The sequence below is a fragment of the Nocardioides ungokensis genome (genome assembly GCF_013466985.1).
Lineage (GTDB): Bacteria > Actinomycetota > Actinomycetes > Propionibacteriales > Nocardioidaceae > Nocardioides > Nocardioides ungokensis.
Genome location: NZ_CP059164.1, coordinates 1,885,177 through 1,992,876, shown reverse-complemented (window position 1 = coordinate 1,992,876; position 107,700 = coordinate 1,885,177). Strand labels below are relative to the sequence as shown.

At 71.9% G+C, this 107,700-nt stretch carries 121 protein-coding genes, 2 tRNA genes, 1 other RNA gene and 8 pseudogenes (2 of these 132 cut by a window edge); 61 read left to right on the top strand and 71 right to left on the bottom strand.

The genetic code is table 11. The annotated features are described in order from the left end of the window. The 9 genes from H0S67_RS09880 to H0S67_RS09845 form a co-directional block, all read right to left on the bottom strand. A protein-coding gene (locus H0S67_RS09880) for a bifunctional [glutamine synthetase] adenylyltransferase/[glutamine synthetase]-adenylyl-L-tyrosine phosphorylase (protein ID WP_246355266.1) crosses the window boundary here: on the bottom strand, positions 1 to 1,951 show its 5' portion. 1,040 nt of this gene lie to the left of the window's left edge; the window shows 1,951 of its 2,991 coding nt (coding positions 1-1,951); the start codon lies at positions 1,949 to 1,951; its stop codon lies off the left edge, out of view. Positions 1,952 to 1,964: 13 nt separating this feature from the next. Then, complete coding sequence (locus H0S67_RS09875) at positions 1,965 to 2,696, bottom strand: type 1 glutamine amidotransferase (protein WP_180936433.1); 732 nt, start codon at positions 2,694 to 2,696, stop codon at positions 1,965 to 1,967. A gap of 9 nt (positions 2,697 to 2,705) precedes the next feature. Next, positions 2,706 to 3,062 (bottom strand): hypothetical protein, encoded by a 357-nt coding sequence (locus tag H0S67_RS09870; protein WP_180936432.1) that lies wholly within the window; start codon positions 3,060 to 3,062, stop codon positions 2,706 to 2,708. An 8-nt stretch (positions 3,063 to 3,070) separates the two neighbouring features. Further along, positions 3,071 to 4,408, bottom strand: a complete 1,338-nt coding sequence (locus H0S67_RS09865; protein ID WP_180936431.1) for a glutamine synthetase family protein — start codon at positions 4,406 to 4,408, stop codon at positions 3,071 to 3,073. An 89-nt stretch (positions 4,409 to 4,497) separates the two neighbouring features. Further along, positions 4,498 to 5,148, bottom strand: a complete 651-nt coding sequence (locus H0S67_RS09860; RefSeq protein ID WP_180936430.1) for a hypothetical protein — start codon at positions 5,146 to 5,148, stop codon at positions 4,498 to 4,500. 112 nt (positions 5,149 to 5,260) lie between these two features. After that, positions 5,261 to 5,887 (bottom strand): hypothetical protein, encoded by a 627-nt coding sequence (locus H0S67_RS09855; RefSeq protein ID WP_180936429.1) that lies wholly within the window; start codon positions 5,885 to 5,887, stop codon positions 5,261 to 5,263. 96 nt (positions 5,888 to 5,983) lie between these two features. Beyond that, complete coding sequence (locus H0S67_RS09850; protein ID WP_180936428.1) at positions 5,984 to 8,038, bottom strand: NAD(+) synthase; 2,055 nt, start codon at positions 8,036 to 8,038, stop codon at positions 5,984 to 5,986. Between the two features lie 40 nt (positions 8,039 to 8,078). After that, positions 8,079 to 8,270, bottom strand: a complete 192-nt coding sequence (locus H0S67_RS24900; RefSeq protein ID WP_246355265.1) for a hypothetical protein — start codon at positions 8,268 to 8,270, stop codon at positions 8,079 to 8,081. A gap of 2 nt (positions 8,271 to 8,272) precedes the next feature. Continuing rightward, positions 8,273 to 8,836, bottom strand: a complete 564-nt coding sequence (locus tag H0S67_RS09845; protein WP_246355264.1) for a class I SAM-dependent methyltransferase — start codon at positions 8,834 to 8,836, stop codon at positions 8,273 to 8,275. 115 nt (positions 8,837 to 8,951) lie between these two features. On the opposite strand from H0S67_RS09845, the gene H0S67_RS09840 reads away from it, so the two are divergent. The 7 genes from H0S67_RS09840 to H0S67_RS09810 all read left to right on the top strand — a co-directional run bounded on the left by H0S67_RS09840 (position 8,952) and on the right by H0S67_RS09810 (position 14,409). Continuing rightward, a complete protein-coding gene (locus tag H0S67_RS09840; RefSeq protein WP_180936427.1) occupies positions 8,952 to 9,428 on the top strand; it encodes a VOC family protein in 477 nt (158 codons plus the stop codon). Positions 9,429 to 9,441: 13 nt separating this feature from the next. After that, positions 9,442 to 9,783 (top strand): antibiotic biosynthesis monooxygenase family protein, encoded by a 342-nt coding sequence (locus H0S67_RS09835; protein WP_180936426.1) that lies wholly within the window; start codon positions 9,442 to 9,444, stop codon positions 9,781 to 9,783. Between the two features lie 188 nt (positions 9,784 to 9,971). Then, positions 9,972 to 10,835, top strand: a complete 864-nt coding sequence (panB, locus tag H0S67_RS09830; protein WP_180936425.1) for a 3-methyl-2-oxobutanoate hydroxymethyltransferase — start codon at positions 9,972 to 9,974, stop codon at positions 10,833 to 10,835. Positions 10,836 to 10,925: 90 nt separating this feature from the next. After that, complete coding sequence (locus H0S67_RS09825) at positions 10,926 to 11,861, top strand: ABC transporter ATP-binding protein (protein ID WP_180936424.1); 936 nt, start codon at positions 10,926 to 10,928, stop codon at positions 11,859 to 11,861. Beyond that, the gene (locus tag H0S67_RS09820) at positions 11,858 to 12,652 is read left to right on the top strand and encodes an ABC transporter permease (protein WP_246355263.1); all 795 of its coding nucleotides are present in this window, start codon (positions 11,858 to 11,860) and stop codon (positions 12,650 to 12,652) included. The genes H0S67_RS09825 and H0S67_RS09820 overlap by 4 nt, the downstream gene beginning before the upstream one ends. Before the next feature lie 21 nt (positions 12,653 to 12,673). Further along, positions 12,674 to 13,795 carry a sensor histidine kinase gene (locus tag H0S67_RS09815; RefSeq protein ID WP_219635603.1) on the top strand — a complete coding sequence of 374 codons (1,122 nt, stop codon included), beginning with the start codon at positions 12,674 to 12,676 and terminating at the stop codon, positions 13,793 to 13,795. Next, positions 13,792 to 14,409, top strand: a complete 618-nt coding sequence (locus H0S67_RS09810) for a response regulator transcription factor (RefSeq protein ID WP_180936423.1) — start codon at positions 13,792 to 13,794, stop codon at positions 14,407 to 14,409. The genes H0S67_RS09815 and H0S67_RS09810 overlap by 4 nt, the downstream gene beginning before the upstream one ends. Before the next feature lie 12 nt (positions 14,410 to 14,421). Here H0S67_RS09810 and H0S67_RS09805 read toward each other — a convergent pair whose 3' ends face one another. Next, on the bottom strand, positions 14,422 to 14,775 hold the full coding sequence (locus H0S67_RS09805) for a VOC family protein (RefSeq protein WP_180936422.1): 354 nt from the start codon (positions 14,773 to 14,775) through the stop codon (positions 14,422 to 14,424). A gap of 58 nt (positions 14,776 to 14,833) precedes the next feature. Between H0S67_RS09805 and H0S67_RS09800 the strand changes: the two genes are divergently transcribed. Continuing rightward, positions 14,834 to 16,033, top strand: coding sequence for a GDSL-type esterase/lipase family protein (locus H0S67_RS09800; protein WP_180936421.1), 1,200 nt, complete (start codon positions 14,834 to 14,836; stop codon positions 16,031 to 16,033). A gap of 7 nt (positions 16,034 to 16,040) precedes the next feature. Here the strand turns inward: H0S67_RS09800 and H0S67_RS09795 are convergent, their stop codons facing one another. Continuing rightward, complete coding sequence (locus H0S67_RS09795; RefSeq protein WP_180936420.1) at positions 16,041 to 16,445, bottom strand: hypothetical protein; 405 nt, start codon at positions 16,443 to 16,445, stop codon at positions 16,041 to 16,043. A gap of 157 nt (positions 16,446 to 16,602) precedes the next feature. Between H0S67_RS09795 and H0S67_RS09790 the strand changes: the two genes are divergently transcribed. Continuing rightward, positions 16,603 to 16,869: a GlsB/YeaQ/YmgE family stress response membrane protein gene (locus H0S67_RS09790; protein WP_180936419.1), complete on the top strand. Its 267-nt coding sequence runs from the start codon at positions 16,603 to 16,605 to the stop codon at positions 16,867 to 16,869. A 52-nt stretch (positions 16,870 to 16,921) separates the two neighbouring features. Then, a complete protein-coding gene (locus tag H0S67_RS09785) occupies positions 16,922 to 18,088 on the top strand; it encodes a PQQ-dependent sugar dehydrogenase (RefSeq protein ID WP_180936418.1) in 1,167 nt (388 codons plus the stop codon). 71 nt (positions 18,089 to 18,159) lie between these two features. Here the strand turns inward: H0S67_RS09785 and H0S67_RS09780 are convergent, their stop codons facing one another. Together H0S67_RS09780 and H0S67_RS09775 are read right to left on the bottom strand one after the other, a co-directional pair. Further along, the gene (locus H0S67_RS09780; RefSeq protein ID WP_246355262.1) at positions 18,160 to 18,441 is read right to left on the bottom strand and encodes a hypothetical protein; all 282 of its coding nucleotides are present in this window, start codon (positions 18,439 to 18,441) and stop codon (positions 18,160 to 18,162) included. 3 nt (positions 18,442 to 18,444) lie between these two features. Continuing rightward, entirely contained in the window at positions 18,445 to 18,621 is a 177-nt protein-coding gene (locus H0S67_RS09775) for an SPOR domain-containing protein (RefSeq protein WP_180936417.1), read from the bottom strand. A gap of 25 nt (positions 18,622 to 18,646) precedes the next feature. Here H0S67_RS09775 and map point away from each other — a divergent pair, with 25 nt between their 5' ends. After that, positions 18,647 to 19,495, top strand: coding sequence for a type I methionyl aminopeptidase (gene map, locus H0S67_RS09770; protein WP_425489909.1), 849 nt, complete (start codon positions 18,647 to 18,649; stop codon positions 19,493 to 19,495). A gap of 33 nt (positions 19,496 to 19,528) precedes the next feature. Here the strand turns inward: map and H0S67_RS09765 are convergent, their stop codons facing one another. Further along, complete coding sequence (locus H0S67_RS09765) at positions 19,529 to 19,978, bottom strand: tetratricopeptide repeat protein (protein WP_180936415.1); 450 nt, start codon at positions 19,976 to 19,978, stop codon at positions 19,529 to 19,531. A gap of 16 nt (positions 19,979 to 19,994) precedes the next feature. Beyond that, positions 19,995 to 20,543: a GNAT family N-acetyltransferase gene (locus tag H0S67_RS09760; protein WP_219635602.1), complete on the bottom strand. Its 549-nt coding sequence runs from the start codon at positions 20,541 to 20,543 to the stop codon at positions 19,995 to 19,997. Positions 20,544 to 20,612: 69 nt separating this feature from the next. Between H0S67_RS09760 and rnpB the strand changes: the two genes are divergently transcribed. Continuing rightward, positions 20,613 to 21,016, top strand: an RNA gene (rnpB, locus tag H0S67_RS09755) — RNase P RNA component class A. A 599-nt stretch (positions 21,017 to 21,615) separates the two neighbouring features. On the opposite strand, the gene H0S67_RS09750 is transcribed toward rnpB, so the two are convergent. The 3 genes from H0S67_RS09750 to H0S67_RS09740 form a co-directional block, all read right to left on the bottom strand. Continuing rightward, positions 21,616 to 22,206 carry a 2'-5' RNA ligase family protein gene (locus H0S67_RS09750; RefSeq protein WP_180936413.1) on the bottom strand — a complete coding sequence of 197 codons (591 nt, stop codon included), beginning with the start codon at positions 22,204 to 22,206 and terminating at the stop codon, positions 21,616 to 21,618. Beyond that, the gene (locus tag H0S67_RS09745) at positions 22,184 to 22,834 is read right to left on the bottom strand and encodes a Cap15 family cyclic dinucleotide receptor domain-containing protein (RefSeq protein ID WP_180936412.1); all 651 of its coding nucleotides are present in this window, start codon (positions 22,832 to 22,834) and stop codon (positions 22,184 to 22,186) included. The genes H0S67_RS09750 and H0S67_RS09745 overlap by 23 nt, the downstream gene beginning before the upstream one ends. Positions 22,835 to 23,154: 320 nt before the next feature. Continuing rightward, entirely contained in the window at positions 23,155 to 23,454 is a 300-nt protein-coding gene (locus H0S67_RS09740) for a type II toxin-antitoxin system PemK/MazF family toxin (RefSeq protein WP_180936411.1), read from the bottom strand. 747 nt (positions 23,455 to 24,201) lie between these two features. Here H0S67_RS09740 and H0S67_RS09735 point away from each other — a divergent pair. From H0S67_RS09735 to H0S67_RS09710, 6 genes are all read left to right on the top strand, one after another. Further along, positions 24,202 to 24,525 (top strand): ArsR/SmtB family transcription factor, encoded by a 324-nt coding sequence (locus H0S67_RS09735; protein WP_180936410.1) that lies wholly within the window; start codon positions 24,202 to 24,204, stop codon positions 24,523 to 24,525. Then, positions 24,525 to 25,037, top strand: coding sequence for an SRPBCC family protein (locus H0S67_RS09730; RefSeq protein ID WP_219635601.1), 513 nt, complete (start codon positions 24,525 to 24,527; stop codon positions 25,035 to 25,037). Before H0S67_RS09735 ends, H0S67_RS09730 begins: the two co-directional genes overlap by 1 nt. Positions 25,038 to 25,176: 139 nt before the next feature. Next, positions 25,177 to 25,398: a hypothetical protein gene (locus H0S67_RS09725; RefSeq protein ID WP_180936409.1), complete on the top strand. Its 222-nt coding sequence runs from the start codon at positions 25,177 to 25,179 to the stop codon at positions 25,396 to 25,398. Positions 25,399 to 25,473: 75 nt separating this feature from the next. Further along, positions 25,474 to 27,591 carry a phage holin family protein gene (locus H0S67_RS09720; protein ID WP_180936408.1) on the top strand — a complete coding sequence of 706 codons (2,118 nt, stop codon included), beginning with the start codon at positions 25,474 to 25,476 and terminating at the stop codon, positions 27,589 to 27,591. Beyond that, positions 27,588 to 28,331 (top strand): class I SAM-dependent methyltransferase, encoded by a 744-nt coding sequence (locus H0S67_RS09715; RefSeq protein WP_180936407.1) that lies wholly within the window; start codon positions 27,588 to 27,590, stop codon positions 28,329 to 28,331. The genes H0S67_RS09720 and H0S67_RS09715 overlap by 4 nt, the downstream gene beginning before the upstream one ends. Next, a complete protein-coding gene (locus tag H0S67_RS09710) occupies positions 28,324 to 29,097 on the top strand; it encodes a hypothetical protein (protein ID WP_180936406.1) in 774 nt (257 codons plus the stop codon). The genes H0S67_RS09715 and H0S67_RS09710 overlap by 8 nt, the downstream gene beginning before the upstream one ends. Positions 29,098 to 29,220: 123 nt before the next feature. On the opposite strand, the gene H0S67_RS09705 is transcribed toward H0S67_RS09710, so the two are convergent. Continuing rightward, positions 29,221 to 29,472, bottom strand: a complete 252-nt coding sequence (locus tag H0S67_RS09705; protein WP_180936405.1) for a hypothetical protein — start codon at positions 29,470 to 29,472, stop codon at positions 29,221 to 29,223. 166 nt (positions 29,473 to 29,638) lie between these two features. On the opposite strand from H0S67_RS09705, the gene H0S67_RS09700 reads away from it, so the two are divergent. Together H0S67_RS09700 and H0S67_RS09695 are read left to right on the top strand one after the other, a co-directional pair. Then, positions 29,639 to 29,947, top strand: coding sequence for a hypothetical protein (locus H0S67_RS09700; protein WP_180936404.1), 309 nt, complete (start codon positions 29,639 to 29,641; stop codon positions 29,945 to 29,947). A gap of 46 nt (positions 29,948 to 29,993) precedes the next feature. Then, positions 29,994 to 31,349, top strand: a complete 1,356-nt coding sequence (locus H0S67_RS09695) for a pyridoxal phosphate-dependent decarboxylase family protein (RefSeq protein ID WP_180936851.1) — start codon at positions 29,994 to 29,996, stop codon at positions 31,347 to 31,349. Between the two features lie 19 nt (positions 31,350 to 31,368). Here H0S67_RS09695 and H0S67_RS09690 read toward each other — a convergent pair whose 3' ends face one another. Then, positions 31,369 to 32,814 (bottom strand): RNB domain-containing ribonuclease, encoded by a 1,446-nt coding sequence (locus H0S67_RS09690; RefSeq protein WP_180936403.1) that lies wholly within the window; start codon positions 32,812 to 32,814, stop codon positions 31,369 to 31,371. Positions 32,815 to 32,837: 23 nt separating this feature from the next. Here H0S67_RS09690 and yaaA point away from each other — a divergent pair. Next, a pseudogene (gene yaaA, locus H0S67_RS09685) lies at positions 32,838 to 33,616 on the top strand (peroxide stress protein YaaA). A gap of 13 nt (positions 33,617 to 33,629) precedes the next feature. On the opposite strand, the gene H0S67_RS23430 reads toward yaaA, so the two are convergent. From H0S67_RS23430 to H0S67_RS24880, 6 genes are all read right to left on the bottom strand, one after another. Next, positions 33,630 to 34,277 (bottom strand): histidine phosphatase family protein, encoded by a 648-nt coding sequence (locus tag H0S67_RS23430; protein WP_219635600.1) that lies wholly within the window; start codon positions 34,275 to 34,277, stop codon positions 33,630 to 33,632. Then, on the bottom strand, positions 34,202 to 34,807 hold the full coding sequence (locus tag H0S67_RS23425; protein ID WP_246355261.1) for a reverse transcriptase-like protein: 606 nt from the start codon (positions 34,805 to 34,807) through the stop codon (positions 34,202 to 34,204). The genes H0S67_RS23430 and H0S67_RS23425 overlap by 76 nt, the downstream gene beginning before the upstream one ends. Positions 34,808 to 34,875: 68 nt before the next feature. After that, on the bottom strand, positions 34,876 to 35,073 hold the full coding sequence (locus H0S67_RS24895; protein ID WP_246355260.1) for a C4-type zinc ribbon domain-containing protein: 198 nt from the start codon (positions 35,071 to 35,073) through the stop codon (positions 34,876 to 34,878). Next, positions 35,073 to 35,765: a zinc ribbon domain-containing protein gene (locus tag H0S67_RS24890; protein WP_246355259.1), complete on the bottom strand. Its 693-nt coding sequence runs from the start codon at positions 35,763 to 35,765 to the stop codon at positions 35,073 to 35,075. The genes H0S67_RS24895 and H0S67_RS24890 overlap by 1 nt, the downstream gene beginning before the upstream one ends. Then, positions 35,695 to 36,168 carry a Nif3-like dinuclear metal center hexameric protein gene (locus tag H0S67_RS24885; protein WP_246355258.1) on the bottom strand — a complete coding sequence of 158 codons (474 nt, stop codon included), beginning with the start codon at positions 36,166 to 36,168 and terminating at the stop codon, positions 35,695 to 35,697. The genes H0S67_RS24890 and H0S67_RS24885 overlap by 71 nt, the downstream gene beginning before the upstream one ends. Next, on the bottom strand, positions 36,123 to 36,773 hold the full coding sequence (locus H0S67_RS24880; protein ID WP_246355257.1) for a Nif3-like dinuclear metal center hexameric protein: 651 nt from the start codon (positions 36,771 to 36,773) through the stop codon (positions 36,123 to 36,125). The genes H0S67_RS24885 and H0S67_RS24880 overlap by 46 nt, the downstream gene beginning before the upstream one ends. 56 nt (positions 36,774 to 36,829) lie before the next feature. On the opposite strand from H0S67_RS24880, the gene H0S67_RS09655 reads away from it, so the two are divergent. Further along, complete coding sequence (locus H0S67_RS09655) at positions 36,830 to 37,138, top strand: antibiotic biosynthesis monooxygenase family protein (RefSeq protein ID WP_180936401.1); 309 nt, start codon at positions 36,830 to 36,832, stop codon at positions 37,136 to 37,138. Here H0S67_RS09655 and H0S67_RS09650 read toward each other — a convergent pair. Next, positions 37,135 to 38,715 carry an AMP-binding protein gene (locus H0S67_RS09650; protein WP_246355256.1) on the bottom strand — a complete coding sequence of 527 codons (1,581 nt, stop codon included), beginning with the start codon at positions 38,713 to 38,715 and terminating at the stop codon, positions 37,135 to 37,137. The genes H0S67_RS09655 and H0S67_RS09650 overlap by 4 nt on opposite strands. A gap of 243 nt (positions 38,716 to 38,958) precedes the next feature. Between H0S67_RS09650 and H0S67_RS09645 the strand changes: the two genes are divergently transcribed. Further along, positions 38,959 to 40,689 carry a sensor histidine kinase gene (locus H0S67_RS09645; RefSeq protein WP_246355255.1) on the top strand — a complete coding sequence of 577 codons (1,731 nt, stop codon included), beginning with the start codon at positions 38,959 to 38,961 and terminating at the stop codon, positions 40,687 to 40,689. After that, a complete protein-coding gene (locus tag H0S67_RS09640; protein ID WP_246355254.1) occupies positions 40,674 to 41,342 on the top strand; it encodes a response regulator transcription factor in 669 nt (222 codons plus the stop codon). Before H0S67_RS09645 ends, H0S67_RS09640 begins: the two co-directional genes overlap by 16 nt. Before the next feature lie 55 nt (positions 41,343 to 41,397). Here the strand turns inward: H0S67_RS09640 and H0S67_RS09635 are convergent, their stop codons facing one another. Both H0S67_RS09635 and H0S67_RS09630 read right to left on the bottom strand, forming a co-directional pair. Continuing rightward, complete coding sequence (locus H0S67_RS09635; protein WP_180936400.1) at positions 41,398 to 41,682, bottom strand: hypothetical protein; 285 nt, start codon at positions 41,680 to 41,682, stop codon at positions 41,398 to 41,400. Positions 41,683 to 41,799: 117 nt separating this feature from the next. Next, positions 41,800 to 42,450, bottom strand: coding sequence for a DNA alkylation repair protein (locus tag H0S67_RS09630; protein WP_219635693.1), 651 nt, complete (start codon positions 42,448 to 42,450; stop codon positions 41,800 to 41,802). A 542-nt stretch (positions 42,451 to 42,992) separates the two neighbouring features. On the opposite strand from H0S67_RS09630, the pseudogene H0S67_RS28055 reads away from it, so the two are divergent. Beyond that, positions 42,993 to 43,145 (top strand): annotated as a pseudogene (locus tag H0S67_RS28055) (ACT domain-containing protein); the annotation flags it as partial. 382 nt (positions 43,146 to 43,527) lie between these two features. Here the strand turns inward: H0S67_RS28055 and H0S67_RS09625 are convergent. Beyond that, positions 43,528 to 44,994 (bottom strand): nitric oxide synthase oxygenase, encoded by a 1,467-nt coding sequence (locus H0S67_RS09625; RefSeq protein WP_180936399.1) that lies wholly within the window; start codon positions 44,992 to 44,994, stop codon positions 43,528 to 43,530. Between the two features lie 179 nt (positions 44,995 to 45,173). Here H0S67_RS09625 and H0S67_RS09620 point away from each other — a divergent pair, with 179 nt between their 5' ends. Continuing rightward, entirely contained in the window at positions 45,174 to 45,527 is a 354-nt protein-coding gene (locus tag H0S67_RS09620; protein WP_180936398.1) for a hypothetical protein, read from the top strand. A gap of 26 nt (positions 45,528 to 45,553) precedes the next feature. On the opposite strand, the gene H0S67_RS09615 is transcribed toward H0S67_RS09620, so the two are convergent. Next, positions 45,554 to 46,156 (bottom strand): sigma-70 family RNA polymerase sigma factor, encoded by a 603-nt coding sequence (locus tag H0S67_RS09615; protein ID WP_180936397.1) that lies wholly within the window; start codon positions 46,154 to 46,156, stop codon positions 45,554 to 45,556. Positions 46,157 to 46,310: 154 nt separating this feature from the next. Between H0S67_RS09615 and H0S67_RS09610 the strand changes: the two genes are divergently transcribed. The 5 genes from H0S67_RS09610 (at position 46,311) to H0S67_RS23410 (ending at position 50,208) form a co-directional block, all read left to right on the top strand. Continuing rightward, complete coding sequence (locus tag H0S67_RS09610; RefSeq protein WP_180936396.1) at positions 46,311 to 46,775, top strand: ArsI/CadI family heavy metal resistance metalloenzyme; 465 nt, start codon at positions 46,311 to 46,313, stop codon at positions 46,773 to 46,775. Position 46,776: 1 nt separating this feature from the next. After that, on the top strand, positions 46,777 to 47,553 hold the full coding sequence (locus H0S67_RS09605; RefSeq protein WP_180936395.1) for an AfsR/SARP family transcriptional regulator: 777 nt from the start codon (positions 46,777 to 46,779) through the stop codon (positions 47,551 to 47,553). Further along, on the top strand, positions 47,550 to 48,953 hold the full coding sequence (hglS, locus tag H0S67_RS09600; RefSeq protein WP_180936394.1) for a 2-oxoadipate dioxygenase/decarboxylase: 1,404 nt from the start codon (positions 47,550 to 47,552) through the stop codon (positions 48,951 to 48,953). The genes H0S67_RS09605 and hglS overlap by 4 nt, the downstream gene beginning before the upstream one ends. A gap of 167 nt (positions 48,954 to 49,120) precedes the next feature. Then, a complete protein-coding gene (locus H0S67_RS23415; protein WP_219635598.1) occupies positions 49,121 to 49,810 on the top strand; it encodes an NAD(P)-binding domain-containing protein in 690 nt (229 codons plus the stop codon). After that, positions 49,771 to 50,208: an NAD(P)/FAD-dependent oxidoreductase gene (locus tag H0S67_RS23410; protein ID WP_219635597.1), complete on the top strand. Its 438-nt coding sequence runs from the start codon at positions 49,771 to 49,773 to the stop codon at positions 50,206 to 50,208. Before H0S67_RS23415 ends, H0S67_RS23410 begins: the two co-directional genes overlap by 40 nt. 46 nt (positions 50,209 to 50,254) lie before the next feature. Here H0S67_RS23410 and H0S67_RS09590 read toward each other — a convergent pair whose 3' ends face one another. Continuing rightward, on the bottom strand, positions 50,255 to 51,301 hold the full coding sequence (locus H0S67_RS09590; protein ID WP_180936393.1) for a GH12 family glycosyl hydrolase domain-containing protein: 1,047 nt from the start codon (positions 51,299 to 51,301) through the stop codon (positions 50,255 to 50,257). A 205-nt stretch (positions 51,302 to 51,506) separates the two neighbouring features. On the opposite strand from H0S67_RS09590, the gene H0S67_RS09585 reads away from it, so the two are divergent. Beyond that, positions 51,507 to 52,139, top strand: a complete 633-nt coding sequence (locus tag H0S67_RS09585) for a hypothetical protein (protein WP_180936392.1) — start codon at positions 51,507 to 51,509, stop codon at positions 52,137 to 52,139. Positions 52,140 to 52,454: 315 nt separating this feature from the next. Here the strand turns inward: H0S67_RS09585 and H0S67_RS09580 are convergent, their stop codons facing one another. The 4 genes from H0S67_RS09580 to H0S67_RS09565 form a co-directional block, all read right to left on the bottom strand. Beyond that, complete coding sequence (locus H0S67_RS09580) at positions 52,455 to 53,426, bottom strand: ATP-binding protein (protein ID WP_180936391.1); 972 nt, start codon at positions 53,424 to 53,426, stop codon at positions 52,455 to 52,457. 401 nt (positions 53,427 to 53,827) lie between these two features. After that, positions 53,828 to 53,901: transfer RNA gene (locus tag H0S67_RS09575), tRNA-Ile, on the bottom strand. A 71-nt stretch (positions 53,902 to 53,972) separates the two neighbouring features. Then, a complete protein-coding gene (locus H0S67_RS09570) occupies positions 53,973 to 54,461 on the bottom strand; it encodes a delta-60 repeat domain-containing protein (protein ID WP_180936390.1) in 489 nt (162 codons plus the stop codon). Then, a complete protein-coding gene (locus H0S67_RS09565; protein WP_180936389.1) occupies positions 54,419 to 54,607 on the bottom strand; it encodes an NHL repeat-containing protein in 189 nt (62 codons plus the stop codon). The genes H0S67_RS09570 and H0S67_RS09565 overlap by 43 nt, the downstream gene beginning before the upstream one ends. A 360-nt stretch (positions 54,608 to 54,967) precedes the next feature. Between H0S67_RS09565 and H0S67_RS09560 the strand changes: the two genes are divergently transcribed. From H0S67_RS09560 to H0S67_RS09535, 6 genes are all read left to right on the top strand, one after another. Beyond that, complete coding sequence (locus tag H0S67_RS09560) at positions 54,968 to 55,240, top strand: hypothetical protein (RefSeq protein ID WP_180936388.1); 273 nt, start codon at positions 54,968 to 54,970, stop codon at positions 55,238 to 55,240. After that, the gene (locus tag H0S67_RS24875) at positions 55,237 to 55,851 is read left to right on the top strand and encodes a ferric reductase-like transmembrane domain-containing protein (protein ID WP_246355252.1); all 615 of its coding nucleotides are present in this window, start codon (positions 55,237 to 55,239) and stop codon (positions 55,849 to 55,851) included. The genes H0S67_RS09560 and H0S67_RS24875 overlap by 4 nt, the downstream gene beginning before the upstream one ends. A gap of 55 nt (positions 55,852 to 55,906) precedes the next feature. Continuing rightward, positions 55,907 to 56,644, top strand: a complete 738-nt coding sequence (locus H0S67_RS24870; protein WP_246355251.1) for a ferric reductase-like transmembrane domain-containing protein — start codon at positions 55,907 to 55,909, stop codon at positions 56,642 to 56,644. Between the two features lie 4 nt (positions 56,645 to 56,648). Continuing rightward, a complete protein-coding gene (locus tag H0S67_RS28050; protein ID WP_425489907.1) occupies positions 56,649 to 58,133 on the top strand; it encodes an FAD:protein FMN transferase in 1,485 nt (494 codons plus the stop codon). After that, complete coding sequence (locus tag H0S67_RS09540) at positions 58,019 to 58,831, top strand: DUF72 domain-containing protein (RefSeq protein WP_180936387.1); 813 nt, start codon at positions 58,019 to 58,021, stop codon at positions 58,829 to 58,831. The genes H0S67_RS28050 and H0S67_RS09540 overlap by 115 nt, the downstream gene beginning before the upstream one ends. A 76-nt stretch (positions 58,832 to 58,907) precedes the next feature. Next, positions 58,908 to 59,567, top strand: a complete 660-nt coding sequence (locus tag H0S67_RS09535) for a hypothetical protein (protein ID WP_219635596.1) — start codon at positions 58,908 to 58,910, stop codon at positions 59,565 to 59,567. On the opposite strand, the gene H0S67_RS09530 is transcribed toward H0S67_RS09535, so the two are convergent. Then, positions 59,539 to 59,907: a hypothetical protein gene (locus H0S67_RS09530; RefSeq protein WP_180936386.1), complete on the bottom strand. Its 369-nt coding sequence runs from the start codon at positions 59,905 to 59,907 to the stop codon at positions 59,539 to 59,541. The genes H0S67_RS09535 and H0S67_RS09530 overlap by 29 nt on opposite strands. Before the next feature lie 10 nt (positions 59,908 to 59,917). After that, positions 59,918 to 60,943 carry an aminoglycoside phosphotransferase family protein gene (locus H0S67_RS09525; RefSeq protein ID WP_180936385.1) on the bottom strand — a complete coding sequence of 342 codons (1,026 nt, stop codon included), beginning with the start codon at positions 60,941 to 60,943 and terminating at the stop codon, positions 59,918 to 59,920. A 63-nt stretch (positions 60,944 to 61,006) separates the two neighbouring features. On the opposite strand from H0S67_RS09525, the gene H0S67_RS09520 reads away from it, so the two are divergent. Further along, positions 61,007 to 61,759, top strand: coding sequence for a PIG-L deacetylase family protein (locus H0S67_RS09520; RefSeq protein ID WP_425489905.1), 753 nt, complete (start codon positions 61,007 to 61,009; stop codon positions 61,757 to 61,759). 13 nt (positions 61,760 to 61,772) lie between these two features. Here H0S67_RS09520 and H0S67_RS09515 read toward each other — a convergent pair whose 3' ends face one another. After that, positions 61,773 to 62,660 carry an endonuclease/exonuclease/phosphatase family protein gene (locus tag H0S67_RS09515; RefSeq protein WP_180936384.1) on the bottom strand — a complete coding sequence of 296 codons (888 nt, stop codon included), beginning with the start codon at positions 62,658 to 62,660 and terminating at the stop codon, positions 61,773 to 61,775. 179 nt (positions 62,661 to 62,839) lie between these two features. On the opposite strand from H0S67_RS09515, the gene H0S67_RS23405 reads away from it, so the two are divergent. Together H0S67_RS23405 and H0S67_RS23400 are read left to right on the top strand one after the other, a co-directional pair. Continuing rightward, the gene (locus tag H0S67_RS23405; RefSeq protein ID WP_219635595.1) at positions 62,840 to 63,673 is read left to right on the top strand and encodes a tannase/feruloyl esterase family alpha/beta hydrolase; all 834 of its coding nucleotides are present in this window, start codon (positions 62,840 to 62,842) and stop codon (positions 63,671 to 63,673) included. 111 nt (positions 63,674 to 63,784) lie between these two features. Further along, positions 63,785 to 64,225, top strand: coding sequence for a D-(-)-3-hydroxybutyrate oligomer hydrolase (locus H0S67_RS23400; protein WP_219635594.1), 441 nt, complete (start codon positions 63,785 to 63,787; stop codon positions 64,223 to 64,225). Between the two features lie 56 nt (positions 64,226 to 64,281). Here the strand turns inward: H0S67_RS23400 and H0S67_RS09505 are convergent. The 13 genes and pseudogenes from H0S67_RS09505 to H0S67_RS09450 form a co-directional block, all read right to left on the bottom strand. Beyond that, positions 64,282 to 64,357, bottom strand: a tRNA-Asn gene (locus tag H0S67_RS09505). Between the two features lie 67 nt (positions 64,358 to 64,424). Next, complete coding sequence (locus tag H0S67_RS09500) at positions 64,425 to 64,937, bottom strand: hypothetical protein (RefSeq protein ID WP_180936383.1); 513 nt, start codon at positions 64,935 to 64,937, stop codon at positions 64,425 to 64,427. Then, a pseudogene (gene dnaG, locus H0S67_RS09495) lies at positions 64,934 to 66,822 on the bottom strand (DNA primase). Before dnaG ends, H0S67_RS09500 begins: the two are co-directional and overlap by 4 nt. 50 nt (positions 66,823 to 66,872) lie before the next feature. Beyond that, positions 66,873 to 67,787, bottom strand: a complete 915-nt coding sequence (locus tag H0S67_RS09490; protein WP_180936382.1) for a 2-hydroxyacid dehydrogenase — start codon at positions 67,785 to 67,787, stop codon at positions 66,873 to 66,875. A 10-nt stretch (positions 67,788 to 67,797) separates the two neighbouring features. Next, positions 67,798 to 68,064: a hypothetical protein gene (locus H0S67_RS27300; RefSeq protein WP_343050436.1), complete on the bottom strand. Its 267-nt coding sequence runs from the start codon at positions 68,062 to 68,064 to the stop codon at positions 67,798 to 67,800. A gap of 130 nt (positions 68,065 to 68,194) precedes the next feature. Then, on the bottom strand, positions 68,195 to 69,073 hold the full coding sequence (locus H0S67_RS09485) for a deoxyguanosinetriphosphate triphosphohydrolase (protein WP_343050435.1): 879 nt from the start codon (positions 69,071 to 69,073) through the stop codon (positions 68,195 to 68,197). A gap of 32 nt (positions 69,074 to 69,105) precedes the next feature. Next, the gene (locus H0S67_RS09480; protein ID WP_180936381.1) at positions 69,106 to 70,017 is read right to left on the bottom strand and encodes a VldE C-terminal domain-containing protein; all 912 of its coding nucleotides are present in this window, start codon (positions 70,015 to 70,017) and stop codon (positions 69,106 to 69,108) included. Between the two features lie 172 nt (positions 70,018 to 70,189). Continuing rightward, a complete protein-coding gene (locus H0S67_RS09475) occupies positions 70,190 to 71,161 on the bottom strand; it encodes a VldE C-terminal domain-containing protein (protein ID WP_180936380.1) in 972 nt (323 codons plus the stop codon). 148 nt (positions 71,162 to 71,309) lie between these two features. Next, positions 71,310 to 72,452, bottom strand: a complete 1,143-nt coding sequence (gene dusB / locus H0S67_RS09470; RefSeq protein WP_180936379.1) for a tRNA dihydrouridine synthase DusB — start codon at positions 72,450 to 72,452, stop codon at positions 71,310 to 71,312. Between the two features lie 84 nt (positions 72,453 to 72,536). Continuing rightward, the gene (locus H0S67_RS09465; RefSeq protein WP_180936378.1) at positions 72,537 to 73,271 is read right to left on the bottom strand and encodes a hypothetical protein; all 735 of its coding nucleotides are present in this window, start codon (positions 73,269 to 73,271) and stop codon (positions 72,537 to 72,539) included. Positions 73,272 to 73,298: 27 nt separating this feature from the next. Further along, positions 73,299 to 74,698 (bottom strand): annotated as a pseudogene (locus tag H0S67_RS09460) (glycine--tRNA ligase). Positions 74,699 to 74,757: 59 nt separating this feature from the next. After that, a complete protein-coding gene (locus H0S67_RS09455; protein ID WP_180936377.1) occupies positions 74,758 to 75,078 on the bottom strand; it encodes an antibiotic biosynthesis monooxygenase family protein in 321 nt (106 codons plus the stop codon). 19 nt (positions 75,079 to 75,097) lie between these two features. Beyond that, positions 75,098 to 75,613 carry a hypothetical protein gene (locus H0S67_RS09450; protein WP_180936376.1) on the bottom strand — a complete coding sequence of 172 codons (516 nt, stop codon included), beginning with the start codon at positions 75,611 to 75,613 and terminating at the stop codon, positions 75,098 to 75,100. 176 nt (positions 75,614 to 75,789) lie between these two features. On the opposite strand from H0S67_RS09450, the pseudogene H0S67_RS09445 reads away from it, so the two are divergent. The 5 genes and pseudogenes from H0S67_RS09445 (at position 75,790) to H0S67_RS09430 (ending at position 78,888) form a co-directional block, all read left to right on the top strand. After that, positions 75,790 to 76,658, top strand: a pseudogene (locus H0S67_RS09445) (metal ABC transporter substrate-binding protein). Then, positions 76,655 to 77,509, top strand: a complete 855-nt coding sequence (locus H0S67_RS09440; protein ID WP_180936375.1) for a metal ABC transporter ATP-binding protein — start codon at positions 76,655 to 76,657, stop codon at positions 77,507 to 77,509. The pseudogene H0S67_RS09445 and the gene H0S67_RS09440 overlap by 4 nt, the downstream one beginning before the upstream one ends. Beyond that, a complete protein-coding gene (locus H0S67_RS27295; protein WP_343050432.1) occupies positions 77,509 to 78,105 on the top strand; it encodes a metal ABC transporter permease in 597 nt (198 codons plus the stop codon). The genes H0S67_RS09440 and H0S67_RS27295 overlap by 1 nt, the downstream gene beginning before the upstream one ends. Further along, on the top strand, positions 77,997 to 78,503 hold the full coding sequence (locus tag H0S67_RS27290) for a metal ABC transporter permease (RefSeq protein ID WP_343050430.1): 507 nt from the start codon (positions 77,997 to 77,999) through the stop codon (positions 78,501 to 78,503). Before H0S67_RS27295 ends, H0S67_RS27290 begins: the two co-directional genes overlap by 109 nt. After that, on the top strand, positions 78,490 to 78,888 hold the full coding sequence (locus H0S67_RS09430) for a Fur family transcriptional regulator (protein WP_180936374.1): 399 nt from the start codon (positions 78,490 to 78,492) through the stop codon (positions 78,886 to 78,888). Before H0S67_RS27290 ends, H0S67_RS09430 begins: the two co-directional genes overlap by 14 nt. 28 nt (positions 78,889 to 78,916) lie before the next feature. On the opposite strand, the gene H0S67_RS09425 is transcribed toward H0S67_RS09430, so the two are convergent. From H0S67_RS09425 to H0S67_RS09415, 3 genes are all read right to left on the bottom strand, one after another. Further along, entirely contained in the window at positions 78,917 to 80,605 is a 1,689-nt protein-coding gene (locus tag H0S67_RS09425) for a sensor histidine kinase (protein ID WP_180936373.1), read from the bottom strand. 69 nt (positions 80,606 to 80,674) lie between these two features. Beyond that, a complete protein-coding gene (locus tag H0S67_RS09420; RefSeq protein WP_180936372.1) occupies positions 80,675 to 81,451 on the bottom strand; it encodes an isoprenyl transferase in 777 nt (258 codons plus the stop codon). A 10-nt stretch (positions 81,452 to 81,461) separates the two neighbouring features. After that, on the bottom strand, positions 81,462 to 82,388 hold the full coding sequence (locus H0S67_RS09415) for a universal stress protein (protein ID WP_180936371.1): 927 nt from the start codon (positions 82,386 to 82,388) through the stop codon (positions 81,462 to 81,464). Positions 82,389 to 82,646: 258 nt separating this feature from the next. Between H0S67_RS09415 and H0S67_RS09410 the strand changes: the two genes are divergently transcribed. Continuing rightward, positions 82,647 to 82,799, top strand: coding sequence for a hypothetical protein (locus H0S67_RS09410; protein WP_180936370.1), 153 nt, complete (start codon positions 82,647 to 82,649; stop codon positions 82,797 to 82,799). 9 nt (positions 82,800 to 82,808) lie between these two features. Here H0S67_RS09410 and recO read toward each other — a convergent pair whose 3' ends face one another. Then, positions 82,809 to 83,546, bottom strand: coding sequence for a DNA repair protein RecO (recO, locus tag H0S67_RS09405; protein ID WP_180936369.1), 738 nt, complete (start codon positions 83,544 to 83,546; stop codon positions 82,809 to 82,811). A gap of 97 nt (positions 83,547 to 83,643) precedes the next feature. After that, on the bottom strand, positions 83,644 to 84,501 hold the full coding sequence (locus tag H0S67_RS09400) for an alpha/beta fold hydrolase (RefSeq protein WP_180936368.1): 858 nt from the start codon (positions 84,499 to 84,501) through the stop codon (positions 83,644 to 83,646). A 50-nt stretch (positions 84,502 to 84,551) separates the two neighbouring features. Between H0S67_RS09400 and H0S67_RS09395 the strand changes: the two genes are divergently transcribed. Beyond that, on the top strand, positions 84,552 to 85,304 hold the full coding sequence (locus tag H0S67_RS09395) for a GNAT family N-acetyltransferase (RefSeq protein WP_180936367.1): 753 nt from the start codon (positions 84,552 to 84,554) through the stop codon (positions 85,302 to 85,304). 20 nt (positions 85,305 to 85,324) lie between these two features. Here H0S67_RS09395 and leuA read toward each other — a convergent pair whose 3' ends face one another. Next, complete coding sequence (leuA, locus tag H0S67_RS09390) at positions 85,325 to 87,064, bottom strand: 2-isopropylmalate synthase (protein ID WP_180936366.1); 1,740 nt, start codon at positions 87,062 to 87,064, stop codon at positions 85,325 to 85,327. Positions 87,065 to 87,228: 164 nt separating this feature from the next. Next, positions 87,229 to 87,519 carry a hypothetical protein gene (locus tag H0S67_RS09385; protein ID WP_180936365.1) on the bottom strand — a complete coding sequence of 97 codons (291 nt, stop codon included), beginning with the start codon at positions 87,517 to 87,519 and terminating at the stop codon, positions 87,229 to 87,231. 186 nt (positions 87,520 to 87,705) lie between these two features. On the opposite strand from H0S67_RS09385, the gene H0S67_RS09380 reads away from it, so the two are divergent. Continuing rightward, entirely contained in the window at positions 87,706 to 88,281 is a 576-nt protein-coding gene (locus H0S67_RS09380; protein WP_180936364.1) for a sugar O-acetyltransferase, read from the top strand. Between the two features lie 42 nt (positions 88,282 to 88,323). Here the strand turns inward: H0S67_RS09380 and H0S67_RS09375 are convergent, their stop codons facing one another. After that, the gene (locus H0S67_RS09375) at positions 88,324 to 88,722 is read right to left on the bottom strand and encodes a hypothetical protein (RefSeq protein WP_180936363.1); all 399 of its coding nucleotides are present in this window, start codon (positions 88,720 to 88,722) and stop codon (positions 88,324 to 88,326) included. Between the two features lie 39 nt (positions 88,723 to 88,761). Between H0S67_RS09375 and H0S67_RS09370 the strand changes: the two genes are divergently transcribed. Genes H0S67_RS09370 through H0S67_RS09355 form a run of 4 tightly spaced genes read left to right on the top strand, consistent with a single transcriptional unit; the run spans position 88,762 to position 91,932 of the window. Then, a complete protein-coding gene (locus H0S67_RS09370; protein ID WP_180936362.1) occupies positions 88,762 to 89,247 on the top strand; it encodes a flavodoxin family protein in 486 nt (161 codons plus the stop codon). Positions 89,248 to 89,299: 52 nt separating this feature from the next. Further along, the gene (locus tag H0S67_RS09365) at positions 89,300 to 90,130 is read left to right on the top strand and encodes a septum formation family protein (protein WP_246355249.1); all 831 of its coding nucleotides are present in this window, start codon (positions 89,300 to 89,302) and stop codon (positions 90,128 to 90,130) included. Continuing rightward, positions 90,127 to 90,969 (top strand): septum formation family protein, encoded by an 843-nt coding sequence (locus tag H0S67_RS09360; RefSeq protein WP_246355248.1) that lies wholly within the window; start codon positions 90,127 to 90,129, stop codon positions 90,967 to 90,969. Before H0S67_RS09365 ends, H0S67_RS09360 begins: the two co-directional genes overlap by 4 nt. A gap of 54 nt (positions 90,970 to 91,023) precedes the next feature. After that, entirely contained in the window at positions 91,024 to 91,932 is a 909-nt protein-coding gene (locus H0S67_RS09355) for an oxidoreductase (protein ID WP_180936361.1), read from the top strand. On the opposite strand, the pseudogene era reads toward H0S67_RS09355, so the two are convergent. From era to H0S67_RS28040, 3 pseudogenes are all read right to left on the bottom strand, one after another. Beyond that, a pseudogene (era, locus tag H0S67_RS09350) lies at positions 91,933 to 92,987 on the bottom strand (GTPase Era). Between the two features lie 703 nt (positions 92,988 to 93,690). Then, a pseudogene (locus tag H0S67_RS28045) lies at positions 93,691 to 94,550 on the bottom strand (class I SAM-dependent methyltransferase). Positions 94,551 to 94,978: 428 nt separating this feature from the next. Beyond that, positions 94,979 to 96,394, bottom strand: a pseudogene (locus H0S67_RS28040) (FAD-binding oxidoreductase). A 266-nt stretch (positions 96,395 to 96,660) separates the two neighbouring features. Here H0S67_RS28040 and H0S67_RS09330 point away from each other — a divergent pair. After that, positions 96,661 to 97,245 carry a DUF6529 family protein gene (locus H0S67_RS09330; protein ID WP_219635593.1) on the top strand — a complete coding sequence of 195 codons (585 nt, stop codon included), beginning with the start codon at positions 96,661 to 96,663 and terminating at the stop codon, positions 97,243 to 97,245. Positions 97,246 to 97,385: 140 nt separating this feature from the next. Here H0S67_RS09330 and H0S67_RS28035 read toward each other — a convergent pair whose 3' ends face one another. The 6 genes from H0S67_RS28035 to H0S67_RS09305 all read right to left on the bottom strand — a co-directional run bounded on the left by H0S67_RS28035 (position 97,386) and on the right by H0S67_RS09305 (position 101,369). Next, on the bottom strand, positions 97,386 to 97,511 hold the full coding sequence (locus H0S67_RS28035) for a hypothetical protein (RefSeq protein WP_425489904.1): 126 nt from the start codon (positions 97,509 to 97,511) through the stop codon (positions 97,386 to 97,388). Further along, on the bottom strand, positions 97,505 to 97,735 hold the full coding sequence (locus tag H0S67_RS09325) for a hypothetical protein (RefSeq protein ID WP_425489903.1): 231 nt from the start codon (positions 97,733 to 97,735) through the stop codon (positions 97,505 to 97,507). The genes H0S67_RS28035 and H0S67_RS09325 overlap by 7 nt, the downstream gene beginning before the upstream one ends. Further along, the gene (locus H0S67_RS09320; protein WP_180936360.1) at positions 97,719 to 99,038 is read right to left on the bottom strand and encodes a hemolysin family protein; all 1,320 of its coding nucleotides are present in this window, start codon (positions 99,036 to 99,038) and stop codon (positions 97,719 to 97,721) included. Before H0S67_RS09320 ends, H0S67_RS09325 begins: the two co-directional genes overlap by 17 nt. Further along, complete coding sequence (gene ybeY, locus H0S67_RS09315) at positions 99,025 to 99,495, bottom strand: rRNA maturation RNase YbeY (protein ID WP_180936359.1); 471 nt, start codon at positions 99,493 to 99,495, stop codon at positions 99,025 to 99,027. Before ybeY ends, H0S67_RS09320 begins: the two co-directional genes overlap by 14 nt. Then, positions 99,492 to 100,526, bottom strand: a complete 1,035-nt coding sequence (locus H0S67_RS09310) for a PhoH family protein (protein ID WP_180936358.1) — start codon at positions 100,524 to 100,526, stop codon at positions 99,492 to 99,494. Before H0S67_RS09310 ends, ybeY begins: the two co-directional genes overlap by 4 nt. Before the next feature lie 159 nt (positions 100,527 to 100,685). Then, on the bottom strand, positions 100,686 to 101,369 hold the full coding sequence (locus H0S67_RS09305) for a hypothetical protein (protein WP_180936357.1): 684 nt from the start codon (positions 101,367 to 101,369) through the stop codon (positions 100,686 to 100,688). A 172-nt stretch (positions 101,370 to 101,541) separates the two neighbouring features. Here H0S67_RS09305 and H0S67_RS09300 point away from each other — a divergent pair, with 172 nt between their 5' ends. Next, positions 101,542 to 101,814 carry a hypothetical protein gene (locus H0S67_RS09300; RefSeq protein ID WP_180936356.1) on the top strand — a complete coding sequence of 91 codons (273 nt, stop codon included), beginning with the start codon at positions 101,542 to 101,544 and terminating at the stop codon, positions 101,812 to 101,814. A 10-nt stretch (positions 101,815 to 101,824) separates the two neighbouring features. Here the strand turns inward: H0S67_RS09300 and H0S67_RS09295 are convergent, their stop codons facing one another. Both H0S67_RS09295 and H0S67_RS09290 read right to left on the bottom strand, forming a co-directional pair. After that, positions 101,825 to 103,039 (bottom strand): hypothetical protein, encoded by a 1,215-nt coding sequence (locus H0S67_RS09295; RefSeq protein WP_180936355.1) that lies wholly within the window; start codon positions 103,037 to 103,039, stop codon positions 101,825 to 101,827. After that, positions 103,036 to 103,383 (bottom strand): HIT domain-containing protein, encoded by a 348-nt coding sequence (locus tag H0S67_RS09290; protein ID WP_180936354.1) that lies wholly within the window; start codon positions 103,381 to 103,383, stop codon positions 103,036 to 103,038. The genes H0S67_RS09295 and H0S67_RS09290 overlap by 4 nt, the downstream gene beginning before the upstream one ends. 152 nt (positions 103,384 to 103,535) lie before the next feature. Between H0S67_RS09290 and H0S67_RS09285 the strand changes: the two genes are divergently transcribed. The 6 genes in view from H0S67_RS09285 to H0S67_RS09260 are tightly spaced (at most 60 nt apart) and all read left to right on the top strand, a layout consistent with a single transcriptional unit that may run on beyond the window. Beyond that, a complete protein-coding gene (locus H0S67_RS09285; protein WP_246355246.1) occupies positions 103,536 to 104,090 on the top strand; it encodes a SigE family RNA polymerase sigma factor in 555 nt (184 codons plus the stop codon). After that, positions 104,087 to 105,157, top strand: coding sequence for a Gmad2 immunoglobulin-like domain-containing protein (locus tag H0S67_RS09280; protein ID WP_180936352.1), 1,071 nt, complete (start codon positions 104,087 to 104,089; stop codon positions 105,155 to 105,157). Before H0S67_RS09285 ends, H0S67_RS09280 begins: the two co-directional genes overlap by 4 nt. A gap of 49 nt (positions 105,158 to 105,206) precedes the next feature. Beyond that, positions 105,207 to 105,740, top strand: a complete 534-nt coding sequence (locus H0S67_RS09275; RefSeq protein WP_180936351.1) for a GNAT family N-acetyltransferase — start codon at positions 105,207 to 105,209, stop codon at positions 105,738 to 105,740. A 60-nt stretch (positions 105,741 to 105,800) separates the two neighbouring features. Continuing rightward, a complete protein-coding gene (locus H0S67_RS09270; RefSeq protein ID WP_180936350.1) occupies positions 105,801 to 106,577 on the top strand; it encodes an ABC transporter ATP-binding protein in 777 nt (258 codons plus the stop codon). A 5-nt stretch (positions 106,578 to 106,582) separates the two neighbouring features. Continuing rightward, positions 106,583 to 107,386, top strand: coding sequence for an ABC transporter permease (locus H0S67_RS09265; RefSeq protein WP_180936349.1), 804 nt, complete (start codon positions 106,583 to 106,585; stop codon positions 107,384 to 107,386). A 19-nt stretch (positions 107,387 to 107,405) separates the two neighbouring features. Then, on the top strand, positions 107,406 to 107,700 hold the 5' portion of the coding sequence (locus H0S67_RS09260; protein WP_180936348.1) for a MerR family transcriptional regulator. It continues 548 nt past the right edge of the window; the window shows 295 of its 843 coding nt (coding positions 1-295); it begins with the start codon at positions 107,406 to 107,408; the stop codon falls past the right edge of the window.

Below are 107,700 nucleotides of genomic sequence, written 5' to 3'. Positions count from 1 at the left end.
GCACCGCCTTCTCGGGATCGACCTGCCGGCGCGACGAGGCGAGCATCTCCTCGGTCAGCGCCTCGGCCGAGAGCGGCACCAGGTCCTCCCCCAGCATCCGCACGCCCTGCGGCTCGCGCTCGAGCAGGCTGGTGGCGTAGCGCGACGTGGCGAGCAGCCGGGCCAGCCGCTCGGCGACCTGCCCCTCGTCCCGCAGGGTCTTGAGGTACCACGGGCTCTCGCCGAGCGACTCGCTGATCCGACGGAAGCCGAAGAGGCCGGCGTCGGGGTCGGGCGCGTCCGCGAACCACTCGAGCATCGCCGGCAGGAGCGTGCGCTGGATGTTCGCGGTCCGCGAGACACCGGTGGTCAGGGCCTCGAGGTGGCGCAGTGCCGCCTTGGGGTCGAGGTAGCCCAGGGCCGCCAGGCGCTCGCCGGCGGCCTCCAGGGACAGGCGGGCCTCGGTGCCGGGGAGCTTGGCGACCGCCGCGAGCAGCGGCCGGTAGAAGAGCTTCTCGTGGAGCCGGCGCACCTCGAGGCGGTGGTGCTGCCAGGCCTTGTCCAGCGACCCGACCGGGTCCTTGAACAGCCCCATACTGCGCCCGAGCCGGCGCAGCGACTCCTCGTCGGCGGGCACGACGTGCGTGCGCCGCAGCTGGAAGAGCTGGATCCGGTGCTCGAGCGTGCGCAGGAAGCAGTACGCGTCGTGCAGCGCCTCGCCGTCCTCGCGACCGACGTAGCCGCCGCGCGTGAGCTCGGCCAGGGCACTGAGCGTCGCCGGCGGACGGATCTGCCGATCGGCCCGACCGTGGACCAGCTGCAGCAGCTGGACGGCGAACTCGACGTCGCGCAGCCCGCCCGAGCCGAGCTTGAGCTGCCGCTCGGCCTCGCGCGGTGGGATCTGGTCGATGACGCGGCGGCGCATGGCCTGGGTGTCGGCGACGAAGCCCTCACGTTCGGCGGCCGTCCACACCATGGGCGAGACGGTGTCGAGGTACTCGTGCCCCAGGGCGAGGTCGCCGGCCACGGGCCGCGCCTTGAGCAGGGCCTGGAACTCCCAGGTCTTGGCCCAGCGCTCGTAGTAGCCGCGGTGGCTGGCCAGCGTCCGCACCAGCGGACCGGACTTCCCCTCGGGGCGCAGCGCGGCGTCGACCGGCCAGATGGTGCCCTCGGAGGTGTGGTCGGAGCACACCCGGATCAGGTGGCTGGCCAGCTGGGTGGCGACGCGGGTGGCCGCGCCCAGGTCGGGCTCGGCGTCGCCGCCACCGTCCGTGGGCTCGAACACGAAGATCACGTCGACGTCGGAGACGTAGTTCAGCTCGTGGCCCCCGCACTTGCCCATCGCCACGACCGCGAGCCGGGCCAGGCCCGAGTCGGGGCCGACACGTTGGCGGGCCACGGCGAGCGCGGCCTCGAGCGTGCCGGCGGCCAGGTCGGATAGCTCCGCAGCGGCGTCGTCGAGCCCGAGGTCGTGGGCGAGGTCGCGGGCCGCCAGCCGCAGCAGGGCGCGGCGGTACTCCACCCGGAGCGCGTCCACCGCCTCGTCGTCGGGGATCGTCGCGGTGGGCTCGTCCGCCTCCGGGTCGGCGCCCACCGCTCGCAGCAGGTCGGCCCGCAGGGCGTACGCCGCCGGCCGCGTCGAGCCCATCAACGGGTCGGTGAGCTCGCGCCAGTGCTCGGGGTGCCGGACCAGGTGGTCGGCGAGGGCCTGGCTGGCGCCGAGGACGCAGAGCAGCCGCATCGCGGTGCCCTCGTCGTCGACGATCTCCTCCAGCAGCTCGGCGGGGTCCTCGACCACCTCCAGCAGGCGCACCAGCGACGCGACGGCCAGGTCGGGGTCGGCACTGCGGGCGAGCAGGGCCAGCAACGGGTCGGCGGCGGTGTCGAGGCGGGACAGCGCGGCCAGGGACGCGTCCGGGTCGTGGAACCCGAGGCGCAGCAGGGTCCCCTTGGTGGTGGCCGGCCTGCTCACGAGCGGTCCGCGCTCATCCGCGGCGCCCGTGGCGTCGACGCACGAGGGCCGCGAAGCCGGCCGCGAGCGGCCGCCAGGCATCGTCGAGCTCGGCCCGGGCACCGGCGATGTCACCGAGCAGCGCGTCCTGGTCGATCCCCCGCGCCTCGTGCGACCCGCGGTCGGACTCCGCCCACGGGCGCAGCACCTCGACGTCGACCTCGGGGTGCAGCTGCACTCCCCACACGGTCGGCGCGAAGCGGGCCGCCTGCACCTCTCCGGCGCCGGTCGCGGCCAGCAGCGTCGCGCCGTCGGGCAGCCGGGTGACCACGTCGTCGTTCCACTGCACACCTCGGCGGGGACTGGCCAGCGGCCCGACCAGCTCGTCGTCGAGGGCGGCATCGGTCCACGCCACCTCGAGCAGGCCGAGCTGCTGTCCCCTCGGGTTGCGGCCCACGGTCCCGCCCAGGGCGACGGCGATCAGCTGGTGGCCCAGGCAGATGCCCAGGGTGGGCAGCCCGGTCGACACTGCGTCACGGACACGCTCCTTCACCGGGGTGAGCCAGGCGTGCTTCGCGTCGTCGTCGGCCCCCATCGGCCCGCCGAGCACCAGGAAGCCGTCGTACGCCGCGAGCGCGGGCACGTCGTCGCCGGCCCAGGGTCGGCACACCTCGAGGGCGCAGCCGGCCTCGGCCAGCCAGTCACCGACCAGGGCAGGGGGGCACTTGTCCTCGTGCTCGATGACGAGCACGGTCGCTTCGCTCACGCTGGCAACCTATCCGTCCCTCGCCGGCAGCAGGGCCACCAGCATCAGCAGCACGCCGAGCAGCCCGAGGAACCCCCCGGGACCGGTGCGGCTCAGCAGCAGCGCCACCAGCATGGTCGTGACTGCGGTGGCGACGATCCAGGACTTCGCGCCCGGCTCGCCCCGGCCGAGCAGCTGGAGCGACGTCCGGCCGAGCACGAGCATGAGCACGGCGGGCACGACCAGGACCAGGAGGACCAGCCCGGGCGCCGCCCCGGCGAGCAGGTACCCGGCAGCGACGACGGCCAGGACCGCCGCGGCCGCGATCACCACCCACAACAGGATCCGCAGCTGGCGCGCCCGCGCCGGCTCGTAGGGCGGAGTCACGGCACCTGTCACAGGACGGGGAGCATCCGGTCCCGCTCGAAGGCCGAGACCTGGCCGCGGTACTCCTCCCACTCCGCCCGCTTGTTGCGCAGGAAGAAGTCGAAGACGTGCTCGCCCAGGGTCTCGGCCAGCAGCTCGGACTCCTCCGCGATCCCGATGGCGTCGTGCAGGCTGCGCGGCAGCGGGTCGATGCCGAGGCTCTTGCGCTCCCGCTCCGAGAGCGACCAGACGTCGTCCTCGGCCTCGCGGGGCAGGTCGTAGCCCTCCTCGATCCCCTTCATGCCGGCGGCGAGCACCACGGCGTAGGCGAGGTAGGGGTTGGCCGCCGCGTCGATGGTGCGCAGCTCGACGCGCGTCGACTGGCCCTTGTTGGGCTTGTACATCGGCACCCGGATCATGGCGGAGCGGTTGTTGTGGCCCCAGCAGATGTACGACGGCGCCTCGCCGCCGAACATCATCCGCTTGTAGCTGTTGACCCACTGGTTGGTCACGCAGCTGATCTCGTTGGCGTGGCGCAGGATGCCGGCGATGAACTGGCGGCCGGTCTTGGACAGCTGGTACTCCGCGCCGGCCTCGAAGAAGGCGTTGCGGTCGCCCTCGAAGAGCGACACGTGGGTGTGCATGCCCGAGCCGGGGTGGGTCGTGAACGGCTTGGGCATGAAGGTCGCCCAGATGTCCTGGCTCAGCGCCACCTCCCGGATCACGGTGCGGAAGGTCATGATGTTGTCGGCGGTGCTCAGCGCGTCGGCGTACCGCAGGTCGATCTCCTGCTGGCCCGGGCCGCCCTCGTGGTGGCTGAACTCGACCGAGATGCCCATCGACTCGAGCATCGTGATCGCCTCGCGGCGGAAGTCCGCGCCCATCGACTGGGCGGTGTGGTCGAAGTAGCCGCTGCGGTCCACCGGCACCGGGTCGGCGCCCGCGACCGGGGTGTCCTTGAAGAGGTAGAACTCGATCTCGGGGTGGGTGTAGAAGGTGAAGCCCTGCTCGGCCGCCTTGCCGAGCGTCCGCTTGAGCACGTAACGCGGGTCGGCGTACGACGGGGAGCCGTCCGGCATCACGATGTCGCAGAACATGCGCGCGGTGGAGGGACCCTCGCCCCGCCACGGGAGGATCTGGAACGTCGAGGGGTCGGGCTTGGCGAGCATGTCGGCCTCGTAGACCCGGGCGAAGCCCTCGATCGCGGAACCGTCGAAGCCGATGCCCTCGGCGAACGCCCCCTCGAGCTCCGCCGGCGCCACCGCCACCGACTTCAGGAACCCGAGGACGTCGGTGAACCACAACCGGACGAACCGGACGTCACGCTCCTCGAGAGCGCGGAGAACGAAGTCTTCCTGCTTGCCCATGGGGCCAACTATGGCGCATCGGTGCCGCCGCACCGGTCAGGGTCTCCGGGTCGAGCACCCGGAGACCCTGCGCCGGCGCCACCTGCGCGTCAGGGACGCTCGCAGGGCAAGACGTCCTGGGCGCCCAGGATGCCCTTGTCGGCGCGGAACATCGGCTGCCACCAGTCGGCGGTGGTGCTGATCCAGGCACGGGCGGCGGTCGTCGGCGATCCGTCCGCGCCGGGGATCGTCACCTTCCGCACGACCAGCGGCAGGAGCGCCGCGGTGTCCGTCGTCCCGGCCCAGCAGCCGGCGGCGCGGTGCTTGGTCCGCGCCTCGCGGTTGGAGACCTCGGAGCCGACCGCCTCGTGGCCGTAGCGGAACGCGATCTGGGTGACGAAACCGGTGTTGCCCTCCCACGGTGCCCGGACCGACGCGCTCAGGCCATGGGTGTGCCTGGTGGCGATGTCGAAGCTGACCCGGCCGTCACGGACCCGGTGCACCTTGGACTCCCAGACGTGGTCGCGTCCCCGCACCGCCTGGTAGAGCCGGACGTGGCAGCGGTTGCAGCCGTCCACGAGGAAGGCGAGCGCGGTGCGCTGTCCCGCCGGCGCCGCGGCCGGGGTGGTCGCCTGCGGCACGGGCTGGGCGGGCTGGGCGGCCGCGCCGGTGGTCGCCGCGCCGGCGAGGGTGGCCAGCAGCCCCGCTGCCAGTCCGGTCATCGCCAGGGCTCCACGTCGAACCGGGCCGATGGACTTCATGTCGTTCTCCTCAGTTTCTCCGGTCCGCTGCCCCCGATGAGCAGCGGTCACCGTGTCGTGCGGGTGGGAGATGCACGCCGGCCGGGCTTTGTTGCCGGCCGGCGGACCTCGTTCACGGACGGGTGCAGTAGAAGGCGTCCTGGTTGCCGATGGTGCCCTTGTGGGCGCGGACGTACGGCTGCCAGCTCGGCAGCGTGCGGCTGCTGTAGGCCAGCGGCGTCTTCGTCCGGTGACCGTCGGGGGTGCGCGCGCTGACCCGGTCGATCTGGAACGTCAGCCGGGCGGTGTCGGCGCCGGTGCCCGCCCAGCAGCCCGCGGCCCGCTTGGCGTTCCGGGCGTCGGACCGGTCGATCACGGTCCCGACCTTGTGGCCGGCGTACCGGGTGACCATGTTGGGCACCGCGCCCGTGTTGCCGGCCCAGGGAGCCTCCACCACGAACGACAACCCGTGGGTCAGGGCGGTGCGCAGGTCGAAGGCGATCTGGTGGTCCGAGCCGACGCGCCGGACGTGCGAGGTCCACACGTGGTCCTCACCGTTGATCGCGTGCACGAGCTGGACGGTGCACCGGTCACAGTCACGGACCACCAGGGTCAGGCTCGTCCTGGGCGCTGCCTGGACCTGCTGGCTGGTCGGCGCTGCCGCCGACCCCGAGCCGGCGGTCGTGACGACTCCGCCGAGTCCGGCCACCAGGGTGGTCACCAGCAGGGCGGCGCGTCGTACCGGGCTGATCCGCGTCATCTCTTCGATCTCCTCGTGCGTGGTGGCCCGGTGCTCCCGATGAGCGCCAGTGCCCTTCCGCAGAGGTAGATGCAGCAGGCGGACGTTTTGTTGTGATCAGTTCTGCGGGACGTTCGCCTCGAGCTCGGCCAGCCAGGCGGCGGCGCTCGCGTCCGACGGCATCCGCCAGTCCCCGCGCGGCGACATGGTGCCCCCGGCGCTCACCTTCGGGCCGTTCGGCAGCGCCGACCGCTTGAACTGGCTGGCGAAGAAGCGGTTCACGAAGACGACCATCCACCGGCGGATCGTCGCCAGGTCGTAGGCGATGCGCCGGTGCTCGGGCAGGTGCGGCGGCCACTCCCCCGCGTCGGCGTCGTGCCACGCGTGCCACGCCAGGAAGGCGATCCGGCTGGGGCGGTAGCCGTGTCGCAGGACGTAGAAGAGCGTCAGGTCCTGCAGCGCGTAGGGCCCGACCGACTCCTCGGTCGCCTGCGGCTTGTCGCTCCCCTTCTGCGGGACGAGCTCGGGGGTGATCTCCTGCTCGACGATCTCCTCCAGCACGTCGTTGGTCTCGTCGCCGAACTGCCCGCTCTCCGCGACCCAGCGGATCAGGTGCTGGATCAGGGTCTTGGGCACGCCGGCGTTGACGTTGTAGTGGGACATCTGGTCGCCCACGCCGTAGGTGCACCACCCGAGCGCGAGCTCGGAGAGGTCACCCGTGCCCAGCACGATCCCGCCGCGATGGTTGGCGAGCCGGAAGAGGTAGTCGGTGCGCAGGCCCGCCTGCACGTTCTCGAACGTGACGTCGTAGAGCTCCTCGCCGTGGCTGTAGGGGTGGTCGAGGTCCTTGAGCATCTGCTCGGCCGCGCCGGTGATGTCGAGCTCCTCGAAGGTGATGCCGAGCGACTTGGCCAGCCGGTAGGCGTAGGACTTCGTGGTCTCGCCGGTGGCGAAGCCGGGCATGGTGAAGCCGAGGATGTCGGCGCGGGGCCGGTCCAGGCGGTCCATGGCCTTCGCCGCCACGATCAGCGCGTGGGTGGAGTCGAGGCCGCCGCTGATCCCGATGACCACCTTGGGCTGCCAGGTGTCGCCGCCGATGGCGGCGAGGCGGTGCTCGAGGCCGGAGACCTGGATGTTGTAGGCCTCGTAGCAGTCGAGGGCCAGCCGCTCGGCGTCGTCGGGGACGAACGGGAAGCGGTCGACCTTGCGGCGCAGCCCGATGTCTCCGGTGGGCGGACTCAGCTCGAAGGCGACGGTGCGGAAGTCCCCCACCCGCTCGTCGTGGGTCCGGCGGTTGTCGTCAAAGGTGCCCTGGCGCAGCCGCTCCTGCCGGACGCGGTCGAGGTCGACGTCGGCGACCGCGCGCCGCGGCCCGTCGGGGAAGCGCTCACACTCGGCGAGCAGCTCCCCGCACTCGTAGACGAGGGTCTGGCCGTCCCAGCTGAGGTCGGTGGTGGACTCGCCCTGGCCACCGGCCGCGAACAGGTACGCCGCGCTGCAGCGGGCGCTGGCGCTGCGCACCAGCAGCCTCCGGTCCTCCGCCCGGGCGACCGTGATCGGGCTGCCGGAGATGTTGGCCAGCACGGTGGCGCCGGCCAGGGTCGCCTCGGAGCTGGGCGGGATCGGCACCCACATGTCCTCGCAGACCTCGACGTGCAGGGTCAGCCCGGGCACGTCGGTCGCCGAGAACAGCAGGTCGGGTCCGAGCGGCACCTCGACCCCGCCGATCCGGATCGTCGAGCCACGGCGGTCGTCGCCGGGTGCGAACCAGCGGCGCTCGTAGAACTCCCGGTAGGTCGGCAGGTAGGACTTCGGCGACACCCCGAGGACGCGCCCCCGGTGGATGACGACAGCACAGTTCAGGACGCGGGTGCCGTGCACCAGCGGTGCCCCCACGACGAGGACGGGCCGCAGGCCGGTGGAGGCCTCCACGATCTCGTCGATCGCGGCCTCCACGGCGCTCAGCAGGACGTCCTGCAGGTGCAGGTCCTCGATCGAGTAGCCCGCGAGGGTCAGCTCGGGGAAGATCGCCACCGCCACGCCGTCGTCGTGACAGGCGCGAGCCTGCTCGAGCACCGTGCGCGCGTTCGCCGCCGGGTCCGCGATCGCTACCGGCATGGTGCAGGCAGCGACGCGCGCGAAGCCGTGGGCGTAGGCCGAGTAGAAGTCCACGAGATGCAGTTTCCCACGCGGCCGGTGTCAGACCTCGGCGTCAGGCCCGGCCAGTCACCGCCCAGGCCGTCGCGGAGATCTCGAACGGGCCGTCGGGCAGGTGCGCGGCGCAGGCGGCGCGCACCTGCTCGCGCTCCCCCGGGTCGAGGCCGGCCACCCAGTCACCGGCCGGTCCGACGCCCGTCGTGTACGGCGTCCACCAGTCGTCGAAGTCGCGGTAGGGCACCCGCACGGTCAACTCCTCCGGCTCGACGTCCCGCACGCCTGCATCCGCCGCGAGCTCGGCGAGGTGCCCCGCCTGCACGCCGGCGCCACCGGCCTCCCGTGGGCGTCGGGACGAAGCTCGTGGACGACGTTCCAGAACGGCGACAACGGGCCACGGCCGCTCCCGTGGTCCCAGACGCACGCGCCCACCACTCCCCCGGGCCGCGTCACGCGCGCCATCTCGCGCAGGCCTGCGACCGGGTCGCTCATGAACTGCACGACCAGCTGGGCCAGCGTGACGTCGAACGAGTCGTCGTCGTGGGGAAGCCGCTCGGCCGTTCCCTGCTGCACGTCGACGCCGGGCAGCCGCTCCCGCAACGCCGCCACGAAGGGCGGCGACGGGTCGATGGCTGCGACGCCCTCGACGCCGAGCCGCTCGACGAGCACGACGGTCAGCGCTCCGGGCCCGCACCCGACGTCCAGCGCGCGTTGACCGGACCGGACACCGGCCAGGTCGGCGAACTGCGGTGCGAGCGGGTCGGCGTACCGACCCATGAACCGGGCGTACGCCTCGGCGGAGACGTCGAAGGCCACGCATCGACTGTACGGCGGCGGCGCCCCGGCGGCACCGATGAAATCAGCGGGGAACGCCGGTCTCCATCCGTGGAGGCCGGGAGCGAGCGCCCGGCCCGGACCCAAGGAGCCAGCCATGACCTCGATCAGCCCGTGCCTGTGGTTCGACGACAACCTCGTCGAGGCGATGGAGTTCTACACCAAGATCTTCCCGAGGTCATCGATCACCAGCGTGGCCCGCTACGGCGAGGCCGGACCCGGCGAGCCCGGGACGGTGATGGCCGGCGAGTGGGTGCTCGACGGGCAGTCCTTCCGCGGCATCAACGGCGGCCCGATCTTCGCCGGCTTCACCGAGACGATCTCGTTCAGCGTCGCGTGCGCGGACCAGACGGAGGTCGACTACTACTGGGACAACCTGGTCGCCGGCGGGGTCGAGGACCAGTGCGGGTGGCTGAAGGACAAGTTCGGCCTGTCCTGGCAGATCATCCCCACCAGGCTCCACGAGCTCCTGAACGACCCGGATCCCGCTCGCGCCGAGGCCGCGATGCGAGCCATGCTGGGACAGCGCAGGATCGTGGTCGCCGAGCTGGAGGCCGCTGCCGACAACGCCTGAGGAGCACCGCCGGATGACGTTCGCCCAGACCGGGTTGGCCCGGACGCCCGAGCCGCCGTACGTCGCCGTCGTCTTCTCCTCGGTCCGCACCGAGGGCGACCACGGGTACGCCGTCATGTCGCGGCGGATGGAGGAGCTCGCGGCTCTCCAACCGGGCTACCTGGGGCTCGAGTCCGCCCGGGACGGCGGGCTCGGGATCACCGTCTCCTACTGGACCGACGAGGCCGCGGCCGTCGCCTGGAAGCAGGTCGCCGAGCATCTCGTGGCCCAGGAGCGGGGCCGCTCCACCTGGTACGCCGACTACCGGGTCCGCGTCGCCACGGTCACACGGGACTACGGCCCGGACCGAGCCTGATCGCCCCCATCGGTCACGAACGGCACGTCCTGGGCCGGGAGATCTGCGGTTGGTGACCGATCCGCAACCACATGACCCATCAGGGGTGACCATCGACACAGGCCGCCGACCAGCGTGCGGGACTAGCCTGACCAACGGTCCGTGGACTCCATCGGGGAGCCGCGAGATGACGCCGAGGGGAGCTCGCCATGAGCGACAGCAGCACCGAACAGCCCGCGCCGTACGGCTCCGGACCGGCAGCCGCGAGCGCGCCGCCGACCAGGAGGGTCCGCACCCACCACCTCCGCGAGATGAAGCAGCGGGGCGAGAAGTTCACGATGCTCACCGCCTACGAGCAGTACGCCGCCCAGACCTTCGACGAGGCCGGCATCGACGTCCTGCTGGTGGGCGACTCCGCCAGCAACAACGTCTACGGCAACGAGACGTCCCTTCCGGTGACCGTCGACGAGCTGATCCCGCTCACCCGCGCCGTGAGCCGCAGCGCCCGGCGCGCGCTGGTGGTGGCCGACCTGCCGTTCGGCAGCTACCAGGCCTCACCCGAGCAGGCCTACCTCACAGGCGTGCGCTTCATGAAGGAGGCGGGTGCCCACGCGGTCAAGCTCGAGGGCGGCCTGCCGATGGTGCCGCAGGTCCGGAAGCTGACCGAGGGCGGCATCCCGGTGATGGCGCACATCGGGTTCACCCCGCAGTCCGAGCACGCCCTCGGCGGCTACCGCGTCCAGGGTCGCGGCGCGGCGGCGGACCGGGTCGTCGAGGAGGCGCAGGCACTCGAGTCCGCGGGCGCGTTCGCCGTGGTGATGGAGATGGTCCCCGGCGACGTCGCCGGCGAGGTCACCAAGTCGGTCGGCATCCCCACGATCGGGATCGGCGCCGGGGTCGACTGCGACGGCCAGGTGCTGGTCTGGCAGGACGCCTTCGGGCTGCGCACCGGCCGGATGGCGAAGTTCGTCAAGCAGTACGCCGACGTCCACGGCGTCCTGCTCGAAGCGGCCCGGGAGTACGCCGCCGACGTGAAGGCACAGACCTTCCCGGGCCCCGAGCACACCTTCTGACGTACGCCGGCCACGACCCTGACATCTGTCATGCCGGGGTCGTGACCGGCGGATGAAGGACCACGCGAGCCGGGCGGCCATGCTGGTCGCATGACGATGACTGACCACACGCGATCGGCCGACGCCGTCCGGCTGCCCGCGGTCCGCCTCGACGGGGTGACCAAGGACTTCGGCTCCGTGCACGCCGTGCGCGGGATCGACCTCGAGCTCCGGCAGGGCGAGATCGTGGCCTTCCTGGGCCCGAACGGCGCCGGCAAGACGACCACGATCGACATGATCCTCGGGCTCTCCCAGCCCACCACCGGCACGGTCTCCGTGCTCGGCCACCAGCCCCGCCAGGCCATCGCGCGCGGGCTGGTGTCGGCCGTGATGCAGACCGGCGGGCTGCTCAAGGACCTGACCGTCCGCGAGACGGTGGCCTACACCGCGAGCCTCTTCGCCGACACCAAGCCCGTCGACGAGGTCCTCGACAGCGCCGGGATCACCGGCATCGCCGACCGCAAGGTGGCCAAGTGCTCGGGTGGTGAGCAGCAGCGGCTGCGGTTCGCGATGGCGCTGCTGCCCGACCCGGCGCTGCTGCTCCTCGACGAGCCGACCACCGGCATGGACGTCGAGGGGCGGCGTACCTTCTGGTCGGCGATCCGCCGCGACGCCGAGCGGGGCCGCACCGTCCTCTTCGCCACCCACTACCTCGAGGAGGCCGACCAGTACGCCGACCGGATCGTGCTGGTCCGCGAGGGACGCATCGTCGCCGACGGCAGCGGCTCGGAGATCAAGGCGCTGGCCGCCGGCCGCACCGTCCGCGCGACCCTGCCCGACGCCGACACCGACGCACTGGCCGCCCTCGGCGGCGTCGACTCGGTCGAGGTCCGCGGCGACAGCGTGCTGGTGCACGCGAAGGACAGCGACGCCGTCGCCCGCTACCTGCTGACCGAGACCACCGCGCGAGACCTCGAGATCACCTCCAAGGGTCTCGAGGACGCCTTCATCAGCCTGACCGGCGCCGACGACGAGGAGCAGAAGTGAGCACGTCGACCATCCCCACTCCCGTCGACCCCGACGCCCGCCGGGTGCCGCCGATGGGTGGCTTCAACCTGACCGTGCTGCGGATCGAGCTGCGCCGGATGCTGCGCAACCGACGCACGATGTTCTTCACGCTGCTCTTCCCGGCCGCGCTGTTCCTGTCGTTCGGCGGGCAGCCGAACTGGAACGACAACGCCGGCCACGGCAACGTCGCGGCCTACATCATGGTCTCGATGGCGCTGTACGGCGCTGCCCTCACCGCCGCCTCGGGCGGGGCGATGGTGGCGATGGAGCGCGCGTTGGGCTGGTCGCGCCAGCTGCGGCTGACCCCCCTCAACCCGGCCGTCTACATCCTGATGAAGGCGCTCCTGGCCCTGGTCCTCGGCGCCGTTGCGATCACCGCCGTCAACGTCACCGGCATCGCCCAGGGCAAGCCGCACATGCCGGTGCACGTGTGGATCGAGTGCGCGGTGCTCACGCTCTTCTGCACCATGGTCTTCGCGGCCCTGGGGGTCTTCGTGGGCTACCTCGTCCCGGGCGAGAACGCCATGCAGGTGCTCGGCCCCGGCCTCGCCCTCTTCTCGTTCCTGGGCAACGTGTTCATCCCGCTCGACGAAGGCACCTGGATCTACCGGATCGCCGAGTGGACCCCCATGTTCGGGGTCGCGGAGATCAGCCGCTGGCCGCTGACCGGCGACCTGCCCTGGACCGCGGTCGTCAACGCCGTGGCGTGGTTCGGCATCTTCGTGGCCGGCGCCGCGTGGCGGATGAGCAAGGACACGGCACGGGTCTGACCCGGCACTAGCGTGACCTCCATGAGCACCACGTCACCCGAACCGACCCTCGCGGGCAGCTCCGCCGCGATGGGTCGGCTCGGGCCGTGGTTCGCCGCCATCTGGCTCTTCTTCCTCCTCAGCCCGCTCCTCGACGGCTGGGCCCAGCGCGACCAGGTCTCCGGTGTCGTGGGCATCCTCGCCACCCTCGCGTTCGCCGCGGTCTACATGGTGGTCTGGGTCCGGACCCGCGCCGACCGGATGCGGCTCGTGGCCCAGCCGCCACTGCCGCAGGCCCTGGCGTACGTCGCGACCCTGGTCGCGCTGGGGGCCCTGATGGTGGCGTGCGTGGGCGAGTCCGGGCTGGCCAGCACCGTGTACGTCGGGGTCGCCTGCGTGATGGTGCTCGACCTCCGGGTCGCCGTACCAATGGTGGCGGCCCTCATCGGGATCGTGCTGGGCCTCGGCAGCGTCGAGGGCTGGGGCAGCCAGGTCGGCACGGCGTTCGGCGTGATGGCGGCCTCCGTGGCGGTCTTCGGGTTGCGGACGGTGCTCAGCCGCAACATCGAGCTGGTCCGGGCGCACCAGGAGAACGCCCGGCTCGCCGTCGACAACGAGCGCAGCCGCTTCGCCCGCGACCTGCACGACATCCTCGGGCACTCCCTGACGGTCATCACCGTGAAGGCCGAGCTCGCGCAACGCCTGCTCGACGTCGACGTCGAGCGCACCCGCGCCGAGCTGGCCGACCTCGAGCGGTTGAGCCGGGACGCCCTGACCGACGTACGCCGGGCCGTGCAGGGCTACCGCGAGCTCACCCTGCCCGGCGAGCTGACCCGTGCCCGCGCGGCCCTGGCGGCCGCCGAGATCGACGCCGAGCTGCCCAACTCCGCCGACGAGGTGCCCACCGAGCTGCGGGAGCTCTTCGCCTGGACCGTCCGCGAGGGAGTCACCAACGTCATCCGGCACTCCCGGGCCCGCACCTGCGAGGTCCGCCTGACCCCGACCAGTGCCGAAGTCGTCGATGACGGCACCGGCCCCGGCGGTGGCACGGCGACCGCAGGGTCCGGCCTGGCCGGGCTGCGTGAGCGCGCAGCGGCCGCGGGCGCCACCGTGGTCACCCGGGAGCTCTCCCCCGGTTACTCCCTGCGGGTGGTGCGCCCGTGACCGGCCCCGTCATCAGGCTGTTGCTCGCCGACGACCAGGCCCTCGTCCGGGGCGCACTCTCGGCGCTGCTGGGCCTCGAGCCGGACCTGGAGGTCGTCGCCGAGGTGGGCTCGGGGGACGAGGTCGTCGCCGCCGTCCTCGAGCACCGCCCCGACGTGGCGCTGCTCGACGTCGAGATGCCCGGCATGGACGGGATCACCGCCACTGCCGAGGTCCGCAGGGCCTCTCCGGACACCCGCGTCCTGATCGTCACGACCTTCGGTCGGCCCGGCTACCTGCGGCGTGCCCTCCAGGCAGGCGCCTCCGGCTTCGTCGTCAAGGACACGCCCGCACCCCAGCTCGCCGACGCCGTGCGCCGCGTGCACGCGGGCCTGCGCGTGGTCGACCCCGACCTCGCGACGGACAGTCTGGTGGCCGGCGAATCGCCCCTGACCGCCCGGGAGACCGAGGTGCTGCAGGCTGCCCGCGACGGTGCTCCGGTCGCGGCGATCGCACAGCGCCTCTTCCTCTCCGAGGGCACGGTGCGCAACCACCTCTCCTCGGCGATCGGCAAGACGGGCGCGGTCAACCGGGCCGAGGCGGTGCTGGTCGCCGACGGCAACGGCTGGCTCTGACCCGGCCGGCCGTCAGCTCAGGCAGAGGCAGAAGGGGTGCCCGGCCGGGTCGAGGAACACCCGGAAGGTCGTCCCGGGCTGGTGCTCGTGCTTGGTCGCACCGAGCTCGAGCACCGCCGCCTCGCCGGCATCGAGGTCGTCGACGACCACGTCGAGATGCATCTGCTGGGGCACGTCCTGGCCCGGCCAGACCGGTGCCCTGTAGTCCTGCACCTGCTGGAACGACAGGCACTGGTGCTCGGAGCGGACGTCGACCCAGTCCTCCTCCGGCTCGACCTTCCAGTCGAGCAGCGCGCCGTAGAACGCTGCGAGCGCGTGCGGATCGGGGCAGTCGAGGACGATGCTCGGGAAGCGTGCGATGGCCATGCCACGAACGGTAGACGCAACCGCGGACGTTCCGCGTCCGGATGAAAGGCTGGCCGCCATGACTCCCCCGCCCGACGACGCAGGCTCCTCACCGACGACGGACTGGATCACGACCCCGATCACCGCAGACCTCCTCCGCGGCGCCATCGAGCTCGAGCAGACCGAGCGGGGCCTGCTGCCGCACCGGCTGCCCGCCTGGGCCCGGGCCCAGTCCACCGACGGGCAGCTGGCCATGGCTGAGGCCAAGCCCTCCGGCGTACGCCTCGTGCTCCGCACCCGGGCCACCGTCCTGGAGCTGGACACCCTGCGGACCACGACGTCCTACCGTGGCGTCCCGCCGCTGCCCGACGGCATCTACGACCTGGTCGTCGACGGACGCCTCGCCGGCCGGGCCACCGGGACCGGCGGGAACGTGCTGACGGTGGACATGGCCACCGGCGCCGCCGAGGTCACGACCGGTCCGGTCGGCACCGTCCGCTTCACCGGCCTGCCCGACCGCGCCAAGGACCTCGAGGTCTGGCTCCCCTACAACGAGACGACCGAGCTGGTGGCGCTGCGCACCGACGCCCCCGTCGAGGCCGTCCCCACCTCCGGCAGCACGGTGTGGCTGCACCACGGCAGCTCGATCAGCCACGGCTCCAACGCCGCGAGCTCCAGCACCACCTGGCCTGCCCTGGCCGCGGCCGCGGGTGGCGTCGACCTGGTCAACCTCGGGCTCGCCGGCAGTGCACTGCTCGACCCGTTCACGGCCCGCACCCTGCGCGACACCCCCGCGGACGTGATCAGCGTCAAGATCGGCATCAACCTGGTCAACACCGACCTGATGCGGCTGCGCGCCTTCACCCCGGCCGTTCACGGCTTCCTCGACACCATCCGCGAGGGCCACCCCACCACGCCCCTGCTGGTCGTCTCCCCCATCCACTGCCCGATCCACGAGGAGGTGCCCGGGCCGAGCGCGCCGGACTTCAGCACCGGGACGATGCAGTTCCGGGCCGCCGGCGACCCCGCGGAGCGGGCGGCCGGCAAGCTCACGCTCGGCGTCATCCGCGACGAGCTCAGCCGGATCACCGCTGCCCGCGCTGTCGACGACCCGCACCTGCATCTCCTCGACGGCCGCGAGCTCTACGGCGAGTCCGACTTCGCCGAGCTGCCGCTCCCAGACCAGCTCCACCCGGACGCCGCCACCCACCGTCGCATGGGCGAGCGCTTCGCGAAGCTCGTCTTCGGGCCGGGTGGCCCGTTCAGCACGATGGGCTGAGCGCCCGTCACGTCCCGTTCTGGCCTGCCTGGCCGAGATGCTGGCTGCCGCAGGTGTTCGTGGCGATGAGCCAGCCTCGGCCGGAGGAGGCACGGACCACCCGGACGACGATCGGGTCGTGGCCCCGCGCCCCGGCGACGAAGACCGCCATGTCGACCACGTCCCGGTCCTGCTGGATGACCTGGACCACCCCTCCGGGACCCACGGCGTACCGGTGGGCCAGAACGGCGCGCACCTGGTCGAACGACGCACCGACGGTGTCGGGCGGGGTCGTCCAGCCGCAGTCGGACGAGATGGCGGCATTGACCGCCACCGCCCCCACGGGGACGCCGACCACGAGGACCGCCCCGACGGCCAGGGCCGTCGTGCGTCGCCTCGGGCCTCGTGGCGAGCGATGCCTGGCTCCGGTCACTCCCCGAGACTGACCGCTTCCGGCCGCAGTGACGGCGCCTCCCGGTCCCAGGTCGTCGATATCAGGTAGGCGGGTGGCGCGTGCGGCGGATACCGACTCTGTGGCATGTCATGGCTGAAACCGGCCGCTGCCACCGGCCGGGACCTAGCGTCGCAGCATGCTCATCCTCGGCATCATCCTGTTCGGGATGCTCGTGGGCGCCGCGGCCCAGCTCCTGCTCGGCACCCGTGGCCACGGCATCAACTGGACGACGGCGATCGTCGCCGGGCTCGTCGGCTCCTTCATCGGAGGCCTGGTCATCAGCCTGCTGTCCGGCGACGGGCTCGCGCTGCGCCCCAGCGGCATCATCGGGTCGATCCTGGGGGCGATCCTGGTGACCCTCGCGTGGGACTACTGGCAGGGTCGCCAGCACAAGGTCAGCTGAGCGCGGTCGCGGCCCTCGTGCCCGGGCAGCCGCACGTCGTACCGTGTCCGCCATGCGCTCGATCTCGGCTGCCCTGACCGCATCTCTCGTCCTGGCCGCGCTGGGTCCTGCGACGGCCGAGGCCGCGCTCCCGGCCGGCGGCCGCTCCCCGCAGGCCACGGCCCGCGCGGTGCCGACGCTGCACGTACGCCGGCAGGTCACCGGGCTCGACCACCCCTGGGACGTGCAGCCGATCGGGCACGGCCGGTTGCTGTTCACCCAGCGTGACCGCGCGACGCTCTCGGTGTGGGAGGACGGCCACACGCGGACCGTGGACTTCCCGAGCAAGCAGGTGTGGGTGTCCGGCGAGACCGGGCTGATGTCGCTGGCGATCGACCCGAAGTTCGCCCGCAACGGCCGCATCTACACCTGCCAGGGCGGCAACACCCCGGGCGGGGGGCACGAGGTGCACGTCATCGCCTGGCGGCTCAACGACGCCGCGACGAAGGCGCGGCGGATCAAGGAGCTCGTCGGCGGGTTCCCCACCAGCAGCGGGCGGCACGGCGGGTGCCGGCTGCTGATCACCAGGGACGGCTCGATGCTCGTCGGCACCGGAGACGCGGCGGTGGGCACCAACCCCGAGAACCTCGAGTCCCTGGGCGGCAAGACCCTCAGGCTCAACCGCACCACCGGCTCCCCCTGGCCGACCAACCCGTTCATCGACGCGAGGAACCGCAAGAAGCGCTACATCCAGACCTACGGCCACCGCAACGTCCAGGGCCTGGCGCAGCGCGCCGACGGCAGCCTGTGGTCGATCGAGCAGGGCACCTACCGTGACGACGAGGTCAACCGGCTCGTCGACGGCGGGGACTACGGCTACAACCCGGTGCCGGGCTACAACGAGGACGTGCCGATGACCGACCAGTCGCTGCCCGGCGACCAGGTCGAGGCGCGCTGGAGCTCGGGGGACCCGACCCTGGCGACCAGCGGCGGCACCTTCGTCCGCGGGGCGCAGTGGGGCTCCCTCCGGGGCGCCCTGGCGGTGGCTGCGCTCAAGGCGAGCCGCATCGTCTTCCTGTCGTTCGACTCCGCCGGGCACCTGACCAAGAGCCGGGCGCCCAAGGCGCTGCAGCGCTACGGCCGGCTGCGCTCCGTCACGGTCGCCCCCGACGACGACCTGCTGGTGACCACCGACAACGGCAACGGCGGCGACGCCATCCTGCGAGTCAGCCCGCGCTGACCGGCGTCCGGGACGTCATGCGAATCGTGGCCCCTGGGCCACGGAACGCATGACGTCCCGGCGTCCGACCCTCAGGCCGTCCAGCCCAGCCAGGCTCCCCCGGCGTTCATCGCCGCGAACCACACCAGCACCGCGAAGACGGCCACCCACGGCACCCACGCGGGGTGCGGGGTCCACCAGCGGGTCGCGACGACGAGCAGCACCAGCCAGACCAGCAGCAGCACGACCACGGCCCACCAGGGTGCGAGCAGCCCGCTGGCGGCGTACAGGAAGAACGCGCAGGCCATCCCGGCCATGCCGACGAACGGCCACGGCGAGACGGCGTGCGGGTTGTGGCGACGTGTCCTCGCCACCGCTCAGGACTCGTCGTTCCAGTTGGGGTCGTGGTCCCAGTCCTGGTTGCGCTGCTCGGCCTTCTCCAGGGCGTGCTCGGCCTCCTCGCGGGTGTCGAAGGGACCGAGCCGGTCGATGGGCGGGCAGCCGTCCGGATCCTCGACCCGGTGGTGCTTGACGCAGTACCAGAAGGAGCTCATGTCGCCTGAAACTACACTCGTCCGCGTGACTCCCCTGGCTGCCGCAACGATCTCGCCGCGACGACCCGTGCCCGCCGAGATCCCCCGACCCGAGTACGTCGACAAGCCGGCGCCCGAGCGCTTCACCGGCAGCGAGGTCAAGGACGCCGAGACCATCGAGCGGATGCGCGCCGCCTGCCGGCTCGCCGCCCAGGCCCGCGAGCTGGTCGGCTCCCACGTCGTGCCCGGCGTCACCACCGACGAGCTGGACCGCATCGGCCACGAGTTCCTGTGCGACCACGGTGCCTATCCCTCGACCCTGGGCTACCGCGGCTTCCCGAAGTCGCTGTGCTCGAGCGTCAACGAGGTCATCTGCCACGGCATCCCCGACAGCCGCCGGGTCGAGGACGGTGACATCGTCAACATCGACATCACCGCCTTTCTCGACGGCGTGCACGGCGACACCAACGCCACCTTCCTCGCCGGCGACGTCGACGAGGAGACGCGGCTGCTGGTCGAGCGCACCCGCGAGGCCCTCGACCGCGGCATCAAGGCCGTGAAGCCGGGTCGTCGGATCAGCGTGATCGGACGCGTCATCGAGTCCTACGCGCGCCGCTTCGGCTACGGCGTGGTCCGCGAGTTCACCGGCCACGGCATCGGCACGGCGTTCCACAGCGGGCTGATCGTCCCCCACTACGACACCCCGGAGTACGACGACCTCATCGAGGTCGGGATGACCTTCACCATCGAGCCGATGCTCAACCTCGGCACCCACGAGTGGGAGATGTGGGACGACGGGTGGACCGTGGTGACCCGCGACGGCCGGCGCAGCGCGCAGTTCGAGCACACGCTGCTCGTCACACCGACCGGCGCCGAGGTGCTGACCCTCCCCTGATGGCCGGGGCCCGACCCGGAGGGAGCGCGACCCTCAGGTGAGGTCGTCGTACGACGTCTGACCGGTCTCCGCGAGCCGTCGCTCGACCCGGAGCACCGCGAGCTCGTGCTCGGGGTCACCGCTCATCGCGGCGGCCAGCCGCAGGTGCGGCAGCGCCTCGGTGAGCCGTGCCTGGCGCTCGAGGCTGCGACCGAGCGCGTGGCGGGCCCAGTCGTCGTCCGGCTTCTCCTCGACCAGCGCGACCAGCTCGTGCTCGGCCTTCTGCAGCTGCGCGCGCAACAGGTAGGCCCACGCCCGCAGCGCCCGCAACCCGGAGTTGCCGGGCTCCTGCTCCAGCGCCGGCTCGAGCACGTCGAGGGCCTCGCGCGGCGCCCGGCGCGACAGCAGGTCGTGGGCTGTGCGGTAGGCCGTCTCGGGCCCTCGCCCCCCACTCGACCCGTTCCAGGGGGCCAGCGGTGGCGCCTGCAGCTCGTCGTCGGTCATGTCGCCTCACCCTCCTTCAGGGGACCGAGTTCCCGGCCGGCCGGTCGTGCAGGATGCGCTGGTAGAGATGGTGGTCCTGCCAGCGGCCGTTGATGTACAGGTAGTCCGGCGCCACGCCGTACTGCTCGAAGCCGGTGCGGGTCAGGACCCGCTGTGACGCGACGTTGTGGACCAGCGTGCCGGCCTCCAGCCGGTGCAGCCCGAGCACGTCCGCCCGCTCGACGGCGAAGCGGACGGCGGCACTCGCCAGGCCGCGGCCGGTGTGGGCGTGGTCGACCCAGTAGCCGAGCGAGGCGTTCTGGAAGACCCCGCGCACGATGTTGTTGAGGTTCACCCGACCCACGACGTCGGCCCCGTGCATCACCAGCCACGGGACGACCAGCCCCTGGCCGGCCATCGCCAGCTTGGCCTCGACGTCCTCCCGCTGGCCCCGCTCGGTGAAGAACGACTCCTCGCGCTTCGGGTCCCAGGGCGCCAGGTGCTCCCGGTTGCGCACGTACGCCGCGGCCAGCGCGGGCGCGTCGCCCTCACCCAGCGGCCTGATGTCGTATCCCTCCGGCAGCACCCGGTCAGGGTACGTCGCCGCGCCGACCGGACGCGGCACCCCGTCGTCCCCTATCGTGGGGGCTGCGGATGGGCTGGCCGGGCGACCGCGTCGTCTCCTCACGGAGGCGCCGAGGAAGGTCCGGGCTCCACAGGGCGAGGTGGTGGGTAACACCCACCCGAGGTGACTCGCGGGACAGTGCCACAGAAAACAGACCGCCTCCCGGCTCGCCGGGCGGTAAGGGTGAAACGGTGGTGCAAGAGACCACCAGCGACCCGGGCGACCGGGTCGGCTCGGCAAACCCCACCTGGAGCAAGGTCAAGAAGCCCGGAGTCCTCGGACACCGGGCGCGCGCGCGTCTGAGGGCTGCCCGCCCGAGTGCGCGGGTAGACCGCTGGAGGCTGTCGGCAACGGCAGCCGTAGATGGATGGTCGCCCCCGGGACGCCCGCAAGGGCCCCCGGGACAGAACCCGGCCTACAGGCCAGCCCGTCCGCATCATCGGTCCGACCTGCGGGAACCCGATCACGACAGAGGCCTCTTGCCTCTTCAACTACCGAGTGCGTCTGTCTTATCGACCCTTCGAGGCTTGGGCCTGCCGAAGTCCCGAACTCTCGCTGGTCGAGATAACCGAGCGAGAAACGAGCGAGGCGTATCGAGACCCCACTCCCGGTCGTCGAGCTCGTCCAGACCCCGCACCGAACCGCCAGCAGCAGCCATCGTCGCTCGCCGGCTCGACGCCAACAACATTGCGGCACCTGAGACATAGACGTGGGGGCCATCGTCGTCACCCTTTGAGCTCTGACTGGCGGACCCCGGAACGAATGGGCCATCGACCGTTCGCCAGATGTCACGTTGGTTGAAGGTTGCGCGGACGACAGCCGCGTCTTCAGCCTGCCTCATGAACTCCCCGCGCCAATCCGACTTACAACGCGGCTCAGGCTGGCCGAACAATAACCTCCGCCCATCGGTCGCGCCTACTGGGTGCGGGCCGACACTCACGGTAAACGCGGACCCGAGTTTGACAGCTTCACCCGAGCGTTCGTCACCGTCCCTTAACTGGGGACGCTTACGAGTCGATCGTTGCTCGATATCTCAACCATCACCGCCCAGGCGAAATGTATCGAGAGCCTTGATAGCGGTGCCGCGATCGCCCACCAGTGACGTTTGCCAGACTTGATCTGCGCCGGATGCCTTAGCAAACGCTGGGGCCAAAATCGACACACCGGCGGGCCTGGTTCTTGCGTAACCCAAAGTTATGTGCGAAACGTTGCGCGGACCGCCGTGACGATCGAACTTCATCCACTTACCCAGCGCACCTGCGATCTCGAGTCGTCGCTCTTGCCAGAGGTCGCTCGGCAGGACATCAACGAAAATGAATCCAGAATTGCGCGAAACAAGGTATGGCAGCCCGACACCATACGTTGCCGGGAGTGCAACGGAAGCGGCTCGGGCCAGCTCCTGAACAATCCCATCGTAGGCCTGCGCTGACTCGACCTCTCCCATCAGCATCGTTACGTGAGGAATCGCCCGACCACCGTTTGCCTCGAACAGAATCTCGCCATCCCATTTGGAATATATAATACCGTTGGCCTCATTGACCGCTGTCAGCAAGGTCCCGTCGATGACGGAATGGACGTTTACACGAGCAGGGAACACACTCCTACTTTCCATCAGCGAAGCCATTCTTCAATGTCCGCGAAACCCGCCTGACTTCAATGCGACCCGAAGTCGCGGGTGATCGAGCAGTGTAGTAGTCGTCGACGATCTTCAGCTTGTCCTGGAACAACCCAGGCTCATCTACGAATTCAAGCCTCCAAACCGACGTTCCAGGAAACACTTCCTCTTGATCTGGCTCGTCGCGTCGTCTCGTCGTGGCGTGCCACACCGCAGCAACGCCCCAGGTGGTTGCATCCTCGTTGCTCATTAGCCATGCCCCCGTGCTCCCCCCACGCGAGTGTGTCGAGAAAGTCGAGAATGCAATGCTTGTGAACGTCTGCGTAATTTCAATTACAAACGGCCGCTCGGCATCGCCAGCCTCCTTACGGATCACCGTGCCGATCCACCTGCCATTGAGATCTGGATAGGGCGACAGCCATTTCAGATACTTGAATGGAGCAACCCGCCATGCCCATCTGTTGTAGACCTCCCAAAAAACACCTGCGACTGTGAAGGCTACGCCACTCTTTGCCACCAACTTCAGAACCACCGACGATTCCGTCCCTTGCAGCAGGAGGATGGCAGCAAAAACGACAAGCGTTAACAAAGCCGAAACGGTTGCAACCTTGCGAAGCGGAAATCGTATGGCTTTCATGCAGGTAACTCCTTCCCTTCTTCGTCGGGATCAACTAGGCCGGTTGACCTAGCATTCAATTACCGACCCAGCAGGATGGCATAAGTCAAACAACCTCCCATTCGAGGACGTTTCAAGAACGGACCGCGGATCGGAGGCTTCGCCGCGGGACCCATCCTCGCAAACACTTGCAGTGTTCAGGAGTGGCCGCAGCTCCTACTTCATTACGTGAGCACTCGCTTCACTCTTCGGCCGATATCTAACAAAACCGGGCCGCAGTACAATTCAGTTCAGGACTGACCCGTGATGCGCGCATCCGGCAACGATTTCAACCAGGTCAGTCACAAAGCAAGAGCCGCACGCAGTGCGTCATCTATTTGACGCATGCGAAATTCAGGGAGCGTAGCAATGACTCCTCGTGAAACATCAATACGGACCTTGTCTATCTGTCGCACTTCGCCACAGCTAGCGATCGATCGCTTGCCGTTGGTGCCGAGTTCATGCGCCGGAATCTCCACCTGCTCTGGGTATCCCCGGTAGCTCCGATAATCCGTGAGGGGCACGATGATCGGGAAGGACCCTTTCGCGTTCCCACGGTCGTTCTGGACGATCACGCATGGACGAGTCTTGTTCTTTTCCACTCCCATACCCCCGGATCAAGTCCACAATGAGGACGTAGCCCCGCTCGAAGTTCAGCATCGCCAAGTTATACCGCTCAATCGGTGGCGCGGGCGCAGTTCTCTGGGCGTACCTGCATACGCGGCGCGACTGCGGGTACGCTCCTACACCTACTATCAGGGGTTGGGATGATGGCTGCGTGTCTTTCAAGGCAGACTAGGCACCCGGGACCTCCTGATTGGCTCCCAGACCGCGACCAAGCACCAGATGATCGCGTGCGGTCATCGGAGTGGGGCCACAGGTGGCTGTACGTGTCCAGCGCCTCGTGGGCGAACGCATGGCGCAGTCGGGTCTGGACGGTCTTGACCGACTCGGCGTACCCGACAAGCAGCGAGGCGTAGTGACGCCGCAGCGCGTGTATGCCGGGACCGGTGGTCGTGTTCAGCCCGGCCACGTATGGCGATGGGTCGCCAGACGTGGCCGAACGCCTGCCGGGTGATCGGACGGCCCTCGCGGGCGAAGACCAGGTCGTCGTCGGCGACCTCGCGCAACGAGGTGCCCGTTGAGACCACGGTCACGGGCGGCAGGATCGCGCGATTGCTCGCCCGAGTCTTCAGTGGCCCGAACTCGGTGACGCGACCGAGGCGGGTCAGCAGCTGGCGATCGACCACGACGACCGGCCTGACACCCCGTTCCGCTTCCGGGCGGTACTGGTCGTCAACTTGCCGTGTACCTTGACGGTTACGTACCTATCCTGGTACACACTGTCCATGGAAGCTGCTCTGCGAGCCCTCGCCGACGAGAGCCGGCGGACGATGCTGGAGGCCCTGGCCGACGGCCCGGCGACCGCGGGTGAGCTGGCGGCGCTGCTGCCGATCGCCCGGCCGGGCGTCTCCCGCCACCTGCGGGTGCTGCGGGAGGCGGGACTGGTCGAGGTGCGTCAGGAGGCACAGCGTCGCGTCTATTCCCTCAGCCCGCAGCCGCTCACCGAGATCGACGACTGGCTGAGCCGGTACCTCGCGCGTTGGGAGCACCGGTTCGACGCACTGCACACCGAGATCGCCCGCGGAAAACGCGACCAACGGAGGACCTGATGACCAAGAACGCCCCCGGCGCCAGCCGCATCCTGGGCAGTCTGCGATCGGTGGACGGCACCGGCGTCGTACGCCTGGAGGACCGGTTCGACACCGATGTCGACGACCTGTGGTCGGCCCTGACCGAGCCCGACCGCCTGGCGCGCTGGCTGGGCGAGGTGGAGGGCGACCTGCGCCTCGGCGGTGACTTCCGGGCGCGCTACTTCGCCAGCGGGTGGGAAGGCACCGGACACGTGGACGTGTGCGAGCCCCCGCGGCGGCTGCTGATCTCGACGAAGTCCACCGACGAGCCGGACGGCGTCATCGAGGTGACGCTCACCGCCGACGGCGACCAGACCGTTCTCGTGATCGAGGACCGCGGCGTGCCCGTGGACCAGGTCGCCGCCTACGGGGCAGGCGACCAGATCCACGTCGAGGACCTCGCCGCCTACCTTGCCGGCGGTGAACGTTGCGACGCCCGAGCACGCTGGCAGGAGCTCCACGCTGCCTACCAGCTGGTGCCCGTCGACTAGTACGACGGGCCGCACACCGATCGGGTGAGTGGATTCAGTCCAGCCAGACTGAATCCGTTCGGAGCCGCCACCGGTCGGCGATAGTTGGGGCGTGCCACCCCGCTTCGTAGGAACCCAGCCGCCCGGACCGACCTCCGGTGTGCTGCTGGGAGCCGTGCTCGGCGGCCTGGTCATCGCGGCCTGGGTCAACGACCTGCTGCTCGGGGTCGCGGTGGCCGGCATCGCGGCAGGCCTGGTCGTGTGTGCGCTGTGGGCCGCCCCCGACTGGCACCGGTTCGGTGTCGGGCTCCTGACCGGCACGGTCGTGGCCCTGGCCGCGTGGTTCGCGGTCGTCTACGTCGGCGTCGCCCCGGGGACGTAGCGCCGCGCGCGCGGCCATCGCACTCACCCCGTCTGGGGGACGTCGGCGACGGGTCGGCCGTGCCAGCGTGACCTCATGACGAGACGGGACCGGTCACGCGACCCGTGGTGGCACCTGCGGCGGGGCGACGTCGGGCGAGCGGCCCTGGCCGTGCTGGGGGCGGCCATCGGACTGGGGATCGCCTCGTGGGTGGTCCCCGAGTTCAGCATCGGCGGCGCCGGGCGGGCCCTCGCGGCCGCGGTGCTGATCGCCGTCGTCGGCGCCGTGCTCCGGCCGGTGCTGGTGCGCCTCGCGGTCCTCCTGGGCTGGGTCGGGGCCGTCCTCATCGGCCTGACCGGGCAGGCGTTCGTCATCTGGGTGGTCCTGTGGGACTTCACCGGTGAGCAGAACAACCCGCCGTTCTGGTCGGTGTTCCTCGCCTCCTGGGTGGTCTCGGCGGTCTCGACAGCGTTCGTCTGGGTCGCGACGGCCGGCACCGACGACGCCGTGACCGCAGGCCTGCTGCGCAAGGCCCGTCGCTCGCGTCGCCGGCCGGAGCTCGAGGACGCCGACGTGCCCGGCGTGGTCTTCATCCAGGCCGACGGGGTGCCCTTCCCGGTGCTGGACTGGGGCGTCCGGGCCGGCACCCTGCCGACGCTCTCCCGCTGGATCCGCAGCGGGTCGCACCACATGGCCGAGTGGCGGCCCAAGCTGCCGGCCACGACCCCGGCCAGCCAGATGGGCATCCTGCACGGGACCATCGACGGGATCCCCGCGTTCCGCTGGGTGGAGCGCGACTCGGGCCGGGTCCTGGTGGCCAACAAGCCGGCGGACGCGGCGGTGATCGAGGCCAAGCACTCCGACGGCCGCGGGCTGCTCGTCGACGACGGGGTCTCGGTCAGCAACCTCTTCACCGGTGACGCACCCACGGCGTACGCCACGATGAGCGCGGTCCACCGCACCCAGGAGACCCGGCACGCGCGCTACACCGTCTCCGCCTTCCTCGCCCGTCCGGAGGGCCTGGCCCGCAGCCTGTCGCGGACCGTCAGCGAGGTCGTCCGCGAGCGCTTCCAGGCCGCGCGGGCCCGGCGCCGCGACGTGCACCCGCGCGTCGACCGGCCGTGGTCCTTCACCTTCGAGCGGGCGGCGCTCAGCGGCGTGCTGCGCGACCTCAACACCACCCTGGTGGCCGACGCGATGCTCCAGGGGCACCGGTCGATCTACGTCGACTTCGTGGACTACGACGCGGTCGCCCACCACGCCGGGCTCATGCAGCCCGAGTCGCTGGCGGCCCTCGAGGGGATCGACGCGGTGATCGGCCAGCTCGAGAAGGTGGCGGCCGTGGCGCCGCGGCACTACCTCTTCGTCGTGCTCTCCGACCACGGCCAGTCGCAGGGCGAGGTGTTCGCGTCGAGGTACGGCGAGGACCTCGCCACCCTGGTGCGGCGGCTCAGCTCCTCCGACGTGCTCTCGGCGGTGGAGAACGCCGAGGGCACCGGCTCCCTGAACTCCATGATGGCCTCGACCAGCGACACCGACACGGTCCTCGGACGGTCGCTCAAGCGGGCCTCGGACCGGCTCTCCGCACGCAGGCTGGAGATGCCCGAGCGCGCCGACACCGGCGAGGAGGAGACTCCCGACAACTGCCTGGTCTTCGGCTCCGGCAACCTCGGGCTCGTCTACGTCGCCGGGGAGCACGCCCGCCTCACCCTGGACGACCTGACCGTCCGGTTCCCGGGTCTGGTGCCGGGGCTGGTGGCCCACCCGGGCACCGGCTTCGTCGTGGTCGACACCGCCGACCACGGGCCGGTGGTCCTCGGCACCGACGGGGAGCACCGCCTCCGCGAGGGGGTCGTGGTCGGCACCGACCCGCTGGCGGCGTTCGGTCCGGACGCGGCGGCGTTCGTGCTGCGGGCCGCGACGATGGACGAGGCGCCCGACATCTACGTCAACAGCCTCGTCGACGACCTCGGGGAGGTGGCGGCGTTCGAGGGTCTGGTCGGCTGCCACGGTGGCCTCGGCGGCTGGCAGGACCGGGCGATGATCGTGTGGCCGGACACCCTGCCGTCCCCGGGGTCGATGGTGGTCGGCGCCGACGCCATGCACCGGGTCCTCGTCGGGTGGCTCGAGTACCTCGGGCACCGCACCGCCCTGACGGCGGACGGCGCCGAAGCCCCGGCTCCAGCCGCCGCGGTCCGGACCTCGCGGCCATGACGCGGGCGGTCGCACGCTCCCGCGCCGAGCCGAACGAGTTCGCGCAGCAGCTCTTCACCGGTCTCCCCCGCCGCTACGACGTGCTGGAGGAGACCCTGTCCTTCGGGCAGAACCACCGGTGGCGCACCGCCATGGTCGACGCCGTCGTCGCGGGACGCCCTGCCCTGGTCCTCGACGTGGCCACCGGGACCGCCGGCGTGGCCATCATGCTCACCGACCGGACCCCGGCCCGGGTGGTCGGCGTCGACCTCACCGAGCAGATGCTGCGCCGGGGGCGGCAGCGGGTCGCGAGCCGCGGCCGGACGGGCCGGATCACGCTGGCCGCAGCGAGGGCCGAGCGGCTCCCCTTCGCGGACGCGACCTTCGACGCGCTGACCTTCACCTACCTGCTGCGCTACGTCGCCGACCCGGCCGCCACCCTCGTGGAGCTGGCCCGGGTCGTCCGTCCCGGCGGGGTGGTCGCCAGCCTCGAGTTCGGGGTCCCGCCGCCGCCTGTGTGGCGTCCGGCCTGGCGGCTCTACACCAGGGCCGTGCTGCCCCTCGCCGGGCTGGTGGCAGGCGGGCGGGCCTGGGCGCGGGTGGGCACGTTCCTGGGTCCGTCCATCGAGCAGCACTACCGCGACCACCCGGTCGAGAAGCACCTCGCCATGTGGGCGGCGGCCGGCCTCGAGGACGTGCGGGCGAGACCGATGAGCCTCGGAGGCGGCCTGGTGATGTCCGGCCGCCGGGGCGATGGATGAGCCGGCCGCCCCGGCCTTCTACGCCCGCCGGGGCAGCGTCGTCTCGGACTGGTGGACGCTGCTCCACCCGCCCTACACCGTCTGGCACCTCAGCTACGTGGCGCTCGGTGCGGCCGTCGCGCCGGGCCGGGACTGGACCGCCCTCGGCCTCAGCCTCCTCGCCTTCTTCCTCGCCGTCGGGCTGGCCGCCCACGCGCTCGACGAGCTGCAGGGTCGTCCGCTGCGGACCGCGATCAGCGAGCCGACCCTGTGGGCGGTGTCCGTAACGGCGCTCGCCGGGGCCGTCGTCCTGGGCGTCGCCGGCGGCTTCTTCCACCACGGCACGCAGTGGGCGCTCGTCGTCGCCGTGCCGGTCGGCGCCGCGCTCGTGGTCGGCTACAACCTGGAGCTCTTCGGTGGGCGCCTGCACAACGACCACGTCTTCGCCTGGGGCTGGGGCGGCTTCCCCGTGGTCGTGGGCTACCTCGCGCAGTCACCGCCCCGGTCGCTCAGCCTCGCCTCCGCCGCCGTCGCCATGACTCTCGGCGCCGTGGGCACGGCGTACGCCCAGCGGTTCCTGAGCACGCCCGCCCGTCAGCTCCGGCGTCGTACGGCGGCGGTCACCGGGACGCTCACGCCGACCGAGGGGGCACCCATCGGCCTGGACCGGGCCGTCCTGCTCGCCCCGCTCGAGCGTGCCCTGCGCTCCCTCTCCTGGGCGCTGCCGGTGATCGCCGTCGCGGTGCTGCTCGCCGGCTCGGGGCACGCGGCCCAGGGCGGCCCCTGACCGGTGGAAGGCACGGCGAACCGTCCGGCGCTGCCTCCGCAACAGCTCCGGCCGGCCGGCCCGTCCGTATCCCTCGCCCGGACGGACGACGCCCTCGTCACCCTGCGTGAGTGTGACCGGGCGTCAGCTCGCCACCCCGTTCTCCTGGGCCGCCTCGTTGCAGGCGCCGCAGTTGGGGCAGACCACGATGGCGTCGAAGATGGCATCCACCGCGCGCGCACCCTTGATCAGCAGGAACGTGCACGCCCCGCAGAGCAGGTTGATGTTCCCGAAGCTGAAGAACAGCGGGCCGACCTGGCTGTCGTCCTCACGGCGGATGACCGGCCGTCGCTCCAGCTGCGGGTCGCGCACCACGAGCAAGGTCTCCACGATCACGTCACCACTCTCACCCGGGCATCCCCAGATGTGGCTAGGGACCAATGGCCCGAAATAGTCACTTCTCGGGACCTTCGGCACTCAATCGGCCGTCCCCCTTGCGCACCGGCGCGCCTCCCCTACTCTCGAAGTCCAACACATGCTCGGGGGGAGCGATGGTGGGGAGATGGGAAGCGTTGACACCCATGCCGCTGGGGGGCGGCTGAGGGACCAGACGCTGAGCGAGTTCCTGATCGCGAGGCTCGAGGAGGACGAGGCGGTCACGCGCGCCTTCCTCGAGGCGGACGACCCGGAGCTGCTCAGCCCGACGATGCGGCAGGCGCTGACCGCGGCGCTGGAGGCCTGTCGATCGCGACAGCGCCTGGTGCTCGCGCACGTCGCGGCAGGCCACCAGGACTGCCGGTGCGCCACGCTGCGGATGCTCGCTGCCGGGCTCGGCTACGACGGAGGCGACCTCCGGGGCCGCCGGGACTGACCTGGCCGGCGCACGCCGGCCGCGCGGAGGAGGCGCCGTGGACGACATGGACGCGGCGCTGTCGCACGCGCACGAGCACGCGGGCGCCTGGCTCGCGTCTCTGACCGACCGTCCGGTGACTCCGCAAGCGACGGTCGACGAGATCGTCGCCCGGCTCGGTACGACGCTGCCCGACGACCCCACTCAGGCCGCCGAGGTCGTCGACCTGCTCGCGGCCGCCTGCGAGCCCGGTCTGACCGCGATGCCCTCGGGCCGGTTCTTCGGCTTCGTCATCGGCGGCACCCACCCGGCGGCGCTGGCCGCGGACTGGCTGACCAGTGCCTGGGACCAGAACAGCGCCCTGCGCGCGGTCACCCCGGCCCACTCGGCCGTGGAGGACCTCACCAGCCGGTGGTTGCTGGACCTGCTCGGACTGCCCGCCGACAGCTCGGTCGGGTTCGTCACCGGCGCCACCATGTCCAACTTCACCTGCCTGGCCGCGGCCAGGGACGAGATGCTGCGCAGGTCCGGGTGGGACGTCGCCCGCGACGGCCTGGTCGGCGCCCCACCGCTCCGGGTGCTGGTCGGCGCCGAGCGCCACGACACCATCGATCTGGCGCTGCGCTACCTGGGGCTGGGCGCACCGGAGCCGGTGGCCACCGACGAGCAGGGTCGGATCGACGTCGAGGCGCTCGCCGCTGCCCTCGCCGCCGGCCCACCCGGGCCGGCGATCGTCGCGCTGCAGGCCGGCAACGTCCACTCGGGTGCCTTCGACGACTTCACGGGGGCGGTGGCCGTCGCCCGCCGCCACGGTGCCTGGGTCCACGTCGACGGCGCCTTCGGGCTCTTCGCGGCGGCCTCACCCCCGCACCGCCACCTGGTGTCGGGCTACGCCGGGGCCGACTCCTGGACCACCGACGCCCACAAGACGCTCAACGTGCCCTACGACTGCGGGCTGGCGATCGTCCGGGACGCCTCGGCACTCAGGGCCGCGATGGGCATGCACGGCGACTACCTCATCCAGGCCGAGGGCGACCCGTTCGAGAAGGTGCCGGAGGTGTCCCGCCGGGGGCGCGCGGTCCCCGTCTGGGCGGCGCTGCGCGCGTTGGGACGCAGCGGTGTGGCCGACCTCGTCGACGGCTTCTGCAAGCACGCATGCACCTTCGCCGAGGGAATCGGCCGGATCGAGGGCGCCGAGGTGCTCAACGACGTGGTGTTCACCCAGGTGTGCGTGGCGTTCGGGGACGACGAGCGCACCCAGGCCGTCGTTCGCGGCGTGCTCGAGACCGGCACCGCGTGGATGTCCGGCTCCCGCTGGCGTGGCCGCGCGGTGCTGCGCATCTCGGTGAGCAGCTGGGCGACGACCGGGGACGACGTGGAGCGCAGCCTCGAGGCGCTGCGGCAGGTGGTCGTCCGGGTGTGAGCGGCGGTCGAGCCGGCGCTCAGGTCAGCCGGAACTCCACCTTCCGTGCGACGAGGTCGGCCCGGGTCAGCTCGACCCGGACGTCGGTGCCGAGGGGCAGCGGCCCCGATCCCCGCACCGTCGCCTCGACCGCAGGGTCCCGGATCGTGACGACGCCCCGAGTCTCGTCGCGGTGGTCGACGTCGACCACGACGGCCTCGAACCGCTCCCCCACCCGGTCCTTGAGGACCCCGGCCTCGACCAGGTCGAGGATCGCCGACTCGTAGCGGTGCGCTCGGCGGCCGGACTCCTGGAGCACCTGGGGCAGCGCGTGCAGCTCCCCGAGCACCCAGCCCGGGACCGCCACGCCGGCGCAGAGGGCTACGCAGACCTCCCCGGCGTAGCGGTCGCCGAGCCGGCGCAGCGGCGCGGTGACGTGGGCGTACTCCGAGGCGAGCGCCGAGTGCTGCGGATCGGCGGGCACCTCGCCGTCGAAGGCGACGTAGCCGCTGCCGCGCAGCAGGCGGGTGCACGCCGTGACCATTGCGGCGTGGGCCGGCCTGGCGGGGTCGAGGGACCGGATGAAGTCCGGGTAGGGCTGCTCGGCCGGCCAGTCGACGTGGAGCGCCCGGGCCGTGCGGTGCAGGCGCGCGACGTCGCGGGGGTCCGGCGGAGGCAGCGTTCGCAGGAGGCCGGTGCGGGCGGTGACCATGAGGGACGCGGCCGCGAACCCGGTGAGCAGGGAGATCTGCGCGTTCCACTCCTCGACGGGCAGCAGGGTGCGGTACTCCAGCTCCCAGACATCGTCGGAGACGTCGACCTCCTGCTCGGGCAGGGGCAGCGACACCCCGCCGCGGGCGGCCTCGCGCGCCAGCCGGAGCGGGCCCACCTCGGCGAGCAGGCGCAGCGACTCGTCGGCGCTGCCCTCGTCGATCATCCGCTGGGCGCCCACGTAGTCCAGGCGGGCCGTCGAGCGGACCCTGGCCCGCTCGACGGTGACGTCGGTGCCCTCACCGGTCGCATCGACCCGGAGGGTCCACAGCAGCGCGGGCCGGACCTGGTCTGGCAGCAGGGACGCGGCGTCCTCGGACAGCGCGGTCGGGTGCAGCGGGACCTTGGAGTCGGCGCCGTAGAGGGTCTCCCCCCGGCGGTGCGCCTCGAGGTCCACGGGGTCGCCCGCGGTCACGAACGCCGCGACGTCGGCGATGGCGTAGTGCACGACGTAGCCGTCCCCGTCCCGTTCGAGGTGGAGCGCCTGGTCGAGGTCCATCGAGCCGGGAGGGTCGATCGTCACGAACGCGATGTCGGTGCGGTCGAGGTCGGGCAACCGGGGGGCGGCTGCCGCCCTACGAGCGGCCTGCTCGACGTCCGCGGGGAAGGCCGGCGAGACCTCCAGCTCGGCCTGGATGCCGGCGATCCCGGCGCGCAGACTCGTCGCCGCGACGCCCTCGGCCCGGCGGAGGTGCACCACTCGGCTGCTCGGCATGAGAGGCACCCTAGCCTTGACCCGTGCTGATCGTGCTGCCTCCGAGCGAGGGCAAGTCCGTCCCGTCCCGCGGCAAGCCGCTCGACCTGCCGGGTCTCAGCTTCCCCACCCTCGGCCCCGCCCGCGAGTCCGTCCTCGACGCGCTCGTGGGGCTGTGCTCGGGCGACCCCGACGGCGCTGCCCGCGTCCTCGGCCTCGGCGGGACCCAGGCCGACCTGGTGGCCCTCGACGCGCGGCTGCGCACCGCGCCGACCGCACGCGCGGACCGGGTCTACGCCGGGGTGCTGTACGACGCGCTCGACGTGGCGACCCTCTCGGCGGCAGCGAAGCGCCGGGCCGGCTCCCGGCTCGCGGTCACCTCGTCGCTGTTCGGACTGGTCCGACCGCCGACCGGATCCCGGCGTACCGGCTCTCCGGCGACACCACGCTCCCCGGCCTCGGGCCGGTGGCCGGGGTGTGGCGGGACGCGCTCGGCCCCGCGGTAACCGATGCCCTGGGCGACGGCCTGCTGGTCGACCTGCGCTCCAGCACGTACGCCGCGTTCTGGCGGCCGCCGGCCGAGCTCGCCTCGCGGGTGGCGACCGTGCGGGTGCTGCACGAGGTCGACGGCAGGCGCCAGGTGGTCAGCCACTTCAACAAGGCCACCAAGGGCCGCATCGTCCGCGCGGTCCTCGAGGACGGTGCCGCGCCGCGCACCCCCGGCCGGCTGGCCGACCTGCTCTCCGACCTGGGCTGGAAGGTGGAGCTGGGCGAGCAGACCCGCAAGGGCACCCAGCTCGACGTGGTCGTCGACCAGGTCTGACCGATCGCCGGCGCTACCAGCGCGCGCCCGCGGCGAACACGTCGTTGCCGGGCGGCAGTGCGTTGTACATGCGCAGCGACGCGCGCTGCTCGGTGCCGTCCTTGCCGCCGCGGAAGAACGAAAGCACGGTCACCGACGCCGGCGACAGCTCCATCCGGAAGACCGCCGACAGCGGAGCGTCCACGGCGTGCGCCACCAGGGTCTTGATCGGCGTCACGTGGCTGACGACCACGACCGTCTTGCCGCCGTGCTCGTCGAGCAGCCGCTGCAGGCCGTCGAGGACCCGCCCCTCCACGACCCGGAACGACTCGCCCCCACGCGGGGCGACGTCCAGAGACCCCAGCCAGGCGTCCAGCTCTTCGGGGTGCTGCTCGGCGACCTCGGTGAACGTCATGCCGTCCCAGGCGCCGAACTCCATCTCCGCGAAGCCGGGCTCCACCTGCACCGGCCGGCCCAGCAGCTCCGCCACGATCTCGGCGGTCTCCTGGGTGCGGCGAACCGGCGAGGAGATCACCGCGTCGACCGCCTCGGCGAGCGGCGCCAGCCACGAGCCGACCGCCCGTGCCTGGTCGCGTCCCTCGTCGCTCAGCCCGGGGTTGGCGCTGGCCAGGCCGCCGGAGAAGCGCTTCTCGACGGTGTGCGCGGTGACCCCGTGGCGCACCAGGATGACCGTCGTCGGCTCGCCCCCGGCGCCGACCAGCCCCGCGACGGGACGCCGGCCGGGGCCTCCCCGGGACTCTCGATCTCCTCGATCAGCGAGTCGGCGTCCGGGTTCTGCCCCAGGTAGGTCACCCCGCTGCGCGTGCCGTCGAGCGCCTCGTTCACGAGCCGGTCGGCGTGCCTGTTCCGCTCCCGCGGCACCCAGGTGTACGTCGTGCCGAACGGCGCCAGCCGGCTCGCCTCCTGCGCCAACGGCCGCATGTCGGGGTGCTTGATCTTCCATCGCCCCGACATCTGCTCGACGACGAGCTTGGAGTCCATCCGGACCTCGACCTCGGCCTCGGGCGCGAGCTGCTCGGCGAGCCGGAGGCCGGCGATCAGCCCGGAGTACTCCGCGACGTTGTTGGTCGCGACCCCGATCGCGGTGCCTTCCTCCGCGATCACCTCACCGGTCTCGGCATCCTTGAGCACGGCGCCGTACGCCGCCGGGCCCGGGTTGCCGCGCGAACCGCCGTCGGCCTCGATCAGCACCGAGCGGTGCTCGCGCCGCTCCTCTGAGACGTCCGATGGCGCCGCGGCGCCGGATTCGTTCGCCTCGCTCACAGGCCTGACTCGGAGGTGCGGACCAGGATCCGCGAGCACTCCTCGCAGCGGATCACCTCGTCGCTCGGGGCCTTCTTGATCACGCTGAGCTCCGCGGCGTCGATGCCGAGCTGGCAGCCGGTGCAGCGACGCTGGTGCAGCGCGGCGGCGCCGACCCCGCCCTTCTGGGTCCGGAGCTTCTCGTAGAGGGCCATCAGTCCTCGGGCAGGCCCTCGGCGGCCGCGCGGCGGTCGGCGCCGAGCTGGGTGAGGGTGGCGTCGATCTCCGCCAGCTTCTCGTCCCGGGCCGTGGCCAGCGCCGCGAGCCGCTCGTCGGCCTCGGCCACCTGGGCGCTCAGCGCGTCGAGGTTGCCCTGCGCGTCCTCCAGGCGGGCCATCACCTCGAGCTCGTCGTCCTCGAGGGAGGTGATGCGCCGCTCCAGGGACTGCAGCTCGTGCTGCATCCGCTCGAGGTCCTTGGGGTTGGTGATCAGTCCCTGGTCCATCCGGTCGCGGTCCCGGACGCGGCGGGCCTTGACCTGCTCCACGTCGGCGTCGACCTTCCGCTGCTCGACGATGAGGTCGTCGGCCACGATGCGGGCGTCGCGCGCCTGGTTCTCCAGCGACGTCCGGCCGGCCTGCAGCGCGGCGATCTCGGCCAGCTCCGGCAGGTTCGCCCGCTGGTGACGCAGCTGGTCGGCGCGCTGATCGAGCCCCTGGACGTCGAGCAGCTTCAGTTGGGCGAAGGGATCGGCTTTCAGCGTGGGCTCCTCGGTCGTGACGCTCAGGTCCGGGACGGCTCGGGACGGAAGGTCCAGGGGTCGGTGCAGCGGGTGCTCACCAGGGTCTCCACCGTATCGCCCAGCGCCTCGGCGACGCGTGCCCGGACCACCGGCAGCCAGGTCCACTCGGCGGCCCAGTGCGCCACGTCGACCAGCGCGGGCCCGTCCTTCTCGAGGAACTCCGCTGCCGGGTGGTGGCGCAGGTCGCTGGTCCGTAGACGTCCGCGTCGCTGCGCAGCACCGTGTCGAGCAGGAAGTCGCCGGCTCCCCCACACACCGCGACCCGGCGTACGACACGGTCGGGGTCGCCGGACACCCGCACGCCGTGGGCGGTGGCGGGCAGGGCCGCCGCGACCGTCTCCGCGAAGCCCCGCAGCGTGGTGTCCGCGACGCTGCCGATCCGTCCGGCCCCGGTCGCCGCCGTCCCGGGGTCGGCGAGCTCGACGAGGTCGTACGCCGGTTCCTCGTAGGGGTGGGCGGCCATCATCGCCGCCACGACGGGCGTACGACGACCTCGCGGCAGCACCACCTCGACCCGGACCTCCGCGACGACCTCGGCGTGCCCACCGAGCCGATCGTCGGCGACGAGCCCGCCAGCGGTCGGAAGCGCCCCTCCCCCCGGCGTCGAGAAGGAGGCCTGGTCGTAGTCACCGATCCGTCCGGCCCCGGCCTCGGCGAGCGCCCCGCGGACCCGTCGGCCTCCGGCACCGGCACGTAGACGGTCAGCTTGTCACGGGGCCGTCCCAGCCGGCCACCAGCGGCGCCAGCCCGGTCAGGCCGAGGGCGGTGGCGAGGGCCTCGGACACCCCCGCCGACGGCCCGGTCGGCGTTCGTGTGGGCCGTGAGCAGGGCACAGCCGGCTCCGGCGAGCGTGGCCAGGGTGCGGCCCTTGGGGGCGGTCGCCGCGAAGCCGTGCACCGGCTTGAGGAAGAGCGGATGGTGCACGACGAGCAGGTCGGCGCCCCACTCCGCCGCCTCGTGGGCCACCTCTGGGGCCGGGTCGACCGCGAACATCACCTTGCCCACGTTGGCCGCAGGGTCGCCGTACACCAGCCCGACGGCATCCCACCCGTCCGCCGTGGCAGGCGGGTACCACCCGTGGAGCAGGTCGACGAGGTCGCTGAGCGTGGGCATGCCGGCGAGGCTATCGCCGACCCGTCGCCTGTGGGCGGGCGATCTAGGGTCGAGGCATGTCCGTCGTGAAGATCAACGCCATCTCCGTCCCACCGCAGGCCCACGAGGAGCTGGAACGACGCTTCTCGGCCCGCGCCCACACCGTCGACGGCGCCAGCGGCTTCCTGGGTTTCCAGCTGCTCCGCCCGGTCAAGGGCGAGGACCGCTACTTCGTGGTCACCCACTGGGCCGACGAGGAGTCCTTCGCCGCCTGGCGCGACGGCGACGCCAGGCAGGCCCACGCAGGCGAGGGGACGAAGCCGGTCGCCTCGGGCGCGGACCTGCTGGAGTTCGAGGTGGTCCTCGACGTGAAGCCCGGCGGCTAGTTCACCTGGCGGTCGCGGCCCTCCCAGTAGGGCGCGCGCAGCTTGAACTTCTGCAGCTTCCCGGTGGCCGTGCGCGCCAGCACCTCGCGGAACTCGATCGACGTCGGGGCCTTGTAGCCCGCGGCCTTCTGCTTGCACCACGCGATCAGCTCGGCCTCGGTGACCTGGGAGCCGTCCGCGAGCACGACGAGCGCCTTGATGGTCTCGCCCCACTTCTCACTGGGCACGCCGATGACCGCGACCTCGGCGACGTCGGGGTGGGAGAAGAGCACGTCCTCGACCTCGATGGACGATACGTTCTCGCCGCCGGTGATGATCACGTCCTTCTTGCGGTCGCTGATCGTCAGGTAGCCGTCGTCGCCGATGACACCGCCGTCGCCGGTGTGGAACCAGCCGTCCTCCAGCGCCCGCGCCGTCTCCTCCGGCTGGTCCCAGTAACCCTCGAGCACCACGTTGGAGCGCGCCAGCACCTCCCCCTCGTGCTCCCCGGGACCCCCGATGTCGAGGCGTACGCCGAGCGCCGGGACCCCGGCGCGGGTCAGCTTCGCGGCTCGCTCCTCGGTGGAGAGGCCGTCCCACTCGGCCCGGCTGCGGTTGACGGTGAGCAGCGGGGAGGTCTCGGTGAGGCCGTAGATCTGGATGAACTCCCAGCCCAGCTCCTCCTCGACCCGGGCGACCGTCTTGGTCGGCGGCGGCGCGCCCGCCATGATGATCCGGACCCGGTCACGGCCGGGGATCTCGCCCTCCCAGTCCTGGGCGGCCTCGAGCACGGCGGCCGCCACCGCGGGAGCGGCGCACATGACCGTGACGCCGTGCTGCTCGACGCGGCGCAGGATCTCGGCGCCGTCGATCTTGCGGATCACCACCTGCTTGGCACCGAGGCCGGTCATCGTGAACGGCATCCCCCAGCCGTTGGCGTGGAACATCGGCAGCGTGTGGAGGTAGACGTCGCGGTCGGTGACTGCGGTGTGCAGCCCGAAGGTGACCGCGTTGACCCAGATGTTGCGGTGCGTGATCTGCACGCCCTTCGGCCGGGCGGTCGTGCCGGAGGTGTAGTTGATGCACGCGGTCGCGTTCTCGTCCGGTTCCCACGGTCGCGGCTCGCTGCCCTCCGGGGCGAAGAGGTCGTCGTCGTTCCCGAGCACGAAGCGGTGCTCGGCGGTGACGTCCGCGAGCTCCTCGTCGAGCTCGGGGTCCACCAGCAGCACCCGGGCTCCGGAGTGCTGGACGATGTAGCGGACCTCGTCGGGGCGCAGCCGGAAGTTGACCGGCACCAGCACCCGCCCGAAGCCGGTGACCCCGAAGAACGACGTCAGCAGCCGGGCGCTGTTGTGGCTCACGATCGCGACGCGGTCACCGACGCCGATGCCGAGCTCGTCGAGACGGGCGGCCTGGCGCCGCGCGAGCTCGCCGATCCGGGCGTACGTCAGCTCGCCGCCGCCGAGCGGCGGGGCCGGCTGCATGGGCTCGTCGACCACACCCACGCGGTCGCCGTACACCTGGACGGCGCGGTCGATGAAGTCGGAAACGCTGAACGGGACGAACATCCCCACCTCCTGGGTCGTGACGTGCGCCACTCTAGTCAGCGTGAGGTGGGCCGGCGGTTGGCTCGAGCCCGGCCACCGGCTCGACACCCCATCTCGATGAGAGTCCTCTCATCGTCGTCTCACGCGACCCCCACGATGGGGCAGGATCGTGAGCGCCATGAATGCGCTGGTGAAGACCCTGATCGCACTCGGCCTCGTGCTCCCGCTGGGGCGTACGTCGCCGGGTCCCTGGCCGCGGTCGGGGCCGACGACCCGCGCCCCCACGACACGATCGTGATCCGCGACTCCCCCACCCGCTCCGCGTCGCCCGATGTCCGGCCCAGCCCCTCAGCCCGGTCGACCCCGGACGACCACGGCAGGCCGGAGGTGGTGACACCCAGCGTGCACGACCTCGGCGACGACCACGGGGTGACCGCGGCGGGCACGGCGGCCACGGCTCCACCGGCGGCGGGCACGACTCCAGCGGCGGCGGGCACGGCAGTGACGACTCCGGCGGTGGTGGCCACGGCTGAGGCACCGACCCCTCGCACCGACGCCCGACCGGCACGGTCGGGCGTCTCCGTGCGCACCCGGATCACCGCCGCGGTCGCCCTCCTCGTGCTCGTCACGCTCACCGCGGCGGGCGCGATCGTGTACGTCATCGAGTCCCAGCGCATCGACGAGCGGATGAACGCCCAGGTCGACCACGAGATCGCCGAGCTCACCAAGCTCCGGGCGGAGGGCGTCGACCCCGCCACCCAGCGGCCGTACGCCGGCGTGGCCCCGCTGCTGCGCGGCTTCCTGGCGAGCAGGGTGCCCGACGAGAACGAGATCCTGGTCGCGTGGCTGGGCGGAAGGGCGCGCTACGTCAGCGCCTCCGGCACCGACGAGGCCTACCTCGGCAGCCGGGAGTTCCGTGACACGGTCGCGCCCCTGGTCGGCCGCAACAGCACCGTGCACGTGCAGGTGCCGTCGTACGGCGACGCGCTGGTCACGGTCCAGACGGTGCGCAGCCCGCGCTCGACCGGGGCGCTGGTGGTGGTGACCTACCTCGAGAAGGCCCAAGCCGACCTGATGGCGACGATGCGAACCTACGCGATCGTCGCCTTCCTCTCGCTGCTCCTGGTCACGGCGTTCGCGGGCTGGCTGTCCGGGCGCCTGCTCGCGCCGCTGCGCACGCTCCGCGAGACCACGGAGGAGATCGGCGAGACCGACCTGTCGCGGCGGCTCCCGGTGCGCGGCAACGACGACATCACCGCACTGACCCGGACCGTCAACGGGATGCTGGCCCGGCTCGAGGAGGCGTTCGCCGGGCAGCGGCGGTTCCTCGACGACGCGGGCCACGAGCTGAAGACCCCGCTGACGGTCCTGCGCGGACACCTCGAGCTCCTCGACAGCGGCAGCCCGCAGGACGTGGTGGAGACCCGCGAGCTGCTGCTGGAGGAGGTGGACCGGATGTCACGCCTCGTCGGCGACCTGATCCTGCTCGCGAAGAGCGACCGCCCCGACTTCGTGACGACCCGGCCCGCCGACCTCTCCCGGCTCACCGAGGACCTGGTGGTCAAGGCCCGCGGGCTCGGGGACCGGGACTGGCGCCTCGACGGGATCGCCGAGGTCAAGGTCGTCGTCGACGAGCAGCGGATCACCCAGGCCGTGCTCCAGCTCGCCGACAACGCCGTGAAGCACACCGAGCCCGGGGCCGTCGTCGCGATCGGGTCGTCGTACGACGGCACCGGCACCGCCCGGATCTGGGTCCGCGACACCGGGCCGGGCGTGGCCGCCGCCGACCGGCGCCACATCTTCGAGCGCTTCGGGCGCGGCCGGGTGCCCGAAGGAGACGAGGGATTCGGCCTCGGGCTGTCCATCGTGACTGCGATCGTGGAGGCACACGCCGGCACCGTGGCCGTCGAGGACGCCGAGCCGCACGGCGCGACGTTCGTGATCACCCTGCCCGTCGCCGGGGCGGCGACCGGAGCGGGCGCAGACCCCGACAGCAGCGAGGAGACACCGTGGCCCGCATCCTGATCGTCGAGGACGAGCCGCGGATCGCGTCGTTCGTGGCCAAGGGGCTGCGGGCCGACGGCCACGTGGCGACGGTCGCGGCGGACGGGCACGCGGGCCTGGACGAGGCACTCAGCGGCAACCACGACCTGGTCGTGCTCGACATCGGCCTGCCGGGGATCGACGGCTACGAGGTGCTCGAGAAGCTGCGGGCCCAGGGGTCGGCCGTGCCGGTCATCGTGCTGACCGCGCGTGACTCGGTCACCGACACGGTCTCGGCACTCGAGGGCGGGGCCGACGACTACGTGCCCAAGCCGTTCCGCTTCGCCGAGCTCCTGGCCCGGATCCGGCTGCGGCTGCGCTCGCCCGGGGGGCTGACCCGGGTCGCGCGACGGGGCGCTTGCCGCCGGCGGGGTGCACCTCGACCTGCGGACCCGGCGTGCCACCGTCGACGGCAGGCAGGTCGACCTGTCGGCGCGGGAGTTCGCCCTCGCCGAGATCTTCATGCTCAACGCCGGACAGGTGCCTCCCGGGAGCAGCTGCTCGACCAGGTCTGGGGCTTCGACTTCGACCCGGGCTCCAACGTGGTCGACGTCTACGTCGGCTACCTGCGGCGCAAGTTCGGGTCGCCCACGATCGAGACCGTCCGGGGCATGGGCTACCGCTTCAGCTTGTGAGGCCGGCACGCACGACACCGGCCCCGCGGGGTGCGGGGCCGGTGGTGGGTCGTGCTCAGCGGCGGCGGTCGTCGCCTCCGTGCCGTCCGCGGTCGTCGTGGCCGTGGCGGTGGTGGTGTCCGCGGTGGCGGCCGTTGTCGTCGTGCCCGTGACGGTGGTGGTGCCGCCCGTCCTCGGCATGGTCACGACCGCGGTCGTCGACCGTGCGCACCACGGCCGACGTGTCGTCGCCCCGGTCGGAGCCGTCGTGGGCGAACGCGGTCGGTGCCTGCGTCGCGACCAGACCTGCAGTGAAGATGCCGGCGACCGCCAGCGACCCGATCGTCATGAGCCTGTCCATGGTGTGTCCTCTCGTCCGGGCCGTGGCCCTCGGTGTGCTGTCGAGAGAGACGATGCCGAGCGCTCGTGAGCGGCCCGTGAGGCCGCGATGAGAGGGCTCTCACGGCCGTGAGCGGCGTCAGGACAGGTGCTTGAGGGCCTCGCGCCGCGACAGCGACGAGATGCGCCCGTCGAGGCGCGCCACCTCGGCGCGGACCCAGTCCGGGTCGGTGCGGGCCAGGTCGCGCAGTGCCCAGCCGATGGCCTTGCGCAGCCAGAACGACGAGTCGTCGACGTTCGACTCGATGGCGTGCCGCATCAGGTCGCGGTCGGTGGCGGCGCGCCGCCCGAGCTGGCAGATGACCGCCGTACGCCGCAGCCACAGGTCGCCGCCGGTGGCCCAGCCGCGCACCACCGGCGTCATCTCCTCGGGGTGCAGCGCGAGCACCGCACCGGCCAGGTGCACGGCCACGTCGTCCACGAGGTCCCACCAGGCTCCGGTCACGACCAGGTGCTCGATCAGCGGGACCAGGTCCGGGTCCCGCCACGCGCGGGCGGTCCGGTGCTTGGCGAGCGCCAGCGCGGCGTACCTCTCCTCGCGGTGCGTCGCCTCGTCCCACAGGGTCCTGACGGTCGCCTCCCACACGGCCCGGGACGCCGGGGCGTAGCCGGTGAGGAGGGGCCGGAGCAGCGCGGTGAGCTCCGGCGACGTGATGCCCCGGTAGGGCATCGCAGACTTCATGTACCGCTGCTGCGCGACCGCCCGCTCGGGATCGCCCGTCGCGGCCAGGGTGTCCTGATCGCGCGGACGAGAGCGAGGTCCGGGGCGGTCACGGGTGGAGCGTAGAGCGGCCGCCGCCCTCGGCGGCGGCCTCAGGCTGCGTTGTAGTGCACCGCGACGAGGTGGTGGCACAGCAGCGGCAGGCTCAGCTTGGTCCAGGTGAAGGCCTCGAGGAACTCCACCAGTTGATCACCCGTCGGTCTTCCGGGTCGGCGAGACGGGGCGGGCCCTCCCAGGGGCCGACGTCGGCGCCGGGAACGCTCCCCAGCAATGACACGAGCTCGTGGCGATCGGCGGCCGCGACCACCCGCCGCGCCACCAGCCGCGCGGCAGGCTTCGCCAGGTGAAGGGGGTGAGGGCAGCGATCACTGCTGCCACCGACTCGTCTTGTGGGCTGCTCTGCACCGGGACTCCTTGCGTCCGTTCGTGGTCACCCCGCGACGACGTAGATACCCGGCCTGCGCCGCCTCCAAACCAGCGCAGGATGTGACCGGCGCGACTGAGCACCTCGCGCGCGAGACGCCCGGCCGTGCGTCTCGTAGCCTGCGGGAATGGCCACCTTCGTGCTCACCGTCGTCGGCGACGACCGGCCCGGTCTCGTCTCAGCCCTCTCGGCGCCGATCAGCGCACACGGTGCGAGCTGGGAGCGCAGCCAGATGTCGCGGCTGGCGGGCAAGTGCGCCGGGATCGTGCTGGTGACCGTGCCGGACGACGGTACGACGCGCTGGCCGCGATCTCACGGCGCTGGACGCCCAGGGGCTCCAGGTGGCCGTCGAGCGGGTGGACCAGCCGCCGAGCGTGAGTCGCTGCGCCTGCACCTCGAGCTGCTCGGGGCCGACCACCCGGGCATCGTGGGCCGAGATCTCGGCATCGCTCGCCGCACGGGCGTCAGCATCGAGGACCTCAGCACCGACGTCCACGAGCCCCGATGGCCGGCGGGACGCTCTTCGAGCCCGCGCGGTTCTCCAACGCCCCGGCGACCGCGAGCACGGACGGACTGCGCTCGATGTCGAGGGGCTCGCCGACGAGCTGATGGTCGAGATCAGGCTGTCGGACGACTGACGTCTCCCCCGCCCTTGCGACTGACTACCCGAAGGCGGCCGGACGACTCCTCGAGCGCCCGCCGGGCGGCGTCGTCGTCGTTGAGGAAGTTCGGCAGCAGCTCCTCGTGTCGTAGTAGCGGTGGAAGACGGGGGTCTGCGAACCGGACATGGGCGGAACGATCCAGCTCCAGTCGGTCGGGCACGAGCGCCCCGCCCGCTCCTCCCTCTCCAGGTGCGTGAGGAACCGGTCGGACTCGGTGTGGTGGTCGGTGATCGTCACGCCGCTCGTGCGGAAGGAGTGCAGCACCGCCCGGTTGATCTCGACCAGCGCCCGGTCCCGCCACAGCGTCGACTCGTTCGAGGTGTCCAGCCCCATCCGCTCGGCCACCACCGGGACCATGTCGTAGCGCACCGTGTCGCCGAGGTTGCGGGCCCCGATCTCGGTGCCCATGTACCACCCGTTGAACGGCGCCGCGGGGTAGGAAACTCCGCCGATGACCAGCCGGCTGTTGCTGATGACCGGCACCGCGTGCCAGCGCAGGCCCAGGTCGTCGAAGCAGGCCAGCTCGGGGTGACGGAGCTCGACCTCGTGCACCACCTCGTCGGGGAGGGGGAACATCCGCGCACCCTCCTCGGCCGTCTCCACGACGAGCGGGAGCACGTCGAAGGCGCTGCGCGGCTCGGGCGGCGGCCATCCCCGCAGGATCATTTGGCGGGTGAAGTCCAGGTAGCGCGGGTCCCCGAGGACGGATCCGTCGGCCTGGGGGTAGCCGGCGTACCGGATGAGCTGCTCGTTCCAGATCCTGGGTGCCGGCCGGCCGGGGGCCTCGGGAGCGAAGATGCTGATCATCGGGCGGAGCTTGCCGCCGTTGTACGCCGCGCAGAGGTGCTCGAAGCAACGCTGGGCGACTCCGGCGGCGCTGGACACGTGGCGCAGGTCACGCACCTGCAGGCTGCGCCAGTAGAGCCGGCCGATGCAGCGGGCGTTGTTGCGCCACGCCACGCGGGCACCGAAGGCCAGCTCCTCCGGGGTGTGCCGGTAGGTCCCGGTCGCGTCGACCTCACGCCGGACCTCGTCGAGCCGGGGCTCCACCGGCCCGGCGTCGGCGTTCTCCGCGTGGAACATCCGCAGGAAGTCCTCGGCCTCGGCCGGATCGACCTCGCTGGGAGCGGTGTCCCTGCCGGGCGCGGGGCCGCGCAGCGGGCCGACACCCTGACCCGGGTCGTGTGGCGCGCCGTGCGCGACCGGGCAGCCGGAGACGGGCGGGGCCGCCTCGGTCGGCTGGCCGCCGGATCGGCGGAACCAGCCGGTGATGCCCCGCCGTCTGCGGTCCTCCCGGGCCCGGTGGCCCGCCTGGCGCGCGACCAGCTGGCGGGTGCCGACCCCGATCACCACGATGGCGGCGCCGAAGGCGCCGGCTGCCAGGGGTTGGCCGGTCGGGACCCATCCGAGGTCGGTGGACCCACCTGGTGTGCCTGCTGCGAGGCCGACGACGGCCAGTCCGAGCATGCCGGACAGACGCGCCGGCCTGTCGGCCGGGCTCGAGTGGGCGCGGTCGATCTGTCGGTGTTGCGTATTCATGTCACTCCCTCGGAAGACGTGATCCCCGCATCCACCCGGTCCAAACCCCGGTCCAGACAATTTCTGAACTCGAGCGTGACTTCCACGGGCGTGGGAGGGTTCGGCGCGTGAGAAGCGACCAGGGGCCGTTCGACCGTGTGATCCGCTCCGACGGCTCGTCGCTGCGGGTCAGGTGCCGGCCACGCGGGAGTGAGCTGCGGGACCTGACCGACCGTGCCGATCCGATCAACTGGCTCACGGTGCTGCCCGGCCTGCTGGGGCTGCTGGGGTGGCTCCTCCATCTCACCGTCTTTCGACGCCAGTGGATCGTGTCTGCCGAGCCCGTCGACCGATCGAGTCTCACCGGGAGCCTCCGGCTGGACGGCCTGAACAGATCCGAGGCCGAGACGGCCTTCTCGTCGCTCGTCGAGTGGCTCGACAGCGGACAGCGCCTCGAGGCCTTCACCACCGTCGGCCGTTGAGCCCCACAACGCTCAGGCGTTGGCTGTCAAGGCTTTCGCGAGTCGCTGTCGCAACCGCAGGAGCCGGCGTTCGGTGCGTAGTCGGCGACCGCGCCGGTCGTGTCCGTCCGGATCCGGCAGCAGGCCGTCAGTTGTTCCCTGAGCTCACGTCGAGCGCGCTGCACCCGTGACTTCATGCCGGACACGGAGATGCCGAGCTGCTCCGCTGCCTCCCGGTGGGTCTGCCCGTCCAGGTCCACGCGGGTCAGGGCGTCTCGAGCGGTCGCGTGCAGCCGACCCAGCATCGGCTGCAGACACCTGGCGAGCTCACGAGTGGCGTCGTTGGGGAGGTTCCCGGAGGTGTCCGGCGCGGGCCAGCGGTCAAGGTCGAAGTCGCCGTCGAACCGGCGGCGAGTCCGGTAGTGGTCGATGATCGCGTTGCGGGCCACCCGGTAGAGCCAGGCCGAGACGTCGTCCACCCGGTCCAGCGCCCCCGACGCGATGCTGCGTACCACGACGTCCTGGCTGATGTCGGCGGCCAGCTCCGGATCCCCGACCCGTGCGGCGACGAAGCCTCGCAACCGGGTCAGGGTGTCGTCCCAGTCCTGGTCGCGACGACCTGGGGTGCTCTCGGTCCGTGAGTCCGACATCGGCCAACCTCCGCCACGTTCATCGTAGAAGACGAACCAGCCGGGTGATGGACGCAACCAGGGCCAGGTGCAGCCACGTGCGTCCCCGGGCGCGTGGCTTCGTCTACAGGGGTTGCCTGCGCAAAAGGCGGAGGCAGGACCCCGAGGAGTTCCGATGTCCACGAGCCGCATCCAGCTCGCACTCAACGTCGCCGACATCGAGGCGGCCACCACGTTCTACGCCGACATGTTCGGGGTCCAGCCGGCCAAGGAGCGACCAGGCTACGCGAGCTTCGTCGTCGCCGACCCCCCGCTGAAGCTGGTGCTCTTCGAGAACCCGCGTGCCGCCTCCCCGCTCAACCACCTCGGAGTGGAGGTCGCCTCGACAGCCGCCGTTCGCGCCGCCACCCGCCGGTTCAGCGACGCCGGCCTCGCGCACACGACCGCCGAGGTGGACGTCTGCTGCCACGCCGTCCAGGACAAGACGTGGGTCGAGGCGCCCGACGTGCCGCTCGGCGCCTGGGAGTTCTACACCGTGCTCGACGACAACCCCACGGAGCAGACATCGACCGGGGCGTGCTGCACCGCAGGCTCGGACGACGCCACCCCCTGCTGCGCCGGCAGCGCCCAGGAGTCCTGAGATGGCCGCGCCGACGACGGTCGTCAGGGCCGAGGCTCCCGTGCAGGTGGAGGTGCACCTGCTCGGTGGCTTCCAGGTCCGGGTCGACGGCCAGGCCCTGCCGCCACACCACTGGTCGCGCCGCCACGGCGCGGCCCTGGTGAAGCTGCTCGCCCTGGCACCGGGCCGGTGCCTGCATCGTGAGCAGGTCATCGACGCCCTGTGGCCAGATCTGCGCATCGACCGCGCCGCGCCCCGCCTGCACAAGGCAGCGCACTACGCACGCCGCGCCATGGGTCACCGCTCGGCCGTCGTCCTCGACGCGGAAACCGTGCGGTTGTGCCCCGACGACCACGTACAGATCGATGGCGCCCGATTCCAGCAGCAGGCCGAGTCAGCGGTCGCCGACGGGAGCATCGCAGCGGCGAAGGCGGCGTTGGCGTTGTACGGCGGCGAGCTGCTGCCCCAGGACCTCTACGAACCCTGGGCCGAGGAGTCACGTCAGCACCTGAGTCGCCTGCACGCCGAGCTGCTGCAGCAGGCCGAGGACTGGCACCAGGTCCTGGCCACCGACCCGACCAACGAACCCGCCCACCTCGCGCTGGCCCAGCGCTACCTCGACCGTGGCGACCGGCCGGCGGCGCTGCGGCAGCTCGACGAGCTCGACCGGGTCATGCGCGACGAGCTCGGCCTGGGACCGGGTCAGCGGGCGGAGGAGCTGCGTCGGCGCGCCGCCTCGGTGCCCTCGGACCGACCCTGCTGCCCAGTCGCTGCCGAATGGGTGACAGTGGGCGCATGACGCACGTCGGCACCACGTCCCTGCGCGCCGAGTTCGCGGCACGCCTCTCGGCCCTCTACGGCACCGAGGTTCCGGCGTACACGACCCTGGTCGAGGTCGCCCATGACGTGAACCAGCGAGTGCTCGACCGCGACGGTGCCGCGGCCGAGCGGCTCGGCACCATCGCGCGGGTCACCCGCGAACGGCACGGTGCGATCCGCGTCGGAAGTCCCGAGGAGCTTGCCCAGGTCGCGCGGGTCTTCGGGGCACTGGGGATGCAGCCCACCGGCTTCTACGACCTGCGGGACGCCCAGCCGCAGGCGATACCCGTCGTGTCGACCGCGTTCCGGCCCGTCGACCGCGACGAGCTGGCCAGGAACCCGTTCCGGGTGTTCACCTCGATGCTGGTGCCGGAGGACCGCCGGTTCTTCGACTCCGACCTGGAGCAGCGGCTCAAGGCGTTCATCCGCGCCCGCTGGCTGTTCCCCGACGAGCTCATGGGGCTCGCAGACCAGGCAGAGGCCGAAGGGGGCCTGGATCGGGTTGCAGCGGATCGGTTCCTCGACCTCGCCGCCGGCGCGTTCGCCCTCTCCCCCGAGCCGGTCGACCGCGCCTGGTACGCCGAGCTCGCACGGGTGTCCGGCGTCGCCGCCGACATCGGCGGCGTGACGACGACCCACATCAACCACCTGACCCCGCGCGTGCTCGACATCGACGACCTGTACCGGAGCATGCAGGCCCGCGGCATCACGATGATCGACCGGATCCAGGGTCCGCCGCGGTGGGAGGGCCCCGACGTGCTGCTGCGGCAGACCTCGTTCCGCGCGCTCGACGAGCCACGGCTGTTCCGCGACCCCGACGGGAGCGTCTCGCAGGGTGCGCTTCGGGTGCGCTTCGGTGAGGTCGAGGCTCGTGGCATCGCACTGACGCCCGCAGGCCGTGACCTGTACGACGCTGCCGTGGCGACCGTGGACCAGCGAGCCCGCGGGGGCGCGAGCGACCGTGACGAGATCGCGGGCGAGGTGTGGCGGGAGCTGATGCCGCCGAGCGAGCGCGACCTGTGGCAGCGCGGCCTGGGCTTCTTCACCTACCGACCCAGGGACGACCATCCGGCCGCGGCGCCACCGGAGTCGCTGGCCGAGCTCGTCGACAGTGGCTGGCTGGAGCCCGAGCCGATCGTCTACGAGGACTTCCTGCCCCGCTCCGCGGCGGGCATCTTCGCCTCCAACCTCACCGACGCCGGGTCGGTGGCGGCCGAGCAGGGCGGCGCCGAGCGCGACGCCGGGTGGCTGGCCGAACGCATCGGGCGTCCGGTCCACTCGCCCGAGGAGCTCTACCGGGCTGAGAGCGCCGCCTCCCTGCGGGCGGCAGGCAGCCGGCTCGGCGTCGAGCTGACGGACGTGGACCCCGTCCGACGCTAGTGGGGCCGGGACGCGGCCGGAGCAGCCGGCGTCCGAACCCTAGGCTGATCGCATGAGCGCGACCACCGCCGCACAGGAGCTGCCCCACTCCCCCGGTCGGTGCCCGCACAATGATGCCGGCACGGGTCCCGCGCTCGTCTCCGTCGGCTGACGCGCGAGCGGATCTCGTGCGCCTCGACACCCGGGTCATCATCATCGGTGGCGGGCAGGCGGGGCTGGCGACCGCGTTCTACCTGCGGCGGGCCGGGCTCACGCCCGGCGAGGACTTCGCGGTCCTCGACGCCGGCGCCGAGCCCGGCGGCTCCTGGCCGCACATGTGGGAGGGCCTCAGGCTCTTCTCCCCCGCGACGTACTCCTCGCTGCCCGGCTGGATGATGCCCGCCTGGGACGAGAGCAGGCTCGGCTTCCCGCCCCGCACCCACGTGGTGGACTACCTGACCCGCTACGAGGCGCGCTACGACCTGCACGTGCTGCGTCCGCACCGGGTCACCTCCGTGGCCCGCGCCGACGACGACCCAGAAGGCCCGATGACGGTGGCGGCGGGCGAGGTGACCGCGGCGGCGAGGTTCGTCGTCTCCGCGACCGGGACCTGGGACCGACCGTTCTGGCCGGCGTACCCGGGGATGCGCGAGTTCCGGGGACGGCAGCTGCACGCGGCGCAGTACCAAGCACCCGGCGAGCTCGCGGGTCGACGGGTGGTCGTCGTGGGTGGCGGCAACTCGGCCGCACAGATTCTGGCCGAGGTGTCGAGGGTCGCTGAGACGACGTGGGTGACCGTCCGACCGCCGGGGTTCCTGCCGACGACGTCGACGGCCGGGTGCTCTTCGCCACCGCGAGGGCACGCATCCGGGCCCTGAGCGAGGGGCACGAGCACAGCGGCGTCGCGGGACTCGGTGACATTGTCATGGTGCCGAGCGTGGTGGACGCCCGCGAGCGCGGCGTCCTCGAGCCCCACCCGATGTTCACCCGGCTCACCCCGACCGGAGTCGCCTGGGCGGACGGCACCGAGCGGGCCGCCGACGCGGTGATCTGGTGCACGGGGTTCCGGCCGGCCCTGCGCCACCTGACGGGGCTCCGCCTGCACGGCGAGGCCGGCCGGGTCGAGGTCGGCGGACCCTCCGGGACCCGGGTGCGGCGCGAACCGCGGCTCTACCTGGTCGGGTACGGCGACTGGGTCGGCCCCGCGTCGGCGACGCTGGCCGGCGTCGGCCCGTCCGCCCGCGACACGGCAAACGACATCATGGCTCGGCTCTGAGCCCACTCCCGGGCCGGCCCGCTGGAGCAGGCCGACCCGAGGTGGTTCAGGACGTGGACACGTTGAAGTTGGTGAAGTCCCAACGTGCGGGCTTGCCATCGGTCGAGACGACTTCGACCCCGTAGTCGACCTGGCCGACGGTGCTGTTGGTCGGCAGGCGACCGGCGGACATGAGGTACTTGTAGAAGCCGAGCAGGTCGAGGGTGCCGCTGGTGAGGGAGGCACCGTTCGCCGGGACGAACGCGATGTAGTGGTTGGAGTCGCTGGACCACACGTCCCACGTGTGACCCGACAACGTCACCTGGCCGACCTTCGAGCCGGACGGGACCTGGTTGTGGTTGTCGGTCCAGATCATGAGCTCGGTGGAGTTCGAGTCGGCGACTCCGTTGAGCCAGATGTCGTAGGCGACGTCGTAGATCCCGACCCCGGGGCTGGTGTGGGCGAACTGCGAGGTCATCGTGTTGAACGACGAGATCGCAGGCTCCTTGCCGGTGCCCCAGTCGTGGTAGTCGAGGTGGACGTTCGGGTACGACTTGACGGCGCCGTCGCCCTTGGAGTTGTCGGCCGTGGCCTGCACGTACCACGAGTTGTAGTCGCAGACGACCGTCTTCTGCGCGAACGTGTACCCGCCGGTGGCCCACCAGTCGGCATCGGCGTAGTAGTCACCGACCGGGCCGTTCGACCAGTCGTTCCAGATGTACTTCGCGTTGGCGTCCTGACAGGTGCCGGACTGCGACGGGGTGGTGGTGGGCGTCGCCGTGGACGTCGGGGTGGACGTCGGAGTGCTGGTGGGGGTGGGCGTCCGTGTGGGGGTCGCCGTGGCCGTAGCTGTCGGAGTACTGGTGGGGGTGGGCGTCCGTGTCGGGGTCGCCGCGGCCGTAGGCGTCGGCGTGGGCGTCGCCGTGTGCGTGGGCGCGGCAGTGGGGGTCGGTGCCGGCGTGGTGCACCTTGGTCTGTGCGGGTGCCGGGCGCAGTAGCCCTTGAGCGACCTCGCATGGGAGTGCGTTGCGCCGGTGTTCGCGTACGCGACGCCGACCGCGACCAGAGTCATGCATCCCAGCGCCAGGGCGCACAGGATCCGAAAGTGCTTCATGTGGGTATTTCTCCCTGTCCGGGGGCTGACAGTGACACGGCAACTCCGTCGTGGATACGTCCGAGAGCCGGACCCGTGACCAGGTGCCGGTCGGCGACGCTACCCACGATTGGAGCCTCGTGCGCGGCGCGCTACCCCACTTGGGGGAGCCGGGGCGACCCCCTTCACGGCGTACCCTGAGGAACCGACCGCCCGGAGGCCGCCGATGCAGCTACGACGTTCGCGGCACCGCCCCGCCTACCTGGTGGCCGTTCTGTGCCTCGCGGCGGCCTGCTCGACGGGAAAGTCCGAACCCGAGCCACGCGCCGACGTCACGCCGACCGGCGCATCCCCCACCGCGGACCCTCCGGCTCCCGTCGCCCATCGCGCCTTCTGCAGGGAGTACGAGAAGAAGGTGCGACTGGTCTACACGGTCGTCTCACGGCGAACCGCCTCGGGGAGGGACCTCTCCATGACGCTGACCGTGCACAACGACTTCGAGCGTCATCTCCTGGGGGACATCGGCGGCGCCATGGCTGTCACGGCGCGGAACCCGGGCAGCGCGCCCCGCTACGTGTGGGGCGATTCCCCGAACGACGTCGTCGGTGTCCGGGCCCTCTCGACGCGCCGGGTGCCGATCTCGAACCTGGGCGTGAAGCCACTGTCGGTCCCCGCCGGGGCGCAGGTCTCCGTCCTGGGCGTGTGGAGTCGGCTCGGCCCCTCGCGTACCGGGCGCGAGCCCTGTTGGCTTCCGGCCGACATGCGAGCGGCACCCGGTCTCGTGATCGGCCACCCGAGTGGCCGCTGGAACCTGTCGGTGCCTCGAGGTCAACAGCTCGAGAAGCGGGCCGACCGCTGATCACCGCCGGCACGGCCCGGTACACAGACCAGGATCGTGCAGTCCATACCGATGCTGCCCACAAGGTCGCTCAGCTTGTCCGCGCCGCGGGGGCCACAACGGCGTCCTCGAACAACTCGGTCCGCTGGCTGGCGTCCTCGGCATCGCGGCACGCTACGGCCAACCGATCAGCTTCTGGACCTTCACGAAGTACGGCCTCGTGGTCGCCTCCACGACCATCGTCATCGCCTGGGCCAACGTCGCCCTGCGCTACTTCGCCGTCGCCTGAGGAAAGCATGGCCTGCGGAGCGCCTCGACACAGGCGCTGGGCGCATGTCAGTCGACGGGTGGCAGGTACCTGTGCCCGAAGGCGGACCCGTGCGGGTCGTCGTCTCGCAGGCGCACAACGACGCGGCACCCGGGGTCACCCACCGCGATGCGCTCCTCCAGCAGCACGGTGACCGGGCCGTCGTTGTTGCGCGCCCCGATTCCGCCGAAGACGCTGGAGGTCATCCGGCACAACGACGGCGCCCGGCGGACCGCGTCCCCGAAGGGACAACGGGTGTTCCCGAGCACCACCCGGTCGTCGGAGGCCTCGCTCACGTAGAACCCGCCGTCAATGGCGTGCTTCAGCCGCGTGTAGCAGTGCCCCATCTGCTCCGGCGTCATCCTGCCGACAATCTGCTCAGCGCGGCGGAACTCCTCCTCCATCTGGCCGCCCACGTCGGCCCCGACCTGCGCCACAGCGCGCTCCGCAGCGTCGGGCCCGTGCTCGAACTCGAGTGTCTGCGCGAGCTGCACAACAAGGGCACGCAGGAAGGACTCCTTCCCGAACCCACCCTCCGGGCGTGCCTCGTCGTAGCTCGGCAGCGCCGCCGTCGTCCTCCGCGGAGGGTCATGACTGGTCTCTCGCTTCCGGGCCACCGGCAGCACGACCGAAACTGCCATGCCGCCGGACTCTCTGACGGACGCCTCGAACGTGGGAGCGAGCTGGCTGATCAGGAAGAGCCCACGTCCCGACTCCTGCAGCGGGTCCAGGGAGTGGCTCCCCGCGGACTCGAGCAGCCCGGGATCGAAACCGGGCCCGAGATCGTGCACGGTCAGCGTCGGCGACTCGCCGGGCCACGACACCGTCGCCCACACCGGCCCTGCGGCGTGCCGCACCGTGTTGCCGAGCAGCTCAGCGACGACCAGCTCGGCAGCGTCGATCTCGCTGCCCTCCGCGGCGTGACGTCGCAGATACGCGGTCAACTCGTGACGAAGTGCGGCCACCGCGGCCGCGTCCTCGCCGTCCAGGAACCAGTCCACTGATCGCGTCCCTTCTCCCGCATCGACTCGCCGCCCATGGCCGGTTGACAGTTCCCATGGTCAATCGCCGCGGCAACCAACGATGACACGCCCGAACCCAGTCCACCACCTGCTCGCACCGCATCGACCCGCGATGGTGCGCGAGGCTCGGAGAGCCGGATCAGGGGAAGGCGTGACGAGCACTCACCGCGGGCTACGCACGGACTCGGAGCGGCTCCGCCTCGCCGTCGCTGATCAGCGCCAGCACGGCCCGGTACCGCTGCTCAGCCACACTCAACTCCCGCATGAATCGGGAGTGTCAAGAATCAACCGAAGTACCTGTCAAGCATCAGCCGAAACACTGTCGCGCCTCAGCCGAAGCCCGAATGTCGTGTGTCAGCCGAAGTAACACATCACACCGGTAGGGCGGGTGGGGCTCGAACCCACGACCCAAGGATTATGAGTCCTCTGCTCTGACCGACTGAGCTACCGCCCCGGAGCCCTCGGCGGCACGAGGCACGTCCGCATGGGCAGGGGCGACCCTACCGGCAGGGAGGACGGGGCTCGTCAGCCGGAGTGGTAGCGCACGATCCCGAACGCGTCGTCGCCGGCGGTCGAGGAGATGCCGGCGGCCACGATCGAGCCGCCGGAGGCGGTCACGGCGTACCCCTGGGACTCGTTCGGACTGCTCGTGACGACGCGGGTCCGGACCATGCCGTCGCGGCTGAACGTGGTGTCGAGCTGGCCCGTCGGGGTGTAGCGCGCGACCGCGAACCGGTCAGAGCCGTCCACGGTCCAACCCACGGCGACGATCTTGCCGTCCTCCTGGACAGCGAGCCCGTCCACCTTGGCGTAGAAGGCGTTCCTGACGAGGTGGCTGGTGAGGCCGTTGCTGCCGAAGGTCTGGTCGGGTGACCCGTCAGCGTCGAGGCGCGCCAGCGCGAGGGACTCGTAGTCGCCGTAGAACGCGAAGCCGCCGGCGACGATCTTGCCGTCCGGCTGGACCGCGACAGTCAGGGCGCCCCAGTCCTCGTTGGGTCGCTGATGGTGGTCCACCCGCCGTTGCCGAACGACGCGTCCGGGTCGCCGGCGAGGTCGTACCGCCCGACGAGGAACTTCCGGTTGTCTGCCTGACCGACCTCGCCCGCAGCCACGATCCGGCCCGCCTCGTCCAGGCGGACGTCCGCGACGCGGCCGGGCACGGTCCCTTCGTCGTGAGGACCCCACCCACGCCGTACGCCGGGTCCGGGGTGCCGTCGGCGACGTAGCGAGCGGTGGCGAAGCCGTCGCCGGCGAAGCCCGCGACCAGGATCGAGCCCTGTCATCGTGCCAGCGGGTCCGCGCACTGTCAGGTGAAGATCTCCGGACCGGGCCGCGGTGGACCCGGCGCTGACAGGAAGTTCACAGGTTTCGCACCCGCCCGACTCAGGTCGGCGGGCCACCATGGGTGCACCGACCGAGGAGGCACCGTGAACGACCAGCAGCCCCGCAGCGGATCCCGATGGGAACCGGCGGCCAGCCCGCAGGCTGGCGCGGGAACCCTGCCTCCGTGGTCCCGTCCCATGACCCCGACGCCGTACGACGCGCCCCCGGCGCGGCGGGCCTCCCGGTGGCAGCGCAACCGGGCCAACGTGGCCGGTGCCGCACTCGGACTGACCGTCACGGGTCTCGTGGGCGGCTTCGTGGTCGGCAACAGTGCCCCCACTCCCCCGCAGGGCGGGCAGAGCGGACAGGTGACCACACCGGTCACCCCCAGCAACGGGCACCAGGGTTTCTCGGGCCACTCGTCGGGTGACGGCGAGGGCGAGGGCACCGACGTGGCCGACGCCTCATGACGGCGGCCTCGGGCACCCTGTCGCCGACCGTCCCGGCGCACCGCCATCCCCGGTTCCGCCGGGCGCGGGTCGACGCCCTGGTCCGGTCGGCCGCGGGCTCCGCGCTGTGGCTGAGCCTGCTGCTGGTGACCTACTGGTGGGTCGCCGACCGCGGCATCCAGGACCTCGGTGGCTGGGCCAGCGGCCTCACGTCGACCGGCCGCCTCACCGGCCTGGTCGCCGCCGACCTGTTGCTGGTCCAGGTGCTGCTGATGGCCCGCCTCCCGCTGCTGGAGCGCGCCTTCGGCCAGGACCGGCTGGCACGGCAGCACCGGATCGTCGGGTTCACCTCGTTCAACCTGATGCTCGCCCACATCGTCCTGATCACCTGGGGGTACGCCGGTGGCGGCCTCGGCGCGACCCCGTCGACCCTGTGGAACCTCACCACCACCTATCCGGGCATGCTGCTCGCGGCCGCCGGCACCGTCTGCCTGGTGCTCGTGGTCGTCACCAGCGTCAAGGTGGCGCGGTCCCGGCTGCGCTACGAGTCGTGGCACCTGCTGCACCTCTACGCCTACCTCGGCGTCGGGCTGGCCCTGCCCCACCAGCTCTGGACCGGCAGCAGTTCCTGACCTCACGCTCGGCGACCGTGTTCTGTGGACCGCCTGGGGTGCCACCGCCGCCGCGGTGCTGCTGTGGCGGGTCCTCCTCCCGCTCTGGCGCAGCGCCCGGCACCTGCTTCGGGTGACGTCGGTGGTCCACGAGGCCCCCGGCATCGTGTCGGTCTACGTGACCGGCCGCGGCCTGCACCGCCTGCCGGTGGAGGCGGGGCAGTTCCTCACCTGGCGCTTCCTGGGCCGGCACGGCTGGACCCGCGCCAACCCCTACTCACTGTCCGCAGCCCCGGACGGGCGCAGCCTGCGGATCACGGTCAAGGAGGCGGGCGACGGCAGCTCGGACCTGGCGTACCTGCGACCCGGCACGCGCGTCCTCGTCGAGGGTCCCTACGGCCGGCTCAGCCCCCGCGCCCGCCAGCGGCACCGGGTCGCGCTGATCGGCTCCGGCGTCGGGGTGACCCCGCTGCGCGCGCTGGCCGAGGGACTCGAGTACGCGCCCGGCGACGCGGTGCTGGTCCAGCGCTTCCGCGACCACCCGCTCTTCGAGCACGAGCTGACCGCCCTGGAGCACGAGCGTGGCCTCCAGACGCTCTACCTCCCCGGCCCGCGCCGCGCCCGCGACTCCTGGCTCGGGTCCGGGGTCGGCACCGCCGACGACCTCACGGCGCTGACCTGGTGGATCCCGGACATCGCCGAGCGCGACGTCTACGTCTGCGGGCCGGCCGAGTGGACCGAGAGCGTCCGCCGCACCTGCGAGGCCGCCGGCCTCCCGCCCGAGCACTTCCACGTCGAGACCTTCCGGTGGTGACCCGATGAAACGAAACCTGCTGTGGTTCCTCAGCACGATCACCGTGGTGGTGCTGCTCTTCGGCTACCACACCTCCACCTCCGGCTCGATGGCCACGACCTCGGGGACCGTGATCACCTCCTCCGCGCAGCCCGGCGCCTCCACCCAGACCTCGGGCCAGGGCGGCTCGGGTGGGAACGGCGGCAACGGCGGCAACGGCGGCTCAGGCTCGGGCAAGTCCGGGACCGGCGCCGCCGGCAACGGGAACGGGAACGGCGGTGGCGGCGGCAACGGCTCCGGCACCAGCGCCGGCTCCGGGAGCGGCAACGGCACCCCCGCCCAGCCCACGACCACGACCGTCACCGGCGGCGTCGCGCAGACCCAGTGGGGACCGGTCCAGGTCCAGCTGACGATCAAGGGCGGCACCATCACCGACGTGTCGGTGCTCCAGCAGCCCAGCGGCAACCCGCAGGACGACCAGATCAACTCCTACGCGCTGCCGATCCTGGCAGAACACGCTGAACGCCCAGAGTGCCCAGATCGACATGGTGAGCGGCGCGACGGTGACCAGCACCGGCTACGTCCAGTCCCTGCAGAGCGCGCTGGACCAGGCGGGCCTGTGAGCCGGCCGGTCCAGCGCTACGTCGAGCACGTGATGGGGATGCCCATCAGCCTCGCGCTGCGGGGCCGGCACGCCGACGACGATGCCGGGCGCGACGCCTGGGCCGAGGTGATGACCGCGCTGCACGACGTCGACCGGGTGTTCAGCACCTACCGCGAGGACTCGGTCATCTCCCGGCTCGACCGTGGCGAGGTCGAGCCGGCCGACTGCCCGCCGGAGGTGCTCGAGGTGCTCGGGCTCGGCGACCGTGCCGAGCGCGGGTCCGGCGGCGCGTTCCGGATCCGCCTGGCCGGCGCCGACGGCCGCGCCCGCCTCGACCCCAGCGGCGTGGTCAAGGGCTGGGCGGTCGAGCGCGCAGCCCGGGCGCTGGACGCCCTCGAGGACACCGACTTCTGCCTCTCCGCCGGCGGCGACATGGTCTGCCGGACGCGGGACGCCGACGCCGAGCCGTGGCGGGTCGGCATCGAGGACCCGCACGACCCGACCCGGATCATCGCGGTGGTCCCCGTCCACAACGGCGCGGTCGCGACTTCCGGCACGGCCCACCGCGGCAGCCACCTCGTCGACGGTCGCACCGGTCGCACGCCCGAGGGGGTCGCCTCGGTGACGGTGGTGGCCGACACCCTGACCTGGGCCGACATCGACGCCACCGCGGCGTACGCCCTGGGCCCGGAAGCCGCCCGCTGGCTGCGCACCCGGCCGGGCCGCCGCGGCCTGGTGGTGTGGGCCGACGGCACCACGACGCTGGTCACCGACGATCTAGTGTCTGGGCCATGGGACGCATCCGGGTCGGGATCTCCGGCTGGACCTACCCCGGCTGGCGGGGCGACTTCTACCCGACCGGACTCGCCCACCGCCGCGAGCTCGAGTACGCCGCCTCGCACCTGACCTCCATCGAGATCAACGGCTCGTTCTACTCCCTCCAGCGCCCCACGTCGTACGCCGCGTGGCGCGACCAGACGCCCGACGACTTCGTGTTCTCGGTCAAGGGCGGGCGCTTCATCACGCACCTGAAGAAGCTCCGGGGCGTGGAGACGGCCCTGGCCAACTTCTTCGCCTCCGGGCTGCTCGCCCTCGGTCCGAAGCTGGGGCCGCTGCTGTGGCAGCTGCCGGAGAACCTGCCCTGGGACCCGGAGCGGATGGCGGACTTCTTCGCCCTGCTCCCCCGCAGCACGGCCCAGGCTGCCGAGCTCGCCCGGCAGCACGACGCGAAGGTGCCCGAGGACCGAGCCCTCACCGCAGCCCCGGAGGACCGGCCGCTTCGCCACGCCCTGGAGTTCCGCAGCGCGACCTTCCGCACCCCCGACGCGACCGCCCTGCTGCGCGAGCACGGGATCGCCTGCGTGCTGGCCGACACCGCCGGCCGCTGGCCCAAGGTCGAGGAGGACACCAGCGACTTCCGCTACGTCCGCCTGCACGGGGACAAGGAGCTCTACGCCAGCGGCTACACCCCCGCAGCACTCGACGCCTGGGCCGCGCGGTGCCGGGACTGGGCTCGCGAGGATGACGTGTTCGTCTACTTCGACAACGACGCCAAGGGGTACGCCCCGCACGACGCGATGGCCCTCATCGACCGAGTCGGCTGACCGGACCTGGTCACCGGCCGCCGCCGGGGACCAACGGCCCTGTTCGCGTGGTCGGGCAGGGCATGGGATCGGAGGGATGAACCCGCCCGCCGTGCCCCAGCCCGCGTCCGCGCGCCCTCGGCACGGCCCGGTGCCGCTGGCGCCGGGCCCGCTGCCGCCGGAAGTCGCGTGGCCGTCCGTGGCGCGCTGCGTGCTGACGACACCGATCCTGCTCGCGCGGCGCCGGGTCTGGCAGCCCACGGAGCACGTCGGCCGCACCATCCGGTTCGCCGACGGGACGCAGGGCCGGGTCTACCGCGAGACCCGGGTCGACCGTCCGGCGCCCAGCGATCCCAGCGTGCTGGTCGTGGCCTTCCGCCTGCGCTGGGTCCGCGGACTCGGGCACACGGCGTTCGAGCACGAGAGCGTGCTGCACACGCCGTTCTTCGTCGCCTTCCCGGGCCTGGTCTCCAAGCTGTGGCTGGCCCGCGACGAGCACGGCGTCTACCGCGGCCTCTACGAGTGGGACGGACCGCAGCTCGCGGACACCTACGCCCGCTCGCTGTGGCGGGTGCTGGCCCTGGTCAGCGAGCCGGGGTCGATCGACTTCCGGGTGCTGGCCGGCCTGCGCCGCGACGAGCTCCTGGCCGACCCGCTCCGGGCGGTCGGCTTCGCGCCGCTCGACCCCGACTGCTGGTGGCGCGTCGTGGGCACGACCCCGCCGCCGGTCAGCGCCGAGCGCGCGCCGAGTCGATGACGAGCGCGAGGGTGTTGAGCCCGGCCCAGCCCAGGGTCACCGCCAGGACCTTCTGACGGACCTCGTCGTCGGTCTTGGTCGACAGCAGCGCCGCGTCGCCGAGGTCCATCGCGATCCGCAGGATCATCGCCGCCCGCACGGTCCGCTCCGAGCGCGCGAACATCCCGAGCGAGCTGATCGCCAGGTCGCGCACCCCGTAGGTCTCGGCCAGCAGCTCGAGCCCGGGGCGGTCCTCCTTGTCGGCCTGCAACGCGTCGGGCAGGTGGCCGGGGCGGGCCAGGGCGAAGGCGCCGTAGGAGGCGGTGGCGGCGGACATGAGGCGGCTCAGTCGGTAGGTCATGGCTGCCACGCTAGGAGGTGCCCCCCAATCGCACGGGTGCTTCCCGACGGAGGGTGGCCAGCGACCGGGCCGCCGCGCCGCCCCACTCGTCGAGCTCGGCGTCGTTCAGCGCCGCCGTGCAGCGCACCCAGGTCTCGGTCCGCCCGAGGCGGGCGAGCCGGAGCGCGGCCGGAAGTGCGGCGCGCAGCTCGGCCGGGGGCGCCAGGTCGCTCCACACCTCCAGGGCCGCGTCGGCCACGCGACGCAGCCGCGGGTCGTCAGGGCGGGCGTCCAGCCGGAACGCGAGCAGCTCCAGCGGGATCAGCAGCGCCGCCAGCGGCTCCATCAGCATCGCGTCGCCGAAGTCGAAGAACCGCAGCTCGCCGTCGATGTCGAAGACGTTGTTGCCGTGCAGGTCGTTGTGGACCAGCGTGACCGGCAGCCCGAGCGCACCCACCTCGGCCGCCCACCCCGCCACCGAGGCCAGCCCCGCCCGGACGGCGCTCCGGTCCTTCCCCGGCATCGTCCGCCGGTCGTCGGGCGGCAGCTCCTCGAACGCCGCGAGCAGCTGCTCGACGTACGCCACCGCGTCACCCGGCCCCAGCGTGGTCAGCCCCGCGGCGGCGAGCCGGTCGGCGTACGGCGCGACCTCGCGCTGGAGCTGCGCGCCGGCCTGCACGACCCGGCACCAGGCGTCGACGTCGTGCGACGACTCCCCCAGCACCGGTCCCTGGTCCGGCGTGAGGAGCAGCCCGCGGTCGAGGTCCACCGCGGTGAGCGGGACGACGTGGTGGGGCGCCAGCGCGTTCAGCTCGACCAGCAGGGCCGCTTCGTAGGCCTGTGCCGGGCAGTTCTGCTTGGCGAAGTGCACGCCCTCGGACGTCTCGGCCCGCCACACGCACGCCCAGGGACGGATCTTCACCGGCTCGAGGTGGGCCGGAGCCCCCACGACGCCGCTGATCCACTCGGACAGCTCGGCCCTGAAGCCCGCGCCGCGCCAGCGGTCGCTGGTGGACGGCAGCCGGTCCAGGCCGGCGAAGCGACTGGGCACGGGCATGGCGACCAGCCAACTCCTCCGGGGACCTGTCCCGCAAACGCCTTCCGGGTGCATGCTCTGGTCATGACCGACATGCCTCACCCCGAACCGCTCGAGACGCTGCCAGAGGACTGGGAGCGCGCGCTGTGCGTGGTCGCGCACCCCGACGACATGGAGTTCGGCGCGGCGGCGGCGATCGCCCGCTGGACCGGCCAGGGCAAGGAGGTCGTCTACTGCATGGTGACCAGCGGGGAGGCGGGCATCGACGGGATGGAGCCCGAGGAGTGCCGCCGGGTGCGTGAGGCCGAGCAGGTCGAGTCCGCGCGCGTCGTGGGGGTGCCGGTCGTGGAGTTCCTCGGGCTGCCCGACGGCGTCCTGGAGTACGGCGTGCCGCTGCGTCGCGCGATCGCCCAGGTGGTGAGGCGGCACCGTCCCGACATCGTCGTCACCGGCAACTTCCGCGACACCTGGGGCGGGCGGAACCTCAACCAGGCCGACCACATCGCCGTCGGCCGGGCCGTGGTCGACGCGGTCCGCGACGCCGGCAACCGGTGGGTCTTCAACGACCAGCTCACCGACGGGCTCGAGCCGTGGGGCGGGGTGCGGGCGGTGTGGGCGTTCGGCTCCCCGAACGCCACCCACGGCGTCGACACCACCGACACCTTCGACGCCGGCGTCGCCTCGCTCGAGGCTCACCGGGCCTACATCGACGGCCTCGGCTGGAAGGACTTCGACCCGCGGGAGTTCCTCGAGGGGTTCGGCCGGCAATCCGGCCAACGGCTCGGCGTGGCCTTCGCAGCCACCGTCGAGGTGTTCCCCATGGGCTGGGGCGAGTAGGCGCACGGCCCGCTCACGGGAGCGCGATGGTCTCCCGGTAGGGGTTGTGGTCCGAGGACGCGATGTCGTGCTGCAGGTGCCCCGCCCACGAGTAGGAGGCCCCGGACATCAGGGTCGCGTCGATCAGCCGCTTCCTGGTCCGGCCGTACCGGTGGTCGTCCAGCGTCCCCCCACGGGGGAAGGGCGCCTTCCAGTCCAGGTCCGTGATGCCGAGGTCGTCCCACTTGCCCCGCAGCCAGCGGCGTACCCACGACCGCTTGAGGTCGAGGTTCCAGTCACCGGTCACCAGGACGACGTCGGGCGCCTGCTGCCCGACCATCGCGCGGACGTGCCGCTTCCACCCCGCGATGGCGTCCTTGTACGCCGCCACCCGGTCCCGCGCGTCGTGCGACCAGCCGCGGCCGTCGGCCCGCTCGACGTTGGAGGGCATGTGGGCGACCGACACCAGGACGGTGCGTCCGGAGGCCACGCTGCGCAGCACCACGGTGGCCGCGAAGCCGACCGACTTCCGCTTGTCGTTTCCGGCCGTGCGGAAGGTCTTGCGGGTGAGCCTTGCCGTCGCACCGGTGACCAGCGTCCAGCGTGAGGTCCGCCAGCTCATGCCGCACTCGCCGCGGTGGGCACCGGACCGCCAGAACCGCTGCCAGCCGGTCTCCTCGAGCGCCGAGGCGCGACTGGTGTTGTGGACCTCGGTCATGGTCACGAGGTCGGAGTCGGCCATGAACCGGTCGAGGTCCTTCTCCAACAGGCGCCGCGGCACGTCGAACCGGCCCGAGGAGTGGACGTGCCGGATCACTCCGTCACCGGTCCCGGCGCCCGCGGCCTGCGGCGTCGCGACGAGCACGACGGCGAGCGTCGTCACCAGCAGGCACCAGCGGCGCACAGTGCTGCGAAACGTCATCGACTGCTCCCCCGTGCAACCGACCCGGGCTGCCTCCGGAAGGCTAGGTCACGAACCTCATCCGCGTGGGAGAACGCGCAGGGGCCTCGGCGCGCATGGCTGGCCGCCACAATCCGGGCTCACCGATGTGGCCCACGACCACATGGACCGTGACGCCCACCACGGCCGAGGGTGGCTCCATGTCTCGTGGAAGAACGACCGGCCTCGTCCTGCTCACCTCGCTGCTCGGCTCCCTCGCCGTGGCACCGTCCCCGTCGGGGGCCGCACCGGCACCGACCCGGGGCGGCGGCCACTGCGTCCACCAGTCGCGGATCGACGTACCCGGTGCCCCGGTGCAGCGGGTCGACTGCCTCGACGACCTGACCACCGCGTCGACCGTGGCCACCAACCACACCGACGCGTCCGACTGGGCCGGCCTCAACGCGCCCGGCACCCACAACCCCAGCGGGGTGCCCGGGATCCAGGTCGACGGCTACTTCCCCGACACCTCGACCAGCAACACCCACCACGGGTGGAACCACGACTCGCAGTTCGTGGTGCGGCTGCCCGACCACTGGAACGGCCGACTCGTCGTCAGCGGTGCGCCCGGCACCCGCACCCAGTACGCCGGTGACTTCCTGTTCAGCGACTGGCTGCTCGCCCACGGCTACGCCTACGCGATGACCGACAAGGGCAACGACGGCAGCTCGTTCTACAAGGACGGCAAGGAGCCCGGCGACGCGATCGCCGAGTGGAACCACCGCGTCACCCAGCTGACCCGGGCCACCAGGCAGGTCGTGGCGCAGCGGTACGGCCGCGTCCCCGCCCGCACCTACCTCTTCGGCATCTCCAACGGCGGCTACCTGGTCCGCTGGCAGCTGGAGAACCGGCCCGGCCTCTACGACGGCGGCGTCGACTGGGGGGCACGCTCTACCAGGCGAAGGCGCCCAACCTGCTCACCTACCTGCCGGTCGCGCTGCGCAACTACCCGAAGTACCAGGCGACCGGCGACAGGGCCGCCCACCGGCGGATGATCCGCGCCGGCTTCGCGCGCGGCTCCGAGTTCACCTGGGACTACCACTACTCGGTCTACTGGGACCTCACCCAGCGGCTCTACCGCGAGGAGCTCGACCCGTCGTACGACGGTGCGCAGGAGGCCGGCACGCCCTTCTGCCAGAGCGGGGACCCCCGACTGCGACGCCGACTACCACTACGGGCAGCGTCCCCAGGCGCACCAGGCGCTGGCGAAGGTCGCGCTGACCGGCGACATCAAGCGGCCGATGATCACCCTGCACGGCACCATCGACGCGCTGCTGCCGATCCGCACCGACTCCGACGTCTACCGCCGGGAGATCCGCCACCACGGCCGCACCGGCCTGCACCGCTACTACCGGATCGTCGGCGGCACCCACGTCGACGGCCTGAACGGCGAGTACGGCGACCGGGTCCGGCCGATCCTCCCCTGCGCCCGCCGAGCCTTCGTGCGACTCACCGACTGGGTCGAGTCGTCGCGGCGGCCCCCGCACAGCGCCACCATCCCGCGTGAGCCGGCGTCGTACGACGAGACCAACCGCTGCCGGCTCTGAACGACCCCGGACATGCAGAACGGGCCCGTCTCGCGATGAGACGGGCCCGTTCTCGCTGGCTCCCCCGGTTGGACTCGAACCAACAACCCTCCGGTTAACAGCCGAATGCTCTGCCAGTTGAGCTACAGGGGATCGGTGCAGCGCGCACACATTAGCAAGGTCTCCCGCGGAGCTGGAAATCGGGCTCGCCGGTCGGTGCTCAGACCTCGCCGACCTCGCCCCGGGCGGCCGCGAGCGCCTCGTCGGCCACCCGCTGCACCTCCGGGTCCGAGGGGTCGATGCCGGCGTCGTACTCGTAGACCCAGGTGATCGGCCGGTCCCCGCGGGGTGCCCGGCGGGCGATCACGCGCAGCCCGCGGCGTCCCTCGATCGGCACGTGTCGCTGCAGGACGACGCTCGCGGTGACCCGCTCCCGCACCAGCTCCAGCAACCGGCCCGGCTCCTCGATCGTGAGCAGGTGCTCGGGGCGGCGCTCGCCCCAGCTGCCGACCTCGCGGACCCGCAGCACCGAGGTGTCCCGGTCCCAGTCGGCGGCCTCGACGAGCTCCCAGGCGACCCGGGTCGGGCCGACGTACAGCGCGTCGCGGGTGCCGGCGACGACGCCCTCGGTCGCCTCCCCGGCATTGGCCACGGCCCACGCCAGGACCCGCTCCCCGGCCGCAACCCGGATCGGTGGGCGGGGACGTCCCGCACCGGACGGACGCAGCCTCACTGGACTCCCACGGTGCGCTCGCGCAGGTTGCGCCGGTGCGACTCGAGCGCCGCGAGCTCCCCGAACATCCGGTTGTAGTCGGTGGCGTGCTCGACCGGGTTGGTGCGCTGCAGCCGGGACTTCAGCTCGGCGATCCGGCGCATCGTGGTCAGCTCGAGCAGGCGGAAGACGTGGAGCGCGACGTACGACGCGTCCGGCTCCTTGGCGGTCAGGATCGGCTCGACCGCGAGCGCGCTGATCGCCGAGGAGGCCGCCGGGTCGGTGGCGGCGTCGCGCAGCTTGGTCGCCCAGCCCGGGTCCCCCGCGCCCGCACCCGGTCCGCCCGCGGCCGCGACCAGCTCCCACACGGCACGGTAGGTCGGGTGGGTGAAGTCGTTGGGGCCGACGTCGCCGGTGATCCGGCCGATCGTCATCGGTGCTGGAGGACGAGCTTCAGGGTCTCTCGCTCCAGCTTGAAGCGGGGGTCCCGCAGGTCGGGGACCGGGTTGCGCGGCGCGGCCGACACGGGCTCTTCCGGGTTGCGCGTCGTCTGCCGCTGGTCCTGGCGCGACGCGGGACGGTTCGCAGCTCGGCGGACCTCGGCCCGGGCCTCGTCGACATCGACACCGATCATCCCGGCGAGCTCGCGGGAGAAGGCGTCGACCTTGGACTTGTCCCGGATGCTCGAGACCAGCCGGGCGGCCTCGCGCAGCGCGTCGATGCGGCTGTCGGCACGGTCGAGGTCGTACTTCGCAACCACGTTGGACAGCACGAAGCGGTAGAGCGGCACCCGGCGGGCGACCAGCTCGCGCACGGCCGCGTCGCCGCTCTTGATCCGCAGGTCGCACGGGTCCATCCCGGACGGCTCCACCGCGACGTAGGTCTGTGAGACGAAGTTCTGGTCGCCACCGAAGGCGCGCAGCGCGGCCTTCTGGCCGGCGGCGTCGCCGTCGAACGTGAAGATGACCTCGCCGCGGAACTCCTCGTGGTCGTTGAGGAAGCGCCGCAGCACCCGGGAGTGCTCGTCGCCGAAGGCGGTGCCGCAGGTGGCCACCGCCGTCCCGACCCCGGAGAGGTGGCAGGCCATCACGTCGGTGTAGCCCTCGACGATCACGGCCTGCGAGGACCTGGCGATCTCGCGCCGGGCCAGGTCGATGCCGTAGAGCACCTGGCTCTTCTTGTAGATCGGCGTCTCGGAGGTGTTGAGGTACTTCGCCTCGATCCGGTCGTCGTCGAAGATCCGGCGGGCGCCGAAGCCGATGGTGTCGCCGGTGGCGTCGCGGATCGGCCACATCAGCCGACCCCGGAAGCGGTCGTACGCCGAGCGGCCCACGGCCACCAGTCCCCCGACGACGAGCTCCTCCTGGCTGAAGGCCTTGGCCCGCAGGTGCTTGAAGAGCGCCTCACCCTCGCGGGGGGAGAAACCGATCCCGAACTGCTCGGCAGCCGCCTGGTCGAAGCCGCGGTCGGAGAGGAACTGCCGCGCCACCAGGGCGTCGGGCGTGGCCAGGTGGCCGGCGTAGAACTCCTGGGCCTCGCGGTGGGCCTCGATCAGCCGTTGGCGAGAGGGCCCCTTGGGACGGTCCTCGCGGACGTCACCCTCCTCGCGGCGCAGCTGCACGCCGTACTTGTCCGCGAGCCGCTCCACGGACTCGACGAACGTCAGCCCGTCGATCTTCATCAGGAAGTTGATGACGTCGCCGCCCTCGCCGCAGCCGAAGCAGTGCCAGAACTGGCGGGCCGGCGTCACGTGGAAGGACGGGGACTTCTCGTCGTGGAAGGGGCACAGGCCCTTCTGGGACCCGCCACCCGCGTTGCGCAGGGTGACGTAGGAGGAGACGACCTCGTCGATGCGCGCCTTCTCGCGCACCTCGGCGATGCTCTCCTCGCGAATCCGGCCGGCCACGTGCGGAGTCTACGGGCGCGGGTCGAGCGCCGGGGCGGGGCTCCACAAGGTCAGTACTCCCCCGACATCACGTTGGCCAGCGGCTCCCCCGCGGCGTACCGGTGCAGCTGGTCGCGGACCAGCCGGTGGGCTCGCGGCCACATGGCGCTGCTGGCCCCGCCGACGTGCGGGGAGACCAGCAGGTTCGGCGCCCGCCAGAGCGGGTGGTCGGCCGGCATCGGCTCGGGCTCGGCCACGTCGATGGCGGCGTGGATCCGCCCCGACGCCAGCGCGGCGACCAGCGCGTCGGTGTCCACTACGGCACCCCGGGCCACGTTGACCAGCAGCGCGTCGTCCTTCATCCGGGCCAGGAAGTCGGCGTCGACGAGGCCGCGGGTCGCGTCGGTGAGCGGCACCACCAGGACCACCACGTCGGCCACGGGCAGCAGGTCGGGCAGCGCCGAGATGGGGTGCACACCGTCGCGCGCGGTGCGCGCCACCCGCACGACCTCGACCTCGAAGGGCCGCAGCCTGGCCTCGACGGCCTCGCCGATCGCGCCGTACCCGACCAGCAGCACCCGCCGGTCCGCCAGCGCCGGTCGCCACTGCGGCTCCCACGACGCGCGGTCCTGGGCACGGACGAAGTCGGGGATGCCGCGCAGGGAGGAGAGGATCAACGTCAGCGCGAGCTCGGCGGTCGACGTGTCGTGGATGCCCCGGCCGTTGCAGAGGGTGACCCCGGGCGGGATGTGGGCGCGGACGTTGTCGACGCCGGCGGTCATCGTCTGGACGACCCGGAGGCCGGTCATGCGGGGCAGCACCTCGCCGACGCGAGGACCGACCTGGTACGGCGGCACGTAGAACTCGACCTCGGCCACGCTGTCGGGCACGTGCTCGGTCGGGTCGACCACCTCGTAGCGCAGCCCCGCCGGCGGGTCGCCGAGCAGGTCGGGGTCGAACGGCAGCCAGACGAGCGAGTCGGTCATCCCGCGGAGCCTACCGACGCGTGCGCAGCCGCTCGTGCCAGGCGACGGCGCTGGCGTCGGTGAGCGAGGCGACCTGGTCGATGACGACCCGCAGCCGGGCGGTGTCGTCGGCCGCGGCGTGCCAGTCGTCGGCGAAGGGGCGCTCGAGGGCGTCCGGGCCGCGGTGGGCGAGCAGGGCGACCAGCTCGGCCACCAGCTCGCGCTGGCGCACCATGATCGCGACCCGGTCGTCGGCCTGCATCACGTAGCGGGCCGCGACGCCCTTGAGCACCGCCATCTCCAGCCGGGTCCGCTCGGGGACGACGAGATCGGCGGCGTAGCGGGCGAAGGGGCCCTCGGAGTGCGCGAACGTGGCGTGCTGGACGGCCCCGCAGAAGCGCCCGATCAGGTCGCGCTGGTGAGGTTCTTCAACGCGGCCACACCGCGGCGGGACCGTCGTACGGCGTGGTCGGCCAGCTCCCCTGCTCCCGCAGGCCGGCCAGCGCGCCGTCGAGGTCGTCGTCGGAGGCGTCGGGGAGGTACCAGTCGCGCACCGTCTCCCAGACCGCGTCCCGGTCGAGCGTGGTGAGGTCGATGCGGCCGGCGACCACGCCGTCCTCGATGTCGTGCACGGAGTAGGCGACGTCGTCGGCGAGGTCCATCACCTGCGCCTCGAGGCACCGGCGGGTGCCGTCGACGCCGGCGCGCAGCCACTCGAACACCGGCTTGTCGTCGTCGTAGACGCCGAACTTACGCACCACCCGCGGCTGCCCGTCGGCGTGGACCCCGGTCGGACCCTCCGCGTGGGCGCGGGGCCAGGGGTACTTGGTGCAGGCGTCGAGGGTGGCCCGGGTCAGGTTGAGCCCGACGGACCGGCCGTCGCCGTCGAAGGTCTTCGCCTCCAGCCGGGTCAGCAGCCGCAGCGTCTGGGCGTTGCCCTCGAAGCCGCCGCAGCCCTCGCTCAGCTCGGCCAGCACCCGCTCGCCGTTGTGACCGAACGGCGGGTGGCCCAGGTCGTGGGCCAGCGCCGCGGTCTCCGCGATGTCGGGGTGGGTGCCGAGCGCCCGGGAGATGTCCCGGGCCACCTGGGCCACCTCGAGGCTGTGGGTCAGCCGGTTGCGGGTGAAGTCGTCGCTCTGCGGCCCGACCACCTGGGTCTTGGCGGCGAGGCGGCGCGAGGCCGCCGCGTGCACCACCCGGGCGCGGTCACGCTCGAACGGCGTGCGCTCGGGCGCGTCCACCCGCTTGGGCGGCTCGTCGACGAGGCGCTCGCGCGAGGCGGCGTCGTAGAGGTCCAGGGAGTTCATCGCGAGAGACCCTACTCAGCCGCGCCGACACCTCACCCGTTGGTCGAGACGTGCACGTGGTCCATGTGGTTGGCGGTGGGCGAGCCCTGGTCGCCGTAGTCACGCCAGCCCTCGGAGGCGCGCTCCGGCGTCCAGATCCGGTCCCACCAGATGACGTCGTAGAGGTCGAGCTCGGAGGCGTGCGACTGGAGGAAGGCCGCGATCTGGTCGCCGAGCGCCTTGTCGCTGGTCATGATGTCGATCGCCTTGCCCGAGGCGTGCTCACCGTGCGCGTCCCAACCGCCGTACGTGGTGATCTGCGGGAACGCGTGGCAAACCGCGCGGTAGACCAGGACGGCTTCGGAGGTCAGCCCGTTCTCGACGCTGCCGTCGGGGCACGGCGCGGTCGACAGGCCGGCCGTCGTCGGGGCCGCGGTGCGGGCCGAGGTGGTCGTGGAGACCTTCTGCGCGACCGGCTTGTCCTCGGTGAAGTAGCCCGCGGACACCCAGCGGGACTTGCCGTCCACGACGAGCTCGGCGCGGTCGCTGGTACGGCGCCCGGTGATGAGCACCTTCTTGCCCGTGTCGACCAGGCCGACCTTCTTCGCGTCGCCGTCCGGCGTGGTCCACAGGTTGAGCGGGGCGGTGGTCCACACGTGGATGTGGGCGTTCTCGATCGCCTGCTTGGTCTTGCGGGCGTCGTAGGCGTCCTGCATCTGCAGGATGACCCGCTCGCCGCGCACCGAGGCGAGGCGCGAGTCCGACCGGGAGACGACCGGCTCACGGACCTGCGAGATGTCGGTGGTGGCGCCCTGCGACACGAGGGTGTCGGTCGAGGTCGGGTCCTGGGTGAGGACGCCGAGCGTCACGGCGGTCCCGGTGGCCAGGAGGGCCAGGGGGCCCGCAACGAGGGCGGCTTTGGGCTTGCGGCGGGCATCGGTGTCCCGCTTGTGGCTGTTGGCCACAGCGCTGATCCTTTGCTGTTGCTGACGGGGGGTGGTCCGAGAACGCCACCGAAATCGTTGGTGACGAGACGGCAACGGATCCACGAGTGAAGCACAGACGGACTACGCGATCGCAAATCGCCCCCCTCGTTCGGGGTACGTGTTTCCGGTCACCCTCCGGCGCGTCGCCGGCTCAGCCGTTGGTCGAGACGTGTACGTGGTCCATGTGGTTGGCGGTGGGCGAGCCGTGGTCGCCGTAGTCGCGCCAGCCCTCCGAGGCCCGCACCGGCGTCCAGATCCGGTCCCACCAGATGACGTCGTAGAGGTCGAGCTCGGAGGCGTGCGACTGGAGGAAGGCCGCGATCTGGTCGCCGAGCGCCTTGTCGCTGGTCATGATGTCGATCGCCTTGCCCGAGGCGTGCTCACCGTGCGCGTCCCAACCGAGGTAGGTCTGGATCTGCGGGAAGGCGTGGCACACCGCGCGGTAGACCAGGACGGCCTCGGAGGTCAGCCCGTTCTCGACGCTGCCGTCGGGGCACGGCGCGGTCGACAGGCCGGTGGTGGACGGCGTCGTCGAGGGTGTCTGCGTCGGCGTCGAAGACGGGGTGTCGGAGGGCGAGGCCGCGGGTGTGCTCGGCGACTTCGGCGGCTTCGGCGGCTTGGGAGGGCGCGGCCGGTCTACGGAGAGGTACGCCGCGGTGACCCAGCGCGCGTTGCCGTCCACGACCAGCTCGGCGCGGTCGCCGGACCGCCGTCCGGTGGTCAGGACCTTGGTGCCCTCGTCGACCAGCCCGACCTGGTTCGCGTTCGTCTCCGGCCCGGTCCACAGGTTGAGCGGCGCCGTGGTCCACAGGTGCTCGTGGGCGTGGCGGATCGCCTGCTGGGTCTGCCGCGCGTCGTCGGCCTTCTTCAGCTGCTCGAGGTAGCGCTCGCCACGCACCTGGGCCAGGCGCGACTCCGAGCGCGATACGACGTCGGAGCTGCGGGACACCTGGGTGGTGGCGCCCTGCGAGCTGATCGCATCGTGGTGGACCGATCCCAGGTGGGTCGCGATCGCGCCGACGGTGATGGCGGTGCCTGTCGCCAGGACGGTGAGGGGGCCGGCCACGAGGGCAGACTTGAGCTTGCGGCGGGCAGGGGTCTCCCGCTTGTGGCTGTGGGCCACAGCGATGATTCCTTTGGGGTTGCTGACAGGGGGCCGCCCGAGACCACCGCCCGGATCGGGTCGCGAGCCGGCGGCGGGTGTCGAGTGAAGCACAGATGGGCTACCCGACGAGCGCTACTACCCCCCATCTGGGGGATGCCGACGCTCGTCAGCCGCCGGTGGCCTCGCCCGCGTCCTCCTGGAGCCCGCAGTCGCTGCCGTCGGTGTCGTCGAGCCAGCCCTCGGGCAGCACGACCCGGTTGCGGGGCGAGCCCTGGCGCCCGCGCGGCGTGCCGAGCTCGGCGGTCGGGAAGGGCTCGGTGGGGTCCAGCTCGGCGAGCAGCGCGTCCAGGGCGGCGAGGCTGTCGACGAGGCCGAGCGAGCGGCGCAGCTCCCCGCCGGCGGCGAAGCCCTTGAGGTACCACGACACGTGCTTGCGGAACTCCTTGCAGCCCCGCACCTCACCCATGTGGCGGCTCAGCAGCTCGGCGTGGCGGCGCATCATGCCCGTGACCTCGCCCAGCGTGGGAAGGGTCGCCACCTGCTCGCCGGCGAACGCGGCGGCCAGGTCGCGGAAGAGCCACGGGCGGCCCAGGCAGCCGCGCCCGACCACGACTCCGGCGGCCCCGGTCTGCTCCACCATCCGCAGCGCGTCGCCGGCCTCCCAGATGTCACCGTTGCCCAGCACCGGGATGTCGACGTGGTCGACCAGCCGCGCGATGGCGTCCCAGTCGGCCTCGCCGGAGTAGGCCTGCGCGACGGTACGGCCGTGCAGGGCGATCGCGGCGACGCCGGACTCCTGGGCGATCCGGCCGGCGTCGAGGTAGGTCAGGTGGTCCTCGTCGATGCCCTTGCGGGTCTTCATGGTGACGGGCACGTCGTACGGCGCGGCAGCGGCGACGGCGGCCTCGAGGATCTGGCCCAGCAGGACGCGCTTCCACGGCAGCGCTCCCCCACCACCCTTGCGGGTCACCTTGGGGACCGGGCAGCCGAAGTTGAGGTCGATGTGGGCGACGCCGTACTCGGCACAGAGGATCTCCGCGGCCTTGCCGACGTAGACGGGGTCGGTGCCGTAGAGCTGCACCGAGCGGACCGTCTCGAGCTCGTCGAAGACCAGCATGTCCCGGGTGTGCTGGTCCCCCTCGACCAGGCCGCGGGAGGTGATCATCTCGCAGACGTACAGTCCGGCACCCTGCTCGGCACACAGGCGGCGGTACGCCGCGTTGGTGATGCCGGCCATCGGCGCCAGCACCACCGGGGTGTCGACCACCAGCGACCCGAGGGTCAGCGAGGTCGGCAGCGTGCGGGGCATGCGCACATTGTCGGACGCCCCGCACCGGAGCCCAAAATTCGGGGGCACCGGCCCGCTCGGCTCACGCCCCGGGGACCGGCCTGGTCAGCCCTTCGAGGACTTCTTCGCCTTCGGGGACTGGCTTGCCTTGGCGCCCTTCTTCGTCGGCTCCGCGCCGACCGTCGTGAGCTTGCCGGTCCAGGTGATCGGGTTGAAGTCCTGGGTGGGACGGAAGCTGACGGCGGTCAGGTCGCCGTGCTTGGGCGAGAGGTAGACCAGGCACGACTTCACCCGGTCGCCGTGCTTGAACTTGGCCGGGAACGGCTGGCTCGGGCACGGCTTGAAGGTGCTGGCGAACGTCGACGCCTCGATCAGGGTGTTGTGGCCGTCGACGATGTAGAGCGGCACCGACCGGCCGCCGAGGTCGGTCCGGCCGACGTTCTTGACCGACGCGTGCACGAAGTAGGGCGTCGTGGACAGCGTCGCCTTGTCGAGCTGCCAGCCCTGGAAGGACTTGGCGAAGGTGGTCTTCTCGAGCCCGGTGACCTTGATGTCCAGCACGCCGACCTGCTTCTGGCGCGGCTCGTAGGCGACGACGGCGTGGTCGCCGACCTTGAGCGTGCTGCCCTGGTCGGTGAGCTCGACCCCGTCCGGGACCGGCAGGTAGGGCTTCGCGGTCGTCGAACCGGAGCTCGAGGGCGTGTCGGAGCCCGAGGCCGAGGAGGACCCCGAGCCGGCCGACGGGTCCTTGGAGGTGTCGCCGCCGGAGCAGCCCGCGAGGGTCAGGACGGCCACCAGCGCCGGTGCGAGCAGGGCGGTGGCGGCGTGACGGGAGCGCATGACCGGAGTGTGCATTGTCCGCGCCCCTCAGCAGCCGACGAAACGCTCGGCGAAGTAGGACGTGATCGAGTCGAGGCCGATCCGCTCCTGCTTCATGGTGTCGCGCTCGCGCACCGTGACCGCGTGGTCGTCGAGGGTGTCGAAGTCGACGGTGACGCAGTACGGCGTACCGATCTCGTCCTGGCGGCGGTAGCGGCGGCCGATCGCGCCGGAGTCGTCGAACTCGACGTTCCAGTTGCGGCGCAGCTCGGTGGCCAGGTCGCGGGCCTTGGGCGAGAGGTCGGCGTTGCGGCTGAGCGGCAGCACCGCGACCTTGACGGGCGCGAGCCGCGGGTCGAGCTTGAGCACCGTGCGCTTGTCGACGCCGCCCTTGGTGTTGGGGGCCTCGTCCTCGGTGTAGGAGTCGATGAGGAAGGCCATCAGCGAGCGGGTCAGGCCCGCGGCCGGCTCGATGACGTACGGGACGTAGCGCTCGTTGGCCGCCTGGTCGAAGTAGGACAGGTCCTGGCCGGAGAACTTGCTGTGCTGGGTCAGGTCGTAGTCCGTGCGGTTGGCGATGCCCTCGAGCTCCTCGAAGTCACGGCCGGAGAAGCCGAAGCGGAACTCGATGTCCACGGTGCGCTTGGCGTAGTGGCTGAGCTTCTCCTTCGGGTGCTCGTAGTGGCGCAGGTTGTCCGGGCTGATGCCGAGGTCGGTGTACCAGCGGGTCCGCTCGTCGATCCAGTACTGGTGCAGCTCCTCGTCCTCGCCGGGCTTGACGAAGTACTCCATCTCCATCTGCTCGAACTCGCGGGTGCGGAAGATGAAGTTGCCGGGCGTGATCTCGTTGCGGAAGCTCTTGCCCATCTGGGCGATGCCGAACGGCGGCTTCTTGCGGCTCGACGTCACGACGTTCTGGAAGTTCAGGAAGATGCCCTGCGCGGTCTCGGGACGCAGGTAGTGCAGGCCGGACTCGTCCTCGATGACGCCGAGGTAGGTCTTCAGCATCATGTTGAACTCGCGCGGAGGGGTCCACGCGCCGCGGGTGCCGCAGTTGGGGCAGGCCACCGACTCGTTGATGTCGACCGTGTCGGGGTCCTCGATGCCCTTCTTCGTCGCGTAGTCCTCCTGCAGGTGGTCCTCGCGGAAGCGCTTGTGGCAGGACTGGCACTCGGTCAGCGGGTCGCTGAAGGTGCTCAGGTGGCCGCTGGCCTCCCAGGTCCTCGTCGGCAGGATCACGCTGGAGTCGAGGCCGACGACGTCCTCACGGGCGTGACCATCGAGCGCCACCACTGGCGCTTGATGTTCTCCTTCAGCTCGACGCCGAGCGGGCCGTAGTCCCACGCCGACCGGGTGCCGCCGTAGATCTCGCCGCAGGGGTAGACGAAGCCCCGGCGCTTGCAGAGGGAGACGACGTGGTCGAGGGTCGAGGCGGGCGGCTTGGCCACAGCGGTGTGCTCCTCAGGATGGCCGGCTGGCTGCCGGTCGGTTCGGGCGGTCGGAGGCTTCAGCCTAACGACCGAGGCGACCCGGTATTGAGCACGGTCTCGGGCTCGACCACCTCGAAGGCACTGGGCTCCTCGATCGCCCGGCTCAGCACGGCCACGGCGTGCAGCTTCACGTCGTACGACGACAGGGCGCGTCGGTAGGACCCGACGTTCTCCCAGGTGGTGCTCAGCACCCACAGGGTGGGGTCGTCGACGTTGCGTCCGACGGTTCCGCCCACGTAGCCCTTCCCCCGGGCCAGCGTCGAGTGGGCGAGCTCGACGTCGGCGCGGAACGCCTCGGCGTCGACCTCGGGGACACGGAACCGGTTGACGACGATCACACCGCGACCCTAGCCAGCCTCAGATGAACCGTCGCAGTGGGCTGATCCGCGCACCTTTGTCGTTCCTGAACCCCAGCCGCCAGTAGGACATCAGGTCCATCCGGGCCCGGTTGGACGTCACGGCGCGGCGCAGGGCCTCCTGCAGCGGCGCCTTCGGGGTCCAGCCCCACGCCCAGAACATCGCCTGCCCGCCCTCGGCGTCCTCGAGCAGCAACTGGTTGCGGAACACCGCCAGGCCACGTCCGGAGACCCGACCAGCCTGGTAGCTCACCGAGCGCACCCGGGTGAGGTTGGCGAGGTCGACGCCGCCTCCCGGCCGCCGACTGCAGTCCTCGCGCCCCGACACCACCAGCCGGGTGCCGTCGATGACCACCCCGGGCGACAGTGCGATGAACGTCGCCATGCCGAGGGCGATGAGCGTCGCCAGCAGGAGCAGCGCCTCGACCCCGGGGTCCAGGCGCAGGAGCGCCGTCACCGCCAGGGCGAGGAGTGGCGGGACCGGGATCCAGGCGGCTCGGTAGTTCGCGTACTTCACCGGCCCACTCCGAGCCTGCGCACCTGGAGCACGCCGTCAGCGTAGACAGGTACGAGGGCTGCGCCTTGCGTTTTCGGAGTTTCGACGGGCCGGGACTCGCGCCGGCCACGTGTCGAGGAGTGCCGACCCAGCGAGGCATTTGACAATGATTCTCAATCGCCCTGAGAATCATTCTCATGCGGCTCCTGCTCGTCCTCGGCCTGCTGCTTGCCACCACGGCGTGCGGCTCGCTGGGCAACGACTCGGGGAAGGTGCGGGTCGCGGCGGGGTTCTACCCCCTTGCCTGGACCGCCGAGCGCATCGGCGGGCACCGCGTCGACGTCACCAACCTGACCCAGCCGGGTGCGGAGCCGCACGACCTCGAGCTGACCATCAAGGAGACCGTCGCGATCGCCGAGGCGGACCTGGTCGTCTACGAGAAGGGCTTCCAGCCGGCCGTCGACGACAGCGTCGCGCAGAACGCGCAGGGCGCCACCCTCGACGCGGCCACCGTCGCCGACCTCGAGCCCTTCGCGGACCAGCCCGACGAGCTCGACCCACACTTCTGGCAGGACCCGCTGCGCCTCGCCGACGTCGGCGACGCGATCGCCGCGGAGCTGTCGAAGGCGGACCCGAAGCACGCGGCGGCGTACGACGCCCACGCGCGCGCCCTGCGCCGGCAGCTCGTCGCCCTGGACCACGAGTACGCGACCGGGCTGGCCGACTGCGCCCGCCACACGATCGTGGCGACGCACGACGCCTTCGGCTACCTGCGCAAGTACGGCCTGCACGTCGAGCCGATCACCGGCCTCTCCCCGACGCCGAGCCGACGCCCGCCGACCTCGGGCGGCTCCAGGACCTGATCCGCTCCGACGGCATCACCACGGTGTTCTCCGAGACGCTGGTCAGCGCCAAGACCGCCGACACGCTGGCCCAGGACCTCGGCATCCACTCGGCGGTCCTCGACCCCATCGAGGGGCTCAGCGACCGGACGGCCGGCCAGGACTACCTCTCGCTCATGCACAGCAACCTCCAGGCCCTCGAGAAGGCGAACGGATGCCGATGAACGCCCCCCGCCTCGCACCCGACCAACACCTCCAGCCGGCCGACCCCGTGCACCTGGCCGACGGCGCCGTCTCCATCGGCGGGCGCCCGGTGCTGCGCGGCATCGACCTGGCGGTGCACTCCGGGGAGTTCCTCGCGCTGATGGGCGCCAACGGCTCCGGCAAGTCGACGCTGGTGCGCGCGCTGACCGGGCTGCACCCCCTGACGGCGGGCACGCTGGAGCTCTTCGGCGTCCCGCTGCCGGACTTCCACGACTGGCAGCGGATCGGCTTCGTGCCCCAGCGCGCCTCGGCCGCGTCTGGTGTGCCCGCCTCGGTGTGGGAGGTGGTCGCCTCCGGGCGGCTGACCCGGCGCCGCCTGCTGCGCCCGCTGAGCCGGGACGACCGCGCCGCCGTCGACGAGGCCCTGGCCGTGGTCGGGCTCACCGACCGCGCCCGCGACGGGGTCTCGCACCTCTCCGGCGGCCAGCAGCAGCGGGTCCTCATCGCCCGGGCCCTGGCCGGCCGGCCGGACCTGTTCTTCCTCGACGAGCCCAACGCCGGGGTCGACCTGGCCAACCAGCGGGCCCTGGCCGACGCGCTGGGCCACCTCAAGGGGCGCGGCGCCACCGTGGTCCTGGTGGCCCACGAGCTCGGCCCGATGGCACCGCTGGTCGACCGTGCGGTGGTGATGCGCGACGGCCGGATCGTCTACGACGGGCTGCCCCTCGACGACCACGCCGTCCCCCGGGTCGGCCTCGAGCCGGACCTCGGCGGGCACACGCACCACCGTGACGCCGCCCACCACGACCACACCCCGCACGTCGGCTCGCCCCTGGACGGCGACTCCGTGCGGAACGAGGGAGGGTCCTGATGGAGCTCTTCACCCTGGCCTTCATGCAGCGCGCGGTGCTCGCCGCGGTGTTCACCGGCCTCGCGGCCCCGGCGGTCGGCACCTACCTCGTGCAGCGCCGGCTGTCGCTGATGGGTGACGGCATCGGTCACGTGGCCGTGTCCGGCGTCGCCCTCGGTCTGCTCACCGGCACCTCCCCCACCTGGACCGCGGTGGTGGTGGCCGTGCTCGGCGCGGTCGCGATCGAGGTGATCCGCGAGCGCGGGCACGCGAACGGCGACGTGGCGCTGGCGCTGCTCTTCTACGGCGGCCTCGCCGGGGGTGTGCTCCTCACCGGCCTCGGCGGGCAGAGCGCCTCGCGGCTGCAGGAGTACCTCTTCGGCTCCATCACCACGATCTCCCGCACCGACGTGTGGGTCACGATCGTGCTGGCCGCGGTCGTGGTGGTCGTCTGCGTGGGCCTCGCCCCCAGCTCTTCGCCGTCGCGCAGGACCCGGAGTTCGCGAAGGTGGCCGGGCTCAACGTGCGCGTCTACAACGTGCTGGTGGCCGTGCTCGCCGCGGTCAGCGTCACGGTTGCCATGCGCACCGTCGGCCTGCTCCTCGTCTCGGCCCTGATGGTGGTCCCGGTGGCGACCGCCCAGCAGGTGACCCGGTCGTTCCGCACCACGCTGGCCGCCTCGATGGCGATCGGCACCGGCGCATCGCTGGGCGGCCTGGTCATTTCGGCGTTCGCGTCCTTCCACGCCCGGGTCGCACCCGGCCCGACGATCGTGCTGCTCGCCCTCGCCGGCTTCATGGTGACCTGGCCGCTGGGGGTGTTCCTCCGGTCCCGGCAGCGGCTGCGGGCCCCCTTCCCCGCCGGCCACCCCGACGAGCACGAGGTCACCGAGGGTCACCCCCACGAGCACGGGCCGACCTGCGGCCACGTCGCCGTACCGCACGAGGACCACGTGGACTACGTCCACGACGGTCACCGCCACGCACCCCACGGGACGCACTATGACGAGCACTGACCCCGGCCCGCTGCGGCCCACGCGCCAGCGCCGCGCCGTCGCGGAGGCACTCGCATCGTTCGCGGACTTCCGCTCCGCGCAGGAGATCCACGACCTGCTGCGGCAGCGCGGCGAGAAGGTCGGGCTGGCCACGGTCTACCGCACCCTGCAGAAGCTGGCCGATGCCGGCGAGGTCGACATGCTGCGCTCCGAGGACGGCGAGGCGGTCTACCGCCGGTGCTCCGAGAGCCACCACCACCACCTCGTGTGCCGCCACTGCGGGGCCACGGTGGAGGTGGAGGGGCCGGCCGTCGAGCGCTGGACCCGGTCGATGGCGGCCGAGCACGGGTATGCCGACGTCAGCCACACGCTGGAGATCTTCGGGAGCTGCCCGGCTTGCAGCTGAGCCTTCAGCTGGGCCTTCAGCTGGGCCGTCAGCTGGGCGCCCGGGCCGGCTGCGCGGGCTGCTCGACGTCGATCGGGATCCGGACCCGGAAGACGCTGCCGCAGCCCACCTCGCTGTCCACCTCGATCCGGCCCCCATGGCTCTCGACGATGGACCGGGTGATGCTCAGGCCGAGGCCCACGCCCTGGATGGACTGCTCCTCGGCGTGGCGGGCGCGGAAGAAGCGGGTGAAGAGCCGGGCCCGGTCGGTCGCCTCGATCCCGATCCCGGTGTCGGCCACCGCGAGGTCCAGCCGGTCTCCGTCGACGCCCAGCGAGACCCGGACCCGGCCGCCACCGGGCGTGTACTTCAGCGCGTTCGAGAGCAGGTTGTCGACCACCTGGGCCATCCGCTGGCGGTCGACGAAGACGGCCAGGGCGTCCGGGGCGTCGAGCTCGAGGTCGATGTCGGCCGCCTTGGCCGCCGGGGCAGCGGCCCGGATCGACTCACGGACGATCTCGCTCACGTCGGTGCTGGTGCGTACGACGTGCATCGGCCCCTCGTCCGCCTCGGCGGTGTGCAGCAGGTCGGCGACCAGACGGCGCAGCCGGTCGCTGTTGCGGTCCACCACCTCGAGCTGGGAGTGCACCTCCGGCGCCAGGTCCTCGCGCTCGCGCAGGATGCTGATGTAGCCCGAGATCGAGGTCAGCGGGGTGCGCAGCTCGTGGGAGACCGAGGCGACGAACTCGTCCTTGACCTGCAGCGCCCGCATGAAGTCGGTGACGTCCTTGTAGGCCAGCGCCGCGCCGACGAACCGCCCCTGCTCGTCACGCACCGATCTCGCCGACACCGAGAGCGCCCGACGGGTCAACGGGTCGTCGCCGACCCAGATCCGGCAGTCGTCGAACTCCTGGCCCCGGCTGGCGCGCAGGGTCGGCATCTCCTCCTGGAGCAGCGGCGTGGTGCCGTCGGCGGCGTACACATGACCGAGCTGGCCCGCCATCCCGTCGTGCCCGTCGGGATAGGCGAGCCGCATGAAGTCCTCGTGCCGGCGGTTCATCGACTGGTACCTCGCCTCGTGGTCCAGCAGGACCAGGCCGACGTCGACGGTGTCGAGGATGGCGTCGGAGACCCGGCGCTGGTGCTCGATCGTCTCCAGGGCCGACGCCAGCTCCACCCGGCCGGCCTCCGCCTCGTCCCGGCCGGCTCGTACCCGCTCGAGCGCCGAGGCGATCGCGAGTGCGGTCCAGGCCACGACCACGACGATCATCAGCGAGCGGGAGACGGTCACGCCGTTCAGGCCGAAGTAGGCGAGGCCGGGGACGACCAGGAGGAACGTGGCCGCGGCGACGGCCACTACTGCGCCCGCCCGGCCGAGCAGCCGACCCAGCCAGAGGGCCGGGACGACCGCGAGGATGCCGGCACCCGTGCTCTGCACGTCCAGCCGCGACAGCCCGAGGGCCGCGAGGTCGAGGACCGGGAGGACGGCGACGCTCCACGCCGGCACGCGCTCCCAGGGCACCACGACCGAGGCCAGGCACGCCACCAGCGTCACCACGAAGCCGACCGCCGGCCAGGACGTGACCCCCGGGAACGCACCGTCCACGTGACGGAGCACGAGGTCGAGCACGAAGAGGGCCGCGAACACGCCCTGCAGCATCCGGGGGTCCGGCGCGTCGGAGAAGAGGAGCCGGCCCGAGAGCCCCGGCCCGCGTCGGGGTGCCTTCACCTCAGACATCGGTTCTCCTCGCCACGAGCCACAGCGCTCAGGATCGCAGAGTTGCGCACGCCACCGCCGACGAAACGCTCAGGCCAGCGGCTCGGCGCCGCCGTACCTGCGGTCGCGGCGTGCGTAGGTCTCGATCGCGGCCCACAGGTGGCGACGGTCGACGTCGGGCCAGAGCACGTCGGAGAAGACGAGCTCGGAGTACGCCGCCTGCCAGAGCATGAAGTTCGAGAGCCGCTGCTCCCCCGACGTCCGCCAGATCAGGTCCGCGTCGCTCTGCTCGGGGACGTAGAGGTGGCGTGCGAAGACCTTCTCGTCGACCTTCTCCGCGTTCAGGCGGCCCGCAGCGACCTCGCGGGCGATGGAGCGGGCGGTGTCGGCGAGCTCCGCGCGACCGCCGTAGTTGACGCACATCGTCAACGTCAGGACGTCGTTGTCCCGGGTCAGCTGCTCGGCGACCTGGAGCTCGCGGATGACCGACTTCCACAGGCGCGGGGCGCGCCCGGCCCAGCGGACCCGCACCCCGAGCTCGTGCATCTCGTCGCGACGGCGGCGGATGACGTCGCGGTTGAAGCCCATCAGGAACTTGACCTCGTCGGGCGAGCGGGACCAGTTCTCGGTGGAGAAGGCGTAGGCGGAGACCGCCTTCACGCCGATCTCGATGGCGCCCTCGACCACGTCGAAGAGGGAGTGCTCGCCCCGCTCGTGGCCGGCGGTGCGGGGCAGCCCCCGCTCCTTGGCCCAGCGTCCGTTGCCGTCCATCACCACGGCGACGTGCCGGGGCACCAGGTCGCGCGGCACGGCGGGTGGTCGGGCACCCGAGGGGTGCGGGGTCGGCGGCCTGACGGGTCGTCTCACGCAGGCGAGCCTACTTCTGGACGACCCCGGCCTCCTCGAGCACCAGCCCCTCCATCTCGGCGAGCACCTCCTGCGGCGGCACCACCTCGATGGGGCACTTCGCGTGGTGCAGCAGGGCGCGGGCCGTGCCACCGAGGTGGGAGGTCAGCGGGAGGCCGTGGGCACGGCGGACGATGACCATCAGGTCCGCGGCGTCCCCGGCTCGCAGCAGTGCGCGCACCGGCTGCTCGTGCACGACCGCGAGCTCGACCTCCACGTCGGGGTGGCTGCGCCGGAACATCTCGAGCAGCGGGTCGATCTGGCCCTCGATCTCCTTGACCCGGTCGTTGGTGTGGGTGCGTGCCTCGACGATGTCGTCGTAGGAGCCCGGCAGCTTCCAGGCGTGCAGCACCACCAGCCGTCCACCACGGGCCTCGGCCGCCGCGAAGGCCCGGCCGAGCAGCTCGGTGGAGTGCGCCGGCGACCTCACTCCGACGACGACGCGGCCACGCGGCTCGGCGGCGGACCAGGCCGGTGGCACCGACACGACCGGACAGGTGGCCCGTCCGGCGGCCCCGATCGTCGTCGACCCGGTGAAGACGGCCTCCGCCAGCGAGTGGTGCTCCCTCCCGAGGACGACCAGACGAGCGTCCTCGGCCGCCTCCAGCAGGGTCGAGACGGTGGGTCCGGAGCGCAGCTCGCTGGTGGTCTCGCACGACGGATCGGTCTCGCCGACCAGTGCCGCCCCCTCGCGGAGGATGCGCCGTCCGACCTGCTCGAAGTCGTCCCTGATCAGGGGCAGCATGGGCGTGGTGGGGGTGTAGTCCGGCGTCACGTGGACCAGGCGCACGCCGGTGCCGAGCCGCCCGGCCTCGGCGACGGCGTACCTCACCGCGGTGAGGCTGCCCGAGGAGCCGTCCACGCCCACGACCACCGGAGGCGTCGAGGTGCCCGTCATCGTTGTCCCCTCTCCGGCGGCGTCACCTCGATGCTGCGCGGAGGGCAGCCTCCCCGGCAGGGGCGTTCTTCGTCCGGGCGGGGACCAACGGCCCTCGATGCGCCGGGGCGGTCTCACCAGTCGGCCCGGCCGCCCCCTGTACCGGCCGGCCCGACTGGCTCCGAGATCGCGGTGACGCTACGTCACACGCGATGTCGCGAATCATAGGCGCTGCGAGGCCCTCCTGCGTACCCTCCTCAGGGTGGCAACCCCGAGCGGATGGCGGACGCGCTGGTCCGGATGAACGAGGGCCTGCTGCTCGAGGCGTTCGGGCGGCCGCCCTACCCCGACGACGACGGGGTCACAGCGACCATGTGCGAGGTGTGGATCTCCACGATCCACGGCCGCGAGGCTCTCGACTCCTCGGACTGACCGGCCGGCTCAGCGCTCGACGTGCTCGAGCGAGCGCAGGGCCCGCTCGAGGTGCCAGGCGAGGTACGCCGACACCAGTCCACTGGCCTCCCGCAGGTGTCGCGCGTCGGTCGTCTCGACCACGGGCCAGTCCCCCGCCAGCAGCGCACCGAGGACCACGACCGTCTCCGGCGCGGGGCTGACCGAGCCGGGCATCCGGCACGTCGTGCAGAGCATTCCGCCCATCGACGGGTTGAACCACCGGTGCGTGTTCCCTGTGGTGGGCAGGGTGCCGCAGCGGGCGCAGTGCTCGAAGGACGGGGCGTAGCCCGCCACCGCCAGCGAGCGCAGCAGGTAGGAGTCGAGCACCTGACCGGGTCCGCGGTCCCCCGCCACCATCGCTCGGAGTCCGCCGACGAGCAGCAGGAAGTGCTGGACGGACGGCTCCTTCTCCTCCGCGACCAGGCGGTCGGCGGTCTCGAGCATCACCGTGCCGGCGGTGTAGCGGTCGTAGTGCTGGCCCAGGCCGGAGGAGAACGGCGTGATCGTCTCGGCCTGGGTGATGACGTCGAGGTTGCGCCCCTCGGCGAGCTGGAGGTCGACGTGGGTGAACGGCTCCAGCCGGGAGCCGAAGCGTGAGGTGGTGCGGCGTACGCCCTTGGCGACCGCGCGGACCCGCCCGTGGTGGCGGGTCAGCAGCGTGACGATGCGGTCGGCCTCACCCAGCTTGTGGGTGCGCAGCACGATCGCCTCGTCACGGTAGAGCACTGCACCATTCTCCCCCGCGACCCTCGTCGGCCTGCAGGTGGCGCCAACCGCCTCGCGTGTCGGCTCCGATGTCGGCTCCGGTGTCGACCGGGAGCCGTCAGCGGCCGGTCCGCCGCTGCCGCCGCGGGGCCTTCCAGCAGCCGAGGGCGAAGCCGACCGCCGCCCGGTTGAGCCGGTCGGGGGCGACCCGCCACTCCAGGATGCTGTGGGCGCGCACGAACGTCGCGCGGGGCATCTCCTCGGCGAGCATGGCGGCGTCCGCGGCCGGGTGGATCGGGTCTATCGGGTGCCCCACCACAAGTGCCGGCGCCTGGATGCCCCGCCGCTGCCTCGACGACGGGGCGACCCGGCCGAAGAACAGGCCGTGGACGACCGCCGCGACCGACTCCGCACGCTGGTCGAGCGTGTCGAGCCCGATCCCCACCCAGAACGGGACCAGCCCCCGCGGGATCGGACGGGTCAACAGCCGCAGGCCGTTGACGGTGAACGGCAGGAAGCGCGCCGCGAAGAGCAGCGGGCCGAAGGTCAGGATGCCGGCCTCCAGGGCGTTGTTGAGCACCGGCATCTCGATGATCAGGCCGCGCACCCGCTCGGGCGCGATCACGGCCACCTCGAGCGAGACGTTGGCGCCGAGCGAGGTGCCCCCGATCACCGCCTGCGGCGCTCCGAGGTGGTCGAGCAGGGCCACGACCTGCTCCCCGAAGGCCGTCATCGAGTAGAGCAGCGGATCTGCCGGCCGGTCCGAGCGGCCGTGGCCGAGGAGGTCGAGGGTGACCACGTGCAGGCCCTCGGCGGCGAGCGCGCGGGCCAGCGGCTGGTGCATGCGTCGGGGCATCAGCTGGCCGTGCAGCAGCACGACCCAGGCGTCCCCGGAGCCGTACTCGGTGTACTCCAGGCGGTCGCGGCCGGAGTCACCCTCGACGAAGAACTGCCCAATGCGCTCGGAGACCAGCATGTCCAGCAATGTAGTTGCTCCCCGTGGCCCCGGCTGGGACCTTTCTCCCCGTGGACCTCACCCGCATCGAGACCTACTACGACACCGTCCCCCGCGCGGTGGCCACCGTCGAGGAGGTCGGCCCCTTCACGCTCTTCCTCGCCGACCCGGCCACGGGCTGGCGGTTCTACGCCCGGCCGCGGCTCGGGGCGGAGCCCGACGTGACCCCGGAGGACGTGCGCCGGGTGCTGGGCCGGCAGGCCGAGCTGGGGGTGCCGCGGGCCCTGGAGTGGGTCGACGAGGTCACGCCCGCGCTGCTCCCGGCCGTCCGCGCCGCCGGGCGCGACCCCATGTCGTGCCCGCTCCTCGTGCTGCCCGAGGACGCGACGCTGCCCGCGTGCGACCCGTCGACGAGGGTGCTCACGTCTGACGACCCCGACCTTCCGCTGGTCCTCGGCGCCGTGAGCGCAGCCTTCCGTGGCCGCGACCAGGTGGTGGGGAAGGAGCCGGGCCGCCAGGTCGAGATGATCGCGCAGGGGTTGCTGGTCGTCGTCGCGGCGTACGACGCCTCGGGTGCCGTGGTGGGCGGCGGCTCGGCCGCCCCGCGCGGGGACGTCGCCGAGCTGATGGGCATCGCCGTGGTCCCCTCGGCGCGCCGGCGCGGGCTCGGCGCCGCCGTCACCGCGCGACTCGTGACCGCCTGCCACGAGGCGGGCGTCCGCACCGTGTTCCTCTCCGCTGCGACGGACGAGGCCGCCGGCGTCTACCGCGCCCTCGGCTTCGAGCGGCGGGCCACCGCCTGCATCCTGGCCGTCGAGGACTGACCAGGACGCCGGCCGGTAGGTCAGCCGCGGTTGACGGCGCTGGTGACGGCCTTGAGCGACGCGGTCACGATGTTGGGGTCGAGCCCGACGCCCCACAGCACCCGGTCGCCGACGAGGCACTCGACGTACGCCGCCGCGATCGCGTCGCCACCCGAGGAGAGGGCGTGCTCGGCGTAGTCGAGGACGCGGACGTCGAAACGGGTCTCGCCATCGGCGCCGGGCAGCTCGTTGATCGCGTTGACGAACGCCGCGATCGGACCGTTGCCGCTGCCCTCGAGGGTCCGCATCTCGCCGTCCACGTAGACGTTGACCGTGAGCTTGTCCTTCTCCCCCGCCGCCGAGGACGTGTGCACGGAGTTGAGCTTCAGCGGAGCCTCGCGGTGGAGGTACTCGTCGGAGAAGACCGTCCAGATCTCGTCCGGCGACATCTCGCCGCCCTCGGTGTCGGTGCGCTCCTGCACGACCCGGCTGAACTCGATCTGCGCGCGACGCGGCAGGTCCAGCTTGTGCTCGGCCTTGAGGATGTAGGACACTCCGCCCTTGCCGGACTGGCTGTTGACCCGGATCACCGCCTCGTAGGAGCGGCCCACGTCCTTCGGGTCGATCGGCAGGTACGGCGCCTCCCACGGCAGCTGGCCCACCGGGACGCCCTGCTCGGCGGCCCGCCGGTCGAGGTCCTCCAGGCCCTTCTTGATCGCGTCCTGGTGGGAGCCGGAGAACGCCGTGTAGACCAGGTCGCCCGCGTAGGGGTGGCGCGGGTGGACCGGCAGCTGGGTGCAGTACTCCACCGTGCGCCGGATCTCGTCGATGTCGGAGAAGTCGATCATCGGGTCGACGCCCTGGCTGAAGAGGTTCATCCCCAGCGTCACCAGGCAGACGTTGCCGGTGCGCTCGCCGTGGCCGAACAGGCAGCCCTCGACCCGGTCCGCGCCGGCCATCATGGCCAGCTCGGTGGCGGCCACGGCGGTGCCGCGGTCGTTGTGGGGGTGCAGGCTGATCACCGTGCTCTCACGACGGGTGAGCTGGCGGGAGAACCACTCGATCTGGTCGGCGTAGACGTTCGGGGTCGCGGACTCGACGGTCGCGGGCAGGTTGAGGATGATCTCGCGACCGTCCTCGGGCTGCCACACGTCGGAGACCGCCTCGCAGACCTCGAGGCTGAACGGCAGCTCGGTGGAGGTGAAGATCTCGGGGCTGTACTCGAAGCCGATGACGGTCATGTCCAGGTAGGACTCGCCGTACTTCATCACCATCTCGGTGCCGCGGGTCGCGATCGCCTTGACCTCGTCCTTGCCGGCGTGGAAGACGACCCGGCGGAAGAGGGGGGCCAGCGCGTTGTAGAGGTGGACGTTGGCCCGGGGTACGCCGACCAGCGACTGCACGCTGCGCTCGATCAGGTCCTCGCGTGCCTGGGTGAGCACCGAGATCGTGACGTCGTCGGGGATCTTGTCCTGCTCGATCAGCTGACGCACGAACGCGAAGTCGGTCTCGGAGGCCGACGGGAAGCCGACCTCGATCTCCTTGTAGCCCATCCGGACCAGGAGCTCGAACATCTTCATCTTGCGGGCCGGGGTCATCGGGTCGATGAGGGCCTGGTTGCCGTCGCGCAGGTCGGTCGAGAGCCAACGCGGCGCCTCGGTGATCGTCCTGGCGGGCCAGGTGCGGTCCGGCAGGTCGATCGGCGGGTAGGCCCGGTAGCGGTCGACGGGCATGCCGCTGGGCTTCTGGCCGTAGCGGATGTCGAAGGAGCTGCTGGTCATGATTCCTCGCTGGTGCGTCTGGGTCGGGCGCCGGTCGCGCAGCAACACTCCGCAGCGAGGGGGTCCGGCTGTGGCTCAGACCTCGCTGCGGCAACCAAGGAGGAGGCGGCGCATCATGACCCGTTCACGATAGCCCACCGTTCCCGCGGGGTAGGACGGCCGTCTCACGGCTCGGGCTCGGTCTCGCGGGTCTCGCCGTCAGCCAGGTGTCGGTCCAGGCCCTCGAGGCGTCGTTCGATGGCCGCGAGCCGGTCCAGGATCTGCCGCTCGACCGCCTCCTCCCGCTCCTCGATCGGCTCCTCGTCCTCGCGGACGAACAGCGACGCGAGGGCGGCGCTGATCAGGGACAGCAGCAGGAAGCCCGCCACCATCAGGACCGCGGAGGTGACGGCACCCCCCACGGTCTCCGGCGACCCCTCGACGAAGCCGACCGTCGTCTCAGCCCCAGCGCCCACCAGAGCCCCTCCCAGTAGCTGCCGACCGTGCGGGACTCGAAGGCCGCCACCGCTCCGGCGCCCACCAGGAGCACCGCCATCGCGACGATCACGCCCGGCAGCGTCACGCTGCGCCGTAGTGGTGGCATCCGCATGCCGTCCACGATAGGGGCGGGCCCGGCACCGGTGCATGACACGATCGGCTCCATGACCGAGGTTGACGACCGGACCATGCGCGAGCGGATGCTCGCGGGAGACCCCTACATCGCCGACGACCCCGACCTCGCCGCCGAGAGCATCCGGGCCCGGGTGCTCTGCCACCGGCTCGGGCAGCTGAGCCCGGACGCGGGACTCGAGCGGCGGGAGCTGCTCGTCGAGCTGCTCGGCGCGATCGGCGAGGACACCGACATCCGGCCGCCGTTCCAGTGCGACTACGGCTACCAGACCTCCCTCGGCGCGCGGACGTTCGTGAACTTCGGCCTGGTCTGCCTCGACGTCGCGAGGGTGACGATCGGCGACGACGTGCAGATCGGCCCGAACGTGCAGCTGCTGACCCCCACCCACCCGGTGGAGCCCGGCCCCCGTCGCGAGAAGTGGGAGGGGGCGGCGCCGATCACCATCGGCGACAACGTGTGGCTCGGCGGCGGCGTCATCGTCTGCCCCGGAGTCACGATCGGGGAGAACACCGTCGTCGGCGCCGGAGCTGTCGTCACCCGGGACCTGCCGGCGAACGTCGTCGCGGTCGGCAACCCGGCCAGGGTCGTCAGGACGCTGGACGCCTGACGATGACGAGCGCGACCGTGGGCCGCGCCCGACCGGCTGGCCTCAGCCCGCCAGCATCATCCCCACGAAGAGCGCGCCGAGGGCGGTCAGGCCGGTGAGGGCGCCCCAGACGGCCATCCCCCTCTTCGAGGTCGCGCGGGCGTGCAGGTAGGCGGTCAAGCCGGAGGCGAGCACGAGGACGTACTTCAGCGACAGCGTGTGCTGGAACGCCGCACTGTTGTCGTCGGCGGCGATCACGTTCCACACGCCGGTGAGCACCAGCACCCCGAAGGCGGGCCAGGCGATCCGGTTGAACGCGTTGGCCGCGGCCTTGGGCACGTCGGTCCCCGCGGCTCGCAGGGCCGGCACCAGTGCGGCCAGGGTGATCTGGCCGCCGACCCAGACGGTCGCGGCGAGCACGTGGAGGAACAGGCGGATGGTCTCGAGATCGACGGTCTTCACGGGGAGCAGCCTGCCAGCAGGTGCGGCAGGATCTGACGCGTGCCCCGGCTCCTGATCGTCCACCACTCCCCCACACCGCTCGTGCGGGCGCTCACCGACGCCGTCGTGGCCGGCGCGCACGACGACGCGATCGAGGACGTCGAGGTCGTGGTGCGCCCGGCGCTCGAGGCGTCCGCCGCCGACGTGCTCGCCGCCGACGGCTACCTGCTCGGCACGACCGCGAACTTCGGCTACATGAGCGGGGCGCTCAAGCACTTCTTCGACACGATCTTCCTCGAGGCCGGCGGCGCCCTCACCGACGACGGGTCGGCGGGCAGTGTCGGCGGTGGCAAGCGGCCCTACGGGCTGTGGGTGCACGGGCGCTACGACACCACCGGCGCGGTGCGCTCGGTGCAGTCGATCGTGGGCGCGCTGCCGTGGCGCCAGGCCGCGGAGGTGCTCGAGGTCCTGGGTGACGTGGGCGAGCAGGAGCGTGCCGCGGCGTACGAGCTCGGCGGCACCCTGGCGGCGCTCCTTGCCGGCTGAGCGCCGACGGTACGATCTCGGACACATCAGTCCGAACCACCGAGGAGGGGCCGTGCCGCACGTCCGCGCGCTCGCCGTACCCCTCCTGCTGCCTCTTCTGCTGGCCGTCGCCGCGCCCCTGCTCCTCGGTGGCTGCACCGGCGACACCGCCCAGGGCACCAACGCCGACCCCGCCCAGCTGGACTCCGTCGAGACGCCCGAGCTCGGTGCCTGCCGGGTGCTGACGCCGGACGACGTGGCGCAGCCCACCAACGCCACCCGCGTCGTCGACTGCGGACAGCCGCACACCGCACAGACCTACGCCGTCGGCGAGCTGCCGAGCTCCCTGCAGGATGCCGACTACGACTCCAAGGACCTCGGCGCGTGGGCCTACCGGACCTGCTCGAAGAAGTTCATGGGCTTCCTCGGCGCCGACGAGAGCCTGGTGATGCGGACCGTGGTCAGCTGGGCGTGGTTCCGCCCGTCGGAGAAGGCCTGGAACGACGGGGCGCGCTGGTACCGCTGCGACGTCGTGGGCGGCGGTGACCAGAGCAAGCAGTACATCGACCTCCCGCAGGACGCCAAGGGGTTGTTCCTCGGCGGCAAGCCGGTGGACGGCTGGTTGGTGTGCGCGAGCGGCGACACGGTGGCCGGGTCGGTCAAGATCCCCTGCTCCCAGAAGCACGACTGGCGCGCCGTCACCACCATCAAGCTCGGCGACGAGGGCGACCCGTATCCCGGTGACCGGCTGGTCCAGGTCCGGACCCGCGACTTCTGCACGGAGTCGGTCGGCGCGTGGCTGGGCTACCCCGTCAGCTACGACATCGGCTACACGTGGTTCCACGAGGCCGAGTGGCAGGCGGGCAACCGTCGCTCGGTCTGCTGGGCGAAGACGGACCAGTGAAGCGCCTGCTGGCCCTCGCGGCCCTCCTCCTCACCGTCTCCGGCTGCACCGGCGGCGGCGACCAGTCCGCCTCGTCCACGCCGTCGGCGTCGCCCGGCGGCTCGAGCGCCTCGGAGAGCCCCTCTGCGAAACCGACCCGCGCGCGGCCGCCCAAGCCCCCGCGGGACCGGGCCTGCTACCGGCTGACCTACGACGAGGCCGTGGCGCCGACGTCCGACGTGCGCAGCGTCGCCTGCACCGGCACCCACACCTCGATGACGTACGCCGTCGGCGGGCTCGACGCCGTCGTCGACGGGCACCTGCTGGCGGTGGACTCCAAGCGCGTGCAGGCGCAGGTCGCGTCCGAGTGCCCGCGGCGGCTGCCCTCGTTCCTGGGTGGCACCCTCGACGACCTGCACCTGAGCATGCTGCGTGCCGTGTGGTTCACCCCGACGGTCGAGACCTCGGACGCCGGGGCCGACTGGTTCCGCTGCGACGTGATCGCGGTGGCCGCCGACGGCCGGCTGGCGCCGCTGACGACCCGGATGGCCGGCGTCCTCGGCACCACCGAGGGCCGCGACCGGTTCGGCATGTGCGGCACCGCCCAGCCGGGCACCTCCGACTTCCACCGGGTCGTCTGCTCGAGCAACCACAGCTGGCGTGCCATCCGCGTCGTGCACTTCTCGAGCACCAACTACCCCGGGCCGGGCGCCGCCCAGCAGGCCGGGCAGACCATCTGCAAGGACGCCGGCCAGTCCGCGGCCTCCGACACGCTCGACTTCACCTGGAGCTACGAGTGGCCCACCGCCCAGCAGTGGGCGAACGGGCAGAACTACGGTCTCTGCTGGGTGCCCGACTGACCGCTCGGACCACCGACCCACCCACACCCGCGCGACCCGATCTCGAGGAGCCGCATGAGCTGGACGCACGACGACCTGCCCGACCTCACCGGCCGCACCGCGGTGGTGACCGGGGCGAACTCCGGCATCGGGCTCCACACCGCCCGCCGGCTGGCGGAGCACGGGGCGAGCGTGGTGCTGGCCTGCCGCAACGTGGAGTCCGCGCAGCAGGCGGCGGCCACGATGCAGGCTGGTTCCGACGGTGCCACCCGGGTCGAGCCCCTCGACCTGGCCTCGCTCAGCTCGGTGCGTGACTTCGCCGCTCGCTGGCAGGGACCGCTCGACCTGCTGGTCAACAACGCCGGCGTGATGACCCCGCCGCACTACCGGGAGACCGAGGACGGCTTCGAGCTCCAGCTCGGCACCAACCACCTCGGTCACTTCGCCCTCACCGGCCTGCTGCTGCCGGCCCTGCTCGAGTCGGCCGCTCCGCGCGTGGTCACCGTCTCCTCGATCGCCCACCACGACGGACGTCCCACGGTCCTCGAGGGCAACCCGGAGTCGACGTACCAGCCCCAGCGCGCCTACGGGAACAGCAAGCTGGCGAACCTGCTCTTCGCCCGCGAGCTCCACAAGCGGGCCACCGCCGCGGCCTCCCCGCTGGTCTCCACGGCAGGCCATCCGGGGGTCTCGGCCACCGAGCTCGTCGCCGATCCCAACGGCATGGGCTCCCGGCGGATCGTGCGCCTCGCCGCGCCGTACGTGATGCCGCTGCTGTTCCAGTCCGCCGCCGCCGGCGCCAACCCCACCCTGTACGCCGCCACCGCCGCGGCGCCTGGCTCGTACACCGGCCCGCAGTGGCTGCGCGAGACCCGCGGCCCGATCGGTCCGGCGAAGCTCAGCCGCTACGCCCAGGACGACGAGCTGGCGCTGAAGCTGTGGGAGCTCAGCGAGCTGAGGACGGGCGTGGAGCTCGCGCTCTGATCAGAAGCCCAGCTTGCGCAGCTGCCGCGGGTCGCGCTGCCAGTCCTTGGCGATCTTGACGTGCAGGTCGAGGTAGACGGGGTGCCCAGCAGCGCCTCGATCTGCTTGCGGGCCTCGGTGCCGACCTTGCGCAGCCGCGACCCCTTGGGGCCGATCATGATGCCCTTCTGGGAGTCCCGCTCGACGTAGAGGTTGGCGTGGATGTCGAGCAGCGGCTTGTCCTCGGCTCGTCCTCACGCAGGCCCATCTCCTCGACCACGACGGCCACCGAGTGCGGGAGCTCGTCGCGCAGCCCGTCCCAGCGCCGCCTCGCGGATCAGCTCCGCGACCATGATCCCTCGGGTGCGTCGGTGAGGTCACCCTCGGGGTAGAGCTGCGGGCCCTCGGGCAGCAGCCCGACGAGCAGCTCCTCGAGCAGGGAGACCTGGTCGCCGGCCTTGGCCGACACCGGCACGATCTCCGCCCACTCGGCACCGGTCTCGGCCCCGAGCTTCTGGATGTCGAGCAGGTGCAGGCCGATCTGCTCGGGGTCGCCAGGTCGGTCTTCGTGGCGACGGCGACCTTCCTGGTCCGCTTGATCTTCGCCATCTCGTTGACGATGAAGCGGTCGCCGGGGCCGATCTTCTCGTTGGCCGGGAAGCACACCGCGACCACGTCGACCTCCGAGAGCGTGGTCTTCACCAGGTCGTTGAGCCGCTCCCCGAGCAGGGTCCGCGGCCGGTGCAGGCCGGGGGTGTCGACCAGGATCAGCTGGGCTCCTCGCGATGCACGATGCCGCGCACCACCGTCCGGGTGGTCTGCGGCTTGTCGGAGTGATCGCCACCTTGGTGCCGACCAGCGCGTTGGTCAGCGTCGACTTGCCGGCGTTGGGCCGGCCGACGAACGACGCGAACCCGCTCCGGTGGGGTGATCGAGCCTCACTCATGTCGTGCCCTCGCCTCGTCGTAGTCGCCCAGATCTGGTCGTCGTCCTTGCCTGCCATCTTGCCCGCCCGCCAGATCGGGCCCGGTCCACCGCTCGCGGCTGCCGCTTGGCCACCCGCGCCAGTAGCCCATCACGTCGTACGCCCGTGCTCGGCAGCCGGCGCTCACGCATCAGGTGCTTGCGGATCGCCCGCATCTGCGCGACTCCCCCGCCATCCAGAAGTAGCCCTCGCCGGTCGGCCAGTCGATGGCCTCCACGACGGACGCCAGGCCGCTGGACGTGTCGGACGGAGGCTCGAGCCAGGTCACCTCGGCGCCGCCCGCAGGTAGCCGGCCCCCCGCAGCACGTCCCCGTCGGGCACCTCCGCCCAGATCCGGGTCGGGACCCGGACCGGGCCACCGTCTCCGCGATCCGTGCCATGGCGGGCATCGCGGTCAGGTCGCCCACCAGCAGCAGCCACTCCGCAGAGTCCGGCATCGCGAAGGAGCCCTTGGCCTCGGTGATCGTCACGGTGTCCCCCACGCACTCGCGGGCGGCCCACTCGGTGACCAGCCCGACCTCGTGGACGACGACGTCGAGGACCAGCTCGCCCCGTCCCACGACCGCCCGTGTAGTAGCGGCTCTGGAACTGCTGCGGCCGACCAGCCCGACCCACTCGTCGGGGATGCCGGTGCTCTCGAACGCGGCGAGGCCCGGGCCGCCGAGGGTCAGCCGACCAGGTGCGGGGTGAGCTGCTCACGGCGCAGGACCTGCGCGTCGTACTGCCTGGCTCTCGTGCTCACCGGCCAAGGCTATGCGCCGACCCGCCGCCGGGCGACGACGGGTCGGCGTGGCTCAGAAGGTGTGCCGCAGCGGGTAGCCGCTCTCGCCCCGGGCGTCGGTCTTGGTTGCCAGCACGTGGTGGAGCTGGATCTCGTTGCGCTCGAAGGCCAGCCGCGAGCCGGCCATGTAGAGGCCCCACACCCGCGCGGTCCCCTCGCCCACCTCGGCGACGCACTCGTCCCAGTTGTCGACCAGGTTGCGGCACCAGCCGGCCAGGGTCTTGGCGTAGTGCACGCGGAAGTTCTCCTCGTGCTGGACCTCGAGACCCGCGTCCTGGACGTCGGTGATGATGCTCCGGAGCCGATCAGCTCCGTCGGGAAGACGTAGCGGTCGATGAACGCCCCGGTGCTGCGTGCGATGTTGTCGTGCCGGGTGATGCAGTGGTTGAGCAGCCGGCCCTGCGGGCGCAGCTTGTCGCGGATGAAGCCGAAGTACGCCGGGTAGTTGCGGACGCCGATGTGCTCCGTCAGGCCGATCGAGGAGATCGCGTCGAAGTCGCCCTCCTCGACGAGGCGGTAGTCCTGGAAGCGCACCTCGGCGAGGTGGTCGAGCCCCTGTGCCTTGATCGCCTCCTGGGCCCAGGCCGCCTGCTCACGCGACAGGGTCACCCCGATCACGTTGACGCCGTACTCCCGGGCGGCGTGGCGCACCATCCCGCCCCAGCCGCAACCGATGTCGAGCAGCCGCTGCCCGGGCTGGAGGCCCAGCTTGCGCGCGACCAGGTCGTACTTCTCGGTCTGCGCCTCCTCCAGGGTGGCGTCCGCGCTCGGGTAGACGGCGCACGTGTAGGTCATCGACGGGCCGAGCACCATCTCGTAGAACCGGTTCGAGACGTCGTAGTGGTGGTGGATCACCTCGGCGTCGCGAGCCATCGAGTGGCGCACGCCCTCCATCACCCGGCGCCAGCGCGGCAGGTGCTCCTGCGGGGGCGGCGGCGGGGGCTTGAGGTTGGACAGGCCCAGCCCGCGCAGCAGGGCGATCGCCTCGCCGGCCGCGGGCTTGCGGAACCGCAGGTGGTTCTGCAGCAGCTTGAGTGCCTCGTAGGGGTCGCCCGGGTGCACACCGACGACCTGCAGGTCACCCGAAGACGTAGGCCCGGCCATACCGAGGTCGCCGGGCGCGGTCAGCAGGTAGGAGAGGCCGCGCTGGTTGCTCAGGTGCAGCTCGATCTCCGCGTCCGTGGGCCCGGCCGCACTGCCGTCGTACGCCGTGAAGCGCACGGGCAGGCCGTCGCGCAGCAGCGACGCCACGGCGTCCCCGATCGGAAGGGTGGCCCGCTGGGTGCCTCGTTGAGTGAGTGTCATCGTCTCTTCACCGCCTTGTCGTAGAGGCTGGTCAGCCTGTCGTCGGGGTCATACGCCTGCTTCACGGCCGCGAGGTTCGCGCCGTCGTACAGCTGGTCGAAGGTGTCGGGGTCGTAGAACGCCTCCGAGTAGAGCGACTTGTGGCCGCCGAGCTCGTGCACGCGCTCCTCGATGGCGCGGTTGCGCGGGCCGTTCGGGGCGTCCGGACCGACATGCACGGTCCCCCAGAACCCGACGTTCACGTAGGTCGCGCCCCGCCAGCGGTAGGTGGGCCAGTCGCGCCGGGAGACCAGGGGGCACAGCCACACCGGGCGCATGCCGACCTCCTGGTCGAACCAGTCGAGGAACTCCCCGAGCCGTTCGAACCGGCACCTCGACGTCCTGGATGACGCGCTCGCGCAGCGCCGCCCGGCCCGGCGGTCCAGCCGGTCGGCGATCCCCAGGCGGCGGTCCAGGCCGACCAGCTTGTGGTAGACGTCCGAGCGCCGGTATCGGCGCGGCCACAGCCGCCGCACGACGGGGTGCTGGACACCGAACGCACCCGAGCACCAGAACCAGTCGGTGTCCCAGCGCCACAGGTAGTCGTTACATCGTGAGGCAGGTCGGTCCCGGACCCGGCGGCGCGCTCCCGGATCGAGCGGTAGTAGATCTCGTGCCGGTGTAGTCGCTCGGCCCGACCGTGGCACCCACCCCGTCGTCGCGCCGGTCGAGACCGCACGTCGGTCCACGTCGCCAGGGTCAGGTAGTACTCCCCCGGCGCGAAGCCACGCCGTCGAGCCCGTCCACGCGGGTGCCCTCGAAGGACCCCGTCTCGACGATCTCGGCGATGGTCTTGGCCAGCGCACCGGTGTCGTCGAGGCGCACGTGCCGCAGGGCGACGTACGACGGCACCGGCTCGAGCGCGATCCGCAGCCGCGTGGCGTAGCCGAGCGACCCGTAGGAGTTGGGGAAGGTGTCGAACAGGTCGCTGTGCTCACCGTCGGGTCCAGGCCGGCCGTGACCACCGCGCCGGCACCCGTGAACACGTCCATCTCGAGCACCGACTCGTGCGGCAGCCCGTTGCGGAAGCTCGTCGACTCGATGCCCAGGCCGGTGACGGCGCCGCCGAGCGTGATCGTGCGCAGCTGAGGCACGACCAGCGGGATCAGCCGTGCGGCAGGGTTGGCATCGACGAGGTCCTCGTAGGTGCACATGCCCTGCACCTCCGCGGTGCGGGCCGTCGCGTCGACCTCGATCACCCCGGTCAGGCCCGAGACGTCCAGCCCGGGCCGGTGGTGGCCGCACGCGGGCGGAAGAGGTTGGCGTCTTCTTGGCCAGCCGCACCGCGCGCTGCGCGGGATGGCAGCGTACGACGCGCGCAGGCGCTCGACGGCTGCTGCTGCGTTCTGCTCCCAGGCTCCCCCTGTCGTCACTCCAGACACTTACTCCCGTCAGGTGTCGGAAGTGTTTCCCGGGGCCCCTCAGGTGGAGAGTGTCTCCGCCAACGCCATCGGGTCCCCGTCATCCCCGCCGGGGCGACGTCACTGACTGTGAGCGGCCGTGAAAGTCACTGAACCTCCGCCTCCTGGTGCGATGGGCGGTGGGGGCGCACCGCATTACGCCGCGTAGACGCGCTTGACCCCCGGCGAACCCGGGAACCGGGCTTCCACCCCTCGGCGACCACGGGCATCCTGAACCCATGGCAGACACCCCGGCGCCGCGGAGCATGGCAGTTCCGCTGACCGCGTTCACTGCGGGTGCGGTCGTCGCCGTACTCCTCGGGGTGTTCGGGAAGGTGCACAACCCGACGATCAACGGGACGACGACGCTGGGCTTCCGCACCGTCATCGACATGAAGGTGGTGCTCACCACGGCGATCGGGGTGCTCGCCATCCTCCAGGTCATCGGCGCATTGTGGCTGTACGGCAAGCTCGGCATCCGGGCGCCGTCGTGGCTGGGTGCGGCACACCGCATCTCCGGAGCCATTGCGCTGCTGCTGTCGGTGTTCGTCGCGTACCACTGTCTGTGGGCGCTCGGCCTCGAGACCGGCCGGTTCCACGGCGGCCCGAAAGTACCGATGCGCACGGTCGTGCACGGCGTCCTCGGCTGCGCGGTCTTCGGCGCCGTCGTCGTGAAGGTCGCCGCGGTCCGATCCCGGCGCGCGCCTGGTTGGTTCCTGCCTGTGGCCGGTGGCCTGCTGTTCGCCCTGCTCATCGCCGTCGTGCTGACCTCGGCGGGCTGGTACCTCGACACGTTCGGCTGGGCCGGGTACGGGCGGTACTGACGAAGCCGATTCAGTTCTGCGCGACTGAGCTCATCGAGGCGCTCACCGAGATCCGCAACCGCCGCGACCTGGAGATCGCGCAGGACCACGAGCTGGCCTGGGAGCACGGCACCCTGCCCGCTGCCCTGCTCGCCTGAGGTCTATGTCGTCGAGGACGAGCGCAGCACGCCCTTCGGGTCGCCGAGGTGTACGACGACGCCGGCGCCGGCGAGGTCGGCGAGGGCCGCGAGGTCCTGGGCGGCGACGGAACCGGCGTCGGTCAGCACGACGGCCGCCTCCAGACCCGGGAACCGGAGGCAACCGCCATCGCCACGCACACCCCGAGCGCGGAGACCTGCAGGGAGGGCAGGTCGACGGTGGCACCGGCGTACGTGCGGCCGTCGCTGTCGCGGACCGCCGCCCCCTCGGCCGCGCGGGTCCGGGCCCGGGTGGCCCGGGCCAGGGTCACCAGCTTCTTGTCCTCGGCGGACAGGTCACTCGGTGCGCTCACGGATCGCTCCTTCGTCGTGGGCCGCCGCCGGGCCGGGCCCGACCCGGCTGATCAGCACGGTCTCGATCTTGTTCCGCCGACCGACGGTGCCCTCCGCCTCGAAGCGCAGGCCGTGGGCCTCCACGTGCGAGCCCGGGATCGGGACCCGGCCGAGGTGCTTGGCCATCAGGCCACCGACACTGTCGACGTCCTCGTCCTCCACCCGCTCGCCGAAGAGCTCGTCGAGGTCGTCGATCGGGTAGCGCGAGGAGACCCGCACCCGCCCGGGCGCCAGCTCCTCGACGTCGATCTCCTCCTCGTCGTACTCGTCGGTGATCTCGCCGACGATCTCCTCGAGGATGTCCTCGATCGTGACCAGCCCGGCGGTGCCGCCGTACTCGTCGACGACGACCGCGATGTGCTGGCGCATCGCCTGCATCTCGGAGAGCAGTGCGTCGACCGGCTTGGAGTCGGGGACGAAGTGGGCCGGGCGCATCACCTCGTCGATGCGCTGGGTGAACTCCACGTCGGGCGCCTCGAAGTCCCGGCGCACGATGTCCTTGAGGTAGGCGATGCCCACCACGTCGTCGAGGTTCTCCCCGATCACCGGAACCCGGGAGAAGCCGCTGCGCAGGAAGAGCGACAGCGTCTGGCGCAGGTTCTTGTAGTGCTCGATGTAGACCACGTCGGTGCGCGGCACCATCACCTCGCGGGCGCTGGTGTCGCCGAGCTCGAAGACCGAGTGGATCATCTTGCGCTCGCCGGACTCGATGACCGCCGAGGCCTCGGCGAGGTCGACCAGCTCGCGCAGCTCGGTCTCGGTGGAGAACGGGCCCTCGCGGAAGCCCTTGCCCGGGGTGATCGCGTTGCCGACCAGGATCAGCAGCTGCGGCAGCGGCCCCAGGATCCGCGTCACCGCTCCGAGCGGCGCGGCGGAGACCAGGGCGACGCGCTCGGAGTGCTGGCGGCCCAGGGTGCGGGGCGCGACGCCGATCACCACGAACGACACGACCAGCATCACCCCGATGGTGATCAGCACCGTGGGCCACCAGCCGCCGCCGAAGCCGTCGTGGACCTCGAGGGTGACCAGCACGATCGCCGAGACCTCGCACAGCAGCCGCAGCAGCAGGGCGGTGTTGAGGTAGCGCGGCGGGTCGCCGAGCAGCACCAGGAGGCGACCGGCACCGGGCAGTCCCTCCGCCTGGAGCTCCTCCGCCCGGGCGCGCGAGAAGGAGCCGAGCGCGGCATCAGCCGCGGAGAAGGCACCGGCGAGTACGACGAGGGCGGCTGCTACGACGAGCAGCCAGGCATCACCGCTGCTCACCGTCGGCCGAGCCGGCCCGCCACGCGGCGAGCAGCTCGTCCTGGAGACCGAACATCTCCTTGTGCTCCTCCGGCTCGGCGTGGTCGTAGCCGAGCAGGTGGAGGATGCCGTGGACGGTCAGCAGCTCGATCTCGGCGTCCTTGCCGTGACCTGCGGTGATGCCCTGCTTCTCGGCGATGTCGGGGCAGAGCACCAGGTCGCCGAGGACGCCCTCCTCGGGCTCCTCGTTGACCAGGCCGGGGCGCAGCTCGTCCATGGGGAAGGCGAGCACGTCGGTCGGCCCCTCCTTCTCCATCCACTGCTCGTTGAGTCCCGCGATGGTGGGCTCGTCGACGGCCTTGATGCACAGCTCGGCCTGCGGGTGCACGCGCATCCGGTCCATCACGAACCGGCTCAGCGCGGCCAGCTGCTTGACGTCGAGCTCGTGTCCGGACTCGTTGAGCACCTCGATGCTCATCTGGGCCCTTCCTGGCCGGCCTTGGGACCCGCGCCGTTGCCGCGCGCGTCGAACTCGTCGTAGGCCGCGACGATCTTGCCGACCAGGCGGTGGCGCACGACGTCGTGGCTGGTCAGCCGGTTGAACGCGATGTCCTCGACCTCGTCGAGGATGCCCTCGATGATCCGCAGGCCGGACTTGGTGCCCGAGGGCAGGTCGACCTGGGTGACGTCGCCGGTGACCACGATCTTGGAGCCGAAGCCCAGGCGGGTCAGGAACATCTTCATCTGCTCCGGCGAGGTGTTCTGCGCCTCGTCGAGGATGATGAACGAGTCGTTGAGCGAGCGGCCACGCATGTAGGCCAGCGGCGCCACCTCGATGGTCCCGGCTGCGAGCAGCTTCGGGATCGACTCGGGATCGATCATGTCGTGGAGCGCGTCGTACAGCGGTCGCAGGTAGGGGTCGATCTTCTCGCTCAGCGTGCCGGGCAGGAAGCCGAGCCGCTCCCCCGCCTCCACGGCCGGGCGGGTGAGGATGATGCGGTTGACGTTCTTCGACTGCAGCGCCTGCACCGCCTTGGCCATGGCGAGGTAGGTCTTGCCGGTGCCGGCCGGGCCGATGCCGAAGGTGATCGTGTGCTTGTCGATCGAGTCGACGTAGCGCTTCTGGTTGAGCGTCTTGGGGCGGATCGAGCGGCCGCGGTTGCTCAGGATGTTGAGCGAGAGGACGTCGGCGGGGCGCTCGGTGGTCTCGGCGCGCAGCATGCCGAGGACGCGCTCCACGGTCTCGGCGGTGACGCCCTGGCCGGTGCGGATGATCGTCACCAGCTCGTCGAGCAGCCGCTCGGCCAGCGCGACCTCACCGGGCTCGCCGTACAGCGTGATCCGGTTGCCGCGGACGTGGACGTCGGCCTCGAAGGACCGCTCGATCAGGGCGAGGTGCTCGTCCCCGGGTCCGAGAAGGCTGACCATGTTGATGCTGTTGGGAACGACGACGGTGTGCCGGGTCGGGTACGTCGTCGGGGTCCCGTCCTGTCGATGCGTGTCAGTCATGGATGCCCGGGTGGGGCGCCTTCCGGTCGGGGTGAGCGAGCCCCTCCATGTTACGGGAGGTGGTCGCGTCGGCCCACCCGCTTTGCGCGGGTCACCGACGAGCGCCGGCCCCCGGAGTCGAGCCGGGGGCCGGCGCTGGTGCGGATCAGGCGGACTGGGTCACTGCGTGGGCAGCGAGCCGTTCGACTCGTGCAGCACCCCACAGGCCGCCGGGTCGGTCGCCTCGGCGGGCAGGCTGGGGTCGAGGTCGCTCTTCCCCGCGCTGAAGTCGTACTTGCCGTTGTGGTTGTAGTCGATGCCGTGGATCACCACGACGGCCTTGCCGTTCGCGATCGCGTGGGCCAGCTTCTTGCCGATCCCGATGTTGCGGTCGTAGTGGATCTGGTGCTCGGGCGCGGTCGGGAACCGGTTGACCGCCAGCGTGCTCTTCGGCGAGGTGTCGCCGTGCTTGGTCAGCGACACCTTGACCGGGCCGTACGCCGGCAGGCCCTCGACCGTGTTCAGGCGGTGGTCGGCGTTCGAGTCGTCCCTCACCGTGGGGCACTCGTGGCGGGCCTGGGCACCGAAGTGGATGTGCATGGCGTGCGGCATGCCCTTCAGCAGCCGCTTCGCGTCGACCGACACGTCGATCTTGCGGCCGTTGACGGTGACCGTGGAGATACCGGTGGCGCCGGAGTTGTTCAGCGAGTGCAGGGTGGCCTTCGTGTCGGTGCCTCCGAGGCTCGGGGTCGCGCCGCCGCCGGCGGCGTGCGCCGACAACCCGGCGGTGCCGCCGATGAGACCGGCCGACGAGAGCAGGAGGGCCCCCGCTGCGAGCTGCTTCTTCTTGCGCGTGAGATGCATGAGCGGTGTTCTCCAGTAATCGCCCGAGAGGGCGGTTGGGAATGGTGCCTTGCGGTAGTCGTTCGCGACGCACGTCACACCGGATTGGCCCGCACCTCCACGAATCCGGGGTCGCGCGAAACGCGGCGCGGGTCACGGGGGGCGCCTACCGTGGTGGCAGGAGGGAGGGGCCATGAGGGAGACGTGGGACGACGCGTACGACGACTTCGACGACCACGACGACGACACGTCGCCGTACTGGGAGGCCGGGAACCGGATGCCGCACGACGCCCGGGCCATGGGCCTGACCCACCACGTCCCGGACGGGGCCCTGCTCGACTTCGCCGGTGCGCTGGACTCCGGGAAGCGCCTGCACCGGGTCACCGCGTGGGTGATGCTCGTGGTCTTCGGGATGCCCGTCCTGCTCTACGTGCTGAGGCTGGTGCTGGCGGTCCTGCCCGGGTAGGGGTCGTCCGTCAGTCGAACGCCACCTGGAGCATCCCGAGGCACATCTCGTCGGTGGTGCCCTCACCCCACACGACGTACCGCTCCGGCTGCCCCTGGAACGCCGGCAGCCTGTCGCGCAGCCACTGCACGTGGCGGCAGGTGACCTTGACCGTGTCGAGCGGGTCGAGGTGGACCGGCGCGATCGGCTTGGCTCCCTGGTTGTCGAAGTTCCAGATGGGGATGCGCAGGATCGTCCGCGCCTCGGGCGTGCCGGGGTTGGTCTCGATCCGGATCGAGCGTCCCAGCAGGTGCATGTGGCCGGCCACGCCGAGGATCGTCATCGCGCGTGGCACCCGACGGGTGCAGGACGTGACCTCCGAGGGCACCGGCTTGCCGCCGCACAGGAAGTAGAGGAGGTCGGCGGTGGAGCCCGGTCCGGCGCCGAAGCGGGCCTTCACGTCGGCCACGGCTGCGTCGCGGTCGCACAGCGGGGACGAGTCGTGACCCGGTCGGCACGGGAGCTCGACCGGCGCCGGCAGCAGCACCGTGTGGAGGGGTGTCAGGCCGGCCGACTGCGGCGCCACCCGCAGCTGCGCGGACGAGGTGTCCGGGCTGTCGCCGGCCAGCAGGTTGTAGTGGACCTGCATGATGATCCGCGAGCCCTTGGCGAGGTCGACGCCGTAGCCACGCTTGGCCACCGTCTCCTTGCCACCGGGAGCCCACGCCCCGAGCCAGTTGGCGTCGTCGAGGTTGGTGAAGTCGCCCGCCAGGCCGGTCCCGCCGAAGCAGGTCCACCCCTCTCCGGGCTGGCTCGCGTCCATCCGCCGCGCCTCGGCGACCTGCTTCGGGTCGACCCGGAAGAGGATCACGTGGTGGACGACCTCGGGGTTGCCGGGCAGCACGTTGGTGCCGGTCAGGAAGGTGTCGCGCTTCAGGTGCGGGTCGAGCAGGAAGCAGCGGTAGTCGTCGGTGCCGACCCCCGTGGGGGCCGACGGCGTGTAGGCCTCCGGCATCGTCACCGTCAGGCGCTTCTCGCCGGGACGCAGCGGGACCAGGGTGCCGGGCCGGGCTGCGGGTGCGGCCCGGCTCGTGGCCGACGCGGACGGCGTACCAGCGCTGGTGGACGGCCCCCCGGAGGAGGACGCCCCTGCCTGCCGGTTGCTCTCGGTCTCGCCCGGCCCACAGGCCGCGAGCAGCACGACCGCGACGGCGGCCGTGATCGCCCGCAGGCAGGCGGTCCTCATCCCGGTGGCCAGGTCATCGGGCGACCCGCGAGCAGGTGCAGGTGGGTGTGGAAGACGCTCTGGCCGACGCCCTCGCCGGTGTTGAAGACGATCCGGTAGTCCGCGTGGCCCTCGGCGGCCGCGACCGCCGCCGCCACCCGCAGCAGCTCGGCCGAGGCCTCGGGGTCCCCGTGGGCCAGCTCGGCGGCGTTGGCGTAGTGGGCGCGCGGGACGACGAGGACGTGCGTGGGGGCCTGGGCGTTGATGTCGCGGAACGCCACGGCGTGCTCGGTCACGTGCACGACCTCGGCGGGGATCTCCCCCGCCACGATCTTGCAGAACAGGCAGTCGGGTGGCGTGGCCATGTCTCTCCCTCTCGTCGTGCTCATGCTGTCACGAACTTCCATGAAACCTCTCCCGTCACGCGTGTAAACCCCCGGGCCCCGTCGCGCGTGGCACTAGCGTGATGACCCATGCGACGGCGCCTCCTCTCGGCCGGTCCCGAGGGACCGCCCCGGTGAGGCCGTCCGCCGGGGGCGCGAGTCGCGGGTGGAGCGCCGACGAGGCCCTCGAGCAGCTGTACGCCGTGCACTGGCGTCGGCTGGTCCGGCTCTCGGTGCTGCTGGTGCGCGACGTCGGGACCGCCGAGGAGGTCGTCCAGGACGCCTTCGTCGCCGTCCACGCCCGCTGGTCCCGGCTGCGTGATCCCGACCTCGCCCTGGCCTACCTGCGCCAGGCCGTCGTCAACCGCTCCCGGGACGCGCTCCGGCACCGCGCCGTCGTCGCCCGGCACGTGGAGCGCCAGACGGTCCCCCCGAGCGCGGACGGGGCCGACGAGGTGACGCTCGCCGGCACCCGGCGCGACGCCGTTCTCGATGCGATGCGCGTGCTCCCCAGGCGCCAGCGCGAGGTCCTGGCCCTGCGCTACTACCTCGACCTGTCCGAGGCGGAGATCGCCGACACCCTCGGCATCAGTCGCGGCGCGGTCAAGAGCCACGCGTCGCGCGGCACCGCGGCGCTGCGCGACCTGCTGGCCGACCACTGGCTGCGCGACAGGGAGGACCGGTCATGACCGACCCCCGCCATCCCGATGAGGCCGGGCCCGACGAGGCCCGGCTCTCCGAGCTGCTCACGGACGCCGTGTCCGACGTGGAGCCCCGCGAGGCGCTCGACTCCATCCGCACCCGAACGAAGGGGACCCCGATGTCCGCTCGCCGCCCCTGGACCTACGCCGTCGGCGGTGCCGTCGTGGCCACCGCCGCCCTGATCGCGACCGTCGCCTTCGCCGGTGACCAGCTCGGTCTGACCGGCTCCGGCGACGACGGCGCCCCCGTCACCACCCACCACTCGCGGCACCCGGGCAAGGGGCACGGCAGCAGGACCCCGAGCGAGAGCCCCTCGGCCAGCGGCGAGCCGTCGCCCTCCTCCTCCGGCCCGACGTCGATGACGCTCGCGGCGTACTACCTGGGCGAGACGCCCCAGGGCACGTTCCTCTACCGGGAGTTCCACCGCGTCGAGGCAGCCGACCGGCTGCAGGGCGCCCTCGACCTGCTGGCTTCGCAGCCGGCGGACCCGGACTATCGGACCCCCTGGCAGCCGGGCGACCTCTCGGACCCGTCGGAGAGCGACGAGTTCGTCGACGTCACGGTGGCTGACTCGCTGGCCGAGCGCCCCGCCGGGATGAGCCAGCACCAGGCCGAGGAGGCCGTCCAGCAGGTCGTCTACACGCTGCAGGCCGCGGTCCAGTCGCGGAAGCCGGTGCGCTTCTCGACCGACACATTGTTCGGCATCGACACCACCGAGCCGGTGACCAACGCCGACCCGCTGGACGTGCTGGCCATGGTCAGCATCACCTCGCCCGAGGAGGGCGCCACCGTGAGCGGCAGCTTCCGGGCCAGCGGGGTCGCGAGCTCCTTCGAGGCCACCGTCGGGTGGGAGATCCGGCAGGGCGACACGGTCGTGAAGCAGGGGTCCGCCACCGCCGAGGGCTGGCTGGACAAGCTCTACCCGTGGCAGACCACGGTCGACGTGTCCGGCCTGGCCCCCGGCACCTACACCTTCGCCGCGATGACCGACGACCCGTCCGGCGGCGAGGGCGGCGGCCCCCAGGTGGACACCCGCACCATCACCGTCCAGTGACGCCGAGTCGGCGCTCGTTGACACCCCGGGACGCCGTAGGTTGACCGTCGTGCAGCTCGTCGTCGTCGAGAGTGACCAGGTCGACGCCGCGACCCGCCAAGCCCTGAGGGCGCTCTGGGACCGGGCCTTCGGTGACCGGTTCAGCGACGAGGACGCCGATCACGCGTACGGCGGCGTGCACGTGCTGGCATGCGCGGGCGACCGCCTCGTCGGGCACGCCAGCGCCGTGCCTCGGCGGATCAGGTTCGGGGACCTGCCCTGGCGCACGGTCGGCTACGTCGAGGCCGTGGCCACCGATCCCGACCACCAGGGCAGGCACGTCGGTCTGCGAACCATGGAGCGGCTCCACGAGGAGATCCGCTCCTGCTGGCCGGTGGCGATGCTCTCGACCGGTCGCGCGACCGGCTTCTACGAACGACTCGGCTGGGAGCGGTGGCGCGGGCTCTCCTGCACCCGGACCGCGACCGGCGTCGTACCCGACGGCGAGCACGGTGGGCTCATGATCCTGCGCTGCGACCCGTCGTTCGTCACGGACCTCTCGGTCACGGTGACCTGCGAGGACCGACCCGGCGACGCCTGGTGAGGGAACCCGCCCGGGCAATCGCTTGACCTTGACGCAGCGTCAACCCCGCACGCTGCTCCCATGACAGTCAACGACACCGCCATCGAGGTCACCGGGATCACCAAGTCGTACGGCGACCAACCGGTCCTGCGCAGCCTCGACCTCACCGTTCCCGCCGGCACCGTCTACGCCCTGCTCGGGCCCAACGGCGCGGGCAAGACCACCACGGTCCGCATCCTCTCCACGCTCGTCAGCGCGGGCGCCGGCGACGCCCGGGTCGCCGGGTACGACGTCAGGACGGCCCCCGACGGCGTACGGCGCGCCATCGGCGTGACCGGACAGTTCTCCGCGATCGACGAGCTGCTGACCGGCCGGGAGAACCTCCGGCTGATGGCAGACCTCGCGCACCTGCGCGCCTCCGAGGCCGGCGCCCGGGTGGACGAGCTGCTGGCCAGGTTCGGGCTTGCCGAGGCCGCCGACCGGCGCGCCGCGACGTACTCCGGCGGCATGAAGCGCCGGCTCGACCTGGCCATGACGCTGGTCAGCCGACCGCGGGTCATCTTCCTCGACGAGCCGACTACCGGGCTCGACCCACGAAGCCGGCGGGACCTGTGGCAGATCGTGCGCGAGCTGGTCGAAGACGGCGTCACGATCCTGCTCACCACGCAGTACCTCGAGGAGGCGGACCGGCTCGCCCACACCGTCGGGCTGCTCGACGGCGGCCGCCTGGTCGCGGAGGGCACGCCCGCCGAGCTCAAGGCCCGGGCCGGCGGGGAGACCCTCGACGACGTGTTCCTCGCGCTGACCGGCCACGCCGCCACCACCGACGACGAGAACGAGACGGAGACCCTCCGATGACCACGATGACCATTTCGCTGACCGAGGGTGCCCGCGACTCGGCCACGCTGCTGCGGCGCAACCTCAAGCACCTCGTCCGCTACCCGTCGCTGACGCTCACGATCATCGGCATGCCGGTGGTCTTCCTGCTGCTGTTCGTCTTCGTCTTCGGCGGCACCATGGGCGCCGGCCTGCCCGGCGGCAGCGCGACGGCCCACCCGCGGGCCGACTACCTGCACTACATCACGCCGGCGATCCTGGTGATGACCGTCGTGTCGGTGGCGAACAGCACCGCGATCCTGGTCGCGAAGGACTCCACCGAGGGGATCATCGACCGGTTCAGGACGTTGCCGATCGCCCGGTCGGCGCCGCTGACCGGACACGTGCTCGCCGCGATGGCGCAGACGGTCCTCGGCCTGCTCGTCGTCCTCGCCATCGCGCTCGCGCTGGGCTACCGCAGTAGCGCCTCGCTCGCCGGCTGGGCCGGTGCCGCCGGCATGCTCCTGCTGATGGGTTGGGCCGTGACCTGGCTGTGCGTGGCGCTCGGACTGGCCAGCGGCAGCGTCGAGGCCGCCAGCAACGCACCGATGCCGCTCATCCTGCTGCCGTTCCTCTCCAGCGCCTTCGTGCCGACCGACTCCATGCCGACGGGACTGGCGTGGATCGCGGAGCACCAGCCCTTCACCCCGATCATCGAGACGCTTCGCGCCTGCCTCGAGGGGAGTGATCCGGGGTCCGACGCCTGGTGGGCGATCGGCTGGTGCGTCCTGGTCACGGTGCTCTGCTTCCGGTGGGCGAGTCGCCTGTTCGGCCAGGTCGGCAAGGGCTGAGTCGGGCAGTCTGGTCACCATGCTCACGATCAGCCAGCTGGCGGCGTACGCCGGCGTCACGGTGCGCGCGGTGCGCCACTACCACCAGGTCGGCCTGCTGCCGGAGCCGGCGCGGGACCGCTCCGGCTACCGGACGTACGACGCCGGCGACGTCGTGCGCCTGATCCGGATCCGCACCCTGGCCGAGGCCGGAGTCCCCCTGGCCCGGGTGCAGGGGCTGCTCGACGCCACGCCCGCGGAGTTCGGCGCCGCGGTCGGCCAGATCGACGCCGACCTCCGCGGGAGGATCCGCGAGCTGCAGGAGCACCGGCGAC

Excerpts from the sequence above, each read along its gene's own strand:
- H0S67_RS09865 (WP_180936431.1), bottom strand. The coding sequence starts at position 4,408 with ATGGGCAAGCAGGAAGACTTCGTTCTCCGCGCTCTCGAGGAGCGTGAC.
- H0S67_RS09860 (WP_180936430.1), bottom strand. The coding sequence starts at position 5,148 with ATGAAGTCCATCGGCCCGGTTCGACGTGGAGCCCTGGCGATGACCGGA.
- H0S67_RS09855 (WP_180936429.1), bottom strand. The coding sequence starts at position 5,887 with ATGACGCGGATCAGCCCGGTACGACGCGCCGCCCTGCTGGTGACCACC.
- H0S67_RS09840 (WP_180936427.1), top strand. The coding sequence starts at position 8,952 with ATGACCTCGATCAGCCCGTGCCTGTGGTTCGACGACAACCTCGTCGAG.
- H0S67_RS09835 (WP_180936426.1), top strand. The coding sequence starts at position 9,442 with ATGACGTTCGCCCAGACCGGGTTGGCCCGGACGCCCGAGCCGCCGTAC.
- panB (WP_180936425.1), top strand. The coding sequence starts at position 9,972 with ATGAGCGACAGCAGCACCGAACAGCCCGCGCCGTACGGCTCCGGACCG.
- H0S67_RS09825 (WP_180936424.1), top strand. The coding sequence starts at position 10,926 with ATGACGATGACTGACCACACGCGATCGGCCGACGCCGTCCGGCTGCCC.
- H0S67_RS09815 (WP_219635603.1), top strand. The coding sequence starts at position 12,674 with ATGAGCACCACGTCACCCGAACCGACCCTCGCGGGCAGCTCCGCCGCG.
- H0S67_RS09805 (WP_180936422.1), bottom strand. The coding sequence starts at position 14,775 with ATGGCCATCGCACGCTTCCCGAGCATCGTCCTCGACTGCCCCGATCCG.
- H0S67_RS09800 (WP_180936421.1), top strand. The coding sequence starts at position 14,834 with ATGACTCCCCCGCCCGACGACGCAGGCTCCTCACCGACGACGGACTGG.
- H0S67_RS09790 (WP_180936419.1), top strand. The coding sequence starts at position 16,603 with ATGCTCATCCTCGGCATCATCCTGTTCGGGATGCTCGTGGGCGCCGCG.
- H0S67_RS09785 (WP_180936418.1), top strand. The coding sequence starts at position 16,922 with ATGCGCTCGATCTCGGCTGCCCTGACCGCATCTCTCGTCCTGGCCGCG.
- H0S67_RS09775 (WP_180936417.1), bottom strand. The coding sequence starts at position 18,621 with ATGAGCTCCTTCTGGTACTGCGTCAAGCACCACCGGGTCGAGGATCCG.
- H0S67_RS09765 (WP_180936415.1), bottom strand. The coding sequence starts at position 19,978 with ATGACCGACGACGAGCTGCAGGCGCCACCGCTGGCCCCCTGGAACGGG.
- H0S67_RS09750 (WP_180936413.1), bottom strand. The coding sequence starts at position 22,206 with ATGGCTTCGCTGATGGAAAGTAGGAGTGTGTTCCCTGCTCGTGTAAAC.
- H0S67_RS09745 (WP_180936412.1), bottom strand. The coding sequence starts at position 22,834 with ATGAAAGCCATACGATTTCCGCTTCGCAAGGTTGCAACCGTTTCGGCT.
- H0S67_RS09735 (WP_180936410.1), top strand. The coding sequence starts at position 24,202 with ATGGAAGCTGCTCTGCGAGCCCTCGCCGACGAGAGCCGGCGGACGATG.
- H0S67_RS09730 (WP_219635601.1), top strand. The coding sequence starts at position 24,525 with ATGACCAAGAACGCCCCCGGCGCCAGCCGCATCCTGGGCAGTCTGCGA.
- H0S67_RS09720 (WP_180936408.1), top strand. The coding sequence starts at position 25,474 with ATGACGAGACGGGACCGGTCACGCGACCCGTGGTGGCACCTGCGGCGG.
- H0S67_RS09715 (WP_180936407.1), top strand. The coding sequence starts at position 27,588 with ATGACGCGGGCGGTCGCACGCTCCCGCGCCGAGCCGAACGAGTTCGCG.
- H0S67_RS09710 (WP_180936406.1), top strand. The coding sequence starts at position 28,324 with ATGGATGAGCCGGCCGCCCCGGCCTTCTACGCCCGCCGGGGCAGCGTC.
- H0S67_RS09700 (WP_180936404.1), top strand. The coding sequence starts at position 29,639 with ATGGGAAGCGTTGACACCCATGCCGCTGGGGGGCGGCTGAGGGACCAG.
- H0S67_RS09695 (WP_180936851.1), top strand. The coding sequence starts at position 29,994 with ATGGACGCGGCGCTGTCGCACGCGCACGAGCACGCGGGCGCCTGGCTC.
- H0S67_RS09690 (WP_180936403.1), bottom strand. The coding sequence starts at position 32,814 with ATGCCGAGCAGCCGAGTGGTGCACCTCCGCCGGGCCGAGGGCGTCGCG.
- H0S67_RS24895 (WP_246355260.1), bottom strand. The coding sequence starts at position 35,073 with ATGGCCCTCTACGAGAAGCTCCGGACCCAGAAGGGCGGGGTCGGCGCC.
- H0S67_RS24880 (WP_246355257.1), bottom strand. The coding sequence starts at position 36,773 with ATGCCCACGCTCAGCGACCTCGTCGACCTGCTCCACGGGTGGTACCCG.
- H0S67_RS09655 (WP_180936401.1), top strand. The coding sequence starts at position 36,830 with ATGTCCGTCGTGAAGATCAACGCCATCTCCGTCCCACCGCAGGCCCAC.
- H0S67_RS09635 (WP_180936400.1), bottom strand. The coding sequence starts at position 41,682 with ATGGACAGGCTCATGACGATCGGGTCGCTGGCGGTCGCCGGCATCTTC.
- H0S67_RS09625 (WP_180936399.1), bottom strand. The coding sequence starts at position 44,994 with ATGCTCGGACTGGCCGTCGTCGGCCTCGCAGCAGGCACACCAGGTGGG.
- H0S67_RS09615 (WP_180936397.1), bottom strand. The coding sequence starts at position 46,156 with ATGTCGGACTCACGGACCGAGAGCACCCCAGGTCGTCGCGACCAGGAC.
- H0S67_RS09610 (WP_180936396.1), top strand. The coding sequence starts at position 46,311 with ATGTCCACGAGCCGCATCCAGCTCGCACTCAACGTCGCCGACATCGAG.
- H0S67_RS09605 (WP_180936395.1), top strand. The coding sequence starts at position 46,777 with ATGGCCGCGCCGACGACGGTCGTCAGGGCCGAGGCTCCCGTGCAGGTG.
- hglS (WP_180936394.1), top strand. The coding sequence starts at position 47,550 with ATGACGCACGTCGGCACCACGTCCCTGCGCGCCGAGTTCGCGGCACGC.
- H0S67_RS09590 (WP_180936393.1), bottom strand. The coding sequence starts at position 51,301 with ATGAAGCACTTTCGGATCCTGTGCGCCCTGGCGCTGGGATGCATGACT.
- H0S67_RS09585 (WP_180936392.1), top strand. The coding sequence starts at position 51,507 with ATGCAGCTACGACGTTCGCGGCACCGCCCCGCCTACCTGGTGGCCGTT.
- H0S67_RS09560 (WP_180936388.1), top strand. The coding sequence starts at position 54,968 with ATGACCCCGACGCCGTACGACGCGCCCCCGGCGCGGCGGGCCTCCCGG.
- H0S67_RS24875 (WP_246355252.1), top strand. The coding sequence starts at position 55,237 with ATGACGGCGGCCTCGGGCACCCTGTCGCCGACCGTCCCGGCGCACCGC.
- H0S67_RS28050 (WP_425489907.1), top strand. The coding sequence starts at position 56,649 with ATGAAACGAAACCTGCTGTGGTTCCTCAGCACGATCACCGTGGTGGTG.
- H0S67_RS09540 (WP_180936387.1), top strand. The coding sequence starts at position 58,019 with ATGGGACGCATCCGGGTCGGGATCTCCGGCTGGACCTACCCCGGCTGG.
- H0S67_RS09535 (WP_219635596.1), top strand. The coding sequence starts at position 58,908 with ATGAACCCGCCCGCCGTGCCCCAGCCCGCGTCCGCGCGCCCTCGGCAC.
- H0S67_RS09530 (WP_180936386.1), bottom strand. The coding sequence starts at position 59,907 with ATGACCTACCGACTGAGCCGCCTCATGTCCGCCGCCACCGCCTCCTAC.
- H0S67_RS09525 (WP_180936385.1), bottom strand. The coding sequence starts at position 60,943 with ATGCCCGTGCCCAGTCGCTTCGCCGGCCTGGACCGGCTGCCGTCCACC.
- H0S67_RS09520 (WP_425489905.1), top strand. The coding sequence starts at position 61,007 with ATGACCGACATGCCTCACCCCGAACCGCTCGAGACGCTGCCAGAGGAC.
- H0S67_RS09515 (WP_180936384.1), bottom strand. The coding sequence starts at position 62,660 with ATGACGTTTCGCAGCACTGTGCGCCGCTGGTGCCTGCTGGTGACGACG.
- H0S67_RS23405 (WP_219635595.1), top strand. The coding sequence starts at position 62,840 with ATGTCTCGTGGAAGAACGACCGGCCTCGTCCTGCTCACCTCGCTGCTC.
- H0S67_RS09490 (WP_180936382.1), bottom strand. The coding sequence starts at position 67,787 with ATGACCGACTCGCTCGTCTGGCTGCCGTTCGACCCCGACCTGCTCGGC.
- H0S67_RS27300 (WP_343050436.1), bottom strand. The coding sequence starts at position 68,064 with ATGGCGGTGCTCAAGGGCGTCGCGGCCCGCTACGTGATGCAGGCCGAC.
- H0S67_RS09485 (WP_343050435.1), bottom strand. The coding sequence starts at position 69,073 with ATGAACTCCCTGGACCTCTACGACGCCGCCTCGCGCGAGCGCCTCGTC.
- dusB (WP_180936379.1), bottom strand. The coding sequence starts at position 72,452 with ATGCCCCGCACGCTGCCGACCTCGCTGACCCTCGGGTCGCTGGTGGTC.
- H0S67_RS09465 (WP_180936378.1), bottom strand. The coding sequence starts at position 73,271 with ATGCGCTCCCGTCACGCCGCCACCGCCCTGCTCGCACCGGCGCTGGTG.
- H0S67_RS09440 (WP_180936375.1), top strand. The coding sequence starts at position 76,655 with ATGAACGCCCCCCGCCTCGCACCCGACCAACACCTCCAGCCGGCCGAC.
- H0S67_RS27295 (WP_343050432.1), top strand. The coding sequence starts at position 77,509 with ATGGAGCTCTTCACCCTGGCCTTCATGCAGCGCGCGGTGCTCGCCGCG.
- H0S67_RS09430 (WP_180936374.1), top strand. The coding sequence starts at position 78,490 with ATGACGAGCACTGACCCCGGCCCGCTGCGGCCCACGCGCCAGCGCCGC.
- H0S67_RS09425 (WP_180936373.1), bottom strand. The coding sequence starts at position 80,605 with ATGTCTGAGGTGAAGGCACCCCGACGCGGGCCGGGGCTCTCGGGCCGG.
- H0S67_RS09415 (WP_180936371.1), bottom strand. The coding sequence starts at position 82,388 with ATGACGGGCACCTCGACGCCTCCGGTGGTCGTGGGCGTGGACGGCTCC.
- H0S67_RS09410 (WP_180936370.1), top strand. The coding sequence starts at position 82,647 with ATGGCGGACGCGCTGGTCCGGATGAACGAGGGCCTGCTGCTCGAGGCG.
- H0S67_RS09400 (WP_180936368.1), bottom strand. The coding sequence starts at position 84,501 with ATGCTGGTCTCCGAGCGCATTGGGCAGTTCTTCGTCGAGGGTGACTCC.
- leuA (WP_180936366.1), bottom strand. The coding sequence starts at position 87,064 with ATGACCAGCAGCTCCTTCGACATCCGCTACGGCCAGAAGCCCAGCGGC.
- H0S67_RS09380 (WP_180936364.1), top strand. The coding sequence starts at position 87,706 with ATGACCGAGGTTGACGACCGGACCATGCGCGAGCGGATGCTCGCGGGA.
- H0S67_RS09355 (WP_180936361.1), top strand. The coding sequence starts at position 91,024 with ATGAGCTGGACGCACGACGACCTGCCCGACCTCACCGGCCGCACCGCG.
- H0S67_RS09330 (WP_219635593.1), top strand. The coding sequence starts at position 96,661 with ATGGCAGACACCCCGGCGCCGCGGAGCATGGCAGTTCCGCTGACCGCG.
- ybeY (WP_180936359.1), bottom strand. The coding sequence starts at position 99,495 with ATGAGCATCGAGGTGCTCAACGAGTCCGGACACGAGCTCGACGTCAAG.
- H0S67_RS09310 (WP_180936358.1), bottom strand. The coding sequence starts at position 100,526 with ATGACTGACACGCATCGACAGGACGGGACCCCGACGACGTACCCGACC.
- H0S67_RS09305 (WP_180936357.1), bottom strand. The coding sequence starts at position 101,369 with ATGCATCTCACGCGCAAGAAGAAGCAGCTCGCAGCGGGGGCCCTCCTG.
- H0S67_RS09300 (WP_180936356.1), top strand. The coding sequence starts at position 101,542 with ATGAGGGAGACGTGGGACGACGCGTACGACGACTTCGACGACCACGAC.
- H0S67_RS09295 (WP_180936355.1), bottom strand. The coding sequence starts at position 103,039 with ATGAGGACCGCCTGCCTGCGGGCGATCACGGCCGCCGTCGCGGTCGTG.
- H0S67_RS09290 (WP_180936354.1), bottom strand. The coding sequence starts at position 103,383 with ATGGCCACGCCACCCGACTGCCTGTTCTGCAAGATCGTGGCGGGGGAG.
- H0S67_RS09280 (WP_180936352.1), top strand. The coding sequence starts at position 104,087 with ATGACCGACCCCCGCCATCCCGATGAGGCCGGGCCCGACGAGGCCCGG.
- H0S67_RS09270 (WP_180936350.1), top strand. The coding sequence starts at position 105,801 with ATGACAGTCAACGACACCGCCATCGAGGTCACCGGGATCACCAAGTCG.
- H0S67_RS09265 (WP_180936349.1), top strand. The coding sequence starts at position 106,583 with ATGACCATTTCGCTGACCGAGGGTGCCCGCGACTCGGCCACGCTGCTG.